Origin of the sequence: Streptomyces sp. NPDC046925 (assembly GCF_040644915.1) — a bacterium.
In the GTDB taxonomy this organism is placed as follows: Bacteria; Actinomycetota; Actinomycetes; order Streptomycetales; family Streptomycetaceae; genus Streptomyces.
The window spans coordinates 1-108,082 of sequence record NZ_JBEYWZ010000009.1 but is presented as its reverse complement, the minus strand read 5'-3'; the positions used below and the strand labels follow the sequence as shown (position 1 = coordinate 108,082).

At 71.6% G+C, this 108,082-nt stretch carries 115 protein-coding genes, 3 pseudogenes and 3 riboswitches (1 of these 121 cut by a window edge); of the genes and pseudogenes, 56 read left to right on the top strand and 62 right to left on the bottom strand.

The features are described 5' to 3' along the window. Nucleotides 1–363: the 5' portion of a peptide deformylase gene (def, locus tag ABZ906_RS30845; protein ID WP_361184794.1), read on the bottom strand. The gene continues 177 nt to the left of window position 1, outside the view; only the first 363 of its 540 coding nucleotides appear in the window; its start codon is at nt 361–363; its stop codon lies beyond the left edge, outside the window. A gap of 143 nt (nt 364–506) precedes the next feature. On the opposite strand from def, the gene ABZ906_RS30840 reads away from it, so the two are divergent. The 5 genes from ABZ906_RS30840 (at nt 507) to ABZ906_RS30820 (ending at nt 5,016) form a co-directional block, all read left to right on the top strand. After that, nucleotides 507–1,745, top strand: coding sequence for a MurT ligase domain-containing protein (locus ABZ906_RS30840; RefSeq protein ID WP_344519320.1), 1,239 nt, complete (start codon nt 507–509; stop codon nt 1,743–1,745). 40 nt (nt 1,746–1,785) lie between these two features. Then, nucleotides 1,786–2,514 carry a glutamine amidotransferase gene (locus ABZ906_RS30835; RefSeq protein WP_249585951.1) on the top strand — a complete coding sequence of 243 codons (729 nt, stop codon included), beginning with the start codon at nt 1,786–1,788 and terminating at the stop codon, nt 2,512–2,514. A gap of 143 nt (nt 2,515–2,657) precedes the next feature. Then, entirely contained in the window at nt 2,658–3,683 is a 1,026-nt protein-coding gene (locus tag ABZ906_RS30830; RefSeq protein WP_361388259.1) for a 6-phosphofructokinase, read from the top strand. A gap of 135 nt (nt 3,684–3,818) precedes the next feature. Further along, the gene (locus tag ABZ906_RS30825; RefSeq protein ID WP_361388256.1) at nt 3,819–4,769 is read left to right on the top strand and encodes a cytochrome c oxidase assembly protein; all 951 of its coding nucleotides are present in this window, start codon (nt 3,819–3,821) and stop codon (nt 4,767–4,769) included. Between the two features lie 85 nt (nt 4,770–4,854). Next, entirely contained in the window at nt 4,855–5,016 is a 162-nt protein-coding gene (locus ABZ906_RS30820; protein ID WP_190078913.1) for a hypothetical protein, read from the top strand. A gap of 52 nt (nt 5,017–5,068) precedes the next feature. Here the strand turns inward: ABZ906_RS30820 and ABZ906_RS30815 are convergent, their stop codons facing one another. After that, nucleotides 5,069–5,539, bottom strand: coding sequence for an SSI family serine proteinase inhibitor (locus ABZ906_RS30815; RefSeq protein ID WP_361388253.1), 471 nt, complete (start codon nt 5,537–5,539; stop codon nt 5,069–5,071). 369 nt (nt 5,540–5,908) lie between these two features. Here ABZ906_RS30815 and ABZ906_RS30810 point away from each other — a divergent pair, with 369 nt between their 5' ends. Together ABZ906_RS30810 and ABZ906_RS30805 are read left to right on the top strand one after the other, a co-directional pair. Beyond that, nucleotides 5,909–6,637, top strand: a complete 729-nt coding sequence (locus ABZ906_RS30810; protein WP_361185102.1) for a lysophospholipid acyltransferase family protein — start codon at nt 5,909–5,911, stop codon at nt 6,635–6,637. 75 nt (nt 6,638–6,712) lie between these two features. After that, nucleotides 6,713–7,213 (top strand): YbaK/EbsC family protein, encoded by a 501-nt coding sequence (locus tag ABZ906_RS30805; RefSeq protein ID WP_361388250.1) that lies wholly within the window; start codon nt 6,713–6,715, stop codon nt 7,211–7,213. A gap of 76 nt (nt 7,214–7,289) precedes the next feature. On the opposite strand, the gene ABZ906_RS30800 is transcribed toward ABZ906_RS30805, so the two are convergent. Beyond that, nucleotides 7,290–8,894: an alpha/beta hydrolase gene (locus tag ABZ906_RS30800; protein WP_361388247.1), complete on the bottom strand. Its 1,605-nt coding sequence runs from the start codon at nt 8,892–8,894 to the stop codon at nt 7,290–7,292. Between the two features lie 197 nt (nt 8,895–9,091). Then, a complete protein-coding gene (locus ABZ906_RS30795; RefSeq protein ID WP_361388244.1) occupies nt 9,092–9,973 on the bottom strand; it encodes a nuclease-related domain-containing protein in 882 nt (293 codons plus the stop codon). A 170-nt stretch (nt 9,974–10,143) separates the two neighbouring features. Between ABZ906_RS30795 and ABZ906_RS30790 the strand changes: the two genes are divergently transcribed. Next, a complete protein-coding gene (locus ABZ906_RS30790) occupies nt 10,144–10,572 on the top strand; it encodes a hypothetical protein (protein WP_361388241.1) in 429 nt (142 codons plus the stop codon). Here ABZ906_RS30790 and ABZ906_RS30785 read toward each other — a convergent pair. From ABZ906_RS30785 to ABZ906_RS30755, 7 genes are all read right to left on the bottom strand, one after another. Next, nucleotides 10,565–11,338 carry an urease accessory protein UreD gene (locus ABZ906_RS30785; RefSeq protein ID WP_361388238.1) on the bottom strand — a complete coding sequence of 258 codons (774 nt, stop codon included), beginning with the start codon at nt 11,336–11,338 and terminating at the stop codon, nt 10,565–10,567. The two genes, ABZ906_RS30790 and ABZ906_RS30785, sit on opposite strands and share 8 nt — an antisense overlap. Further along, complete coding sequence (gene ureG / locus ABZ906_RS30780; protein ID WP_361388235.1) at nt 11,335–12,018, bottom strand: urease accessory protein UreG; 684 nt, start codon at nt 12,016–12,018, stop codon at nt 11,335–11,337. The genes ABZ906_RS30785 and ureG overlap by 4 nt, the downstream gene beginning before the upstream one ends. A gap of 83 nt (nt 12,019–12,101) precedes the next feature. Next, nucleotides 12,102–12,776, bottom strand: a complete 675-nt coding sequence (locus ABZ906_RS30775) for an urease accessory UreF family protein (protein WP_361388232.1) — start codon at nt 12,774–12,776, stop codon at nt 12,102–12,104. Nucleotides 12,777–12,787: 11 nt separating this feature from the next. Beyond that, nucleotides 12,788–14,509, bottom strand: a complete 1,722-nt coding sequence (locus ABZ906_RS30770; RefSeq protein ID WP_361388229.1) for an urease subunit alpha — start codon at nt 14,507–14,509, stop codon at nt 12,788–12,790. Beyond that, nucleotides 14,502–14,831, bottom strand: coding sequence for an urease subunit beta (locus ABZ906_RS30765; RefSeq protein WP_361184825.1), 330 nt, complete (start codon nt 14,829–14,831; stop codon nt 14,502–14,504). The genes ABZ906_RS30770 and ABZ906_RS30765 overlap by 8 nt, the downstream gene beginning before the upstream one ends. A gap of 14 nt (nt 14,832–14,845) precedes the next feature. Next, nucleotides 14,846–15,148, bottom strand: a complete 303-nt coding sequence (locus tag ABZ906_RS30760) for an urease subunit gamma (RefSeq protein WP_190078901.1) — start codon at nt 15,146–15,148, stop codon at nt 14,846–14,848. Nucleotides 15,149–15,484: 336 nt separating this feature from the next. Next, nucleotides 15,485–16,105, bottom strand: a complete 621-nt coding sequence (locus ABZ906_RS30755) for a TetR/AcrR family transcriptional regulator (protein WP_361388225.1) — start codon at nt 16,103–16,105, stop codon at nt 15,485–15,487. A gap of 193 nt (nt 16,106–16,298) precedes the next feature. Between ABZ906_RS30755 and ABZ906_RS30750 the strand changes: the two genes are divergently transcribed. Then, nucleotides 16,299–17,309: an ABC transporter permease gene (locus ABZ906_RS30750; protein ID WP_361388222.1), complete on the top strand. Its 1,011-nt coding sequence runs from the start codon at nt 16,299–16,301 to the stop codon at nt 17,307–17,309. A gap of 84 nt (nt 17,310–17,393) precedes the next feature. On the opposite strand, the gene ABZ906_RS30745 is transcribed toward ABZ906_RS30750, so the two are convergent. Together ABZ906_RS30745 and ABZ906_RS30740 are read right to left on the bottom strand one after the other, a co-directional pair. Then, nucleotides 17,394–17,687, bottom strand: a complete 294-nt coding sequence (locus ABZ906_RS30745) for a type II toxin-antitoxin system Phd/YefM family antitoxin (protein WP_361184835.1) — start codon at nt 17,685–17,687, stop codon at nt 17,394–17,396. 120 nt (nt 17,688–17,807) lie between these two features. Continuing rightward, complete coding sequence (locus tag ABZ906_RS30740) at nt 17,808–18,203, bottom strand: helix-turn-helix domain-containing protein (protein WP_361388219.1); 396 nt, start codon at nt 18,201–18,203, stop codon at nt 17,808–17,810. Nucleotides 18,204–18,336: 133 nt separating this feature from the next. Between ABZ906_RS30740 and ABZ906_RS30735 the strand changes: the two genes are divergently transcribed. Further along, a complete protein-coding gene (locus ABZ906_RS30735; RefSeq protein WP_361388216.1) occupies nt 18,337–18,756 on the top strand; it encodes an ANTAR domain-containing protein in 420 nt (139 codons plus the stop codon). 80 nt (nt 18,757–18,836) lie between these two features. On the opposite strand, the gene ABZ906_RS30730 is transcribed toward ABZ906_RS30735, so the two are convergent. Beyond that, a complete protein-coding gene (locus tag ABZ906_RS30730; protein ID WP_361388213.1) occupies nt 18,837–19,847 on the bottom strand; it encodes a Ppx/GppA family phosphatase in 1,011 nt (336 codons plus the stop codon). Between the two features lie 75 nt (nt 19,848–19,922). On the opposite strand from ABZ906_RS30730, the gene ABZ906_RS30725 reads away from it, so the two are divergent. Beyond that, entirely contained in the window at nt 19,923–21,416 is a 1,494-nt protein-coding gene (locus ABZ906_RS30725; RefSeq protein WP_361388210.1) for an ornithine decarboxylase, read from the top strand. Here the strand turns inward: ABZ906_RS30725 and ABZ906_RS30720 are convergent. The 12 genes from ABZ906_RS30720 to ABZ906_RS30665 all read right to left on the bottom strand — a co-directional run bounded on the left by ABZ906_RS30720 (nt 21,413) and on the right by ABZ906_RS30665 (nt 29,069). Then, a complete protein-coding gene (locus ABZ906_RS30720) occupies nt 21,413–21,709 on the bottom strand; it encodes a gas vesicle protein K (protein WP_361184848.1) in 297 nt (98 codons plus the stop codon). The two genes, ABZ906_RS30725 and ABZ906_RS30720, sit on opposite strands and share 4 nt — an antisense overlap. A 41-nt stretch (nt 21,710–21,750) precedes the next feature. After that, complete coding sequence (locus ABZ906_RS30715) at nt 21,751–21,939, bottom strand: gas vesicle protein (RefSeq protein ID WP_160509195.1); 189 nt, start codon at nt 21,937–21,939, stop codon at nt 21,751–21,753. Then, entirely contained in the window at nt 21,936–22,736 is an 801-nt protein-coding gene (locus tag ABZ906_RS30710; protein WP_361388207.1) for a GvpL/GvpF family gas vesicle protein, read from the bottom strand. Before ABZ906_RS30710 ends, ABZ906_RS30715 begins: the two co-directional genes overlap by 4 nt. Further along, on the bottom strand, nt 22,733–23,176 hold the full coding sequence (locus ABZ906_RS30705) for a gas vesicle protein (protein WP_361388204.1): 444 nt from the start codon (nt 23,174–23,176) through the stop codon (nt 22,733–22,735). The genes ABZ906_RS30710 and ABZ906_RS30705 overlap by 4 nt, the downstream gene beginning before the upstream one ends. Next, nucleotides 23,173–24,360 (bottom strand): SRPBCC family protein, encoded by a 1,188-nt coding sequence (locus tag ABZ906_RS30700; RefSeq protein WP_361388201.1) that lies wholly within the window; start codon nt 24,358–24,360, stop codon nt 23,173–23,175. Before ABZ906_RS30700 ends, ABZ906_RS30705 begins: the two co-directional genes overlap by 4 nt. Continuing rightward, nucleotides 24,353–25,060, bottom strand: a complete 708-nt coding sequence (locus ABZ906_RS30695; protein WP_361388198.1) for a DNA primase — start codon at nt 25,058–25,060, stop codon at nt 24,353–24,355. Before ABZ906_RS30695 ends, ABZ906_RS30700 begins: the two co-directional genes overlap by 8 nt. Continuing rightward, entirely contained in the window at nt 25,057–25,320 is a 264-nt protein-coding gene (locus ABZ906_RS30690) for a gas vesicle protein GvpG (protein ID WP_361184860.1), read from the bottom strand. The genes ABZ906_RS30695 and ABZ906_RS30690 overlap by 4 nt, the downstream gene beginning before the upstream one ends. A 5-nt stretch (nt 25,321–25,325) precedes the next feature. Continuing rightward, nucleotides 25,326–26,105 (bottom strand): GvpL/GvpF family gas vesicle protein, encoded by a 780-nt coding sequence (locus tag ABZ906_RS30685; RefSeq protein ID WP_361388195.1) that lies wholly within the window; start codon nt 26,103–26,105, stop codon nt 25,326–25,328. Then, nucleotides 26,102–26,527 carry a gas vesicle structural protein GvpA gene (locus tag ABZ906_RS30680; RefSeq protein WP_361184865.1) on the bottom strand — a complete coding sequence of 142 codons (426 nt, stop codon included), beginning with the start codon at nt 26,525–26,527 and terminating at the stop codon, nt 26,102–26,104. The genes ABZ906_RS30685 and ABZ906_RS30680 overlap by 4 nt, the downstream gene beginning before the upstream one ends. Nucleotides 26,528–26,608: 81 nt before the next feature. Beyond that, nucleotides 26,609–27,043 (bottom strand): gas vesicle protein, encoded by a 435-nt coding sequence (locus tag ABZ906_RS30675; protein WP_361184868.1) that lies wholly within the window; start codon nt 27,041–27,043, stop codon nt 26,609–26,611. Nucleotides 27,044–27,103: 60 nt separating this feature from the next. Further along, complete coding sequence (locus tag ABZ906_RS30670) at nt 27,104–27,574, bottom strand: phage holin family protein (protein WP_361388192.1); 471 nt, start codon at nt 27,572–27,574, stop codon at nt 27,104–27,106. After that, the gene (locus ABZ906_RS30665; protein WP_361388189.1) at nt 27,534–29,069 is read right to left on the bottom strand and encodes an amidase; all 1,536 of its coding nucleotides are present in this window, start codon (nt 29,067–29,069) and stop codon (nt 27,534–27,536) included. The genes ABZ906_RS30670 and ABZ906_RS30665 overlap by 41 nt, the downstream gene beginning before the upstream one ends. 300 nt (nt 29,070–29,369) lie before the next feature. Here ABZ906_RS30665 and ABZ906_RS30660 point away from each other — a divergent pair, with 300 nt between their 5' ends. The 4 genes and pseudogenes from ABZ906_RS30660 (at nt 29,370) to ABZ906_RS30645 (ending at nt 32,047) form a co-directional block, all read left to right on the top strand. Continuing rightward, nucleotides 29,370–30,020 (top strand): ATP-dependent Clp protease proteolytic subunit, encoded by a 651-nt coding sequence (locus ABZ906_RS30660; protein WP_361388186.1) that lies wholly within the window; start codon nt 29,370–29,372, stop codon nt 30,018–30,020. 7 nt (nt 30,021–30,027) lie between these two features. Beyond that, nucleotides 30,028–30,337, top strand: a pseudogene (locus tag ABZ906_RS30655) (hypothetical protein). A gap of 354 nt (nt 30,338–30,691) precedes the next feature. Continuing rightward, a riboswitch (cyclic di-AMP (ydaO/yuaA leader) is annotated at nt 30,692–30,867 on the top strand. 3 nt (nt 30,868–30,870) lie between these two features. After that, entirely contained in the window at nt 30,871–31,344 is a 474-nt protein-coding gene (locus tag ABZ906_RS30650) for a C40 family peptidase (protein ID WP_361184878.1), read from the top strand. A gap of 133 nt (nt 31,345–31,477) precedes the next feature. Beyond that, on the top strand, nt 31,478–32,047 hold the full coding sequence (locus tag ABZ906_RS30645; RefSeq protein ID WP_361184881.1) for a DUF6328 family protein: 570 nt from the start codon (nt 31,478–31,480) through the stop codon (nt 32,045–32,047). Here ABZ906_RS30645 and ABZ906_RS30640 read toward each other — a convergent pair. Then, entirely contained in the window at nt 32,025–32,717 is a 693-nt protein-coding gene (locus tag ABZ906_RS30640) for a LysE family translocator (RefSeq protein ID WP_361388183.1), read from the bottom strand. The two genes, ABZ906_RS30645 and ABZ906_RS30640, sit on opposite strands and share 23 nt — an antisense overlap. A gap of 140 nt (nt 32,718–32,857) precedes the next feature. Between ABZ906_RS30640 and ABZ906_RS30635 the strand changes: the two genes are divergently transcribed. Next, a complete protein-coding gene (locus tag ABZ906_RS30635; RefSeq protein WP_361388180.1) occupies nt 32,858–33,769 on the top strand; it encodes a LysR family transcriptional regulator in 912 nt (303 codons plus the stop codon). Here ABZ906_RS30635 and ABZ906_RS30630 read toward each other — a convergent pair. Beyond that, nucleotides 33,758–34,225 (bottom strand): ATP-binding protein, encoded by a 468-nt coding sequence (locus ABZ906_RS30630; protein ID WP_361184887.1) that lies wholly within the window; start codon nt 34,223–34,225, stop codon nt 33,758–33,760. The genes ABZ906_RS30635 and ABZ906_RS30630 overlap by 12 nt on opposite strands. A 268-nt stretch (nt 34,226–34,493) precedes the next feature. Between ABZ906_RS30630 and ABZ906_RS30625 the strand changes: the two genes are divergently transcribed. Next, nucleotides 34,494–35,354, top strand: a complete 861-nt coding sequence (locus ABZ906_RS30625) for a helix-turn-helix transcriptional regulator (RefSeq protein WP_361184889.1) — start codon at nt 34,494–34,496, stop codon at nt 35,352–35,354. A gap of 9 nt (nt 35,355–35,363) precedes the next feature. After that, complete coding sequence (locus tag ABZ906_RS30620) at nt 35,364–35,588, top strand: DUF397 domain-containing protein (protein WP_361184891.1); 225 nt, start codon at nt 35,364–35,366, stop codon at nt 35,586–35,588. Here ABZ906_RS30620 and ABZ906_RS30615 read toward each other — a convergent pair whose 3' ends face one another. Then, on the bottom strand, nt 35,589–36,731 hold the full coding sequence (locus ABZ906_RS30615; RefSeq protein WP_361388177.1) for an 8-amino-7-oxononanoate synthase: 1,143 nt from the start codon (nt 36,729–36,731) through the stop codon (nt 35,589–35,591). Between the two features lie 162 nt (nt 36,732–36,893). On the opposite strand from ABZ906_RS30615, the gene bioB reads away from it, so the two are divergent. The 4 genes from bioB to ABZ906_RS30595 all read left to right on the top strand — a co-directional run bounded on the left by bioB (nt 36,894) and on the right by ABZ906_RS30595 (nt 41,052). Continuing rightward, entirely contained in the window at nt 36,894–38,120 is a 1,227-nt protein-coding gene (gene bioB / locus ABZ906_RS30610; RefSeq protein WP_361388174.1) for a biotin synthase BioB, read from the top strand. Beyond that, the gene (locus ABZ906_RS30605; RefSeq protein WP_361388171.1) at nt 38,113–39,411 is read left to right on the top strand and encodes an adenosylmethionine--8-amino-7-oxononanoate transaminase; all 1,299 of its coding nucleotides are present in this window, start codon (nt 38,113–38,115) and stop codon (nt 39,409–39,411) included. The genes bioB and ABZ906_RS30605 overlap by 8 nt, the downstream gene beginning before the upstream one ends. A gap of 6 nt (nt 39,412–39,417) precedes the next feature. Further along, nucleotides 39,418–40,152 carry a dethiobiotin synthase gene (gene bioD / locus ABZ906_RS30600; protein ID WP_361388168.1) on the top strand — a complete coding sequence of 245 codons (735 nt, stop codon included), beginning with the start codon at nt 39,418–39,420 and terminating at the stop codon, nt 40,150–40,152. 228 nt (nt 40,153–40,380) lie between these two features. Further along, on the top strand, nt 40,381–41,052 hold the full coding sequence (locus ABZ906_RS30595; protein WP_361388165.1) for a class I SAM-dependent methyltransferase: 672 nt from the start codon (nt 40,381–40,383) through the stop codon (nt 41,050–41,052). An 18-nt stretch (nt 41,053–41,070) separates the two neighbouring features. On the opposite strand, the gene ABZ906_RS30590 is transcribed toward ABZ906_RS30595, so the two are convergent. The 3 genes from ABZ906_RS30590 to ABZ906_RS30580 all read right to left on the bottom strand — a co-directional run bounded on the left by ABZ906_RS30590 (nt 41,071) and on the right by ABZ906_RS30580 (nt 42,121). Further along, on the bottom strand, nt 41,071–41,433 hold the full coding sequence (locus ABZ906_RS30590) for a VOC family protein (RefSeq protein WP_361184907.1): 363 nt from the start codon (nt 41,431–41,433) through the stop codon (nt 41,071–41,073). Nucleotides 41,434–41,518: 85 nt separating this feature from the next. Further along, entirely contained in the window at nt 41,519–41,890 is a 372-nt protein-coding gene (locus ABZ906_RS30585) for a fic family toxin-antitoxin system, toxin component (protein ID WP_361184909.1), read from the bottom strand. A 3-nt stretch (nt 41,891–41,893) separates the two neighbouring features. Then, nucleotides 41,894–42,121 (bottom strand): antitoxin, encoded by a 228-nt coding sequence (locus ABZ906_RS30580; RefSeq protein WP_190078868.1) that lies wholly within the window; start codon nt 42,119–42,121, stop codon nt 41,894–41,896. A 206-nt stretch (nt 42,122–42,327) separates the two neighbouring features. Between ABZ906_RS30580 and ABZ906_RS30575 the strand changes: the two genes are divergently transcribed. The 7 genes from ABZ906_RS30575 to abc-f all read left to right on the top strand — a co-directional run bounded on the left by ABZ906_RS30575 (nt 42,328) and on the right by abc-f (nt 51,379). Continuing rightward, complete coding sequence (locus tag ABZ906_RS30575) at nt 42,328–43,179, top strand: ABC transporter ATP-binding protein (protein ID WP_361388162.1); 852 nt, start codon at nt 42,328–42,330, stop codon at nt 43,177–43,179. Between the two features lie 14 nt (nt 43,180–43,193). Continuing rightward, complete coding sequence (locus ABZ906_RS30570; protein ID WP_361388159.1) at nt 43,194–45,758, top strand: FtsX-like permease family protein; 2,565 nt, start codon at nt 43,194–43,196, stop codon at nt 45,756–45,758. Between the two features lie 49 nt (nt 45,759–45,807). Then, on the top strand, nt 45,808–46,689 hold the full coding sequence (locus tag ABZ906_RS30565) for a TIGR03621 family F420-dependent LLM class oxidoreductase (RefSeq protein WP_361388156.1): 882 nt from the start codon (nt 45,808–45,810) through the stop codon (nt 46,687–46,689). A 68-nt stretch (nt 46,690–46,757) separates the two neighbouring features. After that, nucleotides 46,758–47,183, top strand: coding sequence for a GNAT family N-acetyltransferase (locus ABZ906_RS30560; RefSeq protein ID WP_361184919.1), 426 nt, complete (start codon nt 46,758–46,760; stop codon nt 47,181–47,183). A 181-nt stretch (nt 47,184–47,364) separates the two neighbouring features. Then, nucleotides 47,365–48,705 (top strand): hemolysin family protein, encoded by a 1,341-nt coding sequence (locus ABZ906_RS30555; RefSeq protein ID WP_361388153.1) that lies wholly within the window; start codon nt 47,365–47,367, stop codon nt 48,703–48,705. Beyond that, the gene (locus ABZ906_RS30550; protein ID WP_361184924.1) at nt 48,702–49,715 is read left to right on the top strand and encodes a hemolysin family protein; all 1,014 of its coding nucleotides are present in this window, start codon (nt 48,702–48,704) and stop codon (nt 49,713–49,715) included. Before ABZ906_RS30555 ends, ABZ906_RS30550 begins: the two co-directional genes overlap by 4 nt. 41 nt (nt 49,716–49,756) lie before the next feature. Then, nucleotides 49,757–51,379: a ribosomal protection-like ABC-F family protein gene (abc-f, locus tag ABZ906_RS30545; RefSeq protein WP_361184927.1), complete on the top strand. Its 1,623-nt coding sequence runs from the start codon at nt 49,757–49,759 to the stop codon at nt 51,377–51,379. A 6-nt stretch (nt 51,380–51,385) separates the two neighbouring features. On the opposite strand, the gene ABZ906_RS30540 is transcribed toward abc-f, so the two are convergent. Further along, nucleotides 51,386–51,634 carry a holin gene (locus ABZ906_RS30540; protein ID WP_361184929.1) on the bottom strand — a complete coding sequence of 83 codons (249 nt, stop codon included), beginning with the start codon at nt 51,632–51,634 and terminating at the stop codon, nt 51,386–51,388. Nucleotides 51,635–51,799: 165 nt separating this feature from the next. Here ABZ906_RS30540 and ABZ906_RS30535 point away from each other — a divergent pair, with 165 nt between their 5' ends. Beyond that, on the top strand, nt 51,800–52,966 hold the full coding sequence (locus tag ABZ906_RS30535; RefSeq protein WP_361388150.1) for a pentapeptide repeat-containing protein: 1,167 nt from the start codon (nt 51,800–51,802) through the stop codon (nt 52,964–52,966). Between the two features lie 24 nt (nt 52,967–52,990). On the opposite strand, the gene ABZ906_RS30530 is transcribed toward ABZ906_RS30535, so the two are convergent. The 6 genes from ABZ906_RS30530 to ABZ906_RS30505 all read right to left on the bottom strand — a co-directional run bounded on the left by ABZ906_RS30530 (nt 52,991) and on the right by ABZ906_RS30505 (nt 59,814). Continuing rightward, complete coding sequence (locus tag ABZ906_RS30530; protein ID WP_361184935.1) at nt 52,991–54,439, bottom strand: hypothetical protein; 1,449 nt, start codon at nt 54,437–54,439, stop codon at nt 52,991–52,993. A 111-nt stretch (nt 54,440–54,550) separates the two neighbouring features. Then, nucleotides 54,551–55,720 carry an acyltransferase family protein gene (locus tag ABZ906_RS30525; protein ID WP_361184937.1) on the bottom strand — a complete coding sequence of 390 codons (1,170 nt, stop codon included), beginning with the start codon at nt 55,718–55,720 and terminating at the stop codon, nt 54,551–54,553. A gap of 196 nt (nt 55,721–55,916) precedes the next feature. Then, nucleotides 55,917–56,942 (bottom strand): hemolysin family protein, encoded by a 1,026-nt coding sequence (locus ABZ906_RS30520; RefSeq protein WP_361388147.1) that lies wholly within the window; start codon nt 56,940–56,942, stop codon nt 55,917–55,919. Then, on the bottom strand, nt 56,939–58,276 hold the full coding sequence (locus ABZ906_RS30515; protein ID WP_361184941.1) for a hemolysin family protein: 1,338 nt from the start codon (nt 58,274–58,276) through the stop codon (nt 56,939–56,941). Before ABZ906_RS30515 ends, ABZ906_RS30520 begins: the two co-directional genes overlap by 4 nt. Before the next feature lie 209 nt (nt 58,277–58,485). Then, the gene (locus ABZ906_RS30510; protein ID WP_361388144.1) at nt 58,486–59,418 is read right to left on the bottom strand and encodes a M56 family metallopeptidase; all 933 of its coding nucleotides are present in this window, start codon (nt 59,416–59,418) and stop codon (nt 58,486–58,488) included. A 6-nt stretch (nt 59,419–59,424) separates the two neighbouring features. Next, nucleotides 59,425–59,814, bottom strand: a complete 390-nt coding sequence (locus ABZ906_RS30505; protein WP_361184947.1) for a BlaI/MecI/CopY family transcriptional regulator — start codon at nt 59,812–59,814, stop codon at nt 59,425–59,427. Between the two features lie 460 nt (nt 59,815–60,274). On the opposite strand from ABZ906_RS30505, the gene ABZ906_RS30500 reads away from it, so the two are divergent. The 3 genes from ABZ906_RS30500 (at nt 60,275) to ABZ906_RS30490 (ending at nt 61,850) form a co-directional block, all read left to right on the top strand. Further along, nucleotides 60,275–61,207 carry an endopeptidase gene (locus ABZ906_RS30500; protein ID WP_361184949.1) on the top strand — a complete coding sequence of 311 codons (933 nt, stop codon included), beginning with the start codon at nt 60,275–60,277 and terminating at the stop codon, nt 61,205–61,207. A 10-nt stretch (nt 61,208–61,217) separates the two neighbouring features. Beyond that, complete coding sequence (locus ABZ906_RS30495; RefSeq protein WP_361184950.1) at nt 61,218–61,520, top strand: carboxypeptidase-like regulatory domain-containing protein; 303 nt, start codon at nt 61,218–61,220, stop codon at nt 61,518–61,520. 69 nt (nt 61,521–61,589) lie between these two features. Next, a complete protein-coding gene (locus ABZ906_RS30490) occupies nt 61,590–61,850 on the top strand; it encodes a hypothetical protein (protein ID WP_361184952.1) in 261 nt (86 codons plus the stop codon). Between the two features lie 54 nt (nt 61,851–61,904). Here the strand turns inward: ABZ906_RS30490 and ABZ906_RS30485 are convergent, their stop codons facing one another. Continuing rightward, on the bottom strand, nt 61,905–62,996 hold the full coding sequence (locus ABZ906_RS30485; protein WP_361388141.1) for a saccharopine dehydrogenase NADP-binding domain-containing protein: 1,092 nt from the start codon (nt 62,994–62,996) through the stop codon (nt 61,905–61,907). Between the two features lie 109 nt (nt 62,997–63,105). On the opposite strand from ABZ906_RS30485, the gene ABZ906_RS30480 reads away from it, so the two are divergent. The 3 genes from ABZ906_RS30480 to ABZ906_RS30470 all read left to right on the top strand — a co-directional run bounded on the left by ABZ906_RS30480 (nt 63,106) and on the right by ABZ906_RS30470 (nt 65,341). Beyond that, nucleotides 63,106–64,047 (top strand): helix-turn-helix domain-containing protein, encoded by a 942-nt coding sequence (locus tag ABZ906_RS30480; RefSeq protein WP_361184958.1) that lies wholly within the window; start codon nt 63,106–63,108, stop codon nt 64,045–64,047. Nucleotides 64,048–64,262: 215 nt separating this feature from the next. After that, nucleotides 64,263–64,889, top strand: coding sequence for a hypothetical protein (locus ABZ906_RS30475; RefSeq protein WP_361184961.1), 627 nt, complete (start codon nt 64,263–64,265; stop codon nt 64,887–64,889). Then, complete coding sequence (locus tag ABZ906_RS30470; protein ID WP_361388138.1) at nt 64,886–65,341, top strand: hypothetical protein; 456 nt, start codon at nt 64,886–64,888, stop codon at nt 65,339–65,341. The genes ABZ906_RS30475 and ABZ906_RS30470 overlap by 4 nt, the downstream gene beginning before the upstream one ends. 54 nt (nt 65,342–65,395) lie before the next feature. Here the strand turns inward: ABZ906_RS30470 and ABZ906_RS30465 are convergent, their stop codons facing one another. Both ABZ906_RS30465 and argG read right to left on the bottom strand, forming a co-directional pair. Then, nucleotides 65,396–66,436 carry an NAD(P)-dependent alcohol dehydrogenase gene (locus ABZ906_RS30465; RefSeq protein WP_361185104.1) on the bottom strand — a complete coding sequence of 347 codons (1,041 nt, stop codon included), beginning with the start codon at nt 66,434–66,436 and terminating at the stop codon, nt 65,396–65,398. 225 nt (nt 66,437–66,661) lie between these two features. Further along, the gene (gene argG, locus ABZ906_RS30460; RefSeq protein ID WP_361185105.1) at nt 66,662–68,110 is read right to left on the bottom strand and encodes an argininosuccinate synthase; all 1,449 of its coding nucleotides are present in this window, start codon (nt 68,108–68,110) and stop codon (nt 66,662–66,664) included. Nucleotides 68,111–68,195: 85 nt separating this feature from the next. Between argG and ABZ906_RS30455 the strand changes: the two genes are divergently transcribed. The 4 genes from ABZ906_RS30455 to ABZ906_RS30440 are packed head-to-tail and all read left to right on the top strand — an operon-like array spanning nt 68,196 to nt 73,491. Further along, nucleotides 68,196–68,729 carry a GNAT family N-acetyltransferase gene (locus ABZ906_RS30455; RefSeq protein WP_361184966.1) on the top strand — a complete coding sequence of 178 codons (534 nt, stop codon included), beginning with the start codon at nt 68,196–68,198 and terminating at the stop codon, nt 68,727–68,729. 55 nt (nt 68,730–68,784) lie between these two features. Further along, the gene (locus ABZ906_RS30450) at nt 68,785–70,278 is read left to right on the top strand and encodes an ABC transporter substrate-binding protein (protein WP_361388135.1); all 1,494 of its coding nucleotides are present in this window, start codon (nt 68,785–68,787) and stop codon (nt 70,276–70,278) included. A gap of 7 nt (nt 70,279–70,285) precedes the next feature. Further along, nucleotides 70,286–72,112, top strand: coding sequence for an ABC transporter permease subunit (locus tag ABZ906_RS30445; protein WP_361388132.1), 1,827 nt, complete (start codon nt 70,286–70,288; stop codon nt 72,110–72,112). Between the two features lie 20 nt (nt 72,113–72,132). Continuing rightward, complete coding sequence (locus ABZ906_RS30440) at nt 72,133–73,491, top strand: MFS transporter (RefSeq protein ID WP_361388129.1); 1,359 nt, start codon at nt 72,133–72,135, stop codon at nt 73,489–73,491. On the opposite strand, the gene ABZ906_RS30435 is transcribed toward ABZ906_RS30440, so the two are convergent. From ABZ906_RS30435 to ABZ906_RS30415, 5 genes and pseudogenes are all read right to left on the bottom strand, one after another. Then, entirely contained in the window at nt 73,480–74,349 is an 870-nt protein-coding gene (locus tag ABZ906_RS30435; RefSeq protein ID WP_361184974.1) for an ATP-binding cassette domain-containing protein, read from the bottom strand. The two genes, ABZ906_RS30440 and ABZ906_RS30435, sit on opposite strands and share 12 nt — an antisense overlap. Beyond that, complete coding sequence (gene cbiQ, locus ABZ906_RS30430) at nt 74,346–75,095, bottom strand: cobalt ECF transporter T component CbiQ (RefSeq protein ID WP_361184977.1); 750 nt, start codon at nt 75,093–75,095, stop codon at nt 74,346–74,348. The genes ABZ906_RS30435 and cbiQ overlap by 4 nt, the downstream gene beginning before the upstream one ends. Nucleotides 75,096–75,101: 6 nt before the next feature. Beyond that, complete coding sequence (locus ABZ906_RS30425) at nt 75,102–75,512, bottom strand: energy-coupling factor ABC transporter substrate-binding protein (protein WP_361388126.1); 411 nt, start codon at nt 75,510–75,512, stop codon at nt 75,102–75,104. Beyond that, nucleotides 75,512–76,234, bottom strand: coding sequence for an energy-coupling factor ABC transporter permease (locus tag ABZ906_RS30420; RefSeq protein WP_361388123.1), 723 nt, complete (start codon nt 76,232–76,234; stop codon nt 75,512–75,514). Before ABZ906_RS30420 ends, ABZ906_RS30425 begins: the two co-directional genes overlap by 1 nt. 29 nt (nt 76,235–76,263) lie before the next feature. Further along, a riboswitch (cobalamin riboswitch) is annotated at nt 76,264–76,462 on the bottom strand. A 110-nt stretch (nt 76,463–76,572) separates the two neighbouring features. Further along, a pseudogene (locus tag ABZ906_RS30415) lies at nt 76,573–76,689 on the bottom strand (short-chain fatty acyl-CoA regulator family protein); the annotation flags it as partial. Between the two features lie 49 nt (nt 76,690–76,738). Then, nucleotides 76,739–76,955, top strand: a riboswitch (cobalamin riboswitch). A gap of 162 nt (nt 76,956–77,117) precedes the next feature. Here ABZ906_RS30415 and metE point away from each other — a divergent pair. Next, on the top strand, nt 77,118–79,439 hold the full coding sequence (metE, locus tag ABZ906_RS30410) for a 5-methyltetrahydropteroyltriglutamate--homocysteine S-methyltransferase (RefSeq protein ID WP_361388120.1): 2,322 nt from the start codon (nt 77,118–77,120) through the stop codon (nt 79,437–79,439). Between the two features lie 109 nt (nt 79,440–79,548). Here metE and ABZ906_RS30405 read toward each other — a convergent pair whose 3' ends face one another. Further along, nucleotides 79,549–79,776: a hypothetical protein gene (locus ABZ906_RS30405; protein WP_361388759.1), complete on the bottom strand. Its 228-nt coding sequence runs from the start codon at nt 79,774–79,776 to the stop codon at nt 79,549–79,551. 292 nt (nt 79,777–80,068) lie between these two features. Here ABZ906_RS30405 and ABZ906_RS30400 point away from each other — a divergent pair, with 292 nt between their 5' ends. Continuing rightward, on the top strand, nt 80,069–80,197 hold the full coding sequence (locus ABZ906_RS30400) for a hypothetical protein (RefSeq protein ID WP_361388117.1): 129 nt from the start codon (nt 80,069–80,071) through the stop codon (nt 80,195–80,197). Between the two features lie 141 nt (nt 80,198–80,338). Continuing rightward, a complete protein-coding gene (locus ABZ906_RS30395; RefSeq protein ID WP_361388114.1) occupies nt 80,339–81,463 on the top strand; it encodes an endonuclease/exonuclease/phosphatase family protein in 1,125 nt (374 codons plus the stop codon). Between the two features lie 54 nt (nt 81,464–81,517). Here ABZ906_RS30395 and ABZ906_RS30390 read toward each other — a convergent pair whose 3' ends face one another. Both ABZ906_RS30390 and ABZ906_RS30385 read right to left on the bottom strand, forming a co-directional pair. Further along, the gene (locus ABZ906_RS30390) at nt 81,518–81,742 is read right to left on the bottom strand and encodes a hypothetical protein (protein ID WP_361388111.1); all 225 of its coding nucleotides are present in this window, start codon (nt 81,740–81,742) and stop codon (nt 81,518–81,520) included. Nucleotides 81,743–81,876: 134 nt separating this feature from the next. Beyond that, entirely contained in the window at nt 81,877–82,842 is a 966-nt protein-coding gene (locus tag ABZ906_RS30385) for a pirin family protein (protein ID WP_361201138.1), read from the bottom strand. Between the two features lie 170 nt (nt 82,843–83,012). Between ABZ906_RS30385 and ABZ906_RS30380 the strand changes: the two genes are divergently transcribed. Beyond that, nucleotides 83,013–83,360, top strand: a complete 348-nt coding sequence (locus tag ABZ906_RS30380; RefSeq protein WP_361388108.1) for a tetratricopeptide repeat protein — start codon at nt 83,013–83,015, stop codon at nt 83,358–83,360. A gap of 15 nt (nt 83,361–83,375) precedes the next feature. Here ABZ906_RS30380 and crcB (ABZ906_RS30375) read toward each other — a convergent pair whose 3' ends face one another. The 3 genes from crcB (ABZ906_RS30375) to ABZ906_RS30365 all read right to left on the bottom strand — a co-directional run bounded on the left by crcB (ABZ906_RS30375) (nt 83,376) and on the right by ABZ906_RS30365 (nt 84,616). Continuing rightward, on the bottom strand, nt 83,376–83,750 hold the full coding sequence (crcB, locus tag ABZ906_RS30375) for a fluoride efflux transporter CrcB (RefSeq protein ID WP_361201141.1): 375 nt from the start codon (nt 83,748–83,750) through the stop codon (nt 83,376–83,378). 22 nt (nt 83,751–83,772) lie between these two features. Further along, nucleotides 83,773–84,183: a fluoride efflux transporter CrcB gene (gene crcB, locus ABZ906_RS30370; RefSeq protein WP_361388105.1), complete on the bottom strand. Its 411-nt coding sequence runs from the start codon at nt 84,181–84,183 to the stop codon at nt 83,773–83,775. A gap of 67 nt (nt 84,184–84,250) precedes the next feature. After that, nucleotides 84,251–84,616, bottom strand: a complete 366-nt coding sequence (locus tag ABZ906_RS30365) for a metalloregulator ArsR/SmtB family transcription factor (protein WP_361201145.1) — start codon at nt 84,614–84,616, stop codon at nt 84,251–84,253. 95 nt (nt 84,617–84,711) lie between these two features. Here ABZ906_RS30365 and ABZ906_RS30360 point away from each other — a divergent pair, with 95 nt between their 5' ends. Next, nucleotides 84,712–86,724 carry a heavy metal translocating P-type ATPase gene (locus tag ABZ906_RS30360; protein ID WP_361388102.1) on the top strand — a complete coding sequence of 671 codons (2,013 nt, stop codon included), beginning with the start codon at nt 84,712–84,714 and terminating at the stop codon, nt 86,722–86,724. 60 nt (nt 86,725–86,784) lie between these two features. Here ABZ906_RS30360 and ABZ906_RS30355 read toward each other — a convergent pair whose 3' ends face one another. From ABZ906_RS30355 to ABZ906_RS30345, 3 genes are all read right to left on the bottom strand, one after another. Beyond that, a complete protein-coding gene (locus tag ABZ906_RS30355) occupies nt 86,785–87,492 on the bottom strand; it encodes a TetR/AcrR family transcriptional regulator (RefSeq protein WP_361388099.1) in 708 nt (235 codons plus the stop codon). 71 nt (nt 87,493–87,563) lie between these two features. Beyond that, nucleotides 87,564–88,313, bottom strand: a complete 750-nt coding sequence (locus tag ABZ906_RS30350) for an SDR family oxidoreductase (RefSeq protein WP_361388096.1) — start codon at nt 88,311–88,313, stop codon at nt 87,564–87,566. A gap of 194 nt (nt 88,314–88,507) precedes the next feature. Continuing rightward, nucleotides 88,508–89,932: an NAD(P)/FAD-dependent oxidoreductase gene (locus ABZ906_RS30345; protein WP_361388093.1), complete on the bottom strand. Its 1,425-nt coding sequence runs from the start codon at nt 89,930–89,932 to the stop codon at nt 88,508–88,510. Nucleotides 89,933–90,073: 141 nt separating this feature from the next. Between ABZ906_RS30345 and trxA the strand changes: the two genes are divergently transcribed. Continuing rightward, complete coding sequence (trxA, locus tag ABZ906_RS30340) at nt 90,074–90,469, top strand: thioredoxin (RefSeq protein ID WP_361201155.1); 396 nt, start codon at nt 90,074–90,076, stop codon at nt 90,467–90,469. A 33-nt stretch (nt 90,470–90,502) separates the two neighbouring features. Here the strand turns inward: trxA and ABZ906_RS30335 are convergent, their stop codons facing one another. Continuing rightward, complete coding sequence (locus ABZ906_RS30335) at nt 90,503–91,543, bottom strand: LacI family DNA-binding transcriptional regulator (RefSeq protein ID WP_361388090.1); 1,041 nt, start codon at nt 91,541–91,543, stop codon at nt 90,503–90,505. A 180-nt stretch (nt 91,544–91,723) separates the two neighbouring features. Here ABZ906_RS30335 and ABZ906_RS30330 point away from each other — a divergent pair, with 180 nt between their 5' ends. Continuing rightward, on the top strand, nt 91,724–93,130 hold the full coding sequence (locus tag ABZ906_RS30330) for an amidase (protein ID WP_361388087.1): 1,407 nt from the start codon (nt 91,724–91,726) through the stop codon (nt 93,128–93,130). An 86-nt stretch (nt 93,131–93,216) separates the two neighbouring features. Further along, a complete protein-coding gene (locus ABZ906_RS30325) occupies nt 93,217–93,648 on the top strand; it encodes a type II toxin-antitoxin system PemK/MazF family toxin (protein WP_361201183.1) in 432 nt (143 codons plus the stop codon). Between the two features lie 3 nt (nt 93,649–93,651). On the opposite strand, the gene ABZ906_RS30320 is transcribed toward ABZ906_RS30325, so the two are convergent. Further along, entirely contained in the window at nt 93,652–94,536 is an 885-nt protein-coding gene (locus ABZ906_RS30320; RefSeq protein WP_361388084.1) for a TIGR02452 family protein, read from the bottom strand. A gap of 247 nt (nt 94,537–94,783) precedes the next feature. On the opposite strand from ABZ906_RS30320, the gene egtA reads away from it, so the two are divergent. From egtA to egtD, 4 genes are read left to right on the top strand one after another with little or no spacing between them, the layout of a single operon-like run. Next, nucleotides 94,784–96,163 carry an ergothioneine biosynthesis glutamate--cysteine ligase EgtA gene (egtA, locus tag ABZ906_RS30315; RefSeq protein WP_361388081.1) on the top strand — a complete coding sequence of 460 codons (1,380 nt, stop codon included), beginning with the start codon at nt 94,784–94,786 and terminating at the stop codon, nt 96,161–96,163. Beyond that, nucleotides 96,160–97,488, top strand: coding sequence for an ergothioneine biosynthesis protein EgtB (egtB, locus tag ABZ906_RS30310; protein ID WP_361388078.1), 1,329 nt, complete (start codon nt 96,160–96,162; stop codon nt 97,486–97,488). The genes egtA and egtB overlap by 4 nt, the downstream gene beginning before the upstream one ends. After that, a complete protein-coding gene (gene egtC / locus ABZ906_RS30305) occupies nt 97,488–98,243 on the top strand; it encodes an ergothioneine biosynthesis protein EgtC (protein ID WP_361388075.1) in 756 nt (251 codons plus the stop codon). Before egtB ends, egtC begins: the two co-directional genes overlap by 1 nt. Continuing rightward, on the top strand, nt 98,240–99,202 hold the full coding sequence (gene egtD / locus ABZ906_RS30300) for an L-histidine N(alpha)-methyltransferase (protein ID WP_361201169.1): 963 nt from the start codon (nt 98,240–98,242) through the stop codon (nt 99,200–99,202). Before egtC ends, egtD begins: the two co-directional genes overlap by 4 nt. A gap of 75 nt (nt 99,203–99,277) precedes the next feature. Here egtD and ABZ906_RS30295 read toward each other — a convergent pair whose 3' ends face one another. After that, nucleotides 99,278–100,528 (bottom strand): extracellular solute-binding protein, encoded by a 1,251-nt coding sequence (locus ABZ906_RS30295; RefSeq protein ID WP_361201185.1) that lies wholly within the window; start codon nt 100,526–100,528, stop codon nt 99,278–99,280. Between the two features lie 343 nt (nt 100,529–100,871). Between ABZ906_RS30295 and ABZ906_RS30290 the strand changes: the two genes are divergently transcribed. Then, complete coding sequence (locus tag ABZ906_RS30290) at nt 100,872–101,093, top strand: dodecin (RefSeq protein WP_190078819.1); 222 nt, start codon at nt 100,872–100,874, stop codon at nt 101,091–101,093. A gap of 16 nt (nt 101,094–101,109) precedes the next feature. Here ABZ906_RS30290 and ABZ906_RS30285 read toward each other — a convergent pair whose 3' ends face one another. Next, nucleotides 101,110–101,598, bottom strand: a complete 489-nt coding sequence (locus tag ABZ906_RS30285; protein ID WP_361388072.1) for a hypothetical protein — start codon at nt 101,596–101,598, stop codon at nt 101,110–101,112. Between the two features lie 323 nt (nt 101,599–101,921). Between ABZ906_RS30285 and ABZ906_RS30280 the strand changes: the two genes are divergently transcribed. Further along, complete coding sequence (locus tag ABZ906_RS30280) at nt 101,922–102,722, top strand: VOC family protein (RefSeq protein WP_361388069.1); 801 nt, start codon at nt 101,922–101,924, stop codon at nt 102,720–102,722. A gap of 3 nt (nt 102,723–102,725) precedes the next feature. On the opposite strand, the gene glgX is transcribed toward ABZ906_RS30280, so the two are convergent. Beyond that, entirely contained in the window at nt 102,726–104,861 is a 2,136-nt protein-coding gene (glgX, locus tag ABZ906_RS30275) for a glycogen debranching protein GlgX (protein ID WP_361388066.1), read from the bottom strand. A gap of 138 nt (nt 104,862–104,999) precedes the next feature. Then, nucleotides 105,000–105,482 (bottom strand): pep a2, encoded by a 483-nt coding sequence (locus ABZ906_RS30270; protein ID WP_361388063.1) that lies wholly within the window; start codon nt 105,480–105,482, stop codon nt 105,000–105,002. A 298-nt stretch (nt 105,483–105,780) separates the two neighbouring features. Here ABZ906_RS30270 and ABZ906_RS30265 point away from each other — a divergent pair. Then, a pseudogene (locus tag ABZ906_RS30265) lies at nt 105,781–105,972 on the top strand (DUF5133 domain-containing protein); the annotation flags it as partial. A gap of 128 nt (nt 105,973–106,100) precedes the next feature. Next, nucleotides 106,101–108,082: alpha-1,4-glucan--maltose-1-phosphate maltosyltransferase (locus ABZ906_RS30260; protein ID WP_361388060.1), on the top strand; the 1,982-nt coding region annotated here is incomplete at its 3' end.

Sequence of the window (108,082 nt, the reverse complement as noted above, 5' to 3'; positions counted from 1 at the left end):
CACGGTGTGATCGAAACGCGGCGTGACGGCTTCCAGGCCCGGCAGCGACAGACAGCCCTCCGGGCCGCGCACGGTGAGGCCGTCCGTCTCGACGAGGCGCGGGTTCACCACGTACCCGAGGTGACGCACATCGTCGTCGTCCGGGCAGTCGTACACGAAGACCCGCTGGTTCACGCCGATCTGGTTGGCGGCAAGACCCACGCCCTCGGCGGCATACATCGTGGCGTACATGTCCTCGATGAGCCGGGCCAGTTCGGAGCCGAAGTCGGTGACCTCCTCACAGGGCTTGTGCAGCACGGGATCACCGAGCAGTGTCAGAGGTCGTACGCGCCCCGAGGCGCCCGGGATCGAGCCGTGTCGCATGGCCGCAAGGGTACGGTCCTTAACAAAGCCCCGGGGTCGGGGTGGTGCCGCGGTTCGGGCTTGGGAGTGGATCTCGATAGGCTGAGGTTCATCGCGTTGCCGGGGGCAGGCGCGGCGCCGTACGCAAGGAGGATCCAGAACTGATGGCAGGCAACACGGACCCGCTGTCGCCGCGGGCCAAGCTGGCCGTGACGGCGGGCAAGGCGGCCGCGGCGGTGTCGCGCGCGGCGGGCCGCGGCAGCGGATCGGTGATCGGCGGCCGCGTATCGCTCAAGCTCGACCCCGACCTGCTCGGGCGTCTGGCCACGCACCTGGACGTGGTGCTCGTCTCCGCCACGAACGGCAAGACGACCACGACCCGGCTGCTCGCCGAGGCGCTTCGCGCCAGCGGGCCCGTGGTCTCGAACGCCCTGGGCGCGAACATGCCGGCCGGGATCACCTCGGCCCTCGCGGGCGGTTCGGACGCCAGGTTCGGCGTGATCGAGGTCGACGAGAAGTACCTCGCCGGCGTCGCCCGTGACGTGGAGCCGAAGGCGATCGCGCTCCTGAACCTCTCGCGCGACCAGCTCGACCGCGCCGCCGAGACCCGCATGATGGCGGAGAACTGGCGCGAGGGCCTGGCCGGTTCCAAGGCCGTCGTGATCGCGAACGCGGACGACCCGCTGGTCGTCTGGGCCGCGTCCTCGTCACCGAACGTCGTGTGGGTGGCCGCGGGCCAGGAGTGGAAGGACGACGCCTGGTCGTGCCCCTCCTGCGGCGGCGTCATGCAGCGCCCCGGCGACGACTGGTTCTGCGGCGAGTGCGGCTTCCGCCGCCCCGCGCCCAGCTGGGTGCTCTCCGGCGACCACGTCCTCGACCCGCACGGCTCGGCCTGGCCGATCCACCTTCAGCTACCGGGCCGCGCGAACAAGGCGAACGCCACCACCTCGGCGGCCGTCGCCGCCGTCTTCGGCGTGCCCCCGCAGGTCGCCCTGGAGCGGATGTACCAGGTGCAGGCCGTCGCGGGACGCTATGACGTCGTGCAGTTCCAGGGCCGCGACCTGCGTCTGCTGCTCGCGAAGAACCCCGCGGGCTGGCTCGAGACGTTCTCGCTGATCGACCCGCCGCCCACCCCGGTGGTCCTGTCCGTGAACGCCCGCGGCGCCGACGGCACCGACACCTCCTGGCTGTGGGACGTCGACTACACCCGCCTGGCCGGTCACCCGATCTTCGTGCTCGGCGACCGCAAGCTCGACCTCGCCGTGCGTCTCGAAGTCGCGGGCCTGGACTTCCGGGTCTGCGAGTCCCTCGACGAGGCCGTGCAGCTCGCGCCGCCCGGACGCATCGAGACGATCGCGAACTACACCGCGTTCCAGGACCTGCGCCGCCGCGTCGGCAACTGACCCCACCGGACCCTCTAGACCCTCGTAGGGACGAATGAGCATGAGCGACAACAGCCTGCGGCTGGTGTGGGTCTACCCCGACCTGCTCAGCACGTACGGAGACCAGGGCAACGCCCTGGTCGTGGAGCGCCGCGCCCACCAGCGCGGCCTCCAGGTCGAGCGCTACGACGTGCGCAGCGACCAGCCGGTGCCCACCTCCGGCGACATCTACCTGATCGGCGGCGGCGAGGACCGTCCGCAGCGCCTGGCGGCCGAGCGGCTGCGCCGCGACGGCGGACTCCAGCGCGCCGTGGGCAACGGCGCGATCGTCTTCTCGGTGTGCGCGGGCTACCAGATCCTGGGCCAGGAGTTCATCAACGACCTCGGCCAGCGCGAGCCGGGCCTCGGCCTGCTCGACGTGATCTCCACCCGCGGCGAGGGCGACCGCTGCGTCGGCGACGTCCTGGGCGACATCGACCCGCAGCTGGGCCTGCCCCCGCTGACCGGCTTCGAGAACCACCAGGGCATCACCCACATCGGCCCCTCCGCGCGCCCCTTCGCCCGCGTCTCGCTCGGCCGGGGCAACGGCACGGGCGACGGCACCGAGGGCGCGTACAACGGCACCGTCTTCGGCACGTACATGCACGGTCCCGTCCTCGCCCGCAACCCGCTGATCGCGGACCTGCTCCTCAAGCTGGCCCTGGACGTGAACGCGCTGCCGCCCACGGACGACCGCTGGTACGAGGCGCTGCGCGCCGAGCGCATGAACGCCGCGCAGCAGCCCGCCTGAAGCCCCCGCCGCACAGGTGAGCGGCACCGTCCAGCAGTCGGACGCCCGGTACGGCCCCGCCCCCTCTCGCCTATAGGGTGGCGGGGTTCCAGCCGGACGACGTGGTCCGGACTTCGGCCCACGTTGCAAAGGTATTCCGGGCTATGCGCATTGGTGTCCTCACCTCCGGCGGCGACTGCCCCGGTCTGAACGCCGTCATCCGTTCGGTCGTGCACCGTGCCGTCGTCGACCACGGCGACGAGGTCATCGGCTTCCACGACGGCTGGCGCGGCCTCCTCGAATGCGACTACCGCAAGCTCGACCTGGACGCGGTGGGCGGCATCCTGGCCCGTGGCGGAACGATTCTCGGCTCATCCCGTGTCCAGCCCGCGCATCTGCGCGACGGCGTCGAGCGGGCCAAGGGCCACCTCGCCGACCTGGGCCTCGACGCGGTCATCCCGATCGGCGGCGAAGGCACCCTGAAGGCCGCCCGCCTCCTGTCGGACGCGGGTCTGCCGATCGTCGGCGTACCCAAGACCATCGACAACGACATCGCGGTCACCGACGTGACGTTCGGCTTCGACACCGCGGTCGGCGTGGCCACCGAAGCCCTCGACCGCCTCAAGACGACCGCCGAGTCGCACCAGCGGGTCCTGATCGTCGAGGTCATGGGCCGGCACACCGGCTGGATCGCGCTGCACTCGGGCATGGCCGCGGGCGCGCACGCCATCGTCGTGCCGGAGCGCCCCTTCGACATCGAGGAACTGGCGGCCAAGGTCGGCGAGCGGTTCTCCGCGGGCAAGAAGTTCGCCATCGTCGTGGCCGCCGAGGGCGCCAAGCCCCGTGAGGGCTCGATGAAGTTCGACGAGGGCATCAAGGACATGTACGGCCACGAGCGCTTCGCCGGCATCGCCCGCCAGCTCTCCATCGAGCTGGAGCAGCGCCTGGGCAAGGAGGCACGCCCGGTGATCCTCGGGCACGTCCAGCGCGGCGGCACCCCCACCGCGTACGACCGGGTCCTCGCCACCCGCTTCGGCTGGCACGCCGTGGAGGCGGTGCACCGCGGCGAGTTCGGCAAGATGACGGCGCTGCACGGCACGGACATCACGATGGTCCCGCTCGCCGAGGCCGTCGAGACCCTCAAGACGGTCCCGGACGAGCGCTACGCCGAGGCGGAGTGCGTGCTCTAGGCACCGGCCCTGCTCTCTGGAGACAGGCTCTGTTTCAAGGCTCAAGGAACGGCCCCCGGACGCGTCGGCGTCCGGGGGCCGTTCTAGTCTGGTGCGGACACACAGCGCACAACCGCACGAATCAGGAGCCAGTGGATGGATCACAGCGGGCACGGCATGAACATGGATCTGCCGCCGTTCACGCTGGGGCGCGGGCTCGAACTCTCGGCCGACCCCTTCTTCCTCATCGGCTCCCTCGTGGCTCTGGCCCTCTACGGCTGGGGCGTGGTCCGGCTCGTGCGGCGCGGCGACAAGTGGCCGGTCGGGCGCACCGTCTCCTTCGTGGCGGGCGTGCTGACCATCCTGCTCGTGATGTGCACCCAGCTGAACGACTACGGCATGGTCATGTTCAGCGTGCACATGGTGCAGCACATGGTCATCAGCATGCTCTCGCCGATCCTGCTCCTGATGGGCGCCCCCATCACGCTCGCCCTGCGCGCACTGCCGGTCGCGGCCCGCGGCAGCAAGGGCCCGCGCGAGTGGCTGCTGTGGATCCTGCACAGCCGCTACATGAAGATCATCACGCACCCCGCGTTCACCATCCCGCTGTTCATCGCGAGCCTGTACGCGCTCTACTTCACCCCGCTCTTCGACACCCTGATGGGCTCCAAGCCGGGCCACATCGGGATGATGGTCCACTTCCTCGCGGTCGGCCTCGTCTTCTTCTGGCCGATCATGGGCGTCGACCCGGGGCCGCACCGGCCCGGCTACATCATGCGGATGCTGGAGCTGTTCGCCGGCATGCCCTTCCACGCGTTCTTCGGCATCGCGCTGATGATGGCCTCCGAGCCGATGGTCGGCACCTACAAGAACCCGCCCGCCTCCCTCGGCATCGACGCGCTCGCCGACCAGACCGCCGCCGGCGGCATCGCCTGGGCGTTCAGCGAGGTGCCCTCGGTCCTCGTGCTGCTCGCGCTGCTCTTCCAGTGGTACCGCTCCGATCAGCGCCAGGCACGGCGCACGGACCGGGCCGCGGACCGCGACGGCGACAAGGAGCTCGAGGCGTACAACGCCTATCTCGCCTCACTGGCCGCGCGCGGGCGCTAGCGGCAAAGGGTCTTCGCGGGCGAGGATGGTCCCAGGCCGCGGTCCTGGCATCAAGGTGTCGGGGCTGCCGGGAGGAGGCAGGGCGATGCCTGATTCTACGAAGACGATGGGTGTGTTCACCATCGGAGGCTTGGTCGCGGTGACCGCGTACACGGTCGCGCTCGGGAGCAACGGCTGGCTGTGGTTCGGCTGGGTCGTCATCGGCATGCTCACGCTGGCGATGGTGCTCTCGCGCAGCACCCCCTGAGGGGTGCCGCGCGGCAGCGAGGAAAGGCGCGGACGGCGCGGGACGGCGCCGGTCAGAAGCGGAAGACGGCGCCCGTCGAGTAGCCCATCTCGCAGGCGTTGCCGTAGGTCTTGTGCCAGCTGACCGGCTTGCCGCGGTGGGTGCCCGTGGCGCTCACGGTGACCGGGGCGTACTGCTTGGTGCAGATCCCCTTCTTCGCCGGCAGCTTGTCGAAGTCACCCTTCGCCGCGTCGATGGCCGCACAGGCCTCGGCCGCGTGCGGATGGTGGGCGGGCCGCTCGGTCCTGCAGTCGAGCAGCACACCGCGGACCCAGGCGTTGTCGTCGCCGGTGACGGTGAGGAAGACGCCGGTCGCCCGCGCGGGGGCCGCCTCGTCATCGGCGTGGGCGGGTGCGGCGGCGTGGGCGGGTGCGGCGGCGTGGGCGGGTGCGGCGGCGTGGGCGGGTGCGGCCACGGCAAGGGAGATCAGCGCGGCGGCGGTGGCCGCGATCGGGCTCAGGCGGGACGTGGGACGGGGACTCATGGGGCCTCCTGGAGCGGTGACGGAGCGGTGACGTGCTGCGTCCGGGACAGTCCAGGCCACCCCGCACGGCCGCCGCCCGCCCGGCCGACACGCCGGGCGGTCACCCGTACGGGGCCGGGGCGGGGGCGTACGGGTGTGCCGCCTTGGTGCGGGGCAGGGATCGCGTACGGGTGTGCCGCCGTCGTGCAGGGCCGGGGTCGGGGCCGCTCGGGTTCGATCCCCTCTCCCGCCAGGGTCTCGCCCTTCTCCCGCCGAGGTCTCGCCCTTCTATCGCCGGGGTCTCGCACCTAAAATGACCGCTGCGCGCGAGGACCCGTGACCTGCGACGACGCAGCACCGGGCTGGTCCACCTACGTCAAGGAGCAACGGGTGTTCTACTACCTGCTCAAGTACGTCGTCCTGGGGCCGCTGCTGCGGCTCATGTTCCGGCCGCGCATCGAGGGGCTCGAGCACATACCGGAGACCGGTGCGGCGATCGTGGCGGGCAACCACCTCTCGTTCTCGGACCACTTCCTGATGCCCGCCATCATCAAACGGCGGATCACCTTCCTCGCGAAGGCCGAGTACTTCACGGGCCCCGGCCTCAGGGGCCGCCTCACCGCCACGTTCTTCCGCAGCGCGGGCCAGATCCCGGTGGACCGCTCCGGCAAGGAGGCGGGCCAGGCCGCGATCCGCGAGGGCCTGGGCGTACTGCGCAAGGGAGAGCTGCTCGGGATCTACCCGGAGGGCACCCGCTCGCACGACGGACGCCTCTACAAGGGGAAGGTCGGCGTCGCCGCGATGGCGCTCAAGGCGCAGGCACCGGTGATCCCGTGCGCGATGATCGGCACGTTCGAGGCGCAGCCGCCGGGCCAGAAGATGCCGAACTTCCAGAAGGTCTCCATCCGCTTCGGCGCCCCGCTGGACTTCTCGCGCTACGCGGGCATGGAGAACGAGAAGGCGGTCCTGCGCGCGGTCACCGACGAGATCATGTACGCCATCCTCGGGCTCTCCGGACAGGAGTACGTCGACAAGTACGCCGCGGTCGTCAAGGCGGAGGAGGCGGAACGGGCCGCCGCGGCCAGCAGGCGGAAGTTCCCCCGGATGCCGCTGAGTTGACCGCCTGGCGTACGGTCCTGCTGATGGGCGGTGCCGCACGGGCGGGGCCGCCTCGACAGCACTCGGGAGACGCGGATGAGCGACGAGCACGGCCTGTACACGAAGCTGATCGGGCTGCTTGAGGAGCGGGGCGCGGCGTTCCGTGTCATCGAGCACGAGGCCGAGGGCGCCACGGAGGCGGTCAGCGCGCTGCGGGGCAACACCCTCCAGCAGGCCGCGAAGTGCATCGTGGTGATGGTGAAGACCGGCAAGAAGACGAAGCGGTACGTGCTCGCGGTGGTGCCCGGTGACCGGCGCGTCGATCTGAACGCGGTCAAGCAGCTGCTGGGCGGGACGTACGCCGGTTTCGCCACGCAGGAGGCCGCCGAGCGGCTCGCGGGCAGTGTGAGCGGCACGATCCTGCCGTTCTCCTTCGACCCCGATCTTGAGCTGGTCGTGGACCCGGCGCTGCTCGCCCACGAGGAGCTCTTCTTCAACGCGGCGCGCCTGGACCGCTCGCTGGCGCTGCGGACCGCGGACTACACGGCGATCGCGGAGCCGCGTACGGCCGGGATCGCGCAGGCGGCGGCAGCGTAGAAGGCGGAAGGCAGAAGACAGAAGAAGAGGGCGCCGGATCTCTCCGGCGCCCCCTTCCGTGCCTAACGGCTGGTTGTCACGGCTTGGGCGTGGCGTGCGGGGTGCAGGTCACGTCCTTGCTGTCCACCTTGCCGGTCAGCAGGTAGGCGTCGACACGGTCGTTGAGGCACGGGTTGACCAGGTTCGTGATGCCGTGCGAGCCGGCGTCCTTCTCCGTGATCAGTCGCGAGCCCTTGAACCGCTTGTGCAGCTCGACGGCGCCCTCGTACGGCGTGGCGGCGTCGCGGGTCGACTGCGCGATGAGGACGGGCGGCAGACCCTTGCCCGTCTTGACCTCGACCGGCTCGTGCTGCTTGCTCTTCCAGGTGGCGCAGGGCAGGTTCATCCAGGCGTTGGACCACGTCATGAACGGGTTGTCACGGTGGATGCGGGTGTTGTCCCGGTCCCACTTCTTCCAGCTGGTGGGCCACTTGGCGTCGGCGCACTCGACGGCCGTGTAGACGGCGTTGCCGTTCTCCGAGGCGATGTTGCCCGCGGTGTCCGACAGGTCGGGGCTGGCTGCCTCGATCAGCGGCTTGGCGTCACCGGCGACGTACTTGCTGAAGTTCGTCGCGATCCCCACCCAGGCGGAGTCGTAGTACGGAGCGCTCTGGAAGTAGGCGATGAGCTCGGCGGGGCCGACCACTCCGCCCAGGGGCTCCTTCTTCGCGGCGGCGCGCAGCTTGTCCCAGTTCTTGGCGACCTTCGCCGCCGTGTCCCCGAGGTGGAAGGTGGCGTCGTACTTGGCGACCCACTTCATCCAGTCCTTGAGGCGGATCTCGAAGGCGATGTCCTGGTCGAGGTTGGCCTCGTACCAGATCTTCTTCTTCGAGGGGTTGACCACCGAGTCGACGACCATGCGGCGCACGTGCGACGGGAACAGCGTCCCGTAGACCGCGCCGAGGTAGGTGCCGTAGGAGACGCCGAGGAAGTTCAGCTTCTTCTCGCCGAGCGCGGCCCGGATGACGTCCAGGTCACGTGCGGTGTTCGGGGTCGTCATGTGCGGCAACATGTCGCCGCTGCGCTCGGCACAGCCGTCCGCGTACTCGGCGGCCAGCTTGCGCTGGGCGCGCTTGTCCGCCTCGGAGTCCGGCACGGGGTCGGCCTTGGGGGCCTTGACGAACTCCTGCGGGTCCACGCAGGAGATGGGCGCCGAGTGGCCGACGCCGCGCGGGTCGAAGCCCACGAAGTCGTAGGCCTTGGCCGTCTTCTCCCAGAGCTTGGCCTTGGTGGCCACGCGGTTGGGGAAGCGGAGCCCGGAACCGCCGGGGCCGCCGGGGTTGTAGACGAGCGCGCCCTGGCGCTCCTTCTTCGTCCCGGTGTTGCCGATGTGGTCCACGGCGAGCTTGATCTTCTTGCCGTTGGGCTTGGCGTAGTCGACCGGGACGGTCACCCAGCCGCACGTGACGGCCTTCTCCAGACCCCAGTCGGCGGGGCACGCCTGCCAGTCGATGCCGGCCTTGGCGGCACGCTGCGCGGCGAGCGCGACACCGCGCGCCTCGGAGCTGGTCCGCTGCCGGGCGTCAGCGCTGCCGCTGCCCTGGCGGGCGTCGGCATTGGCGACCGGCGCCATGATCGCGCCCGCTATGAGCGAGCCCGTGATCAGCGTGCCGGCTGCGCCGAATGCTGTGGTGCGTCTCAACTGGTTCCTCCCCCTGTCGATTTCCCTGTCGATTTTCGAACAGTAGGAGGATCCTGTCGGTCAACGGGTTCAGTCGACAGACCGGGCAGGTATTTCTTTACCAATCCGATAACCGGGTCGGGGGAACCGGTGAGCGGTTTGTCCAGGTGAGGAGGCCTGGTCCCGCGGGGTACCAGGCCTCGGCCACTGCGTGCGTCTCAGGCGGACAGCCAAGCGCGCCGATGCCGTGCAACCGCGTACAGCGCATCGATCTGGGCGGCATCGAGCACCCCGCTGAGCGGGCCGAGCGCCGACACCTCCCGCTCGCGGTACACGCGGACGGTGAACTGCGTGGCCGCCTTGGTCAGTTCCGTCACGCCGACGAACACAATGACCGGCTGCACTTGAACCGGGACGTCGGAGTATCGCTCCAACACCGCCTGGACACGACCGGCCTCCGCCTTGCTCTTGCGTGCGTACGGCTGCGGCCGACCGTGACTGACCTTCGCCATCTCATCGCCGACCCATACGGGCTTCCCGAAGTGGCGCTTGGTGTTGATGCTGAACACCCCGCCGGGGCCGATCAGAAGATGGTCGATGTCCACGTTCCGAGGCAGCGGCACGGAATGCAGCACGCGCCAGCCGGATCGCGACAGTCTCTGTAACTCGCCCCCGACCCGACGCTCACCGGCGAGCCCCATGCGCCATGAATCCCATTCGGATTCACGCCGTAACAGCCACGAGAGCACCCGCTGCACAGGACTGGGCCCCTCCTCGGCAAGCAAGCGCCTCAGCCCCTCCCCCGGCCGATGCAAGGCGAGATCGTCCGGCGGCGTCAGCGGAGGCAACTCCGGGACGACTTCCCGCCCAGCCGCAGTTCGGGGCTTGGGCTTCGCGGCGGGGTTCGATCTCGATGTGGGCGAAGGGCGCGTGAGGAGCGGACGCAACAGCCTGAGTGCCTCGTGCCGATACGGCTCGACCAGGATCGTGACCTTGCCCGTCCGGCAGTCGGCCCATGCCACGGCGGAGCCGTCAGGAAGGTTCACGTAGAGCCGATCCTGGCCGTGCCGCTTCCACCGAACGACCTTGAGATCACTCATGTTCGCCCCCCATGCCAGTACAGACCCCAGAAACATGGGAGCAGCCGAGAGGCACCGCCACAAGAACGCCAACCGGCCGCGGGCCGCACTTCCCGGTCGTGTCCGTGTGTGATGTCGGGGCTCGGGTGAGGCTTGACGGCTGGGTCGGGCGTCGTGGCTTACTGGCTGTCATGACGGACCGCTTCCCCGAGATCACCTCTGTCGAGGAGTTCATCCGGCTGCGTGAGAGCGAGGATCCGGCGGAGTACGAGCGCTCGGCGTGGGCGGCCATGCCGTTGTCCGTCTGGTGGGAGCTGGTGCGTGATCATCCCGGTATGCGTTTCTGGGCCGCGCATAACAGGACGGTGCCGGCGGAGATTGTGGCCGAGCTGATCAAGGATCCGGACTGGCGGGTTCGGCACCGGGTGGCCAGTAAGCGCAAGTGCCCGCCTGAGCTGCTGGAACGGCTGGTGGACGATCCGGATGACGCCGTGCGGAGGCTCGTCGCGGGCCATCCGCACTCGCCGCGGTCGGCGGTTGCGCGCTTGGTCGATGACCCGTGGCCTGTCATCGCGCAGGAAGCCCGCGCCCGGCTGGCCGACTGGCCTGTGTTCAGGTGAGTGTGCGCAGCGCCTCGTCCAAGGTGCGTCGGACGCGTAGTGCGTCGGGGGCGATCGCGGTGACCAGTACGGCGGGGCCGGCGAGGGGCGTGAGTGATGCCGCTTCGCCGAGCATCGCGGGGCCGGGGCGGGTCCGGTCGAACTCCGGGCGTACGATCACCAGTTGGCCGATCGCGCGGTTTCCCGCAAGGCCCGCCGGGCCGTCCCAGCCGCCCGGGGCGCCGGGGCCGCAGGAGAGTTCCTGGTCCAGGAGGAGGCGGCCGGCGCGGCGGACCGTGAGGCGGCTGGTGAGGCGGCCCGCTTCCTCGCCGGTCCGCCCGAGCACCTGCTCCTCGCGCAGCACGAGGCTCGCGCTCGCGGCGAGTTCGGCCCGCGTCGTGACCCGCAGATCACTGTCGCGTACGGAGATCAACTGCTCCGGCAGCCAGACCAGTTCCGACGCGTCGCCGACCGTGAGGCGTACGTCGTAGCGCGCCGCCTCCTTCGACTGCCCGGGCAGGGCGAGGGTGGCGGCGGCCGAGCCGATGTGCAGCCTGGCCCCCTCCACGGCGGCACCCTCGACGGTGAGGTGATCGCCCCCGAGAGGGCCGCTCATCGCCCCGACGAGGGTGACGCGGGCGCCCGCTCCGGCCGACCGGGTGCGGCGCGGCACGATCGGCCCCTCGCCGTCGAGCACGGGCAGGACGGTGCCGCCCCGCCCGTCACCCCGCGCGGTGATGCGGGCCGTGCCGCGCACCCCGGACGCCACGACGGTGTGCACGGTCATACGGACGCGGTCCAGGCGGCGTACTGGGCACGCGCCCAGGCGGCGACGGGGCCGATACCCACGTCCGACCGCAGCGACTGGAAGATCACGGGCAGCTCGGCACGCTGCGCCTTGGCGTCCGCCGCCATCCCCGCGAGGTCGGAGCCGACGTACGGCGCGAGGTCGGTCTTGTTGACGACGAGCAGATCGGCGGTGGTGACGCCGGGGCCGCCCTTGCGCGGGATGTCGTCGCCGCCCGCGACGTCGATCACGAAGATCTGGGCGTCGACGAGGCCCTTGGAGAAGGTGGCGGTGAGGTTGTCCCCGCCGGACTCGACAAGGATCAGGTCGAGCGGCCCGACCTCGTCCTCCAGGTCCTCCACGGCCTCCAGATTGGCGGAGATGTCGTCGCGGATCGCGGTGTGCGGGCAGGCCCCGGTCTCCACGGCGGTGATCCGCTCGGGCGGCAGTACGGCCTCGCGCAGCAGGAACTCGGCGTCCTCACGGGTGTAGATGTCGTTCGTGACGACGGCGAGGGAGAGCTCGTCGCGCAGCTCCTTGCAGAGCGCGGCGACGGTCGCGGTCTTGCCGGAGCCGACGGGCCCGCCGAGGCCGATCCGCAGGGCGCGCCGACGCCCGTCGGGACGGTGCGCGTCGGCGCTGACGGCGGTGGATTCATCGTGGGAGTGGTCGAGATGCATGGTGCGACTCCAAGGTTCAGCAGTTCGTTTGGCCCTGCATGAGAGGGCGTTGGGGCGGCGAGTGCGAGGAGGGCGAAGCGCCCTTACGACGCGAACAGCCGCGCGGGCCACGCGGCATGGGCCTCCGCCCCGATCTCGAGGAGCGGCGCGGACGCCGCGGGCAGCGCGTCGACCCCCTCGGCGACCGCGCACCGCGCCGCGTCCGCGGCGGACCTGGCGACCAGGTCGAGCTCGGGCGCGAGGCGGGCCAGGACACCCGTCGCGTCGAACGGGTCCAGGCTCAGCAACCGCACGGTCGCCGTCGCGGGCCCGCTGACACTCTCGTACGCGGAGCAGTACGCGGCGTCCTGCGCCCCGAGGCCCGCGGCCCTGGCGGCGAGCCCGAGAACGACGGGCTGGTGCGCGCCCTTGGGCCGGGCGGTGGCCAGCCGGTCCAGGGAGGGATCGGGCCAGGCTGCCCGCGCCGCCCGCATCATCTGCCGCCCGAGCCGCCGCCCGGCGACCCGCAGCGCGGCCGACGGCGTCCGTGCGTCGGCGGCCTCGTCGAGCTCCAGCGGATCGAGCCCGAGCGCGGCTGCCGCCGCCAGCGACGCCGACACGAGCCCCGTGGTGTGCAGGCGGCCCCGGCAGAACTCCTCCAGGTCGGCGGCCCCGGTGATGCGCCCCGCCTTGACGGCTTCCTCGGCCCCGCCGGAGTGCGCGTGTCCTCCGGCGGGAAACCGGCCGTCGGCCAGGACGAGTAGTGCGGCTTGGGACATGACAGCGCCCGTCAGAACAGGAAGTACCGCTGCGCGAGCGGCAGTTCGGCGGCGGGGGCCGGCTCGACGAGCTCGCCGTCGATGGTGACGGCGAAACTGTCGGGGGCGACCTCCACCCTCGGCAGGGCGTCGTTCTCGCGCATGTCCGCCTTGGTGCGCCCGCGCGTGGAGCGGATCGCGGTGAACTCCTTGGCCAGGCCGAGCCGTTCGGGCAGCCCGTCGTCAAGCGCCGACTGGGTGACGAAGTTGAAGGAGTTGAGCCCCGGAGCGGTGCCGTGCGCACCGAACATGGGGCGCGGCAGGACCGGCTGCGGCGTGGGGATGGAGGCGTTGGCGTCGCCCATCTGCGCGTACGCGATCTGGCCGCCCTTGATGACCAGCTGTGGCTTGACGCCGAAGAACACCGGGTCCCACAGCACCAGGTCGGCGAGCTTGCCGCTCTCGACCGAGCCGATCACGTGGTCGACGCCCTGCGCGACCGCCGCGTTGATCGTGTACTTGGCGACATATCGACGCGCGCGCCGGTTGTCCGCGCGGGTGTCCCCCGGCAGGAAGCCGCGCCGCCGCTTCATCACGTGCGCGGTCTGCCAGGTCCGCATGACGACCTCGCCGATGCGCCCCATGGCCTGCGAGTCCGACGACATGATCGAGATGGCGCCGATGTCGTGCAGGATGTCCTCGGCCCCGATGGTGGTGGGGCGGATGCGCGACTCGGCGAAGGCGAGGTCCTCGGGGACGGCCGCGTTGAGGTGGTGGCAGACCATCAGCATGTCGAGGTGTTCCTCGATGGTGTTGACGGTGTGCGGCCGGGTCGGGTTGGTGGAGCTGGGCAGCATGTTCGGCAGGGACACCGCCGTGATCATGTCCGGGGCGTGCCCGCCGCCCGCGCCCTCGACGTGGAAGGCGTGCAGTGTGCGGCCCGCGACGGCGCCGAACGTGTCGCCGACGAAGCCCGCTTCGTTGAGCGTGTCGGTGTGGACGGCGAGCTGGGCTCCGGTGTCCTCGCAGACGTTCAGGCAGGCGTCGATGGTGGCAGGGGTCGCGCCCCAGTCCTCGTGGATCTTGAAGCTGACGGCGCCGGCGCGCAGTTGGGCGTGCATGGACTCGGCGGAGACCGTGTTGCCCTTGCCGAGGAAGCCGATGTTGACCGGGCTCGACTCCATCGCCGCGAACATCCGGGCCAGGTGCCACGCGCCGGGCGTGATGGTGGTGGCCTTGCTGCCTTCGGCAGGGCCGGTGCCGCCGCCGATGAGGGTGGTGACCCCGGAGGCGAGCGCCTCGTCGACGATGGTCGGCGAGATGAAGTGGATGTGGGTGTCGATGCCGCCGGCGGTGAGGATCTTGCCGTTGCCGGCGAGGATTTCGGTCTCCGGGCCGATGACGAGCTCGGGGTGCACACCGTCCATCGTGTCCGGGTTGCCGGACTTGCCGATGCCGGTGATGCGGCCGTCGCGTATGCCGACGTCGGCCTTGACGATGCCCCAGTGGTCGATGATCACGGCGCCGGTGATGACGGTGTCGGGGGCTCCCTCGGCGCGCGTCGTGCGCGACTGGCCCATCGACTCGCGGATGACCTTGCCGCCGCCGAAGACCGACTCGTCGCCGGAGAGTCCGGGGCCGCCGGAGCGGTCCTCCTCGATCTCGACGAGGAGGTCGGTGTCGGCGAGCCGGATCCGGTCGCCCGTGGTGGGGCCGAACAGGTCGGCGTACGCGGCGCGGGACAGCTCAGGCATCGAGGGGACCTCCGGTCTCGCCGCGAAGGCCCGGCACTACGCGCAGACCGGCCAGGGGGACGAGTTCGACGTCGACGGGGATTCCGGGCTCGAAGCGCACCGCGGTGCCGGCGGGGATGTTGAGCCGCTTGCCGTGCGCGGCGGCACGGTCGAAGTCGAGACCGGGGTTGGCCTCGGCGAAGTGGTAGTGGGAGCCGACCTGGACGGGGCGGTCGGCGGCGTTGAGGACGGTGAGGGGGGTGACCTCTCGGCCCGTGTTGTAGGCGACGGGCTCGTCGGCGAAGAGGATCTCGCCGGGGACGACGGGCTGCGCGGGACTCATCTGGCAGGCCCCCGTCAGACGATCGGGTCGTGGACGGTGACGAGCTTGGTGCCGTCCGGGAAGGTGGCCTCGACCTGGACGTCGTGGATCATCTCGGGGATGCCGCTCATGACGTCGTCGCGCGTGAGCACCTTGCGCCCCGACGACATGAGTTCGGCGACGGTACGGCCGTCGCGGGCGCCTTCGAGAATGTGGGACGTGATGAGCGCGATCGCCTCGGGGTGATTGAGCCGGAGCCCCCGCGCCCTTCGCTTCTCGGCCACGTCCGCGGCCACATGGATGAGCAGTCTCTCCTGCTCGTGCGGGGTCAGTTGCACGCGTCCCACCTCACAGTCCTCGCTCCGGACCGTGCGGGGTCCGGCTGCCGCGGCCACCGCGACGGATATAGATGTAACACACAGGAAGTACGCTCGATCTTGCGCACCCCGGTTACGAAAACCCCTGGTGGCGTGGCATTGCAGGCTAGTTGGGAGGAGTTTCAACGAGGTTAACCAGCGCTTGACCCCTTCATGACCATCAGCTGGGCTCCCCCATACCTGACACCCGAACCGCCCGCCCCTTCTGGCGGACCCCGACGACCGGACCCGCCCACTCCTTCCGGCGGATCCCGACGACCGGACCCGCCCGCTCCTTCCGGTGGACTCTCGGTCCCGTCAGGCGGGCTTACCCATGCTCATCAGGCCGCGCAGTCCGTCCTGCAGCGCCTCGACCGGAACCTCGTCGAACAAGGCGAGCTGAGCGGCGAATCCCTGAGCCGCGGCGACCATCACCCGCGCGACATGGTCGGCAGGCACGTCGGCGCGCATCATGCCCGCAGCCTGATACCCCTCGACGATCCTCACCCAGGCCACCCGCACCTTCGCGTACCCCTGGTTGAGCACGGTGGCGAGCTCTTCGTTGCGCAGGGTCTCCGCCCACACCTGGACGATCAGACGCGGGAAGTAGGACACCTCGCCCTCCTGGACGCCGGGCCTGCGGGCGAGCACCTGGGACAGCGCGCGGCCGACCAGCTCGTCCGGCGGGGGCGGCGGGGTCTCCTTGGCGGCCGCCTCGAACGTCGCCTGGATCCACTCGAGGACCTCGCCGACGATCGCCCCGATCAGCTCCTCCTTGCCGCGGAAGTAGCGGTAGACCGCTCCGGCGGAGAGGCCGACCTCCTTGAGCACGTCCTGCATCGATGTGGCGTGGAAGCCATTGCGGGCGAAGCAGAGGGCGGCGCCGTCGATGATCTGGCGGCGGCGTGCGTCGAGGTGCTCCTGGGATACGCGGGCCATACCTCCAAAGTAAAACGAACATTCATTCTTGACAAGCGGCCGCACCGGGCGGACAGTGAGGGCATCCCGTAAAACGAACGATCCTTCTCTTTAGGGAAACCCCTTCCGAGACCCCGAATCTCAAGCCTCAAACCCCAAAGCCCCAAGCCCCAAGCCCCAAGCCCCAAGCCCCAAGCCCCAAGGAGCTCAGCTCATGTCCACGCCGGTCACCACCCCGCCTCCGCAGGGCCGCCGCATGGTGGCGGTGGCCATCCTGGTCTCCGCGCTCGTGGCCCTCGCCCTGTGGGCCTTCGCCTGGCCCGCCACCAGGACCGCCCCTCGCGACCTGCCGCTCGGCGTCGCGGGCCCCGCCGCGGCGACGGCTCCCCTCCAGGCCCAACTCAAGGAGAAGGAGGGCGCGTTCGAGGTCCATCGGTACGCCGGTGAAGCAGAGGCCCGCGACGCAATCGAGGACCGGGAGGTGTACGGGGCGGTCGTCGTCACCCCGCAGGGGATGAAGCTCCTGACCGCGACGGCGGCGAGCCCGGTGGTCGCCCAGCTCCTGGAGCAGGCGGTGGCCGGTCAGGCCCCGGAGGGAACCCGGGTGACCACCACCGATGTCGTGTCCGCTCCGGCGGCCGACCCACGGGGAGCCGCCCTCGGCGCCGGCGTCCTGCCGCTCGCCATCGCGGGCGTCGCGGCCGGTGCGATCGTGACGCTGCTCGGCCTGCGCGGCATCCGCGCGGTGGCATCCCTCGTCCTGGCCGCCGCCCTGGTCGGCATGGTCGCCGCCGCCCTGACGCACAGCTGGCTCGGCGTCCTCACGGGCAACTGGTGGGCGGAAGCAGGAGTCCTCGGCCTCTCGACGCTCGCGGTCGGCGCCACCGTCGCCGGGTGCGCCGCGCTGCTCGGTTCCGCGGGCATCGGGGTCGGCGCGCTGGCCATGGTCCTGCTCGGAAACCCCTTCTCCGGCGTGACGTCGGCGCCGCAGCTGCTGCCCGAACCGGTCGGATTCATCGGCCAGTTGCTGCCGCCCGGCGCCGGAGGCACCCTGCTGCGCTCGGTGTCCTTCTTCGACGGAGCGCGCATCACGGCTCCCCTGGTCACCCTCGCCGTCTGGGGCCTGCTCGGCCTGACGGCGGTGCTGCTCGGCACGCTCCGCCGCCGCCCCGCTCCGGCGCACGACGAGGCGCCGGCCGCGAGGGAAGCGGTGCCGGTCGCCTGACCCGGCGGCACACACAGACGGCCGTACGCCTCCGCCGTAGCGGACGGGGGCGTACGGCCTTTTCCACGCGCAACTGCTCTACGGCTACGACGGGTTGGGGCCCCGGTGCTCGGCGGCGATACCGAAACGCTGCCGCTCCCCCGCACCCGACGAGGGGGACGACGTGGAGCGCAGCGACGAGACGGAGCTGACCACCTGCTCCTCGTCCGCTTCCGCGTCCGGCGTTTGTTCGAGGCGTTCCAGGTCGGCGGCGGAGACCAGGGCCACGAGTGGCTTGCCGTGCCGGGTGACGACCACCCGCTCACCGCCGTAGACGACGCGGTTGATCAGCTCGGCGAGCTCTGCGCGGGCTTGCGTCACCGGAATCTCGTAGGCCATGCTTCCCAGCTTAACCGCCGCCCCGTACGGCCATCCGGGCTCGCGCGACAGGGAAGCGTACGGATACGCCGCAGGTCAGAGGGGAGCGGCCGGGGTCATGACGCCGGACTCCCCCGCATGTCACGCGCCGGTTTCCCGGTCGACCGCGTGCTCCGCCTCCTGAAACAGCCGGGGCGCATCGCCTTCCTGCAACCGCCGGGGCGTATCACCGCGTTCGACGTCGTGCTGGGCCAGGAGCGTGAGCAGTTCCGCCACGGCGAGTCCCGAGTCGGCGGGGTGGCGCAGGATCGTGCCCGCTTCGATGCGATACGTGTTGGAGCGGCCCTGGCGCGTATGGGAGAGGTACCCGTCCCCCTCCAGGTCGGCGACGATCTTCTGCACGGCGCGCTCGGTGAGGCGGCAGCGCGCGGCGATGTCCCGGATGCGGGTGGCGGGGTCGTGGGCGATCGCGGCCAGCACACGGGCGTGGTTGGTGAGGAACGTCCACCCGGTGTGTGGTTCAGGTACTGCACCCATCACTCCACGATAGGGCGTTTGATTCAGGCATTCAAAAGGACGAACGACGTTTCCGGTATCCCTTGACGGGTGAGCCTCGTCGGCCCGACGCTGAGTGAGGTGATGACGCACGCTTGCCTACGGAGTGGCCGCCATGACAGACCGTGCACTTCCTGCGCAGCTCGCGCAGGACAGCGAGGCCACCCCCACCGCAGGCCCCACCAGTGACGTCGGGCGGGACTCCTACTCCCGGGCCGAGCAGGAACCCCACTCCCGGGCCGGGCAGGACCCGGACGACGAACTCGTCCAGCTGCGGCGGGCCATGGAGACTCGGCCCGTCATCGACATGGCGCGCGGAGTCCTGATGGCTTCCTTCGGACTGAGCGCCGATGACGCGTGGAGCGTCCTCGTCTCCGTATCGCAGAACACGAACACCAAGCTGCACACCGTGGCCGACGAGCTGATCGGCGCCGTCGCGGGAGGGGAGATCCCACAGTCTTTCCGCCGGGAACTGTCCGCGACGGTCGCCCGCCTCCAGACCCCCTCGCCGGCGTCCGGCACCGACGAGGAATGAGCCCGGCACCACCCGCACGCCTCACCTCGCGCGGCCTCGACGGCCCGCAGCGCCCCGGTTCAGTTCCGCGGCACCGCGGTTCAGTTCTGCAGCGCCGCAAGCCTCAGCGCCATCGGCTCCAACGCGGGCTGGAGCACCGCCTCCGGACCGCTGACCTCCGCCCACCACGCCCCGCCGTCCTCCATGTGCCGCAGCAGCACGCCTTCGCGGATGGCCCAGGGGCAGATGGTGACCGTCTTGACTCCCGTCAGCTTCATCGCCGTATGTCCCACGATCGCTCCGGCCAGGCTCTGCACGGCCCGCGGCGCCGACACTCCGGGCAGCCGGGCGCGCTCGGACGCCGGAAGCGCGGCGAGCCGGTCGCGGCAGGCGCGCAGTTCGGACCGGCTCAGCTGCCGGGTCATGAAGGGGCCGTGGCGGCCGGGCGCCGCGCCCCCGAGCCGCGCCAGTTGCTGGAACGTGCGGGACGTCGCCACGGCGGTGCGCGGCCCCTCCCAGCGGATCCGCGCGGCGACGTCCCGCAGCTGGTGGCGCACCTTGCGCCGCAGCTCCTTGACGCTCTGCTCGCTCGGCGGATCCTCGCCGTCGAAGAACTCACTGGTGAGCCGGCGTGCGCCGAGGGGCAGCGAGGCCACGTAGTCCGGCAGCCGTCCGCGTCCGAAGGCCACTTCGAGCGAGCCGCCGCCGATGTCGAACAGCGCGAGAGGCCCGGCCCGCCAGCCCATCCATCTGCGGGCCCCGAGGAAGGTGAGTTCGGCCTCCACCTCGCCGGGCAGCGTGCACAGCCGTACACCGGTCTCCTCGCCGATCGCGCGCAGCACGTCGAGGCGGTTGGGCGCGCTGCGTACGACCGTCGTCGCGAAGGCCAGCGGTTCGGCCGAGCCCCATCGCCGTGCGGTCGCGGCGGCGGCGGAGACGGCGGACGCGAGCTGCCCCACGGACTCTTCGGGGATCACCCCGCTCTCCCCGACCTGCTCGGAGAGTCTCACCTTCCACTTGGCGGTGTGGACCGGCAAGGGCACACCGCCCTCCGCGTCCACGACAACCAGCCGGATCGCATTGGCGCCCACATCCATCACACTCATTCGCATGTGACTCTGAGTACCCATCAGGCCACGGGGAAGTCAATCTGATTGACCTTCGCAGGGCACGGGAACTCGTGATCCATGACCGTCGACCACTCCTGGGCCCCCGTACTCGAAGCGCTGGCGGAGCACCGCAGGAAGGGCCGCATCTCCTTCACCCCGCCGGGCCACAAGCAGGCCAGGGGCGCCGATCCGCTGGTACGGCAGGTGCTGGGCGACGCCGTCTTCCACGGCGATCTCCTCGCCTCGGGAAGTCTGGACGACCGGCGCTCCCGCGGCCGGGTCCTCGAACGGGCCGAGCGGCTGATGGCCGACGCCGTGCACGCCTCGCACACCTTCTTCTCGACCTGCGGCAGCTCCCTGTCGGTCAAGGCGGCGATACTGTCGGCGGCGGGACCGCACGACAAGCTGCTCATCGGGCGTGACGCGCACAAGTCGGTCGTCTCGGCCCTGATCCTCTCCGGGATCCGCCCGGTCTGGGTCGACCCCTCCTGGGACGCCGAACGGCATCTGGCGCACCCTCCGTCGACCGAGGCCTTCGCGGAGGCGTTCGCCGCCCATCCCGACGCGAGGGGCGCCCTGGTCACCAGCCCCACTCCGTACGGGAGCTGCGCCGACCTGCGGGGCATCGCCGAGGTCTGCCACCGCCGCTCCCTGCCCCTGATCGTGGACGAGGCCTGGGGCGCGCATCTTCCGTTCCACCCCGAACTGCCGTCCTGGGCGATGGACGCGGGCGCCGACATCTGTGTGACGAGCATCCACAAGATGGGCAGCGGCCTGGAGCAGGGTTCCGTCTTCCATCTCCAGGGCGATCTGATCGATCCGACCGTGCTGAAGTCCCGCGCGGACCTCTTCGGCACCACGAGCCCGTCCGTCCTCATCTACGCGGGGCTCGACGGCTGGCGCCGCCAGATGGCCCTGCGGGGCAAGGAACTGATGGGCGGCGCCCTGGCTCTGGCCGCCGACGTCCGGGCGGCGATCGAGGGGATCGACGGACTGCACGTGAACGACCGCGCCGATTTCTGCGGTCCGGCCGCCGACTTCGATCCACTGCCGGTCGTCATCGACGTGAGCGGACTGGGCACGTCGGGCTACCGGGCGGCGGACTGGCTGCGCGAGCACCGCTCGATCGAGGCCCATCTGTCCGACCACCGCCGCATCAGCACCCAGCTCACCCACGCCGACGACCGCGTGAGCACCGACCAGCTCCTGTCCGCGCTGCGGGCCCTGTCCGACACCGCTCCCGCGCTGCGCCCGGTACCGGAGGTCGACGTCCCCTCCCCTGCCGCGCTGCGCCTCACCCAGGTGGAGCTGCCCCGCGACGCCTACTTCGCGACGACCGTGGATGTCCCGTTGGCCGAGGCCGCGGGGCGCGTCGTGGCCGAGATGCTGACGCCGTACCCGCCGGGCATTCCCGCGGCGCTGCCCGGTGAACGCCTCACCGAGCCGGTTCTGCGCTACCTGCGCACGGGAAAGGCGGCCGGGATGAATGTGCCGGACGCGGCGGACCCCGGCCTGGACACCGTGCGCGTGGTGCGGGCACCCGCTCGCCCACCGGCGGGCGGGGCTGCTTAGTCCCTCGGCAGCAGGGGGCCCAGCGGTCCGAGGTCCAGGTTCAGATCCTCGGGCTTGAGGCCGTACCGTTCGCGCAGTTCGGTCATGCGGTCGTCCAGGAGCATCAGGGTCAGGCCGATGCGCTCCTCCTGGTCCTCGTCGAGCTCCCCGGTGTCGAACCGGCGCACGGCCTGGCGCTCCATGAGCTGACGCAGCAATTCCACGACGGTCAGGACGAGTTTGATCAGGTCGCGTTCCACCGTGTCCGGTTCGAGTTCGAGCCGGTTCTTCTTTCCCGCCGCCCGCTCGCTCATGATCCGCTCATCTGGCGTCTGCTCGCCCGCCGCCCGCTCGCTCACAGCAACTCCTCGAAGGGGGAGGGTACTTGCTCGTTCACCGAGCTGATCAGGGCGTTCAGGTCGATACGGACGAGATCGACGTCTGCGATGCGCAAGGTGAGGTCGCCGGTGATGACGACCCCGCCCGCGAGCAACCGGTCGAGCAGGTCGACCAGGGCGACCTCCCTGCGTTCGACGACTGTCACGGTCCCGCCTCTCCCGCCGCGCCGTCCGCGGCGTCGTCACCGTCGCCCTCCAAGCCCGCGAAGGAGTAGGCGGCCCACGGCCCGGTGAGTTCCACGCGCAGGACGGACTCCTCGCCCTTGACTCCTTCCACCAGTTCCGCGAAGGCCTCCGACTCCGAACGCGGCACCAGATAGGACGCGTTGAGCACGTTGCGGCCCGATTGCTTGGAGAGCGCGGAGTTCTGGGGCGGGTGCAGCCGCGCGTCCTCCGCGTTCTCGCAGAGCAGGCCGTGCAGCCGGTGCGCGAACTTCTCGGCGCTCTCCCACATCTCTTCGTGGGCCCTGTTGCGCCGGCGCCGCTGGCGCAGGTAGTCCCGGCCGCTAGCCGCCTTCTCCGGCTCCTGTGCGGGGCCGGCGGGCTCCGCTTCGACATGGATCTTGACGCCCCATTCCACCCGGCCGTCGAGCCGGTCGAGCGTCCGCCTGAAGGAGTTCTCCCGCTCCTCCATCATCGCGCGCACCCCCGCGTCGTCCCGGAACACGGTGGCGAGCCGCAGCGGCAGCGGCGTGGTGACCGCGGTGAGCGCGTCGATCACGGCCTGGTGGGCGCGTGCCGTCGCGCTCAGCCAGTCCAGGTCCTCCAGATGGCGCCGGAGCGGCTCCTCGGCGAAATCCTGTTCCGGCACCGTGCCGACCACGGCGATCAGGCCGTGGTGCGACAGCTGACCGGGGGGCGCACCGTCCACCCCGGTCACCTGCGCCTGGAGCGCGGCGTCGAAGGGACGGCAGATGGCGTAGACGTACCGCAGTCCGCTCATGTGCTTTCCTCCGCCTTGCTCTGCTCCGTCTTGCTGTGCGCCGTCTTGCTCTGTTCCGCCTTGCTCTGCTTGGCCTTGCCTGGCTCTGTGCTGCTCCGCTCGCTCTTGCCACGCTCCACCGCGCGCCGCTCGGTCGCGCCTTGCTCCAGTTCGGCGACCTGAGCACGCAACTCGGCGTTCTCACGCGCCAGTTCATTGCGACGCGCGCCGGAGGACAGCGCCGGGTCGTCCTCCCACCAGTCGATCCCCATCTCCTTCGCCTTGTCGACGGAGGCGACGATGAGCCGCAGCTTGATGGTCAGGAGTTCTATGTCGAGCAGGTTGATCCGGATGTCCCCGGCGATCACGACACCCTTGTCGAGCACGCGCTCCAGGATGTCGGCGAGGTTCGCACCGCCGCCCTGCCCATACGGTTCGGGCATCCGGCTGGGCATCGTCATCGGCGACTCCCGCTCGCCGCGGGCTCTTCGTCGTACTTGGCGTCCTCTTCCTCTTCGCCCTCGCCTACGTCCTCGTCGTACTTGGCCTCTTCCTCGCCCTCGTCCTCCTCGTACTCGTAGGAGTCCTCGGGCTGCTGCTCCTCGCCCTCGTCTTCCTCGTCCTCGTAGGACTCTTCGGGCTGTTCCTCGTCCTCGTGCTCTTCGTCCTCGTAGGACTCCTCGGGCTGTTCCTCGCCCTCGTGCTCTTCGTCCTCGTACTCGTCGTCGGCGACGTCCTGCGGTTCGCCCTCCTGCTCGCTCTGCTCTTCCTCGCTCTGCTCCTCTTCGAGGGCGTCCTCATGGCTGCGGACGACCTCGCCGTCGCGGATCTCACCGCGCCAGCCGTCATCCGCCTCGCCCTTGATGGTGATGAACCGCGAGAAGTTCTTCAGGTCGAGCCGGGCCCTGCGGCCCTGCGCGCGCCAGATGTTGCCGGTCTTCTCGAAGAGTCCCTTGGGGTAGTACTCCAGGACCAGCAGCACGCGCGTGAGGTTCGGCGCCAGCGAGTGGAAGGAGACGACGCCCTTCGTCGTGCCCTTCGCGCCCTCCGAGGTCCAGGCGACCCGGTCGTCCGCCACCTGCTCGGTGGTGTGGGCCTTCCAGCTCCGGTTGGACCAGAAGATCTTGGCCTGCCAGTCGGAGGTGGTGTCGTCGGCGCGGTTCGCGCTCTTGACGCCCTTGGCGAAGGTGCTGAAGTCCTGGTACTGGGTCCACTGGTCGTACGCCGTGCGCAGCGGCACACCGACGTCGATGAACTCCATGATGACCGTGGGCTTCTTGCCCGCCCCGCCCTTCTTGCGGCCCTTGCCGCCGGTCAGGTTCTTGAAGGCGCCGACCACGTTGTCCTTGGCCCGGCCCGCGCCGACCTCGATGGCGGAGCGCAGCGGCCCCTTGCCCTCGGCCATCTTGCGTCCGCCGTCGAGGGCCAGTTTGGCGAAGCCCGGGCTGTTGCCCTCGGCGATGTCGTTGAGCTTGTTCGTCGTCGCGCCGAGCTTGTGGCCCACTCCGGTCAGGAGCCGCTGGGCCTGGGCCCCGAGGTAGTCCTGCACCTCCGACTTGAGCCGGTCGGCGGCCTCGCTCTGGGCGAGGCCGGTGAGCGGATTCTCCTTCGCCCCGTCCTTCGCGGACTTCAGGGTGTCACTCATCACGACCGCCCTCCTTCGGCAACCGGGCTCCCGTGGTGCGGCGCGCGGAGGTCTTCGCCGCGGCCCTGGCCGGAGCCTTCTTCGCCGTCTTCTTCGCAGGGCTCTTCTGCGCCGACTTCTGGGGCGCCGGTTTCCTGGCGGGGCTCTTCTTGGCCGCCGCCTTCTTGGGGGCGGGCTTGCGCTCGGGGGCCCGCTTCCTGGGCCGGGGCTTCTCCTCGGGCTCCGAATCCGCCTCGGCGGACTCTTCGCCTTCCCGGTCGTCCCGGTCGCCTCGGTTCTGCCGGTCGTCCCGGCCCCGGTCGCGTTCGTCGTCGTACTCCGCGTCCGCATCGGCTGCGTCGTCAGCGTCGTCCTCGCGGCCGCGTCCCGGTATGTCCGGTGTCACGCCCGCGAGTTGGTCGCGCACATCCGCCGTACGTCCGTGCAGCCGGTCGGCGAGACCCGAGATCTGCCGCTCGAGCAGCGCGCCGGTGGCGGCCTTGCCGACTCCTTGCAGGTCGCCGCGCAGCTGGTCGCCGATCTCCTTGAACTGCGGGTTGTTCTGCAGCTGCTGGGAGAGCAGGTCACCGATGGCGCGCGGGCTGAGGTTCATCCGCTTGCCGGCCACCATCGTGCCGACCGCGAACGCCAGTTTCATCTTCTTCGTACGTCCGAGGACGTATCCGGCCCCTACGGCGAGGCCCATGCCAAGTCGATTCATCGTGTGGTCCCGTTGTCGGTTCCCGCACCGGGGTGCAGGCCTGTTTCCAGGCGGTCGAGCAACTCGTCCTCCTGGCGGTCGAATTCCTCCTCGCTGATCTCGCCCGACTCCAACTGCTGCTCAAGCTGGGCGAGTTCGGCGCGGACGGTGGCCGGGTCGTAGTAGAGGCGCTCCGCCTCGGCGAGTACCTGGTTCACCGCCCAGAAGCTGCCGCGCACGGGTGCGAACGGAAGCATCAGCACTTCGCCGATCAGTCCCATGACGCCTACTCCCGGCCTGTCTGCGAGCCCATTGCCTCCGGAGCGGCACCCGCGGGCTCGGAGGGTCCGGGCTCGACGAAGCTGTAGGGCGGCAGCGGGCCGTTCATGCGCAGTTCGATGTGCGGGTGCCCCTTGCGGGCCTCCTCGACGGCGGCGAGGAACACCTCGGCCGAGTCGCGCTCCACCAGGAACGACAGGTTGGCGAGCCATCCCGTGGATTCGGGGCCCACGCTGACGGCGAACGCCGCCGGTTCCAGGATGCGGTGCAGTTCCACCGCGTCCTCGGCCTCGCGGCCCTGGAGGGCGGTCACGACCATTTCGCCGAGCTGCAGCTTCTGCTCGTAACTGCCGCCGCCCGCCTGCCGGTTGGCCTCGGCCAGGGCCTGCACCTCGGGGTTGTCTGCCATCACGCGATGCAGGGCGGCCTGCTCGTCGTGGCTGGCCTTGACGTTGTACTCGACCTTGCCCTCCAGCGTGGCGAGCCGTTCGCGGTAGTGCTCGGCGCGTTCCGCGAGCACGCCCGTGACGGCCGCGTCGTCGGGGGCGACGTTGCCGAACCGCATGGGAAGGACCGGTCCGGCGGCGCCCGCCTCGCTCAGCACGTTCTGGTGGGCGAGGAGGTCGTTGCGCTTGGGGCGCAGTCCCTCGGGCGCGTCGCTGACGATGGCCGCCAGGTCGCCTTCCTCGAGGATGCGTACGAGGCGCGCGGGCTTTCCCACGCCTTCCATGCCCTCGGGGAGCGAGGGGTGAGAACTGGCGGTGATGCCATAGACGTACGTGCTCATTCCTGCTCCTCCTTCCGGCGCGCGGACGTGCTCTTGCGTGCGCGCGGACGGGACTCGGACTGGCCCTCTTCGCGGGACTGCTTGAACGCGTCCGAGATGGTCTCGGCGGCGCCGGACAGAGCGCCCTTGGACTTGCCGCGCGCACCGGACTCGGTCATCTCGCCGACCAGGTCGGGGAGGCCCGGATCCTTCTTCTGGCCCGACTCCAGGTCGAGGCGGTTGCACGCCTCGGCGAAGCGCAGATAGGTGTCGACGCTGGCGACGACGACACGTACGTCGATCTTCAGGATCTCGATGCCGACGAGCGAGACACGCACGAAGGCGTCGATGACGAGGCCGCGGTCGAGGACGAGCTCCAGGACGTCGTACAGGCCACTGGAGCCGCCCGATCCGCCGGTTTGCTGTGCAGGAACTACGGTCATGCCGACCGGCCCTCCTTGTCTGGGAAGTCTGGGGAATGAACTGCGGAATCCCGCGCGCAGGGCGATGTGCTCCCGGAGGCTCTACCGGCCGCCGCCCTTCTGGGAGTCGGCGCGACCGCGTTCGTAGCGGCGGGTGCGCCGGTAGCCGAGGAGCTCGCCCTGCGGGTCGCACTCCACCTGGTAGCTCGCGAGGAGACTCATCGTGTCCGGCACCCTGGTGAGTTCCAGGACCTCGATCTCCAACGTCCAGCCGTCTTCGGTCTGCGAGAAGGACGACACGGACTCGGTCGTCATACCGGTGAGCTCGGCGAGCTGGGTGCGCGCCGTGCGCAGCACTTCCATCGGGCCAGGACGGCGTTTCGCCCTGCTGTTGTCCGCGTGTTCGGTGGGTTCGGTGGGTTCGGTTGAATTCTTCGAGGATGAGTTCGCGTTCGAATGCGACGGTGCCTTTGAGTTCGACCGCGGTGAACTCGTCCTCTTCCTTGCTGGATCTGACGATGTGTTCAATATGGCCACCTCGCCTTCACGAGTGGCCCGTAATCCGTTGGCCAAACATCCACATCGAGGCGGCTCGACTCACCGTCCGGGGCGGTGCGGCACATCAGGATCCAGGCCCTTCGAACGCGTCGCGTCCACGGTCGGCGGCGACACCGGACGCTCCGGTACGACCGGCGTGGACCCGGGTGCGGAAGCCGTGGAGGGCGTGTCGACGGAAGGACCGCCGACGGAGGGGCGGTCGACGGAGGGGCGGGCCGCTTCACGCAGCAGATACGCCACGACGCCGAGCACCACCGCGGTGATCAGCGCGGCCGCCCAGCCCGGCAGGCCGAGTGCGAGCGCGAGGCCGAAGGCGAGCGCGAGCGCGGCGCCCGCGTAGAGACCGGCGGCGCCCGCCCCCGCGTACAGCGCGGCCTTGCGCCGCTGTTTTCGTGTCTGCTCTCTCAGTTCGTCGCGCAGTTGGTCGCGCAGTTCTTCGCGTACGGCCTGGCGGGCGGCACGCGTCAGCTCATCGACGATGTTCTTGTCCAGATGCTCCAAACGATTCATGGCGCCCGAGTACCCGGCCGTCCGGACGCGTAACGCCGGGCTCCGGCCGCCGCTCCCCGTGGCGGGTGGCTTGTTCGAAGGCGTGACCGATCTGCAGAACGTGTAGATCGGCACGGTGCGGCCCGACGATCTGCAGCCCGACCGGCAGCCCCGCCGGGGTGAACCCGGCGGGCACCGAGAGCGCCGGACTGCCGGTCGCGGACACCAGATACGCCGAGCGCATCCACTCCAGATAGTCGGTCATCGCCACCCCGCCGACCGTGTCCGGATATTCCGATTCGACGGGGAACGGTACGACTTGACTGGTGGGCAGAATCAGGGCGTCGTACCGCTCGAAGAACTCCCGCACCCGGTGGAACAGCTGGCCGTGCAGCACGGTGGCGCGCTCCAGGTCGATGCCGGTGAGTGCGCGCCCCTGTTGTACGTTCCGCACCAGGCTGGGTTTGATCCGGTCGGCCGCTGTCCGCGTGAGCGCACCGAGCGCCAGATGGAACTGCCAGGCACGGAAGGTCCGGAACACCTCGTCGGCGCCGGAGAGATCCGGGCACGCCTCCTCGACCGTGCACCCGAGACCGGCGAAGGCCGTGACCGCGGGCGCGAGCACATCGGTGACCTCGCGGTCGACCGGCACCGCTCCTCCCAGGTCCGGCGACCAGGCGATCCGCAGTCCCGTCAGATCGCGTTCCAGCGACCCGGCGAACGCACTCCCCGGCGTCTCCAGGGAGATCGGCGAACGCGGGTCGGGACCGGCGACGACGGAGAGCAGCAGGGCCGCGTCGGCGACGTTTCGCGCCATCGGCCCCTGCACGGCCATCGTCGACCACGGGGTGGCGTCCGGCCAGGTCGGCACCCGGCCCGGCGAGGGGCGCAGCCCCACCACGTTGCAGAACGAGGCGGGGTTGCGCAGCGAACCGCCCATGTCGCTGCCGTCCGCCAGGGGATGCATGCCGCATGCGAGCGCGGCCGCCGCTCCCCCGCTGCTGCCGCCCGCCGACCGCGTGAGGTCGTAGGGGTTGCGGGTGGCGCCGAAGACCGGGTTGACGGTGTGCGAACCGGCCGCGAACTCGGGCACGTTGGTCTTGCCGATGGTGATCGCGCCGGCGCCGCGGATCCGCTCGACGATGAGCTCGTCGCGGTCCGGAACGTTGTCGGCCAGGAGCGGGGTCCCGTAGGTGGTGCGGATGCCGCGGGTGTCGTGCGTGTCCTTATGGGCGACGGGCAGGCCGTGCAGCGGACCGAGCGGTGCGCCGCGCACCGTTCGCTCGTCGGCGGCGCGCGCCTCGTCGAGCGCGCGCTCGGCCGTGAGGGTCACCACGGCGTTCACGGCGCCGTTGACCTGCTCGATCCGGTCCAGGTGCGCCTGGACGACTTCACGCGCGGAGAGTTCGCGGGCCCGGATCGCCGCGGCGAGTTCACGGGCGGTGAGGTGAACCAGACCGCCACCGGCGTCGGCGGTCCGGCGGGCGTCGGGGGCTTGGTGGACTTCCGGGTTCATACGGCGCTTTCGGCTCGGGGCGACTGACGGCGGACGACCGGCAGCGGGCGACCGGCGGCCGACGACTGACGACCGGCCGCCGGGTGCGCGACGAGCCGGAGTATGCCCATGCCGCCGCACCCGTCATCCGGCCCCGCGCACCGTCGCCCCGGCTTTCAGCGGGCGGCTGAAACACGGCACGTCTGTTGACTCCGGCGGGATCACCGGAACATGCTCCTCCCCACGACGTTACGTACGTCCTGTACATTTTTTACAGAAGCCTTGGGGAGCAGCCAACCCCCGGCAGAGGAGAGACGTGCCATGAACCGACCGTTCAACCGCTATGTCCTGCCCGAGTTCACCGAACGCACCAGTACGGGGCAGCGGACCCTCGACCCCTACTCGAAGCTCCTGGAGGAGCGCATCGTCTTTCTCGGCACACCGATCGACGACACCTCGGCCAACGACGTGATGGCGCAGTTCATGCACCTCGAATATCTGGCGCCCGACCGCGACATCGCGCTCTACATCAACTCCCCCGGCGGCTCGTTCAGCGCCATGACGGCGATCTACGACACGATCCAGTTCGTCAGCTGTGACGTGGAGACGACCTGCCTGGGCCAGGCCGCGTCGGCGGCCGCCGTCCTGCTGGCCGCGGGCACCCCCGGCAAGCGGTTCGCGCTGCCCGGCGCCCGGGTGCTGATCCATCAGCCCTCGATCGCCGAGCCGATCCACGGCCAGACGAGCGACTTGGCGATCCAGGCAGACGAACTCCTGCGTACCCGCAGCCAGTTGGAGGCGCTGCTCGTCCGGCACACGGGCCAAAGCCCGCAGCGCATCGCCGCCGACATCGAGCGCGACAAGATCCTCAGCGCCCCCGAGGCGGTCGAGTACGGCCTGGTGGACCGGATCATCGCGAGCCGCAAGTCATCCCTCGACACCGCGAATCTCGACACCCCGGACGCGAGGTGACCCGCCGGTGCTGCCGCCCGAACTCCCTCCATTGCCCGCACTCACTCGCGCCGAGGGCGAGTTGATCGACCGGTATCTCGAAGTGGTCGACCTGGTGGGCCGGATCAACCCCGCACGCGCCACGGACACCTACGGCGGATTGCGCGCCGCCCAGGCCCTGGTCGGCAGCGCGACGGCCCTGCGGGACGCCCTGACGCTCATGCACCAGCGGGGGCGAAAGTGCCGTGCACGCACCGACGCTGGCCAGAGCGCTGCGTGTCCTCGACGGAGAGCGGCGGGCCGGACGGGTCACCGTGCCGCCTCCGCAGGTGCCCTGAGCCTCCGTCACCCCGCCCCTGAAGTCCGCACCGTCCGGGCCCACTTCCAAACGAACCAAACGGGCTACCTCGTTCGGCGTAGACAATTGTCGTCTTTCGGGCCGCCTTCGGTTGCGTCAGATGCGTACGCGTGGGCCGGAATTCTTCGTTCCGGTGCTGGTCGAACGATCGTCGGACCCCTCGGGCCGATTCCGAATCCCACCCTGTCCACCCGAACGGTTCAGTCGTGAGGATGTTCACAAAACGCCGTTTCGGCTCGGAATTCGACCACTTGACGGGTCAAGATCCCTTCCGACGACAAGCCCCCGCCACAGCGGCGGGGCGGTCCGGGCGGACGCCGAGTCCTGCCGCCGCCCGGATGACCGGTCGACATCGGTGCATCGGCAGGAGTGGAGGACCCAAGCAAGACGGGTCGTCGGTCCGGAAGGTCCGGACGCCGACCCTTGGGGTGAAGCCGCACACCGCGGCCGGGCAACTTCGCCAGCCCGAATCCGACAGGTCATCCTTCACAGGCGGCTGACGAAGGGTTGCGCATGACCGCGCTGAATCATGTTCCGTCGCTGCTCACCAGGGCCGGTTCGGTATCCGCCCTCACGCTCGCCGTCGTAGGCGGCACGCTCGCGGCGCCGGGACTCACGCCGGAAGCAGAGGCCGCGACGCACGCGACCAAAGCGCTCAAGATCGCTGCCTCGAAGAAGGGCTCCCCGTACCGCTACGGAGCGACGGGGCCGTCCCGGTTCGACTGCTCGGGCCTGACCCTCTACTCGTTCAAGCGCGCGGGCAAGAAGCTGCCGCGTACGGCCGCACAGCAGTACAACAAGACCCGTCACATCTCCGCGTCCAAGCGCGTCCGCGGCGACCTGGTCTTCTTCCACTCCGGCCGGAACGTCTACCACGTCGGCATCTACGCCGGTAAGGGCCGGATCTGGCACGCCCCGAAGTCGAACACCGTGGTGCGGCTCGAGAAGATCTGGACGAAGAGCGTCTGGTACGGCAGGGTGCGCTGATCACCCGGCACTGATCGTCTGCCCGTCGGGCGGTGGCGGCGGCTTCCCCGCCACCGCCCGACCGGCCCCCGCGAGCCCCCTGACCGGCGCGCCCGCCAGGCGTGGAGAGCGTCGACGCGGATACTCGTGCGCCATGGCCGGAAACAACAGCTCCACCGCCCGGGACGAGCCACCGCGCGACGACCGGGACAAGCAGCCGCGCAACGAAACGCGCTTCGAGCGGGCCGACCGCAACTTCTCGGAGATCCTCCAGGAACTGCGCGTGACGCAGGCCGGCGTGCAGATCCTCTTCGCGTTCCTGTTGACGCTCGCCTTCACCGAGCGCTTCCCGTCGCTCGACACGATGCAGCGCGCCACGTACGTCAGCACGCTCCTCCTGGCCGTCCTCGCCGCGGCGCTGTTCACCGCGCCGGCCGCCGTGCACAGGTCGCTGTTCGGGCGGCAGGCCAAGCCGCGGATCGTACGGGTGTCGTCCCGCCTCGCCGGCCTCGGCCTGGTGGTCCTGGTGTTCGCGATCGCCGGTGCGGTGCTCCTGGTCGTCGACGTGGCGGTCGGCAGAACCGGCGGCATCATCGCGAGCGCGGGCACGCTCGTGGTGTGCTCGGGCCTGTGGGGCCTGCTCCCCCTCCTCGTGCGCCGCGCGGCGGACAGGGACAAGGAGTCGGACGCGCCCGACGACGTCAGGCGAGCAGAGCCTCGGTGAGGAGCACCAGGCCGAGGACGCTGAGCGCGCCGCCCGTGCCGCCCTCGATCGCGCGAACCGCCCGCGGCCGGCGCAGCCGGTGCCCGAGCCGGTCGACCAGGAGCGCGACGGTCGGGAACCACACCAGGGCCAGGGCCACGATGACGGACGCGAGCAGCAGTGTCCTGGGCATCGCGGACGTGCCCGCGGGCACGAACTGGGGCAGCACGCTGAGGAAGGTGACGGGCGCCTTCGGGTTGAGGGCGTTGGTCAGGAAGCCCTGACGCAGGCTGCCCCCGACCGCCGGCCGCTCCTCACGGCCCCCGTCACCCTCGCCATGGCCGCCCCCGCCACGGCCGTCCCCGTCCCCGCGGCCCTCCCCGGCGTTCGCGCCGAAGTCCCGGAGCGGCCGCGCCGCCGACCGCAGCGCCCGGTAGCCGAGGTAGAGCAGATAGCCCCCGCCCGCCACCTGCAGCGCCCGGAAGAGCGTGGGAACCGCCGCCAGGACCGCCGCGACCCCCGCCACCGCGAGGGCCGTGTGCACCACGAGCCCGCCCGCGACACCGACCGCGCAGGCGACCCCGGCACGGCGGGAAGCCAGCGCGTTGCGCACCACGACGGCGAAGTCGGCGCCCGGCATGGCGACCATGCCCGCGGCGACTCCGGTGAAAGCGACCAGTTGAGCGTCCATGCCACCCAGCCTGCCGTTCTTCTGCCTTCAGCAGGTATGTGCAATATCCTGGGGTCTGCCTTAAGCAGGCGTTTAGCCCCACGCCGGCGGACAGCGCCACACGGCACCACCGCCCGCCGGCTCCTGCACCGGGAGAGCCCATGTACGACCCGACGCGGCTCGCCGCACTGGTGGCGGTCTCCGAGGCCGGGTCGATCACCCGCGCCGCCGAGCGCCTCGGCTACACCGTGCCCGCCCTCTCCCAGCAGCTGGCCAAGCTCGAACGCGAGGCGGGCACCCCGCTCCTGGTCCGGCATCACCGCGGGGCACGGCTGACCGGCGCGGGCGAACTGCTGCTCGCCCGGGCGCGCCGGGTCCTCGCCGAGATGGAGCAGGCCCGGCACGAACTGGCCCGGCTTGCGGGCCTGTCCGGCGGCAGGCTGAGCGTGGGCACCTTCACCAGCGCCGGCATCCATCTGGTGCCGCCCGCGCTGACCGCGTTCCGCCGCGCCCACCCGGACATCGACCTGACGGTGCGGGGCTATGAACCGCCGCTCGGTGTCGCGGCCGTGGCGGCGGGCGAGGTCGATCTGGCGCTCACGCACACGTACGAACCGATGGACCCGGTGCCGCTGCCCGCGTCCGTGACCGCGGAGCCGGTACTGGTCGAGGAGCTCGTCCTGGTGACCGCGCCCGGCCACGCGCTGGCGAGCGCCTCCTCCCGGCTGCCCCTGGGCGAGCTGGCCGGTCACCCGCTGATCAGCATGGCGCCCGCGCATCCGCCCCGGCAGGGCGTGGAGTCCTCCCTCGTCCGGGCCGGGGCGACGCCCTCGGTCCTGGTGGAGACCCCGAACTACGCGCTGGTGTGCGCCCTTGTCAGTTCCGGGCTCGGCATCGCCGTCGTGCCGGAGATGGTGGCGCGGACGGCGGTGACGCCGGTGGGGGTGCGGTCCCTCGAGCCGGGGAACCTGCGCCGTACGATCTCGGTCGTCCACCGCACCGATGAGCCGCATCCCGCGGCGGACACCTTCCGGGCGCTGCTGAGGGGAGCCTTCGGGCGCTCAGCGGGGTGAGCGCCAGCCCGAGGGGGCCGCCGCTTCGCCGCGGACCGGCGCGGTCCAGGGCAGCGCGATCCAGACGGTCTTGCCGCCCTCGGGGGTGGGAGTGACCGACAGACGGCCGCCGCACTCCATGGTGAGCCAGCGGATGATCACCAGGCCGCGGCCGTTGTCCTGCTGGACGGCCGCGGGCAGGCGCTTGGGGTAGCGGGGATGGCTGTCGGTGACGCCGATGCGCAGCTGCTCCTCCCGGTCGAGTTCGACGTCCACGGTGAAGGTGGGCGACTGGCCGCGGGTGTGCTGGACGGCGTTCGTGGCGAGTTCGGAGACGATGAGCCGGATCGTGTCGGCCACTTCCGTGTCGTCCGGCAGGCCCCACTCCGCGAGGACGTTCGAGACGTACTTCCGGGCCGCGGAGACCGAGGCAGGATCGCTCGGCAGGGTGACGGATGCTTCCTGAAGGTCTGCCATGGCGACGTGTCCCTTTCCCACCGGGGCTCGGCTCCGACTCGTAGCGGAAGGCACGAGAACAGTCCCGGAATGGTGCTTTGCGCCAGCCTGCCACTCCCGGGCCCCTCACAGGTGGTCATCCATCAAGATGTGCATATATCTGTCGCTCGAAGCGGTGAACTCTGCTACGGAAGACCGTATTTGGGCGTGGGGCCGTCGCTTCCTCTACTGTCGCCGGTGAGAGGCCGTCGGAGGCCGGACAAGCGCCTCCGCCGGGAAGGAGAAGGACATGCGCTACGGTCCCGCGGTGCGCCGCCGGAAACTCGGTGCCGAGCTGCGCGAGCTGCGCACGAAGGCCGGGCTCACCAGTGGCCAGGCGGCCGATCGGGTCGGCTGGCATCAGTCGAAGGTCAGCCGGATCGAGACGGGGCGTAGCGGGGCCAAGGCCGCCGACGTACGCCTGCTGCTTGAGGCGTACGAGGCGAAAGACCCCCATCTGCGCCAGTTGCTGGTCGCGTTGGCGGGCTCGGAGGAGGACGGCGGGCGCGGCCACTGGTGGCATGCCTACCGTGACCTGCTGCCGCCCGCCTACCGCGACTTCATCAGCCTGGAGTCGCAGGCCCGCCAGGTCCGCACGCTGGAGACCAGCGTCGTGCCCGGCCTGCTCCAGACCCCGGACTACGCGCGTGCGGTGACGCGCGCGGCGCTCGACGGGCTGCCGGACGAGCAGGTGAACGCCCTGGTCGACGTCCGTCTTGCCCGCCAGGACGTGCTGCGCGCCGCTCCGCCGCTGCACCTGAGCGTGATTCTCGACGAGGCGGTGCTGCACCGGCAGGTGGGTGGACACGAGGTGCTCGACGGCCAGTTGAAACGGTTACTGGAGGCCGCACAACTGCCCCACGTGCGCCTTCAGGTGCTGCCGTTCGCCGCGGGCGAGCACGTTGGCCTCATTGGATCTTTCGTTATTTTTTCGTTTCCGAACATTTCTGATCTGGATGTGGTTGTTCTCGACCACTTGACGAGTAGCCTCTACCTCGAACGGAAAGAAGACCTCCATGCGTACGCGGAGGCCTTCACATCTCTTCAGGCAAAGGCACTTTCACCCGAGGAATCAACGGATCACATCGCCGGGATACGTGACGGCGCTTAAGGGGGCACCATGACTGCACTCCCTCGGCACGTACCTTCCAGCACCTCCCTGCACGGCGCACAGTGGCACCGCAGCAGCCGCAGCAACGGCATGAACAACTGCGTGGAGACAGCCTCGCTCGCTTCAGGGCCGAAGCAGGGGCTGCTCGCCGTGCGCGATTCGAAGAACACGGCAGGGCCCGCCCTGCTCTTCTCGTCCGCCACATGGGAGGCCTTCGTCCACGGCCTGAGGTGACTACCGTGGCGCGGCGCGGCTGATCACTCGTACGGCATCGGCGATCTGCGCGTCGTCGAGGTCCGCGCGGGCGGTCAGCCGCAGCCGCGAGATGCCGTCGGGCACCGACGGCGGGCGGAAACAGCCGACGGCCAGACCCGCGCCCCGGCAGTCGGCGGCCCACCGCACGGCCGCTTCCGGTGACGGCGCCCGTACGGAGACGACGGCGGCGTCCGGACGTACCGCCGAAAGCCCTTCCGCCGTAAGGCGTTCATGCAGCTCGGCCGCCACCGCCCGCGCCCTGGCGGCACGCTCGGGCTCCCTGCGCAGCAGCCGCAGCGCGGCCAGCGCCGCACCCGCGGCGGCCGGGGCGAGCCCCGTGTCGAAGATGAACGTGCGGGCAGCGTTGACCAGATGGTCGATGACCTTGGCGGGACCCAGGACCGCGCCGCCCTGGCTGCCGAAGGACTTCGAGAGGGTGACCGTGGCCACCGTATGGGCGGTGCCCGCGAGCCCGGCCGCCTGCGGGGCGCCCCGCCCGCCGTCGCCGAGCACCCCCAGACCGTGCGCGTCGTCGACGATGAGACCGGCCCCGAACTCCGTACAAACGGAAGCAAGTTCGGTGAGTGAAGCCGCGTCGCCGTCGACCGAGAAGACGGTGTCCGAGACGACGACAGCGGGACCCGGGTGACCGTCCAGCGTCTTGCGCACCGCTTCGGTGTCGGCGTGCGGCACCACCTGCGTCGTACCGCGCGCGAGGCGGCAGCCGTCGATGAGCGAGGCGTGGTTGCCCGCGTCCGAGACGATCAGCGAGCCGTGCGGGGCCAGGGCCGTGACCGCGGCGAGGTTCGCGGCATATCCGGAGGAAAGGACCAGAGCCGCCTCGAAGCCGCAGAACTCGGCGAGTTCGCGTTCGAGTTCCGTGTGCAGTTCGATGGTGCCCGTGACCAGACGCGAGCCGGTGGCCCCGCCGCCCCAGCGCCGGGCCGCGGCCGCCGCGCCCTCGGTGATCTCGGGGTGCCTGGCCAGGCCCAGGTAATCGTTGCTCGCCAGGTCGAGGAGGCCGCCGGCGTCGGCGGGGCGGGGGCGCAGGGTGCGCGCGAGTCCGGCCTGTGCGCGCAGGCTCGCCTGCTCGTCGATCCAGTCGAACGGCGAGCTCGCCATGGGGTTCCTCCGGGTCGTAAGGACTGGCCGTTTTGTAGACAGTGCACAGACCCTAGCCGTCCGGCCACCGGGCCAGGATGTGGCAATACCCACACCTCTCAGCGTTTCTGTTGTGCGAAGTCTCCTTGGAAAGGGAGCCTCTCGTACGTAAGGATCGGCGCCATGGATCTGCTGAACACGCTGGTGGACAAGGGGCTTCGGCGCGAGCTGCCGACCCGCGAAGAGGCGCTGGCCGTATTGGCCACCTCCGACGACGAACTGCTCGACGTGGTCGCCGCCGCCGGGAAGGTACGGCGGCAGTGGTTCGGGCGACGGGTGAAACTCAACTATCTGGTCAACCTCAAGTCGGGTCTCTGCCCGGAGGACTGTTCGTACTGCTCCCAGCGTCTGGGCTCGACGGCAGGCATCCTCAAGTACACCTGGCTCAAGCCCGACGAGGCCTCGCAGGCCGCGGCGGCCGGTGTGGCGGGCGGCGCCAAGCGGGTCTGCCTGGTCGCGAGCGGCCGCGGGCCGACCGACCGTGACGTCGACCGCGTCTCGCAGACCATCGAGGCGATCAAGGAGCAGAACGAAGGCATCGAGGTGTGCGCGTGCCTCGGGCTGCTCTCCGCGGGCCAGGCGGACAAACTGCGCACGGCGGGCGCGGACGCGTACAACCACAATCTCAATACGTCCGAGGCGACGTACGGCGAGATCACCACGACCCACACGTACGCCGACCGCGTAGACACCGTGCAGCAGGCGCAGGCCGCGGGCCTCTCCGCCTGTTCGGGGCTGATCGCGGGCATGGGCGAGACGGACGAGGACCTGGTGGACGTGGTCTACGCCCTGCGCGACCTCGACTCCGATTCCGTGCCGGTCAACTTCCTGATCCCCTTCGAGGGCACCCCGCTGGCCAAGGAGTGGAACCTCACCCCGCAGCGCTGCCTGCGCATCCTGGCCATGGTCCGTTTCGTCTGCCCCGACGTGGAGGTGCGCATCGCGGGCGGCCGCGAGGTGCACCTGCGCTCGATGCAGCCCCTGGGCCTGCACCTGGCCAACTCGATCTTCCTGGGCGACTACCTGACCAGTGAGGGCCAGGCCGGCCAGACCGACCTGGACATGATCGCGGACGCCGGTTTCGAGGTCGAGGGCGCCGGCACGGTGACGCTGCCGGAGCACCGCGCGGACGCCATCGCGGCGGCCGGGTGCGGGTCGCACGGCGGGGGCGGCTGCGGTTCGCACGGAGAGAGTGGGGGCGGCTGCGGGCCGTGCGGTTCTCCGGAGCCCGCGGCGTCCTCTGTGCCCGCGCAGGCCGAGGCCGCCGGGGACGAGACGTCCGAGGTGCGCACCGACCTGGTGGCCGTGCGCCGCCGGGGCGCGGGAACGGATCTGGCGCCCAATGCCTGATCTCACCGGCCTCTCGGTGCCCGAACTGCTCGACCTGGACCGCCGCCACGTGTGGCATCCCTACGGCCCGATGCCCGGCCGCCAGGAGCCCCTGGTCGTCGAGTCGGCGAGCGGCGTACGGCTGCGACTCGCGGGCACCGGCGGCGAGTTGGTCGACGGCATGTCGTCCTGGTGGTCGGCGATCCACGGCTACAACCACCCCGTCCTCAACGACGCGGTACGCGGCCAGTTGGAGCGGATGAGCCATGTCATGTTCGGCGGGCTCACCCACGAGCCCGCCGTCCGCCTGGCGAAACAGCTCGTCGACATGGCGCCCGACGGTCTCGAGCACGTCTTCCTCGCCGACTCCGGATCGGTGTCGGTCGAGGTCGCGGTCAAGATGTGCCTCCAGCACTGGCGCTCGCTCGGCCGCCCCGAGAAGCGGCGGATGATGACCTGGCGCGGCGGCTATCACGGGGACACCTGGCAGCCCATGTCGGTGTGCGACCCCGAGGGCGGCATGCACGAGCTGTGGCAGGGAGCGCTGCCCCGGCAGGTGTTCGCGGACGCGCCGCCCGCGGGGTACGAGGCGTACGACGACACGTACGCCGACCATCTGCGTGAGGTCATCGGGCGTCACGCCGACGAACTGGCCGGCGTGATCGTGGAGCCGGTGGTGCAGGGCGCGGGCGGTATGCGGTTCCACTCCCCCGCCTATCTGCGGGTCTTGCGGGAGGCCTGCGACGAGCACGACGTGCTGCTCGTGTTCGACGAGATCGCCACCGGGTTCGGCCGTACGGGCGCGCTGTTCGGCGCGGACCACGCGGGCGTCACGCCCGATGTGATGTGCCTGGGCAAGGCGCTGACCGGCGGCTATATGACGCTGGCGGCCACGCTGTGCACCTCGCGGGTCGCGGACGGCATTTCGCGGGGCGAGGTGCCGGTCCTGGCCCACGGCCCGACGTTCATGGGCAATCCGCTGGCCGCGGCGGTGGCCTGTGCCTCGATCGAGCTGCTGCTCGGGCAGGACTGGCAGACCGAGGTCAAGCGCATCGAGACTGGCCTGCGCGGCACGCTCGCCGAGGCGGCCGGGTTGCCGGGCGTGCGGGACGTACGGGTGCTCGGCGCGATCGGCGTGGTGCAGCTGGACCACGAGGTGGACATGGCGGCGGCCACGCGCGCCGCGACGCGCGAGGGGGTGTGGGTACGGCCGTTTCGCGACCTCATCTACACGATGCCGCCGTTCATCACGAGCGACGACGACGTGGCACGGATCGGTCGCGCGGTGTGCGCGGCGGCGAAGGAAGGCTGAGCAGACATGACGGTCATCGTGGTGTCCGGAACCGGCACCGAGATCGGCAAGACGGTCACGACGGCCGCCGTGGCCGCCCTCGCGCTCGCCGCGGGGCGCAGTGTCGCGGTGCTCAAGCCCGCGCAGACGGGGGTGGCGCCCGGTGAGCCGGGCGACGCGGAAGAGGTGACGCGCCTCGCGGGCGACAAGGTCACCACCCTCGAACTCGCCCGCTTCCCGGAGCCGTTGGCGCCGAACACCGCGGCGCGGCGGGCGGGCATGGCACAGGTCCGTCCGTTCGAAGTGGCGGAGGCGGCAGGGAAGTTGGCGGCCGGGCACGATCTGGTCCTGATCGAGGGCGCGGGCGGGCTGCTCGTGCACTACGACGACGAGGGCGCCACCCTCGCCGACGCGGCCCGCATCCTCACGGCGCCGGTCCTGGTGGCCGCTCCGGCGGGCCTCGGCACCCTGAACGCCACGGCACTCACCGCGGAGGCCCTGCGCGCCCGCGACCTGACCCCGCTGGGCGTCACCGTGGGCAGCTGGCCGACCGCGCCGGATCTGGCGTCCCGCTGCAACCTCGCGGACCTGCCGAAGGCCGCGGGCGCGCCGCTCCTGGGCGCGATCCCGGAGGGCGCGGGCACGCTCACGCCCTCCGACTTCCGCGCACGGGCCGGGGGCTGGCTGGGGCCGGACCTCGGGGGCACCTGGGACAGTGCGGCGTTCACGGCGGCGGAGGCACCGGCGGCGCGGGAGGGCTGAGACACGGCAGGGGGCGGCTTCGGTCCCGTACGGCTTCGGTCCCGCACGGCTTCGGACGAGCGCGCCTCAGTGCACGGTCCTCGCCCCGCCCGCGAACGCACTGCTCACGGGCACCCTCCGCAGCGCCGGGGGTGCCCGTAAGCCGTGCACTCGCGGGCCGCCACAGGGGGGAAAGCGCTGTCGGCGGGGCACCATTGCGGTAACCGCTCGCCCCGTCGAGGAGGGTCCATGTCACCTCGCTCCGCCAAGGCCGCGTCCCGAGACGCCGTGCACCATCCCGTTTTCGCCCGTTTCTATGCCCGCCAGAGCGTGGCCGCCGAGCCCGTGGTGGCCACGTTCCGCAAAGTGCTCCTCGGTGGTCTGTCCGGTCGGGTGATCGAGGTCGGCGCGGGGAACGGGCTGAACTTCGCGCACTATCCGACGGCGGTGTCCGAGGTCGTGGCCATCGAACCGGAGCGCTCCCTGCGGCAGCTTGCCGCGTCCGCCGCCGTGCGGGCCGACGTGCCGGTCGACGTCGTGCCCGGCGCCGCCGAGGCGCTGCCCGTCAAGAGCGAGGCCTTCGACGGCGCCGTGGCCTCGCTGGTGCTGTGCAGCGTGCGCGACGTGCCCCGTGCCCTCGCCGAACTGCGGCGTGTCCTGCGCCCCGGCGGCGAGTTGCGGTTCTTCGAGCACGGCGTGGCGCCGGGCCCGGCCATGGCGACCGCGCAGCGCGCCCTGGACCGCACGCTGTGGCCCCTGTTCTTCGGCGGCTGTCACGTCTCGCGGGACACGGTGGCCGCCCTGCGTGCCGCCGGCTTCGAACTCGGCCCGTACAGGCGGCTGTTGGTGCCCCCCAAGGGTCCGCGGCTGCCCTCTTCGTACTGCGTGCTCGGCACGGCACGACGGCCGGAGAGCGACTGACCGGCGGCGGGGCGGGTCTCAGATGGCCTGCGTGAGGTTGACCGCGTTGCCGTCCGGGTCCTTGATGTGCGCGACGCGCTGCCCCCACGGCATGTCGTTGGCCGGCCCGAGCGTCTCGCCGCCGAGGGAATCCACCCGCTCGAGCAGGTCGTCCACGGCATCCACCGCCACGCTCAGGACAATGCGCTGCGGTGTGTCCGGCGGCACGCTCGTGTCCGACACGACGCCCAGTTCCGAGTCGCCGATGCGCAGGTCCACGAAGAAGGCGGGCCCCTCCTCCGGAGTCCTCGACACCTCCCGGGCCCCGAGCAGCTCCCGGTAGAAACGCAGCAGGCGGTCGAGATCAGGGGTGATGATCATCGGCAGGATGGCGGCGGGCATGGGCGTCCTCCTGGAGTGCGGCTCTCTCGCCCCCGAACCTATCGTCGCCGGGTGATGCCAGGAGCCAGCCGGGCGATGCCAGAAGCTAGAGGCTCCACTTCCGCAGTTCGTCCGCGATGGCCCGCACGCTCGCGCCGTCCTCCTTCACCAGACGGGCCAGTTCGCGCACCTGCTCGGGCGAGGTGACGACCTTCATGCCGCTGGCGACCAGATAGGCGTACGCGACGGACGAGGCGAACAGGGCGTTGGAGCGTTCCAGGGCGGGGACGTGCAGGAGCAGCTGGAGCAGGGCAGCCGCGCGGTCGTGCGGACTTTCGTAGACGGGCACGCCGAATATCTCCGCCTCGTGCCGGCTGACGGCGGCCACCAGGGCTCCCCAGTCGGTGACCTGCGGGTCTCCGGGCGTCTTGTGTTCGGCGATCATCAGAAGCCAGGCAAGATCGATTCTGAGGTTCAAGGGCTAACGTCGACCCTCGCGCTCGGGACCGAACTCTTCGGCGAAAACGGATTCGTACTGCTTCATGAAATCCGCGGCGGCCTCGACGAAAGTGTGGCCGACTTCGCCGGCGTCCTGTTTCACCAGTTCTTCGATGTAGCGGTTCACGCTCATCCCGCGGGCGAGCGCGCGCTCGCGTGCGGCCCGGGCGGTGCCTTCGTCCACGCGCACATTCAGCTGGGTCTTCGCCATTCCCTCAAGCTAGCGCTGTAGCGCTAGCACCGACAAGAGGGCGCGGGAGGGCGCACAGGCGCACCGGGCGGCCGGGCGAGCACCGGTCCATTGCCCCTTACACGCGGATCGGGTTCACGACCTCGGAGGGATACCGACACCCGCACCGGCCCTCTACTCTCGGCAGAATCAAGGGAGTTGGAACGGCCACGACCCGGGAGGCGGCCTTGTCCACACCTGCTTCTGCACCGGCCACAGGCCTCGCGGAGCCCGACGGGGTCGCCGCGCGCGCCCGCGCCCTGACCAAGGCGTACGGCTCCGGCGAGACCGCCGTGCTCGCCCTCGACTCGGTCGACGTGGACATCGCACGCGGCCGTTTCACGGCGGTCATGGGCCCGTCCGGTTCGGGCAAGTCCACGCTCATGCATCTGCTCGCCGGGCTCGACACGGTCTCCGCGGGTCAGGTGTGGCTGGGCGACACCGAGATCACGGGGCTCAAGGAGCGCGAACTGACGCAGCTGCGGCGGGACCGCATCGGCTTCATGTTCCAGTCCTTCAACCTCATCCCCACCCTCAACGCCCTCGAGAACATCACGCTGCCGATGGACATCGCGGGCCAGCGCCCCGACGCCGAGTGGCTTCAGTACGTCATCGAGACGCTCGGCCTGCGCGACCGCCTCAAACACCGGCCCGCCCAACTCTCCGGCGGCCAGCAGCAGCGGGTGGCCTGCGCGCGGGCGCTCGCCTCGCGCCCCGAGCTGATCTTCGCGGACGAGCCGACCGGCAACCTCGACTCACGGGCCGGTCTCGAAGTCCTCGGCTTCCTGCGCGACGCCGTGGACAAGCTGGAGCAGACCGTCGTCATGGTCACCCACGACCCGGGCGCGGCCGCCCACGCCGATCTCGTGCTCTTCCTCGCCGACGGCAGGATCGTCGACGAGATGCGGCGTCCGACGGCCGATTCGGTCCTGGAACGCCTCAAACGGTTCGACGTGTTGCACGCCAAGCCGCAGGAGGGCCACCCCGAAGGAGACGGCGCCCGGAGCGTCGGCGCCGACAGCAAGCCGGACCAGGACTGAGAAGGAGCGCGGCCATGCTGAAGGCGACGCTCCGCAGCTTCCTCGCGCACAAGGGCAGGCTGCTGCTCTCCGCCCTCGCCGTCATCCTCTCGGTGGCGTTCGTCGCGGGCAGCCTCATCTTCTCGGACACGGTGGCCCGCACCTTCGACCGGCTCTTCGCCTCGACGTCCGCCGATGTGACCGTCGAGCCGAAGGAGGACCTCGACGAGGCGGTGCCGTCGGGGCAGACGCCGACGATCCCCGCGCGGCTCGCGGGGCGTGTGGCGAAGGTCGACGGGGTCGCCAAGGCCCGCCTCGACGCGGCCGTCGAGAACATCACGGTCGTCGACAGCAAGAACGACCCGGTGGGCCCCACCACCGGCGCCCCCACCATCGCCACCAACTGGCAGGTCACCGACCGCAGCCCCGTCGAGCTGACCTCGGGGCACGCCCCGCGCGGCAGGGACCAGGCGCTGCTCGACAAGGACACGGCCGACAAGAAGGACGTGAAGATCGGCGACACCCTCACGGTGCTCGCCGCGCCCGGCTCGTTCAAGGTCAGGGTCGTCGGCATCGTCACCTTCACCACCACCAACCCCGGCGCGGCCCTGGTCTTCCTGGACACGCCGACCGCGCAGCGCGAACTCCTGGGCAGCAGGGCCAAGGCGACGGGCATCTCGGTGGAGGCCGCGTCCGGCGTGAGCGACACCGAGCTGAAGCGCCGTATCGCCGCCGAACTGGGCTCGGGCTACGACCTGAAGACCGCCGACGAACAGGCCGAATCGGCGGCGTCCGACCTCGGCGGGTTCCTGGACGTCATCAAGTACGTGATGCTCGGCTTCGCCGGGATAGCCGTCCTGGTGGGCGTCTTCCTGATCGTCAACACCTTCTCGATGCTGATCGCGCAGCGCACCCGCGAACTGGGCCTGCTTCGCGCGCTCGGCGCCGACCGCAGGCAGGTCCGCCGCTCCGTTCTCACCGAGGCGGTCCTGCTCGGCGTGGTCGGTTCGACGGTCGGCCTCGCGGCGGGCATCGGGCTGGCGGCCGGGCTCATCGAGCTGATGGGCGTCTTCGGGATGAACCTGAAGTCCACCGAGATGGTCATCGGGTGGGCAACTCCCGTCGCCTCGTACGTCGTCGGGGTGGGCGTCACGTTCGTCGCCGCGTATCTTCCGGCGCGGCGCGCCGCCCAGGTGTCGCCGATGGCGGCGCTCGCCGACGCGGAGATCGCGGGCACGGGGCGGCCGTTGCGGATCCGCGCGACGGTCGGCCTGGTTGTGGGGGCTGCGGGCGCCGCCGCCCTGGTGGGCTGCGCCACCTCGGAGGACACCTCGACGTCGGCGTCCCTGCTCGGGCTCGGCATCGTCCTGACCCTGATCGCCACCGTCATCGCGGGGCCGCTCCTGGTCCGCCCGGTGATCCGGGTGCTCGGCGGCGCGTTCCCGGCCGTGTTCGGCTCGGTCGGCCGGATGAGCCAGCGCAACGCCCTGCGCAATCCGCGCCGTACGGGCGCCACGGCCGCCGCGCTGATGGTGGGGCTCGCCCTGGTGAGCGGCATGTCGGTGGCGAGCGCGTCGATGACCAAGTCGTTCGACGAACAGATCGACAAGACGCTGGGCGCCGACTTCGTCGTACAGAACAGCAACTTCATGCCGTTCGCGCGGGAGATCACCGAGAAGGTGCGGGACACCGACGGCGCCGGGCTCGTCGTGCGTCAGCGGTTCGCGCCCGTGAAGGTGTCCATGCCGGACGGCAAGAGCGTGGAGACGACCGCGGCGGGCTATGACCCGCGCCTGGACGACGTCGCCCGCGTCACGTACGTCACGGGCGACACCAAGCGGGCCCTTTCCCCCGGAAACATCGCCATGCAGCGGGACTTCGCGCGGGACCACAAGGTGCGGACCGGCTCGAAGCTTCCCGTGGAGTTCCCCGGCGGGCGCAAGACGGTGCTGACGGTGGGCGCGCTCACCGACCAGCCCGGAGCGGAGGGGTTCGGCGTCGAGGGCGGGCTCTTCCTCGGCCTGGCGACGGTCGAGGAGTTCGTGCCCGGCGGGCAGGACTCCGCGCTGTACGTGAACGCGGCCCCCGGCACGAGCGACGACACCCTGCGCGACCGCCTGGAGAAGACCCTCGATCCGTATCCGCAGGTGCAGGTCCGCGACCAGGCCGACTACAAGGAACTGATCCGCGAGCAGATCGCCGTGATGCTCTACCTCGTCTACGCGCTGCTCGGCCTGGCGATCATCATCGCGGTCCTCGGCGTGGTCAACACCCTGGCCCTGTCGGTCGTCGAGCGCACCCGCGAGATCGGGCTCCTTCGTGCCATCGGGCTGGCCCGGCGCCAGCTGCGCCGGATGATCCGCCTGGAGTCGGTGGTGATCGCGGTGTTCGGTGCGCTGCTCGGGCTCGTGCTCGGTCTGGTGTGGGGCGTCGCAGCCCAGCAGGTGCTTGCCCTGCAAGGCATGACGGCGTTCGCGATCCCCTGGACGACGGTGATCGCGGTCCTCGTCGGATCGGTGCTCGTGGGCCTGGCGGCGGCGCTGCTTCCGGCGTTGCGCGCGTCGCGCATGAACGTGCTGGCGGCCATCGCGCATGAGTGATGGAGTGGGGCGGGCCGCGCCCAACTGGCTCTACTTCTGAGGAGAGTTCATGGCCCGCCCGTTCCGTTTCGGCGTCAACATGGTCACCCCTTGCACCGGGGACGAGTGGCGGGTGAAGTGCGCTCGCGCCGAGCAACTCGGCTACGACGTCGTCCTGGTGGCGGACCACATCGGCATGCCCGCTCCGTTCCCCGCGGTCGTGGCCGCGGCCGAGGCCACCGAGCATCCCCGGGTCGGCACGTTCGTCCTGAACGCCGGGTTCTGGAACCCGACGCTGCTCGCCCGGGAGATCGCGACCACGGACGCGCTCACGGACGGACGCTTCGAGCTGGGCCTGGGCACCGGGTACGTACGGGCGGAACACGACCTGGCGGGCCTGCCCTGGGGGACGCCGGGTGAGCGCGTGGCCCATCTGCGGCGCACCATAAGGGAGTTGGACCGACTCCTCGCCTCCGACGACTTCCGGCCGCGTCCCGCGCAGCGGCCCCGCCCGCCCCTGCTGGTCGGCGGCAACGGCGACCGGATGCTGCGGCTGGCCGCCGAGTACGCCGACATCGCGGCGTTCACCGGCGGACGCGCGGACGCGGACGGCAGACCGACCGTCATCACGGCCGATGACCTGGACGGGCGTGTGGCCGCGTACCGGCGCTTCGCCTCGGCCCGCACCGAACCGGCGGAGCTGAATGTCCTGGTCCAGATGGTCGAGGTGACCGCGGACCGGCGCGCCGCCATCCGCCCCTTCCTCTCCTTCATCCCGCACCTCACCGAGGACGAGGCCCTCGACCTGCCCATCCTCCTCCTCGGCACAGTCGAACAGATGACCGAACAGCTACGCACCCGGCGAGAGCGCTACGGCTTCTCGTACATCACCGTCCTGGAACCCGGCATGGAAACATTCGGCCCGGTCATCGAGCAGCTGCACGGCGAATAGAGAACCCGGTGGCCCGCGGCCAGAGAACTCGGTGGCCCGCGGCTCGTCCGCGTGCTTGGCTCTTGCGCGTGACTGACATGCGCATACGTACGGCCGGCCCGTCCGACGCACGGGACGTGCTCGACTTCTGGGCGGTGGCCGCCGAGGGGACGTCCATCACCGACGACGTCGACGGGGTGAGTAGGCTCATCGCCCGTGATCCCGATGCCCTGATCCTCGCGGAGGCCGACGGGGTCCTCGTGGGCTCCGTCGTGGCCGGTTACGACGGATGGCGGTGCAGTCTGTACCGGCTGGCCGTGCTCCCCTCCCATCGGCGGCAAGGCATCGCATCCGCCCTCCTCGACGCGGCCGACCGGAGGTTCCTCGCCGTGGGAGGCCGCCGCGGGGACGCCATGGTTTTGGACCGCAACGAACAGGCCCACCACGCGTGGCGGGCCGCGGGGTACGCGCCCCAGCCGGAGTGGAGCCGCTGGGTCAAGCGCCTCGGCGACTGAGCGGCCGGGACCGGGGTACCCGTGGTCAATCCGCCGGAGCGGCCTTTGCTGATCCTTTAAAATGGGCGGACCACTCGAACGTGAACGAAAGGTGTGAGCGTCCGCCGATGGGCGAGCCCCCCAGTACCCGACATCGCGCATTCCCCCGGTCCCTGCCCGATCATGGGACGGAGGTGACCCGATGACCGAAGTGCTCCTGCTCCTTGTGGCGGTGCTGCTCTCGCTGGCCTGCGGCGTCTTCGTCGCGGCCGAATTCTCCCTCACGACGGTCGAGCGCAGCGAGCTGGAGCGCGCCTCCGAACGCGGCGAGCGCGGCGCCGCGGGCGCCCTCAAGGCCGTCAAGAACCTCACCTTCCAGCTCTCCGGGGCCCAGCTGGGCATCACCGTCACCAATCTGGTCGTCGGCATGCTCTCCGAGTCCTCCATCGCCAAACTGATCGCCGGCCCGCTGCGCGCCGTCGGCATCCCCTCGTCGGCGTCCTCGTCGATCGCCCTGGTCATCGGCACGGCCCTGTCCACGGTCTTCCTGATGGTCGTCGGCGAGCTGGTCCCCAAGAACTGGGCGATCTCCTCACCGCTGGCCGTCGCCAAACGGGTGGCGACCCCGCAGCGCCTGTTCAGCTCCGCGTTCCGCCCCTTCATCGCCCACCTGAACAACACCGCGAACCGCTCCGTGCGCCGCTTCGGCATCCAGCCCACCGAAGAGCTGGCCTCCGCGCGCAGCCCCAAGGAGCTGGTGGCGCTCGCCCGGCACTCCGCCAAGGAGGGCTCCCTGGAGCCGGACACCGCCGAGCTTTTCGTCCGCACCCTGAACCTCGCCGACCTCACCGCCGAGAACGTGATGACGCCGCGCGTCCAGGTCATGGCCTTGGACGTGATGGCCACCTGCGAGGACGTCGCGAACGCCACCCGCGCCACGGGCCTGTCCCGCTTCCCCGTCTACCGCGGCAGCCTCGACTCGGTCGTCGGCGTCGCGCACATCAAGGACGTCCTGGCCGTACCGGCCGAGCGCAGGGCCCGCTATCCCGTCGCCGAGCTGGTCCGCGAGCCCCTCCTCGTACCGGACACGCTGACCGTCGACCAGCTGCTCGACCGGCTCTCCGGCAAGCGCACGATGGCCGTGGTCATCGACGAGTACGGCGGCACGGCCGGCGTCGCGACCCTGGAGGACATCGTCGAGGAGGTCGTCGGCGAGGTGCGGGACGAGCACGACCCGCACGAGACGCCCGACATCGCCGTCGACGGCAAGGACGACGACGGCCGCACCCGGTACTCCGCCGACGGCTCCGCCCGCACCGACCAGCTGGCCCGCGTCGGCCTGCGCGTGCCCGACGGCCCCTACGAGACCCTCGCCGGACTCGTCGCCACCGAGCTGGGCCGTATCCCGGCCGAGGGCGACAGCCTCGAAGTGAGCGGCTGGCGGCTCGACGTCGTGGACGCCCGCGGCCGCCGCGCGGCCCGCGTCCTGCTGCACGCACCCCTGAACGACGACCACGACGACCGACACGAGGAGGACCGATGATCGCCGTCCAGTTGCTGATCGGCCTGCTGACCCTCGTGGTCAACGGCTTCTTCGTCGGCGCCGAGTTCGCCCTCATCTCCGTACGCAGGAGCCAGATCGAGCCGTACGCCGAAGACGGCGACCGGCGGGCCAAGAGCGTGCTGTGGGGTCTGCAGCACGTCTCCGCGCTGCTCGCCGCCGCCCAGCTCGGCATCACACTGTGCACCCTGGTGCTCGGCATCGTCGCCGAACCCGCGATCGCTCATCTCCTGGAGCCGCTGTTCGACGGGGTCGGGGTGCCGCACGGCCTGGTCCACCCGATCTCGTTCGTCATCGCCCTGACGGTGGCGACGTATCTGCACATGCTGCTCGGCGAGATGGTCCCCAAGAACATCTCGCTGGCCGAACCGGTACGCACGGCACTGCTGCTCGGCCCGCCGCTCGTCGCGATCGCGCGGGCACTGCGCCCGGTGATCTTCGCGATCAACGCCTTCGCCAACGGCCTCCTGAAGCTGCTCAGGGTCGAGGCGAAGGACGAGGTCAGCGCGTCCTTCTCGGACGACGAGCTCGCCCGGATGGTCAAGGACTCCAGTGAAGCGGGCCTGATCGACGACCGCGCCCAGGAGCGGCTGCACGACGCCCTGGAGCTGGGCCGCCGCCCCGTCAGGGATGTTGTGCTTCCGCTGGAGAGCGTGGTCTACGCGCGGGTGGGCGTGACGCCGGAGGAGCTGGAGCGGCTTTCGGCGGAGTCCGGTTTCTCGCGCTTCCCCGTCGTGGACGACGGCCGTCGTATCGTCGGCTATCTGCACGTCAAGGACGCGCTCGACCGCATGCCGCGCGACCTGCCGTTCCGGGTGCCGGACATGCGGAAGATCGCCCAGGTCCGCGAGACCACGCCGCTGGACGACGTCCTGACCGCGATGCGCCGCAGCCGTACGCATGTGGCGGCGGTGCTCGGCTCGGACGGCAGACTGGCCGGCATGGTCACCATGGAGGACGTACTGCGGGAGCTGTTCGGTCAGCCCGTCTGACCGGGCGAGGCCGGCCCGCCCGACCGAGGGGGATTCGCACTGTGAGTCAGCTCGTCCTGCGCGACGTGTCGTACGGATATCCGGACCGGCCCGTCCTCGAACAGGTCTCCCTGTCGGTGCGGCCCGGCGAGAAGGCGTGTGTCATCGGTGAGAACGGCTCGGGCAAGTCGACGCTCCTGCGCCTGACGGCGGGCGAGTTCGAGCCCGCCGACGGCGAGGTGGCCGTCGTCTCGGACGGCGGCACCGGCTATCTCGCGCAGACCCTGCGCCTTCCGCCGCACGCCTCTGTGCAGGACGCGGTGGACGACGCGCTCGCCGAACTGCGCGATCTGGAGCGGCGCATCCACGAGGCCGAGGAGTCCCTCGGCTCGGCCGGTGAGGCCGAACTGGCCGCGTACGGAGACCTCGTCGCCGCTTTCGAAGCCCGGGACGGCTACCGCGCCGACGCCCGCCTCGACGCGGCCCTGCACGGTCTCGGCGTACCGCACCTGGAGCGTTCCCGGACCCTGGGATCGCTGTCCGGCGGCGAGGCCGCGCGCCTCGCGCTCGCCTGCGTCCTGGCGCCGCAGCCCGAACTGCTCCTCCTGGACGAGCCGACGAACCACCTGGACGACCAGGCGCTCGGCTGGCTGGAGGAGCGGCTGCGCACGCACCGGGGCACGGTCGTGGCTGTCACCCACGACCGCGTCTTCCTCGACCGGGTCGCCGAGGTGATCGTCGAGGTCGACGGCGATCGCAGGTCCGTGGCCCGCTTCGGCGGCGGCTGGCACGGCTATCTGGAACAGCGCGCCACGGCCCGGCGGCGCTGGGAGGAGCGCTACCGGGAGTGGAGCGAGGAGGTCGAACGCCAGGAGAAGCTCGCCGAGGGCGGCAACAAGCGCCTCGCGGTCGGCTGGCGGATGAGCGAGAGCCCCCGCTTCGCGAGCCACAACCGATCGGTGGAGGGCCAGCTCTCCGGCATCGTGCGCAACGCGCGCGAGCGGCTGCGCAGACTGCACGCGGAGCCGGTGCCGCGCCCGCCCGACCCGCTGCACTTCACGCCGGGCGAGGGCATCGAGGGCGGCGACCACGCCTTCGTACGTCCGGCCGTGCTGACGGACGTCGCGGTCGGCGAGCGCCTCGCCGTCGAGAGCCTGCACCTCGAACCGGGCTCGCGCACGCTGGTGACCGGCGTGAACGGCGCGGGCAAGTCGACGCTGCTCGCCGTCCTGGCCGGGGAGCTCACCCCGGACCGCGGAGAGGTCCAACTCCCCTCCCGCATCGGCTACTTGCCCCAGGAGATCGAGTACATCACCTACGAGGACACGGCGAAGCCCCTGCTCGACGCGTTCGCGGCAGGTCTGGCCGGCCTCCCCGAGGACCACGCCGAGGCTTTGCTCTCCCTCGGCCTCTTCCGCGAGGAGGACCTGGTGGTGCCGGTCAAGGGCCTCTCCGTGGGACAGCGCCGCCGCCTGGCCCTCGCGCGCCTGGTGACGCGCCCGGCCGACCTCCTCCTGCTCGACGAGCCGACGAACCACCTCTCCCCCGCCCTGGTCGAGGAACTCGACGAGGCGCTGGCCGCATACCGGGGCACGCTGGTCGTGGTCTCCCACGACCGGCGGCTGCGGGAGCGGTTCCGGGGGGAGCGGATCTCGGTGGAGGCGGGTCGACCGACCCGGCGGTGACGCCGCTCAGGGCGCGGTCCGCCCCTTGCGCGCGGTCGGCGTCTCGGTGATGCCGGGCCCGTGCGCCCCGACGTTCGCGGCGCCCACCGCCGTGAGGACGGCGAGCAGCGTCGCCATCCCCGCGGTGGCCAGCGCCGCCTTCCAATCGACGTCCAGGAGGGTCGTCGCCCCGGCGACCAGGACGGCGGCGAGCGACTGCGCGAAGGTACGGAGAGCCCGCTCCGACGTGGCCTTCCAGAATCCAGCGGTCCACATGCTTGACCCCACCTCTCGTGGTCGACGGCTCCACACCTGGCATACCGCCGGCGGACACCGGTGCCCAGAGGGGCCACCGGGACAGTCCCGGAGATTGAGACCGTGGCCCGCCGTCTCGTCTAGCCTTGGTTCTCCTGGAGACGGGCCTTGAGGGGCGGCGGGGCGTTGACGATCGACATCCATCGGGCGGATCTGGCGTCGGATCGGCTCGACGTGCGGGTGGCCGCGGTGACCGCGCTGGGGCAGCTCCTTGCAGTGCCCGCCCCGGACGGCGATCACGACGCGATCGTCCGTGAACTGGTCGCGTTCGTCCGCCGCGCTGTGCCCGATCCGCGGCTTGGCCATCACTCTCCCCTGGGCCTGAGCGGCCGGGATCCGGTGCCCCTGGCCGCGGACGTCCAGGCCGTGCTCACCGCCCTGGCCCGGCGACATGAAGCCGTGGAGGCACACCGCCTCGAACTGTTCGCCCTGGATCTGCGCTCCGCCGACCTGAACCACGGGCGGTGGACGCACGCCCGGCTCGCCGGCAGCGATCTGCACGACGCCGTTCTCGGCGCGGCCGATCTGCGGGACGCCGATCTGTCCCGGACCTTCCTGGAACGGGCCGACCTCTCCTCGGCGCAGCTCGGCCGGGCCAATCTGACCAGCGCGTATCTGGGGGAGGCGAATCTGCGGAACGTGCAGGCGGCCCACGCGCGATTCTGGGGGGCCGACCTCCACCACGCCCACGCCGAGGACGCACGGCTCGAATTCGCCGATCTGCACCGGGCCAAGCTCGATCACGCCGATCTGCGGCGCGCACAGCTGCCGTACGCCTCCTTCAACGCCGCTTCCGCACGGCACGCCCGCTTCGGTGGCGCACTGCTCCACTTCGCCGACCTGAGGGAGGCTGAGCTCGACGACGCCGACCTGACCCGGGCGCGGCTCGACAACGCCAACCTGTCCAACGCCCGGCTGCGCAACGCGCGGTTCGCCGACGCGTCGCTGCGCGGCTGCGACGTGGTCCGGGTCCAGGCCCAGTACGCGGATCTGCACGGCGCGGACCTCTCCCACGCGGGGCTCGGCGCCTCCGACCTTTCGTACGCCGACCTGCGCGGCGCCGATCTGAGCGACGCGTACATGTTCAACACCCGGCTGCACCGCGCCGACCTCGCCGGGGCCCGCCTCGACCAGGCCAACCTGCACAGCGCCGACCTGACCGAAGCCTGGGGGCTCGAACCCGAACAGCTCGGCACCGCCTGGATCTACGAGAAGACGCGCCTCGACGCGGAGCTGGCGCGGCATCCCCTGGTCCGGGAGCGGATCGCGGCGACCGAGAGCCGCTTCGACTGACCGGCGCCCCCTTCCGAGGCCGGCTCAGCTGACCGTCCGCAACCTGCCCAACTGCTCGAACCGCTCCCGGAACCCCTTGGCCCTCCCCTGCGGCAGCCCCCAGAGCCTGCCGATCTTCGGCATGGCGTCGGTCATCTCCCGCGACTGGGACCGGACCTGGATCAGGAACCGCAGCTCGGGCCGGAAGCACTGCCACCACAGGCGGCGTCGCAGGTCGGCGGGGACCTCCGCGGAGGCGATGCCCATCAGAGTCGCGACCTCTTCGGGCAGTTGCGCCGGCGTGGCCCGGGTGAGCCGTCCCACGATCTTCGCCACCAGCGAGAAGCCGTGCCCGCAGACCTCGGTCAGCCTGACGGCCTCGCTGCGCACCGCCATCAGGAGCTGCTGCGAGGTCTCGGACGCCTCGCCCAGGGACAGTGCCTCGTCGAGGTCCTGGCGGTGCCGGCGGAAGCGGCTTGCCTGTGTGCGGAGTTCGGCCAGGCGCGGCCATACGTCCTCGATCCGCCGGGCACCGGCGAGGGCGACGGCCAGGAACACGGGCAGGACGAGGTCCTGCTCCCGGCCGAGTGCGCGGTAGGCGCGGTTCGCCGCGTCGGCGGTGAGCAGCCGGTCCTCCAGCTCCCAGCCGCGCTCGCAGAAGTAGTGGCGGAAGGGCATCCGGGCGGTCGCGGGCGCGTACGGAAGGCCCAGGAGGTTGGCGAAGGACTGGGCCGCGTGGGCCCGGTAGGTCACATCGCCGAGTACGGGTGCGCAGTACCCCTCCGAGAGCGAGGGCAGGTCGTCGCAGTAGGGGTCGCGCAGCAGCGTCAGCTCCGGGGTGAACCAGCCCTGTAACTCGCAGGCCGCCAGTGCCTCGCCGGGGCGCACGGGTCGTCCGGTCACCAGCGTCCAGGCGTCGGCCACTTCGCGCACGGCGTCCGCCCAGTACGTGCCCTCCTCGGGCATGTCGTACTGGTGGACGAGGGGTGAGATCAGGGTGCGGTAGGTGTCAAGGCTCTGTTCGTAGAGGCGCGCGGGCACCTCGTCCCGCGCCCACGCGAGGTGTGGCAGGCTCACGAACACGTCCTCGCCGAGGAGCTGGTTCAGCCGGGCGGCGGGCACGAGGTCCTCGCCCGCGTAGTAGATCCGCTCCGACATGACCACCCGGTCCGCGAACGCGGCCAGGTCCCACAGCGACAGCGGCGTCAGCCAGCGCCGGTCGCCGGCCAGCAGGCGTTCGGCGATCCCCACGGTCGTGGCGTCCATGTACACGCTGTTGCGGTCGGCGGGCGGGCGCCAGTCCGCCAGAGCTTGCAGGTCCGCGGGCGTCACACGGTCGAGATGGTGGATCCCGGCGTCGACGGCGGAGCGGACCGCCGGGTCGGCGCTGTCCCACTGCGCGACCCGGCCCGCGACACGCTCCGCTCTCGCCCGGCAGTTGTCGAGCAGTTCGGCCGGCGTCCGTGCCGCCAGCGGGTCGTTGTTCTGCGGCACGTCGGGCCCTCCGGGGTGTGGACACATCGGAAAACCGACGTCGGGACACCGACATCGGCCTCCATCATCCACCCCACCGGCCCCGCCGGGGGCCGTTCCTGCCTGGCCCGGTCAGCGTCTCCGGTGGGCGCCCCGGCTGCGGGCCAGGGCTTTCGCGTCCTTCTTGAACGCCCACTCCATGTCGGGTTCCATCGCGAACTTGAACAGGCGCTGCACCGGTGGCGTACACAGCGCGGTGATGAGGGCCGCCGCGCCGAGGGTGACCGTGATCTCGCCCAGCGGCGTGTGCAGCCAGTCCACTTCGTACCAGTCCCAGAAGCGGGAGCCCTTGGCGACGAAACCGTGCAGCAGATAGCCGTAGAGCGTGCCCGCGCCAAGGGCGGTGAACCAGAGCCTGCGCCCCGGCACCCAGGCGAAGAAGCAGGCGACGAGGACCACCGAGCAGCCGAACATCGCCAGCGTCATCACGCCGCCGGCCCAGCCGGGCGCGGCGAGCTCCTGGGCGCTGTCCCTGCGGTAGAACCAGGCGGCGTTCATGCGCGGCGCCGCCCAGTAGGCGAACAGCAGGGCCGCCGCGAAGACGGGCAGCGCCAGGATCCGCGCCTCCCGGCGGCGCACGATCTGGAAGTGCTCGGGCTTCAGGCACAGGCCGAGGACGAAGAACGGCAGGAACTGGAGCACGCGTTGGAGGTCCAGGTCGTCGCCGATGTCCGGTGAGACGGAGGCGAGCACCGCGATGGCGAGCGCGAGCGGCAGGGGCCAGCGCACCACCTTCCACAGCGGGGTGGTGAGCCGCCAGACGAAGAGCGCGACCAAGAACCAGGTGAGGTACCAGGGGTCGAGCAGGCTGATCGGGTACGTCGGGTCGTCGCCCGCCCAGCGCTTGAAGAAGGTGTACGCGACCTCGAAGAGGACGTACGGCACGGCGATGCCGGTGACCAGGCGCTTGAGGCGGCCGGGGCTCGCGTCGAAACTGCGCGAGAAGTAGCCGGAGATGACGATGAACGCCGGCATGTGGAAGGTGTAGACGGTGATGTAGAGCGCGGCCGCCGCACGGCTGTCGCCGCGCAGCGGCTCCCACGCGTGGCCCATCGCGACCAGCACGATCGCCAGGTACTTCGCGTTGTCGAAGAACGAGTCCCGTTGCTTGACCGGGGGCTTCGGCGCGACGGTGGGGACCGAAGGCGCTTGTGGAGGGGCCGCCGGAGGGGCACTGCGCGCGGCGGGCAGCGGCGCCCGCAGTGCCCCGCCTTGGTCCATCGAGCGGACAGGCTCACTCACGGGACCTCCCGGGGGAACCCGGGCCCGCGGTCTCGCGTCTTACGTCAAATGCGGGTGCTACACCTGTGTAGAACATCACCGGCACCCTAGCCACCGGAGGCCCCGCGCGTACAGTCGCGCCGCCTGTGAATCAGCCCGGCGCCTCCGGTGGATCAGCCGAGTGCACCCGGTCGATCGGCCGAGCGCACCCGGTGGATCAGCCGAGCGCCGCCGGGGAGGGACCGACCAGCTCGGTCAGGACGTCCTCCATCGTGACGAACCCGAGCACCGTTCCGCTCGCGCCGGTGACCGCGGCCAGGTGGCTGCCCGCGGCCCGCAGCGCGGTGAGGGTGTCGTCGAGCGGGGTGTCGATGTGCACCCGGGTCACCGCGTGCAGGGCGCCGCGCGGGAAGGGCCGGTCCCGTTCGGTGATGCCCAGGGTGTCCTTGATGTGCAGGTAGCCGAGCAGGGTGCCGTCCGGTCCCGTCACCGGGAAGCGGGAGAACCCTGCGTCGGCGGCCACCTTCTCCAGACGCGCCGGGGTGACGGAGTGCTCGACGGTGCGCATCTTGGCCATCGGCACGAGGATTTCGCCGACCGGCCGCGTGCCCAGTTCCAGGGCGTCGCGCAGCCGCTCGCCGTCGGCCGCCGACAGGAGCCCGGCGGCGCTGGAGTCGACGACCATACGGGCGAGCTGGTCGTCGGTGTAGACGGACTCGACTTCGTCCTTCGGTTCGACCCTCAGCAGCTTCAGGAGGGTGTTGGCGAAGGCGTTGATGCCGAAGACGACCGGCCGCAGGGCACGGGTGAGGGCCACCAGGGGCGGGCCGAGCAGCAGGGCGGTGCGGGCGGGCGCGGCGAGCGCGATGTTCTTGGGGACCATCTCGCCGATCAGCATGTGCAGATACGTCGCCACGGTCAGGGCGATGACGAACGCGATCGGGTGCACGAGGGCGTGCGGGATGTGGACCGCCTCGAAGCCGGGCTCCAGGAGGTGCGCGATGGCCGGTTCGGCGACCGCGCCGAGCACCAGCGAGGAGACGGTGATGCCGAGTTGGGCCGTGGCCATCATCGCGGAGATGTGCTGCAGGCCCCACAGGGTGATGCGGGCGCGCTTGTCGCCCTCTTCGGCGCGGGGTTCGATCTGGCTGCGGCGCACGGAGATCAGGGCGAACTCGGCGCCGACGAAGAAGGCGTTGGTGAGCAGGGTCAGGGCGCCGATGGTGAGCTGGAGCGTGGTCATCGTGCCTCCTCCACGGCCTGGCGGGGCACCTGGAGTGCCGGTTCGGTGATGCTGATCCGGTCGGCGCGGTGGTGCTCGACGGTCAGGACGTCCAGCTGCCAGCCGTCGAGGTCCAGGGAGTCGCCCTTGGCCGGGATGCGGGACAGGCGGGTGGCGATGAGTCCCGCCACGGTCTCGTACGGTCCTTCGGGCGCGGTGAGTCCTATCCCCGCGAGCTGGTCGATGCGGACGCCGCCGTCGGCCTCCCACACGGTGCGGCCGTCGGGGGCCGTCTGTGCGGGCAGCAGGTCGGGGACCTCGACGGGGTCGTGCTCGTCGCGGACCTCGCCGACGACCTCCTCGACGATGTCCTCCACCGTCGCCACGCCGGCCGTGCCGCCGTACTCGTCGATGACCACGGCCATCGTGCGGGTCTCGCGCAGCCGCTCCAGAAGCCGGTCGGCGGGCAGGCTGTCGGGCACGAGCAGCGGCTCGGTGGCCAGCTCGGTGACCGGGGTGAGCCGGCGCTTGTCGGGGGCCAGGGCGAGCACGTCGCGGATGTGCACGGTGCCGATGACCTCGTCCAGGCTGTCGCGGAAGACGGGGAAGCGGGACAGGCCCGTGGCGTGCGTCAGGTTCGCGGCGTCGGCGGCCGTGGCGTGCGCCTCCAGGGCGCGGACGTCCACGCGCGGGGTCATCACGTTCTCCGCGGTGAGCTCGCTCAGGTGCAGGGTGCGCACGAACAGTTCGGCGGAGTCCGCTTCCAGGGCTCCCTCCGCGGCCGAGCGCCGGGCGAGGGCGACCAGTTCCTCGGGGGTGCGGGCGGAGGCCAGCTCCTCGGCGGGCTCCAGGCCGAAGCGGCGTACGACGTGGTTCGCGGTGTTGTTCAGATGCCGGATGAAGGGGCCGAAGGCGGCGGTGAAGCCGCGCTGCGGTGCGGCCACCACCTTGGCGACGGCCAGCGGCCGGGAGATCGCCCAGTTCTTCGGCACCAGCTCGCCGATGACCATGAGGATCACCGTGGAGAGGGCGACGCCGAGCAGGGTGGCCGTGGTCGGGGCGGCGCCGCCGAGGCCGGCCGCCTCCAGGGGGCCGCGCAGGAGCGCCGCGAGGGACGGTTCGGCGAGCATGCCGATCACCAGGGACGTGACGGTGATGCCGAGCTGCGCGCCGGACAGCTGAAGGGTCAGGCGCCGGACGGCCTTCAGGGCCCCTTCGGCACCTCGCTCCCCCGCCTGGGCGGCGCGCTCCAGGTCACCGCGCTCGACGGTGGTCAGGGAGAACTCGGCCGCGACGAACACCGCGCAGGCGAGCGTGAGGAGCAGGGCGAGCAGCAGAAGCAGGATCTCGGTCACCGTGCCACCCCCGTTCCCTCACGCTCAGGCAGCGGGCGGGAAATGGCACGGTTCGTACTGGGAGGCTCACCCATTGCGGGTCCGTGGCTCCTTCTCGTACTCGTACGGAGTGCCGTACGAGGGCGGTGGCGGGGAAGCGGTGCTGCTTCTACAGCCACTGTAAAGGAACGGCAAACCGTACCGGCAGGGTCCTGGCGCCTCGAAGACGGTCAGAGCGGGGTCGCCGCGTGCAGGATGAGCACCATCGTCACCGCGGAGTTCGCCGACGACATGGCGGAGATCGCCGCCCCCGCGGTCGCCGCCCAGGCCGCGAGCCCCACCGCGGTGAACAGGGAGGGCCAGCTGCGCGCCGCGGGAGCGGGGCCGAGCAGGGCCGCGACCCGGCGCGGCACGGGCCCCGGAGCGGCGAGCCCGGCCAGGGTCGGGGCCGGGGCGCCGCGGGAGTGCAGGGCCGCCTTGCCGATCGCGCGGGCGACGGTCTTGCGGTCGCCGACGATATGGGCGGCGTCCTCGTCCGCCCACCGCTCGGTCGTGTAGGACACGGCGGTGCGCAGCGGGCGCAGGAAGGGGTTGGCGCGCGCGGCCAGCTGCACCGCCAGGAGATAGCGGTGGTGCCGGGTCGCCAGGTGGGCGCGCTCGTGGGCGAACAGGGCGCGGCGTTCGGCGGAGCCGAGGCAGTCGAGCAGGGCGGTGGAGACCACGACCCGGTCGCGGGCGCCGCCGGGCAGCGCGTAGGCGTAGGGCTCGTGGTCGGGCAGGACGGCGACGGAGGTGCCGGGAAGACCGGCGAGGGCGCGGTGGGCGCGGCGGCGCACCTGGCGGTGGCGCCACAGCGTCCGGCCGCAGGCCGCGGCGACGGCGAGCAGGCCGGGGATGGCCAGGCGTCCGGCGATCTCGTCGTACGGGACGGCGGCGCGCACCTCCGGGTCGGACCAGCCGTCCGGCAGGGGGTTACCGGGCAGCTGGGCCGTGCCGACGACCATGAGCAGGCCCAGGCACAGCGTGCTGGCGAGCGCCATGACCACGGCGACCGTGGTCAGCAGCCGGGTGGCGGTCCGCGGGTGCAGACGCTGCTCGGCGAGCCGGGCGACCGGCCATGCCGTCAGCGGCAGCACGAGCGGCAGAAGGACGAACATCCCCATGGCGGTTCAGGTGTCCCTCTCCGCCTCGGCCTGGCTCAGGAGTTCGCGCAGCAGGCGCTCGTCACCGGGCGGCAGCGCGGTGAGGAAGCTGGCGAGGACCGCCTCCCGGTCGCTCTCGCCGTCGAGGACCTTGCGCATCTTGCGGGCCGCGAGACCCGCCTCGTCGGACGACGGCGTCCACGCGAAGGAGCGGCCCGCGCGCTCGCGGGTCACCGCACCCTTGTCCAGGAGCCGGCTGAGGATCGTCACCACGGTCGTGTAGGCCAGGTCACCGCCGAGCCGCTCCTGCACCCAGCCCGCGGTCGCGGGGCCTTCCGCCTCGCGCAGGGCCGAGAACACCTGTGCCTCCAGCTCACCCTGCCCGCGCCGCCGGGAACGCCGCTCCTGCTCCGCCACGCCCGCATTCCTTCCGCCGCCGTCTTGTCGTACTGGAGAGGCTAACGCGCGCGCCCGGGGCGATCGGCCCGCCCGCCCCTGCCGCCTCCATCCGGAACGGCACGCTCAGGAGCCTGCCCATGTGTTCCGGACGTGATTGAGGCACCCGTATCCCGCCCGCCGCCGCTGCGGGCGGGGTACGGGTGTCCGGCCGGGGCTGCCGGGACCGGGCCGGGAGCGTGCGCCGTGAGGCGGCGGGGGCGTGCTGACGCCCCGAGCGCCGTATGGGCTCCGGGAGCCGCTCGGTTGACGCACCCGGGACCTCCGGCGGCAGAGCGCGCGCACGCGCGGCGGTCGGCGCAAAAGACTCATTGCCGCACTTGTCCGGCGGCAGTAGAAGGGGCATTGACCCAAAACGTTGCGGCCGCGGCGTCCGGACAGGCATCACATCGCAGCTCTCAGAAAAGCCGGGTGATCCAGAATGGCGCAAGATCCACACACCGCAGTGACGAACGAGCCGAGCGACGGAGCCCCGTCCCTGGCTCCCGAGCAGGGAGCGGTCCTGCAGCCGCCCTCCGAGGGGACGCAGGGCCAGGCCCAGCACTCGATGGGCGAGGGCCTGGAGAACGTCGAGGGCTATCAGCGCCCGGAGCACTTCGCACCCGAGGCCTGGACGGCCCCGACCGCCTCGCTGCCCGACATCGGAGAGGCGTCCTTCGGTCCGCCCCCGCTGGCTCCGGAGACCGTGCACGGTCCCGACGACCGCGTCCAGATCACGAACACCAGCGTGTACCCGTGGCGGGTGCACTGCTATCTGCTGATCACCGCCCGCGACAACGCCCTCTACCAGGGCACCGGCTGGCTCCTGGGACCGCACACCCTCGCCACGGCGGGGCATGTCGTCTACATCAAGGGCAGCGGTGTGGCGGGCCGCGACGGCTGGGTGAAGAGCATTCAGGTGATGCCGGGCCGCAACGGCGCCTCCCTGCCCTACGGCAGCATCACCTGCACGAGCTTCCGCTCCGTGACCGGCTGGACGACCAATGGCGACGAGAACTTCGACTACGGCGCCATCATCACGCCCAACAACATCGGCTCGACCACCGGCTGGTTCGGTTTCGGCGTCTGGTCGGACTCGGACCTGCTCAAGACCACCGGTAACATTTCCGGCTATCCGGGCGACAAGCCGTCCGGGACGCAGTGGTACGCGGCACGCGGCATCGACTCGGTCGCCGCGCGCAAGGTGTACTACGACATCGACACCGCGGGCGGGCAGAGCGGCAGCTCCGTCTACCGCATCGACAGTACGGGCCGCTACGGCTTCGGTATCCACGCCTACGGCGGAGCGCGCGTGAACTCGGGAACCCGGTTCACCACCCCGGTCTACAACAACTACGTGGCGTGGAAGGCGTGAGCGCACCCCGATGAGCGGCAGCAGCTCCGCGGTGGAGATCACCGGCGTCGTCCGCGACGCCTCGGGCACCCCGGTGACGGGCGCTCACGTCCTGTTCAGCGACGGGCCCCAGCCGCTGCCGGACATCGCTGCCATGACAAACGCCGAGGGGCGGTTCTCCCTCAGCGCTCCCACGGCGGGCGTCTATACGCTCGCCTGCCGGGCGGACCCTCTCCTGGGCCCGCCCGGCACGGCCGAGACCACCGTCCGCGTCGCACCGACGACGGAGGGCGTCCTGGCGGGGCGGATGGTGGTCGATCTGACGATCGGATAGCGGCGCGTCAGGCGCGGGACGGCAGCGGTGGACATGCGTGGCGCGCCGGTCCTGTCTAGCGTCACGTGCATGAGCACTGTCGCGCAGCGTTTCGAGATCCTGCTGGTGCCCGAGTTCTCCGGCACCGGCGAGAGTACGACCGACGGCCGCGGCGCCCTGCGCTCGGCCGTCGTGGTGGCCACGGGCGAGACCGGGGCCTCCGGGTTCCCCCGGTACACGGGCGACGGAATGGAGGCCGACATCGACCCCGCGACCCGCACCGTCGAGGCACTCCTGGTCGACGGGTCCGAGCTCGACTACGGCCTCTCGGCGCGGGTCGCGGACCTCTGATGCCGCCAGGGGCTTCGGGCGGAGATCCGCCGGGAGCCCCTGGCGCACCGGCGCCTAGCGCACCGGCGCCGCGGACGGCAGGTCGAGTCGGGTGAGGTGCACGGGGGTGAGCGCGCGCAGGAAGTCCGGCGCGTCGAACGCCGCTCCGGCCGCGTGCACGCCCGGTGCGGCGAAGCGCCCGCCGAGGATGCGCTCGAGTGCCTCCACGACGAGCGGTGCCGTCACGGCGTAGATGTCGCGCCCGCCCGCGACCGCGCGGCGGGTCTCCTCGCCGCGGCGGACGACCGCCTCGACGACGAAGGTCTGCGCGGAGCGCCCGCCCTCGTCGGCGGGCACGGGCTCCGGGGTGTCGCCGTCGCGGATGTCCCGCAGCGGCGCGAGGTTCATCACCGCACGCACCTCGGGGGTGCGCACATGGCGCGGCAGGGTGACCTGGTCGGCCGTCGCGAACTCCGATGCGTCCCCGGTGCCGAACGGCTCGGGGAAGTCCCACGCGAAGACCTCCTGCGAGTAGCCGAAGGGGCGCAGTCTGCCCCCGGAGTGGACGAGATGCTGCCCGGCGTTGCTCTCCCCGGTGAGGCGGGTGCCCCGGGTCGGGTGCCAGCTGTCCAGGGCGTACGCGAGAGTGATCTCGTCCGCGTCCGGCCAGTCCCCGAGAGCGGCGGTGGCCAGCAGGTCGCCGAGGCCGCCGTAGAACGCCAGGGACGGCGCGACGACGACGCCCGCCTCCCGTGCGCGCTCGTCGTAGGAGTCGAACAGCGTTGCCGTGACGCCCTGTTCGGCGGCCACGTCCAGATACGGGATGCCTGCGCGCAGCGCGGCCTCGGTCACGGGGAGGGTCGTCGTGAGGAACGGCCCGGCGCAGTTGACGACCGCCACCGCCCCGGCAAGGGCCCGGTCGAGGGATGCCGCGTCCTCGGTGGACGCCACCCGCACCGGCGCGTCGGGGGCCAGGTCGCGCAGCGCGTCGAGCTTCTCCCGGTCCCGGCCCACGAGCACCGGCGTGGCACCCCGGCGCAGCAGTTCCGCCACGACGAAGCGGCCGGTGTGGCCGTACGCGCCGACGACGGCGACCACCGGCCCGCCGGACCAGACACCGGCACCCGAAACGGCAGGCGTGCGGCGGGTGTTGGGGGTGCTGCTCATGGTTGACTCCCGTTGTCCGAGCGGGCGGTGTGCCCTGCTCACACCATGTTCGGCGCCCGGCGATCACCCCACCAGTGGCCGGAATGACGAGGGGCGTACAGTTTCGGACATGCGGACCGTGGCGATGGCACTTCCCGAGGGCAGCATGCTTTTCGAGGCCGCGGCGGCCTTCGAGGTGTTCGGCTCGGACCACTCCGACCTGGCGGGGTCCTGGTACTCCTTCAGCGTGTGCGGGGCTCGGGGGACGCGGGTCGGGGAGTGGCTGCGCGCCGATCCGGCCCTCGGTTTCGACGCCGTCGCCGCCGCGCGGACGGTGATCGTCCCGGCCTGGCGCGACATCGGCGAGAAGCCGCAGGACGAGTTGGTCGACGCCCTGCGCGCCGCCCACGCGGCGGGCGCCCGGATCGTCTCGCTGTGCACCGGCGCCTTCGTCCTTGCCGCGGCGGGCCTCCTCGACGGCCGCCGGGCCACGACGCACTGGGCGCACGCGGAGAGGCTGGCCGCGCTCCACCCGCGCGTCACGGTCGACGCCGGGGTGCTCTTCACCGACGAGGGCAGCGTGCTCACCTCGGCGGGGAAGGCCGCGGGCATGGACCTGTGCCTGCACATCGTCCGCGCCGATCACGGGGCGACGGTGGCCAACGCGCTGGCCCGGCGGCTCGTGACGCCCCCTCACCGGGACGGCGGCCAGGCGCAGTTCATTCCGGCGCCGGTGGCGCACGGGCGCGACCATCCGCTGGCCGAGCTGCTGCCCTGGGTGCTCGCCCGCCTCGACCAGCCGCTCACGGTGGAGGATCTGGCCCGGCAGGCGGGCATGAGCAGCCGCAATTTGGCCCGGCACTTCCATGCCGTCACCGGAACGGCTCCATTGCGCTGGCTGCTGAGCCAACGCGTGCGCCAGGCACAGGAGTTGCTGGAGTCGGGCGACGAAAGCATCGAGCGGATCGCGGCCCGGACGGGCATGGGCACCTCGGCCACGCTCCGGCGTCACTTCACCCGCGTCACGGGCCTGCCGCCCGAGGCCTACCGCCGGACCTTCGGCGCTTCCTGAGCGCCGCCCGGCCCATCCCCGCGCTCCGTCCCCGCGGACTCCTCCCGTACGACGAACCCGACTGATCCCCGGACATGGGGGTACTCGGTCGCCGTGCGAATACAGAGTCAGCCGTTCGACCGCTGATCACACAAGCCCCGATCGGTACCCACACGTGTGGGTGCCCATCGGCCGGCGACAGCGCCGAACGGACCACCACACCAAGGGAGGCAGCCATGATCACCGCCGTCATCATCGCCGTGGTCGTCATCGCGGCAGCCGCCGTCCTCTTCGTCGGACTGCGGCGAGCCCGGGGCGGCGGACGCGGCCTGAAGTCCCGCTTCGGGCCCGAGTACGACTACACCGTCGCCCGCCACGACGGCGACGTACGGGCAGCTGAACAGGAACTCCGCGAACGCGTACGACTGCACGGCTCCGTCAGGGCCGAGCCCCTGCCGCCCGGCGCGCGCGAGCGCTATGTGGCCCAATGGGCCGGTGTCCAGGAGCAGTTCGTCGAATCACCGCAGCAGGCCGTCGCCGAGGCCGACGCCCTTCTCGCCCGGCTGGCCAGGGACCGGGGCTTCCCCGACGGCGAGCGCTTCGACGAACAGATCAGCGCGCTCTCCGTCCACCACGGCCACGCCGTCCACGGCTACCGCAGCGTGCACACGGCGATCCGCGGGCAGGGCGGCACCGAGGAGTTGCGCACGGCCATGGTCGAGGCCCGGCGGCTCTTCGACGCTCTGGTCGCCGAGCACGCGACCGACTCGACCCGGCAGCACACCAAGCCGGCCACCGCGGCCCGCGGCAACACGACGTGGGCCCTGCCCCGACGGCACGCGAAGGGAAGTAGCACGTCATGACGGACGCCCGGCACCTCACACCGAACGAGATCCCGCACGAGCCGGCCATCGGCAGCGGCGCCCCCGCTCCGGCACCCGCCCCGGCTCCTGCTCCCGCGACCGCCCCGGCGACCGCTCCCGGCCCCGCGCACGCCAAGACGCCCGGGGCCCACGCCACCCACGCGGCTCACGCCACCGGCGGCGCCGTACTGCTCCCGCAGGACGAACGCGACAAGCTGAGCCTGCGGCTCCAGCAGGCCCTGAGCACGTTCGTCGAGAGCCCCCGTCAGGCGGTCGAGGAGGCCGACAGCCTCTACGACGACGCCGTCAGGCACCTGACCGAGACCCTCGCCGAACGCCGGCGCACCCTGCGCACGAGCTGGCAGGACCAGGACACCGAGGCCCACACGGAGGAACTGCGCCTGGCACTGCGGCAGTACCGCGAATCCATGGAGCAGCTGCTCCGCGTGTAAATGCTTCGCGTGCAGGCGCGGGGCGACAGGAGACGGTGCGTCATCGGGGCCGGATCAGCCGTTGGGGAGAATGACCGCCCGGCCGTTGATCCGGCCCTCGTGCAGGTTCTCGTACGCCTTGGGCGCGTCGTCCAGGGCGTACGTCTCCACGTGGACGTCGATCGCGCCGGAGCGGGCCAGGTCGAGGACCTCGATCAGCTCGGCCCTGCTGCCCCAGTACGGGGCGCGGACCGCCGCGTCGTAGGGCGTCGTGCCGAAGCCGACGGACGCCGCTCCCCCGCCGATGCCGACGATCGTGACGTCCGCCTCCACCGCGGCGCAGGCGGTGGCCGTGGCGACGGTGGGCGGTGCGCCGACGAAGTCGAACACCGCCTGGGCGCCGAGGCCGCCGGTCAGTTCGCGGACCTTCGCCGCCGCGTGCTCGTCCGACAGGACGGTTGCGTGGGCGCCGACCTGCTGGGCCAGGGCCAGCTTCTCGTCGGTGACGTCCAGGGCGATCACCCGCGCCGGGGTCAGCGCGCGCAGCAGCTGGATGGCCACGTGGCCCAGGCCTCCGGTGCCGATGACCACGGCCGTGCTGCCGGGGGTCAGCTTGGGCAGCGAGGTCTTGATGGCGTGGTACGGGGTCAGGCCCGCGTCGGTGAGCGGCACGGCGGTCACCGGGTCGAGCCCGTCGAGCGGGACGAGGTGGCGCGGATCGTCCACGATCATGTACTCGGCGATGGCGCCGGGCGCCCCGAGTCCCGGCGGGAGGATGCCGAGTTCTGCGGCGCGCGTGCAGTAGTTCTCCTTGCCCTGCGCGCACATCAGGCAGGCTCCGCAGCCCCAGGGTCCGTAGACCGCCACGGAGTCGCCGATCCCGAAGCCGGTGACGCCCTCGCCGAGCGCGGCGACGGTGCCCGCGCCTTCATGGCCGAGGGTGAGCGGCAGCGGGAAGGCCAGCGCCTCGGCGGGCCAGCTCATCACGGCGATGTCGGAGTGGCAGACGCCCGCGGCGGTGACCTTTAGGAGCACCTGGCCGGGGCCCGGCTCGGGGCGCGGGACGGTGACCACTTCGGGGGCGGCGCCGACGGTGCGGTACTGGACGGCCTTCATCTCGGCGGGCATGGCGGGGCTTTCCTGCGCTGACATCTGGGATGCCTCTTCTCGTTCCTCGTTCCGTGCGCTTCTTGTCCCCCCGGCGCTCATGCTTTCGACTCTACTCCTCGAAATGTCTCAATGGGACACATGACCCACTGAGACACACAACGACGCGGCGGGCCCCGGCGGATCAGAATCCGCCGGGGCCCGCCGTCAGTTGCGTACGACCGGTGTCCGGTGTCAGTCCGTGCCGAACTCCATTGCGGCGCGGTCCAGCATCGACTCCTCGTCCGCGGTCTCGCCGCGCGAGGCGATCGCCTCGGCGCCGCCGCCGTCCATGGCGCCGATCAGGCCGGTCGATGCCGCCTGCGCCGCGCCGATCGGCGTCGGGTGGACGGAGCCGACCAGGCCGAGGCCCGCGTACTGCTCGAGGCGCGCGCGGGAGTCGGCGATGTCGAGGTTGCGCATGGTGAGCTGGCCGATCCGGTCGACCGGGCCGAACGCCGAGTCCTCGGTGCGCTCCATGGAGAGCTTGTCCGGGTGGTAGCTGAACGCCGGGCCCGTGGTGTCGAGGATCGAGTAGTCCTCGCCGCGCCGCAGCCGCAGCGTCACCTCACCGGTGATCGCCGCGCCGACCCAGCGCTGGAGCGACTCGCGGATCATCAGCGCCTGCGGGTCCAGCCAGCGGCCCTCGTACATGAGGCGGCCCAGGCGCCGGCCCTCGTTGTGGTACGCGGCCAGGGTGTCCTCGTTGTGGATGGCGTTGACCAGGCGCTCGTAGGCGATGTGGAGGAGCGCCATGCCGGGCGCCTCGTAGATGCCGCGGCTCTTGGCCTCGATGATCCGGTTCTCGATCTGGTCGGACATGCCGAGGCCGTGCCGGCCGCCGATCGCGTTGGCCTCCATGACGAGGTCGACCGGGGACGCGAACTCCTTGCCGTTGACCGTGACCGGGCGGCCCTGGTCGAAGCCGATCGTCACGTCCTCGGTGTCGATCTCCACCGACGGGTCCCAGAACCGCACGCCCATGATCGGGTCGACCGTCTCGAGACCGGTGTCGAGGTGCTCCAGGGTCTTGGCCTCGTGCGTGGCGCCCCAGATGTTGGCGTCCGTGGAGTACGCCTTCTCCGTGGAGTCCCGGTAGGGCAGCTGGTGCGCGACCAGCCACTCCGACATCTCCTTGCGGCCGCCGAGCTCCGTGACGAAGTCCGCGTCGAGCCAGGGCTTGTAGATCCGCAGGTGCGGGTTGGCGAGCAGGCCGTACCGGTAGAAGCGCTCGATGTCGTTGCCCTTGAACGTCGAGCCGTCGCCCCAGATCTGCACCCCGTCCTCGAGCATCGCCCGCACCAGGAGCGTGCCGGTCACGGCGCGGCCCAGCGGCGTGGTGTTGAAGTAGGGACGGCCGCCCGACCGGATGTGGAACGCGCCGCAGGCGAGCGCCGCAAGGCCCTCTTCGACCAGCGCTTCACGGCAGTCGACGAGTCGGGTGATCTCGGCGCCGTACGCGGAGGCGCGGCCGGGCACGGAGGCGATGTCGGGCTCGTCGTACTGGCCGATGTCGGCGGTGTACGTGCACGGGACGGCGCCCTTGTCACGCATCCAGGCGACGGCGACGGAGGTGTCGAGACCGCCGGAGAAGGCAATGCCGACGCGCTCGCCGGTGGGGAGGGAGGTGAGGACCTTGGACATAGGAAGAGTATGCATGACTTCGCATGGTCATGCAACGCCGTTCACGGGCGGCAGGCCATATCGGCTTAATGCTTAGGATGTGCAAGTGCTTGATTACCGCATCCGGACGGCCACCGCCGACGACCTCGGCGCCGCACGCGCCGTCATGCTCGACACCGTCTACCACGACTTCGGCACGGGGTACGTGCCGCGCTGGCACGGCGACATCATCGACCTCGACGGCGCGTACCTGAGGCCGGCCCGCCACACGCTGCTCGTCGCGGTGGACGAGCGGGACGGGACGGTCGCCGCCACCGCCGCGCTCGACTCCCGCGGCCCCGCGCACCCGCCGAACCCCGCCTGGATCGCCGAACGCTTCCCCTCGGACGAGACGGCACAGCTGCGGCGCGTCTATGTACGCGCCGAACACCGGCGCCGCGGACTCGCCCGGCGACTGGTCGGCGAGCTGCTCGACTTCGCCGCGGCGGACGGCGGATACCGCTCCGTATATCTGCACACCGACCCGGAGGTGACCGGCGCCGAGGGCTTCTGGCGCTCCCTGGGGAAGGTGGTGCACGACGAGCGCGAGGACTCCGGCGCCTCGCGGGTCATGCACTTCGAAGTGCCCATGCGGCCGTAGACACCCCTGGATCCACCGGCCCCGCACGCATCCAGCAACCCCGAGAACGAGGACCATGCGCTCCGTCCGCCACCGCCCGCTCATAGCGGGACTGCTCGTCGCACCCCTGCTCACCGGCTGTTTCGCCGAGAAGAACGACGCGTCGGGCGACAGCGCGGGCGGGGCCAGACTGAAGGTCGCACTGGCCTTCCCGCCCTCCGAGAACTTCTCCCCGTACGGTGCGGACGCCACCCTCCTCAGCCGTCTCGGCGTCACCGAGGGCCTGACGAAGCTGGACGCGAACGGCACCGCCGCTCCCTCGCTCGCCGCGTCCTGGAAGCAGGAGGGCGACCGCGGCTGGCTGTTCACCCTGCGCCAGGCCACCTTCCAGGACGGCGGCCGGGTCACGCCCTCCGCCGTCGCGTCGGCCCTCACCCACGCGGGCAAGGCCAAGCCCGTCACCGCGGCGCTCTCCGGGGTCACGCTCACGGCCGCGCCCGTCGGCAAGGACCAGGTCCGGATCACCACCGCCCACCCGGACCCCGCGCTCCCGCTGCGCCTGTCGAGCCCCGGCCTCGCCGTGCTCTCCGCGAAGGCGTACGAGAAGGGCGGCAAGGCCAGTCCGGTCGGCACCGCCACCGGCCCCTTCGAACTCACCAAGTCCACCGGCGCCACCGCGGCCACCCTCGACCGCTTCGACGACTACTGGGGCGGCCGCGCCCAGGCCTCCGGCGTCGACGCCCGCTTCATCGCCGACGGCACCGCGCGCACCAACGCCCTGCGCACCGGCGACGTGGACATCGCCGAGGCCGTTCCCGTCTCGCAGGCCGCGTCGCTCGACAAGGGCCATGACCGCGAGACCGCCACGGCACGCACCACCGCGCTCCAGCTCAACACCGAGAAGGGCGCCTTCAAGGACCCCGGCCTGCGCGCCGCCGCCCGCGCCGCGATCGACACGTCGGCGCTGGCCAAGGACGTGTACGAGGGCCACGCCGACACCGGCAAGGGCATCTTCGGCCCCGCCCTGACCTGGGCCGACGGGAAGCGCCAGAAGCCCGAGGGGCAGGCGGAGGCCACGGCGCCCGGCGGCAGGACGATCACCCTGGGCACCTACGACAACCGGCCCGAGCTGCCCGAGGTCGCCCAAGTGCTCAAGCAGCAGCTGCAGAAGGCCGGATTCAAGGTGAAGCTGGAGGTCCGCGAGTCCTCCCGCATCGAGGGCGACGCGCTGGCCGGGAAGTTCGACGCGTTCGTCGGCGCCCGCAACACCATGCTCGACACCGGCGACGCCGTCTCGGTCCTCTCCAGCGACTACACCTGCGACGGCAGCTACAACCTCTCCCTGCTGTGCGACACCTCCGTCGACAAGGCCGTCAAGAAGGCCGAGAACACCTCCGACACCGTGAAGCGGCAGGACGCCGCCATGGCCGCCGAGGCGAAGATCCTCGGCACCGACGCCGTCGTCCCGCTGGTCCACCAGCGGATCATCACGGGCGTCGGCGGCTCGGTGCGGGGCGAGATCCTCGACCCGTACGAGCGGACGTTGGTCTCCGTCGGCACGAGGCGCTGAGGGCGGCATGCGCAGGCTCGCCCGCGCCGGCGGACCGGCGCTGCTCTGGCGCGCGGTCCTCGCCGCGGCGCTCCTGTGCCTGATCGGTCTGCTGCCCTGGCTCTCGCGCACCGACCCGGCACTGACCGTGCTCAAGGCCAGGTCGGCGGAGCGCACGCCAAGCCCCGACGCCCTGGCCGCCGTCCGTGCCCAACTCGGCCTGGAACAGGGCCCGTTGCATCTGCTCGGTCAGTGGACGGGCGGCCTCCTTCGCGGGGACGCCGGGCAGTCGTGGATCTCCGGCGAGGCCGTGCTGCCCTCGGTGGTGCAGTCCCTGGGCGTCTCGCTGCTTCTCATGACCGTGGCGCTCGTGGTGGCCGTCCTCACGGCGGGCGCGGTGTGCGCCCGCACGCTGTGGCTCGGCTCCCGCCGCCGGCTCTCCGGGCGCCGCCGCCGGGGCTCGGGCACCGCCGTCCTCGCCGCGCTGCCCGAGTTCCTGACCGCCTCGGTCCTTGCCACCGTCATCGGCGTACATCTGGGCTGGCTGCCCGCGCTCGGCTGGTACGGCCCCCAGTGGATGGTGCTTCCCGCCGTCTCGCTCGGTCTGCCCGCGGGGGCGCTGCTCGGGCGGCTCCTGGACGATCTGCTGCCCGGCGCCTTCGCCGAACCGTGGGCACGGGCCGCGTCCGCCCGCGGCATCCCGGCCGGACGCATCGCGCGCCAGGCACTGCGCCGCTGCGTCCCCGCGCTCCTTCCCAACCTCGGCCTGTTCCTCGTGGGCCTGACCGGCGGCGCGGTCGCCGTGGAGCAGATCTTCGACATCCCCGGACTCGGCCGCACCACCCTCCAGGCAGCGGTGGCACAGGATCTGCCCGTCCTCCAGGCGGGCACCCTCGCGCTCGTCCTGCTCGCCGCCGCGGCGGGCGGCCTGTTCCGTCTCGCGGCCCGGCTCACCAGCGGCCCGGCCCTGCGTGACGGCGCCCTGCCGACCCTGCACAGCCCGGCGCCGCCCGCGCCGAGCCGACTGCCGCTCCTTTACGGCGCGCTGCTCCTCGGCGTCATCCTCATCGGCCTGGCCCACGATCCCCTGGCCCTGGACACCGCGGCCCGGCTCCAGGCACCGTCCTGGGCGCACCCGTTCGGCACCGACGCCCTGGGCCGCGATGTCCTTGCCAGGGTCGGGCACGGCGCCCTGCACACCCTCGCCCTGGCCCTGGGGATCAGCGCCTTCGCCCTGCTGGCCGGCGTCCTGCTCGGCCTGCTGCCCCGGTTCTCGGGCCCGTTGCTCGACACGCTCAACGCCGTTCCGCCGACCCTCGCGGGCCTCCTCGTCGCCGGTGTCGCGGGCAGTGGTGCCGCCACCCCCGCGATCGCGGTGGCCACCGTCGCCTGGGTTCCGCTGGCCGCCCACACCGCCGCGCTGCTCCTCCAAGAGCGCGCCACCCTCCATCTGACGGCGACCCGGAGCCTGGGCGCGGGGCGCCGCCACCAGCTCCGGCACCATCTGCTGCCCGCGATTCTTCCGCCCGTCACCCGCCACGCGCTGCTGCGGCTCCCCTCCGTCGCGCTGGCCCTGGCCGCCCTCGGCTTCCTCGGCCTGGGGGCCCAGCCCCCGTCCCCCGAGTGGGGCCTCCTCCTCGCCGAGAACCAGCCCTACGCCGAACGCGCTCCCTGGGCGCTGCTCGCCCCGGCGGCCGCGCTCGCCCTCCTGGGAGCCCTCGCGGTCACGGCGGCGGGCGGAGTGTGGACTCCCCGCCGGCTGCGGCGCGGGCGCCGGCACGAGGGTGCGCCCGACGTGACCGACGTGCGGCCTGTGGAGCGGGAACTGATCACGGCGGGGACGGTCGCCCGGTGAGCGGTCGACCGGGCGGGAGGATGAGTGGGCGGCTGAGCGGTCAAGCGGGCGGACGGCCGAGCGGACGGCTGAGTGGTCAAGCGAGCCGACGTCCGAGCGGACGGCTGAGCGTACGGCGTCAACTGCTGCGGGCCCGGCCCGCGGAACGCTCGCGCCGCGAACGCACCTGGTCGAACCTCTCCCCCTTGCTGCGCCTGCTGATCCTGACCCAGCTGGCCTTCAACATCGGCTTCTTCGCCGTACTGCCGTTCCTGGCCGAGCATCTGGGCGCGGCGATCGGCATGGCGGGCTGGCTGGTCGGGCTCGTGCTCGGCCTGCGGACCTTCAGCCAGCAAGGGCTCTTCGTCGTGGGCGGCGCCCTGACCGACCGGTACGGCGTACGGCCCGTCGTGCTGACCGGCTGCCTGCTGCGGATCGCCGGTTTCGCCTGGCTCGGCTACGCGCAGCAGACCTGGTCGGTCATCGGCGCGGTCCTGCTGATCGGGTTCGCCGCGGCCCTGTTCTCGCCCGCCGTGGAATCGGAGGTAGCCCGGCAGGCGGTGCTCTGGGAGGAGTCGGGGCGCGGCCCGCGCACCCGCATCCTGGCCCTGCTCACCGTGGCGGGCCAGGCCGGCGCGTTCCTCGGCCCGCTCCTCGGCGCCCTGCTGCTCTCCGTCGACTTCCGCACCGTGTGCCTGGCCGGTGCCGGGGTCTTCGTCCTCGTCCTGGCCGGGCACCTGTGGCTGCTGCCCCAGCACATACCGGGGCGGGAGCGGGTCCGCGTACGGGGAGGCGCACGCGAGATGCTGCGCAACCGCCGCTTCCTGGCGGTCTGCGCCGCCTACGGCGCCTATCTCCTGGCGTACAACCAGCTCTATCTCGCCCTGCCCGCGGAGGTGGAGCGCGCCGCGGGATCACAGGCGCCGCTGGCCTGGCTCTTCGCGCTCTCCTCGCTGCTCGTGGTGACCACGCAGCTGCCGGTCACCCACTGGGCGGCGGGGCGGCTCGACCAGCGCCGGTCCATGGTCGCCGGTCTCGTGCTCATCTCCGCGGGGTTCGCCGTCGTGGCCCTCGCGCGTCCGGCCGCCTGGAGCGGTGTCGCCGGGCTGCTGCCCGCCGCCGCCTTCGTCGTACTGCTCACGCTCGGGCAGATGCTGGTCGCCCCGGCCGCCCGCGCCTGGGTGCCCGATCTGGCGCCCGGCGGCAGGCTCGGCCTGTACACCGGAGCCCTGTCCTCGGTCTCCGGCCTGATCGTCCTCGCGGGCAGTGCCGCGACCGGCTCGCTCCTGGACGCGGGTCTGCCGTCCTGGGCGCCGTGGCTCGCGCTCGCCGCGATTCCCCTCCTGGCCACGGTTCTGCTGCCGGGCCGCACACCGAGCGCGGGCCCGTCAGCCGCCTGACGCACCGGGCAGCGCCGGGGCGGCGAGGGCCGCCAGCTCCTCCGGGGTGCGCGGCCCGGCGCCGTCCAGCAGGCCCTTGGTCCGCAGCAGTTCGGCCACGGCGATCCCCCACGGCAGGGTGAGGCCCGCCTGCGCGAGGAGGTCCCGGTGGGCCAGCATCTCGGCGACCGGTCCCGTGCGCACCCCCGAGGGGGTGAGGAGCGCCGCGTCATCGGCCCAGCGCAGGGCCAGATCGACGTCGTGGGTGGCCATGACGACGGTCGTCCCCGCGTCCCGCAGGCCCTGGAGGGTGGTCAGGAGGCGTTCCTGGCCGTCGGGGTCGAGCCCGGCGGTCGGCTCGTCGAGGATCAGTACGCGCGGGCGCATCGCCACGGCGCCCGCGATGGCCGTCCGCTTGCGCTGGCCGTAGGAGAGCAGATGGGTGGGGCGGTCCGCCAGGGCGCTGATGTCGAGCGCTGCAAGCGCCTCGGCGACCCGGGCGCGGACCTCGCCGTCGGGCAGCCCCAGGTTCAGCGGCCCGAAGGACACGTCCTGCTCGACCGAGGCGGCGAACAGTTGGTCGTCCGGGTCCTGGACGACCAGCTGAACGGTGGTGCGCAGCCGCGTAAGACCCTTGCGGTCGTACGTCACGGGGTCTCCCCCGAGGGCCAATCCGCCCTGGTCGGGGCGGAGTCCGCCGCTCAGCAGCCGCATGAGGGTGGTCTTGCCGCTGCCGTTGCGCCCCAGGAGCGCGAGGGCGCGGCCCTCGGTGACGTCGAAGTCCAGACCGCTGAGCACGGTGGGACCGTCCTCGTACGCGTAGGACGCGCCGCGCAGAGCGACGAGCGTCCCGGCAGGAGGAGCGCTTGGCTCGCTCATGGAAGAAGCCTTTCCAGTACGAGGGTGAGGACCGCGAGGCCCGTGAGGAGTGCCGCGCTCGCGGCCACGAAGCTCCGGGAGATCCGGGCCTCGGGCACGAGCACTCGCAGCGTTCCGTCGTAGCCGCGTCCGGCGAGCCCGGCCTGCAGCCGGGTCGCCCGGTCGAAGGCCCGCACGAACGCGGTGGCGCCGAGCGAGCCGAGGGAGCGCCAGGTGGCGGCCCGTGTGGTGTGGCCGAGCCGTGCGGCCTGCGCCTGCCGGATGCGGCTCATGGAGTCCAGGAGCAGGAAGCTCATCCGGTACATGACCAGGGCCACGTCCACGACCGGCGCCGGCACGCCCGCTTTAACCAGGCGGGGCAGCAGGTCCGACATGGGGGTGGTGAAGGCGAAGAGCAGGACGCCGAGGGAGGCGGCCGATGTGCGCAGGAGCAGACCGCCCGCCCGCGCCGGGCCGCCGTCGGCGAGCGTGACGAACCCTTCGGGCCCGCCGAGTTGGACGATCAGGGTCAGGGCGCCGGTGACGCAGAAGCCGAGCGGCACGCGGTAGGCGCGCCACAGTTTGCGCGGCGGCACTCCGGCGGGTCCGAGCAGCACCGCGAGCGCGGCGAGCAGTACCAGGGCGGCACCCGGCCAGGGCGGCAGGGAGACGGCGAGGACGGTGAGGCCGAGCCCGAGCACGGCCTTGTCCACGGGGTGACGGCGGCGCCAGCGACTGCTGTGCGCCGCCGCGTCGATGGGCAGCACGCGGGCTCAGACCTGCTCGGACCCGGGCCTGCTGCCCGCCGTGTCCGCCGTCTGCTCCCTGTCCGCCGTCCGCTCCGCCGTTGCCGTCCGCTCCGTGTCCGCTTCCTGCGCCAGTGCCTGTTCGGCGCCCTGACGGCGGCCCTTGCGCAGGCCGAAGTAGTACGCGAGGACGCCCGCGCCGAGGGCCGCCTGCAGGGCGAAGAGCGCCGACTCGACTTCCCCGGACGGGGGTTCGTACAGCGGCGAGAACCAGGGCTCGTAGTCCGGCTTGATCTCGGTGATCGCTGTCTCGGCCTGGGCGTCGGCCCCGGTGAACGGCTCCTTCTTGTGATCTCCGAGGCCGAGCACCAGCGGCAGTGCCGCGAGCGCGGCGACGATGACCAGGAGCAGGGTGTTGATCTTCGCGTTCCGGCTCATCAGGCGCTGGCCCCCGTCTCCGTCTTGGTGTCCGTCTTGCTGCCCTTGTCGGTCTTCTTGCCCTGGAGCAGCACGCCGAGCCGGGTGAGCTCGCCCTTGCTGGACTGCACGAGCAGCCGCATCACCAGGACGGTGAGCAGGCCCTCGCTGACCGCGAGGGGGATCTGCGTGACGGCGAAGATGCCGCCGAACTTGCCCAGGGCGCCGATGAATCCGCTGCTCGGGTCGGGGAACGCCAGGGCCAGCTGGACGCTGGTGACGCAGTACGTGGACAGGTCGGCGACGAACGCGCCGAAGAACACGGCGACCATGAGCGGCACGTCGTACCGCTTCAGGAGGCGGTAGACGGCGTATCCGGCCCATGGCCCGACGATCGCCATGGAGAAGACGTTGGCGCCGAGCGTGGTGAGCCCGCCGTGGGCGAGCAGCAGCGCCTGGAAGAGCAGCGTGATCGTGCCGAGCACCGTCATGATCGGCGGCCGGAACAGGATCGCGCCGAGCCCGGTTCCCGTGGGGTGCGAGCAACTGCCCGTCACGGAAGGGATCTTCAGCGCGGAAAGGACAAATGTGAGGGCACCGGAGGCACCCAGGAGCAGAGTGCTCTCGGGGTGCTCCTTGACCTCACGGGTCAGGGAGCGGACTCCGTGGACGACGAACGGCGCGGACGCTACGCCCCAGGCGATCGCGTGCGCCGGTGGGAGGAAACCCTCGGCTATGTGCATGGCTAAGCAGACCCTCTCCAGCACCTCGTGGATGGACAACGCGCCTTGGCCGGTCTCCTGGCTGACGGGTCGTACCGACCGGACTCCGCCTTCCCGGGTACGTGCGTACCCAGTGGCTGCCGCGAGGGCTGGAGCCGGACTTCCCGATCACAGTGGCGAGGGCCGCACCGGCATCACACCGGATTTCCCGTTCACCAAGGCGTGGTGACCCTAGTGCGCAACCGCAATTCCTGACAACTTGCGGAACACCCGCGCCTGTGGCACGCGCGAGCGCACACGACCGGGGCGTACGCCCCTGGTCAGCGCATGTGCCCCGGCCCGTGAGCGCCCCCGTGTTCCAGGCGGCAGCCCATGCCGATGGGCACGGCGAAGGACGCGTTGTCGAGGTCGAGTCCGTCGGAGTAGACCAGCCGCGAGGCGTGGCGGATCTCGCAGCCCGGGGACCGTGTCTCACCTCACGGTCCGGAACCTGATCAGAACTGTTCGGCGGGTCGTCCGCCCTCTAGGGTTGCCCGTGCAGCTGGTTCGCCCTGCCCGCCAGGCAGACGCGTCGCAAGAGGGAACCCGGTGGGAATCCGGGACTGCCCCGCAGCGGTGAGTGGGAACGACCGCCGTCATACGCACTGGATCCAGGCGGATCCGGGAAGCGACGGCCAGTAGGAATCTGCCCCGGCAGATGTGCCCGCGAGTCCGAAGACCTGCCCGTTGCCCGCACGTGATCCCTCACGTGCGGATATCCCGGTGACCTCGTGGGCGGGTCGGCGTGCGGATCAGGCGGAGCACCGCGCTCATGGCGCGTGTCGGGTCCGCCCGGTTCGTCATCCCTTCGCGTCCGTGTCCCATCACCGGGATGCTCAGGAGTCATCTCGCGAAGGAGATTTCCGTGACATCGAAGTCCGCAGCCGCGGCGGCACGGTCCACCGTGTACGGCTACCCCCGCCAGGGCCCCCACCGGGAGCTGAAGAAGGCCGTCGAGGGCTACTGGAGGGGCCGCGTCACCGCCGACGCCCTCCGGGACACCGCGGCCCGACTGCGCGGGGCCACCTGGCAGCACCTGGCCGACGCGGGTATCCATGAAGTGCCGACCGGCGACTTCTCGTACTACGACCATGTCCTGGACACCAGTGTCATGGTCGGCGCCGTGCCCCCGCGCCACCGCGAGGCCTTCGACACCGACCGGCTCGACGGCTATTTCGCGATGGCCCGCGGCACCCGGGACGTGGCGCCGCTCGAAATGACCAAGTGGTTCGACACCAACTACCACTACCTCGTGCCGGAGCTCGGCCCCGACACCGTCTTCACCGCCGACTCCGGCAAGCAGGTCGCCGAGCTGAAGGAGGCCCTCGCGCTGAGCCTCGCCGCCCGGCCGGTCCTCGTCGGCCCGGTCACCTATCTGCTCCTCGCCAAGCCCGCGCCGGGCACGGCCGCCGACTTCGAGCCGCTCACGCTGCTCGACCGGCTCCTTCCCGTGTACGCCGAGGTTCTCGCCGATCTGCGCGCCGCCGGTGCCGAATGGATGCAGCTCGACGAGCCCGCCCTGGTCCAGGACCGCACCCCGGCCGAGCTCAACGCCGCCGCCCGCGCCTACCGCGACCTCGGCGCCCTCACCGACCGTCCGCAACTCCTGGTCGCCTCCTACTTCGGCAGGCTCGGCGACGCGCTGCCGGTGCTCGCCAAGGCGCCGGTCGAGGGCCTCGCCCTGGACTTCACCGAGGCCGCCGCGGGACAGCTCGACGACCTCGCCGCCGTCGGCGGTCTGCCCGGCAAGCGCCTTGTCGCGGGCGTCGTCAACGGCCGCAACATCTGGATCAACGACCTGTCGACGTCCCTGTCCACGCTGGGCACGCTCCTGGGTCTCGCCGACCGGGTCGACGTCTCCGCGTCCTGCTCGCTGCTCCATGTGCCGCTGGACTCCACCGCCGAACGGGACATCGACCCGCAGATCGCCCGCTGGCTGGCCTTCGCCCACCAGAAGACCGCCGAGATCGCGACGCTGGCCCGCGGCCTGGCGCAGGGGACGGGCGCCATCACGGCCGAACTCTCCGCCAACCGCGCCGATCTGGCCTCGCGCTCGGGCTCGGCCCTGACCCACGATCCGGCCGTACGCTCCCGTGTCGCCGCCGTCACCGACGCCGATGCCCGGCGCGCGCACGCCTACCCGGAGCGTGCGGCGGCCCAGCGGACCCGCCTCGGCCTGCCGCAGCTGCCCACGACCACCATCGGCTCCTTCCCGCAGACCGCCGAACTGCGCACGGCCCGCGCCGACCTGCGCGCCGGACGCATCGACACGGCGGGCTACGAGGACCGGATCCGCGCCGAGATCCAGGACGTGCTCTCCTTCCAGGAGAAGGCGGGCATCGACGTCCTGGTGCACGGCGAGCCCGAGCGCAACGACATGGTGCAGTACTTCGCCGAGCAGCTCACCGGCTACCTCGCCACGCAGCACGGCTGGGTCCAGTCCTACGGCACCCGCTACGTCCGCCCGCCGGTCCTGGCCGGCGACATCTCGCGCCCCGAGCCGATGACGGTGCGCTGGACCTCGTACGCCAACTCCCTCACCGAACGCCCCGTCAAGGGCATGCTCACCGGCCCCGTCACGATGCTCGCCTGGTCCTTCGTCCGCGACGACCAACCGCTCGGCGACACCGCCCGCCAGGTCGCCCTCGCCCTGCGCGACGAGGTCAACGACCTTGAATCAGCGGGCACTTCGGTCATCCAGGTCGACGAACCCGCGCTGCGCGAAACCCTCCCGCTGCGCACCGCCGACCACGCCGTGTACCTCGCCTGGGCCACGGAATCCTTCCGCCTCACCACCAGCGGCGTACGTCCGGACACCCAGATCCACACCCACATGTGCTACGCCGAGTTCGGCGACATCGTCCAGGCCATCGACGACCTCGACGCCGACGTCATCAGCCTGGAGGCCGCCCGCTCCCACATGCAGGTCGCCCGCGAACTGGCCGAGCACGGCTACCCCCGCGAGGCCGGCCCCGGCGTCTACGACATCCACTCCCCGCGCGTACCCAGCACCGAGGAAGCGGCGGCCCTGCTGCGCAAGGGCCTGGAGGCCATCCCCGCCGACCGCCTGTGGGTCAACCCCGACTGCGGCCTCAAGACCCGCGCCTGGCCCGAAACGAAGACGTCCCTGGAAAACCTGGTCGCGGCTGCACGCGAGGTGAGGTCGGAGCTGCCTACGGGGTCCTGACCCGAGCGCACGGAGCGGGGTGGCCATCCGGGGACGAGCGGCCGCCCCGCTCCGTGACCGCTCCCCTGCCCCTGGGCCCTTCACGGCGGTGGACGTGAGGGCGTGCGTCTCACAGGTGGCGCGGCGGGCTGTTGCGGATGGCTGAGCGGCGGGCCCACAGCGCGCAGGCGAGCAGCACGAGACCGGCGAGGCAGTAGGCCCACGCGTTCGTGCTGCCCCTGGCCGCACCAACGGCCCAGGCCAGCGACCAGATGGCGAGCAGGACGCTCAGGGCGGTCCAGGCGAGCGTCCACATCTGGTTGCGCGCCGCGAGACGTTGCGGCGTACCTCGTTCCATCTCGCCCATCCCGGGCGAGCCATGATGCTCATCACGAATCGTCATAGGTTGCCGGATGCCCCCGTCCAGGCGACCGAACCACCCTTGCATCGCGTCTGGTTGAGCCTGCAAGGGCAGTTCGGTGCAGTTACAGCCGAGGGAGAGCATCGAGCCGGGCAGGGCAGGGACGCCGTCCAGGACCCCGATACCTGGCAGTGGACGGAGGGCGACGCGGAGCTCGCCAAGTCCGGTATCCCGCGCGCCATGCTCGTCGACTTGGTGCTGCCCGGCGACGTCCTGGGCGAGGTCGCCGATGCGGCTGCCCGGCACACCGGCATCCCGGCGGGCGTCCCGGTGGTCGCCACCGCTGGAGACCGTCTACCGCGACGCACGCGGCCGCACCGACGCGCTCTACCGGCGGACGTACGACATCTTCGGCTGAGGACGGGATCGCTGCTCGCCGGTGTTCTCGACGGCGAGCACCACCGTCTCGCCTGTCGTCGGCGCTGCGAGTCGGCACATATCGCCGGTGTATCGAAAACGGCATACGTGCCCGCAACACCCTGCCGTCTTGAGTGGTGGCATGACCCGAACCCAGCAAACGCTGCCCGCGCCTGTACGCCGCCCCTGCCCGGAACCCGAGGACGCGGAAGTGACCGGGCAGGGCGGCGCCGGCCGCCGGGGCACCGCCTCCGGGAGTGGGCGGGCGCGCATCCGCCGGGCACTCCGCGCCGCCACCCGGCCGGAGCCGTGGAAGCGCGGCCCGGTGCTCGCGGTGCTCGCGCTGCTGCTGGGCCTGTTCATGCTGCTGCACGCGCAGATCACGGACCGCGGGGGCCTCGGCAGCCTGGTGGAGTCGTTCCTGCCGTGGTTCGGCCTGTTCGTCCCGGTACTGCTGGCCGGTGCACTGTGGCGGCGCTCCGCCTCCGCGGTGGTCGCGCTCCTGATGCCGGTCGTGGTGTGGCTGAACCTCTTCGGCGGACTGCTCGGCGACAAATCGCACCCGGCCGCCGACCTCACCGTGGCCAGCCACAACGTCGGCGCCGACAACCCCGACCCGGTCGGCACGGCCCGCGACCTGGTTGCCTCCGGTGCCGACGTACTGGCCCTCGAGGAGATCACCCCGGAAGCCCGGGTCACGTACGAGAAGGAGCTGGCCGAGGCATATCCGCACCACGCGATGGGGGGCACGGTCGGGCTGTGGAGCAAGCTGCCGCTGTCGAAGACGCGGCCGGTCGACATCCAGCAGGATGTCGGACCGCTGGCGGACACCAAGCCGGAGGACGTCAGGCTGGCCGACAGCCGGGCGCTGCGCACCACGGTGGCCACGGACCAGGGTCCGCTGGCGGTGTACGTGGCCCACTTGGGGTCCGTGCGCGTGGTCCCCGGGACCGGCTTCGCGACCGGCGGCCGGGACCGCAACGCGACGGCGCTCGCCGAGGCCGTCGCCGCCGAGCCGAACGAGCGGACGGTGCTGCTCGGCGACCTGAACGGCACCACGGACGACCGCGCGCTCGACGGCCTCACCTCACGGCTGGACTCGGCCCAGGACGAGGCAGGGGACGGCTTCGGCTTCAGCTACCCGGCGAAGTTCCCGGTGACACGGATCGACCAGATCCTGGTCCGCGGCGTGGAACCGACCGACTCATGGGTCCTGCCGGCCACCGGAAGCGACCACCTGCCGGTGGCGGCCGGAATCAGCTGGTGAGAACCGCGCCGGGGACCTCTTGAGTGCGGACGAGTCGAGTGCGGACGACGTGGTTCAGGCAGCGGCACGCCAGATCTGCACCAGGCAGTACTGATCCTCCCCGCCCAGAGCGGCTTCATGGCCGGCGGGCGTGGTCAGCGCGTCGGAACAACCCCGCAGAGGAGAGGTGAAGGGACCCGCGTCCGGGTTGAACACCCACTGCCACCGCATCCGGCGTGCGCCGAACAGCCGGTAGCTCGCCGAGACAGTGGTGTCGCAGGAATCCAGCAACCCACCCATCAAGCACCTCACACATCGGGAAAACGCCGCTCAGTGGCGGCGCTCGCACCGACTGTAAACGACGGGAAGAGACCGGAATTCGACGTGCTCACCACCGGCCGGGGGCCGTCACTCCAGCCACGGCAAGGCACGGGTCAGCGCACCCGCCCCCGCGGCTTGAGCGGCACCGGCGGGAGTGCCGGGGCGGGGATCCGGCCGCCGTCGTACCCCTTCACCTCGCCGAAGCGGTGTCCCTCCATCCAGTTGTCGCGGGCCTCCTCGATCTCCCCCTGCGTGCGGCCGATGAAGTTCCACCACATGATCAGTTCCTCGTCGAACGGCTCGCCGCCGAGCAGCATCAGGCCCGCGTCCGACTGGGCCTGCAGGGGCAGTTCGGTGCGGCCGCAGCCGAGGTAGAGCATCGAGCCGGGCAGGACGGGGACGCCGTCCACGCGGGTCTCGCCGGACATGCACAGGACGGCGTACTCGAAGTCGGGGTTCAGGGGCAGGCGTACGTCCGCGTCGCGCGTCAGGGCGAGGTCGGCGCCGACGATGGGGGTGTAGGTCGTGCCGGGTGACGTGGTGCCGTCGACCGTGCCCAGGATGAGCGTCGCCGTCAGGCCGGGGGCCGTGACCAGGGGCAGCTCGGCGTGGTGCTCGAAGTGCGGGTCGGTGTGGCGGTGGACGTCGGGCAGCGCCACCCACAACTGAGCGCCGTGCAGGAGGCGGGCGTGCTTCCGGGGGCTCTCCTCGGAGTGCGAGATCGCCCGGCCCGACGTCATCAGGCCGAGCTCGCGGGGGCGGATCGTCTGGAGGCTGCCGGTGGAGTCGCGGTGCAGGACCTCGCCGTCGTGCAGCCAGCTCACCGTCTGCAGGCCCATGTGCGGGTGGGGTCCCACCTGCATGCCCGGCTCGTCGGCGATGTCGTCGGGGCCGTAGTGATCCACGAAGCACCAGGCGCCGACCATGCGGCGGCCCAGGTTGGGCAGCAGGCGGCGGACCTCCGTGGATTCGCCGAGCTTGACCTTGCGGGGGCTGAGGAGTTCCCGGACCGGTTCGGCGACGACGAAACCGCGCCCGCCGCACAAGGAGGGAACCGGCTCACGATCAAGATTGCTCATGCCGCACAACCTAGCCCCGCGGGGCGCCCGGCGTCAGGCGCGCGCTCCGGTCATTCCGGGGGAACCCGCGCCCCCGGTGCGCCCCCGCGCCGCCCGGAGCCGCCGCGTCCGAACCAGTTGGTGGAATTTTCGATCACATCCCGCGGTTGGAGGGCTCGAAGGAGGCAACAGTGGACACGATGTACTACGACCACGGAACCGCGGCGGAGCGCTGGGAGCGCGCGCAGCAGTTCTTCGACGCCAAGGAGTACGCCACGGCGGCGCGCATCCTCGACCCCCTGGCCGACGAGGTGCCGGAGCAGGTCGCCCCGCGTCTGCTGCTTGCCCGCGCCTACTACCACTCGGCCCAACTGCGGCGCGCGGAGGCCGAGTTGCGTACGGTCATCGCGCTCGACCCCGTCGAGCAGTACGCCCGGCTGCTCCTCGGCCGCACCCTGGAGCGGCAGGGCCGGGACACGGACGCGGCCCCGCACCTGAGGATGGCCGCGGCCCTCTCGGGTGACTTCGCGGAGGCCTGATCCCGGGGCTTCGGCTCACACCCACACGGCCTCGGCCAGCGCCACGCCCACGAAGACCGCGCCCAGCGCCGCGGCCACGCTGATCACGGCGTTGGCCGCGGCGTAGAACCGGGAGCCGCCCTCGGAGAGCCGCAGCGTGTCGTACGAGAAGGTCGAGTACGTGGTCAGGGCGCCGCACAGGCCCGTGCCGAGGAACAGCTGGGTGTGAGAGGTGGCGGCGCCCGCCACGGTCGCGCCGGTGAGCACGCCGAGGATCAGACTGCCCGCCACGTTGACCGCGAGCGTTCCCCACGGGAAGACCGTGTCGTGCCTGGCCTGCACGGCACGGTCGGTGAGGAACCGCAGCGGGGCGCCGATCATCGCCCCCGCCACCACGCAGAGCCAGTTCACGGGCGCTCCCCGCTTCCGCCGGTCATGACTGCCTCGGGGCCGTGACGCGGCGCGTCAGCCACGCCGCGCTCCACACTGCCGCGAGGGCCGCGAGAAGCGTCAGGCCGAGGTAGGCAAGGCCCGTACGGGCGTGTCCGTCCTTCACCAGGCGCTCGATGTCCATCGCGTAGGTGGAGAAGGTGGTGAAGCCGCCGAGAACGCCCGTGCCGAAGAAAGGGCGCAGCAGGCGGTGCGGGGTCCGCATCACCTCTGTCAGGATCACCATGAAGGCCCCCATGACGGCGCATCCGACGACGTTCACCAGGAGGGTCGTCGTGGGGAAGGCGCCCGGGGCGGTGGGCCAGAGCAGGGACGCGCCGTAGCGGGCGGACGCGCCGATCGCGCCGCCGACGGCCACGACCGCCACCACCGGCCACACGCCGCTCTCTCTCACCTGCACCACCTGTGCGCAATCCGCGGTCCGCCGGATCAAACGATCACCGCGGAAGATCGTCCTCAGGCTAGCCGCCCGCCGGTGTGTCCCGCAGGCCGAGGCGCAGGTGCTCGACGTGGAAGAGCGCCTGGTCGAGGAGTTCGGCGACGTGGTGGTCGTAGAGGGCGTAGATGACCGAGCGGCCGTGCCGTTCGCCGGTGATCAGGCCGAGGTTGCGAAGCAGGCGCAGCTGGTGGGAGCAGGCCGACTGCTCCATGCCGACCGCGTCGGCCAGGTCGCCGGCCGCGCAGGGGCCCTCCTGGAGGCGGGCGAGGATCAGCAGCCGGGACGGTGTGGCCAGGGCCTGGAGAGTGGCGGCGACGTCCGCGGCCCCCACGGAGTCCAGGCGTTCGCGCGTGGTGGCGGTGCTCTTGTCGTCGACTCCGTGGCCCATGGCGTCATCCTATCGATGACACATGAAAAGCTGTTCATTCGTTCCTGTACGGTGATGACGTTGCCGCTCCCCAGCCCGTGAAGGGTTCCTCCGCCATGCCCACGGCCCCGCCCGATACACCCGCTCCCCTGCTCCCCGGCCCCTCCCGCCCCCGATCAGGCACCGCGGCGGCACCGCGCCGCCGCACCCGTGTCCTCGCCCTCGCCGAAGCCCGCTGGGCGGCCGCAGCGACGGCCGCGTTCCTGGTCGCGCTGCCGCTCCAGCTGGCCGGTGCCGCTTCCTGGACGTGGGGCGCGCTGTACGCCGTCGCGTATGTCGCCGGGGGCTGGGAACCGGCGCTCGCGGGGCTGCGGGCGCTGCGCGAGAAGACCCTGGACGTGGATCTGCTGATGATCGTCGCCGCCCTCGGCGCGGCCTCGATCGGGCAGGTGATGGACGGGGCGCTGCTCGTCGTCATCTTCGCGACGTCCGGCGCGCTTGAAGCCCTGGCCACCGCCCGTACCGCCGACTCGGTGCGCGGCCTGCTCGACCTCGCGCCCGCCACGGCCACGCGTCTTGCCGACGGGGGCGGCGAAGAGACGGTCGACACGGCCGAGTTGAGGGTCGGCGACGTCATCCTCGTACGACCCGGCGAGCGTGTCGGAGCCGACGGCGAGGTGCTCGACGGGGCCAGTGACGTCGACCAGGCCACGATCACCGGGGAGCCGCTGCCGGTCGGCAAGGAGGCCGGGGACGAGGTGTTCGCCGGGACGCTGAACGGGGCGGGCGCGCTGCGGGTACGGGTCGGGCGTGACGCGTCGGACTCGGTGATCGCGCGGATCGTGGCGATGGTCGAGGAGGCGTCAGAGACCAAGGCGCCGACGCAGCTGTTCATCGAGAAGGTCGAGCAGCGCTACTCGCTCGGCATGGTCATCGCCACGCTCGCCGTCTTCGCCGTGCCGCTGGCCTTCGGCGACGATCTGACCGGGGCTCTGCTGCGGGCGATGACGTTCATGATCGTGGCGTCGCCGTGCGCGGTGGTGCTCGCCACCATGCCGCCGCTGCTCTCGGCGATCGCCAACGCCGGACGGCACGGCGTCCTGGTCAAGTCCGCCGTCGTGATGGAGCGTCTGGGACAGGTCGACGCGGTCGCCGTCGACAAGACGGGCACCCTGACCGAGGGGACTCCCCGGGTGACCGCCGTCCACGCGCTGCCGGGCGGCGGCCTGACCGACGACGCCCTCCTGGCACTCGCCGCGGCGGCCGAGCACCGCAGCGAACATCCCCTGGCCCGCGCCGTCGTGGGCGCTGCGCGCGCCCGCGGCCTGGACGTCCCGCCCGTCACCGGCTTCGCGTCGGCGCCGGGTGTCGGGGTGAGCGCCACGGTCGGGGGCGCGACCGTCGAGGTGGGGGCTCCGGCTCGGCTCCTCGATGCGACGCCGGGGGACGCCTCGCCGAGGGAAGCGACAGGCGCCGACGCCCTCGCTCGCGCGGCGCAGTTGGGCGAGGACGGCCAGACCGCCGTGCTCGTGCTGCGCGACGGCATCCCCGTCGGCGTCCTGGGCATCGCCGACCGACTCCGCCCCGACGCAGCGGCCACCGTCACCGCCCTCACGACCCTGACCGGCACCGCCCCGATGCTGCTCACCGGCGACAACGCGCAGGCCGCGGCCCGGCTCGCGAAGGAGGTCGGCATCGATGACGTACGGGCCGGGCTGCTGCCGCAGGACAAGGTCGCGGCGGTGCGTGAGGCGGAGGGCGCCGGTCGCAGGGTCCTGGTCATCGGGGACGGCGTCAACGACGCGCCCGCTCTCGCCGCGGCGCACACCGGTCTCGCGATGGGCCGGGCCGGTTCCGATTTGGCACTGGAGACCGCCGACGCCGTCATCGTGCGGGACGAACTCGCCACCGTGCCCAAGGTGATCGCCCTGTCCCGGCGCGCCCGCGGGCTCGTGGTGCAGAACCTGGTGATCGCCGGGGCGTTCATCGCCGTACTGGTCACCTGGGACCTCGTCGGCACCCTGCCGCTGCCCCTCGGCGTGCTCGGCCACGAGGGCTCCACCGTGCTGGTGGGGCTCAACGGGCTCCGGCTGCTGCGGGACGCGGCTTGGCGGGACGCGGGCGCCTGAGCGGGGCGGCTCCCCGCCCGCTATCCCGAAGCCCCCGTGACCCCCTGTGGCTCCCCGGCCTCAGCGCGAGAGTCGGTCGAGCCACTCCGTCATCAGAGCCGCCTCGGCTTCGGTGAGCGCCGACGGCGGGGACTGCGCAAGCAGCGCGGACAACCGGGCTGCCGTGGCGGGCAGTTGGGCCTCGTCGCGCTCGTCCCCGTCCGCCTCCGGTGAGGCCTCGGTGACGTCCGGGGTGAAGACGGCGGCATGCACCGCGTCCCGTACTCGTCGCGACAGGTCACGGTCGGCGAACGTCCCCGGACGGGCGACGAGCATGAGCGACACGCCCACATTGGCCGACATGATCATCTCGGCGGCCAGTTCGGGGGCCAGGCGCAACTTGCCCCGCGCCGCGGCCCGTTCGAGGTCCCGCGTGAGGATCTGGTGGGACTCCAGGGCCGCGGCGGGGGGCGTGCGCATGGCGGGCGAGTTCATCAGCCGGTACAGGTTCGGGTTCCGCAGCGCGAAGTCCACGTGGCTGTCCCAGCCGTCGCGCAGGTCGTCGACGGGGTTCGCGGTGGCCTCGCGCTGCCGCTTCGTCGCCAGGTACTTGTCGAAGCCGTGGTCCACGACGGCCGAGAGCAGCCCCTGCTTGTCGCCGAACTGCCGGTACAGCGCCGGGGCGCCCACCTGCGCCGCCTCGCACACGGCCCGCGTCGACACGTCGCCGTCCGCCGACCGCGCGACCAGGTCCGCGGCCACCCGCAGGATGCGCTCTCGCGTACTCACGCCCCGCTTCGGCCCCTCCGACTCGTCTGTCCCGCAGAACCCGTCGGACCCGTCGGACCCGTCGGACCCGGTCACACGATCCCGCCGTTGGCGCGCAGGACCTGTCCGTTGACCCAGCGGGCGGGCCCGGCGAGGAAGGAGACGACCTCGCTGATGTCCTGCGGGGTGCCCAGGCGCTCCAGCGGCGGCTGGGCGGCCATCCTTTCGATGGTCTGCTCGTCCTTGCCGTCCAGGAACAGGGCCGTGGCGGTCGGACCGGGGGCGACGGCGTTGACGGTGATGTCGCGGCCGCGCAGCTCCCTGGCCAGGATCAGGGTCATGGCCTCGACCGCCCCCTTGCTGGCGGCGTACGCGCTGTAGCCGGGGATCGCGAGCCCGACGACGGAGGTGGAGAAGTTGATGATCGCGCCGCCGGAGCGCAGTCGGCGCGCGGCCTGCTGGTCGACGACGAACGTGCCGCGGATGTTGGTGCGGTGCATCCGGTCGACGGCGTCCAGGTCGGCCTCGGCCAGCGGGGCGAGGGTCATCACGCCCGCCGCGTGGACGACCACGTCGACACCGCCGAAGGTCTCCTCGGCCGCGTCGAAGAGCGCGGACACCGCGCCCTCGTCGGCCACGTCCGCGCGGTGGGCGATCGCCGCTCCCCCGGCGGCGGCGATCGCGGCCACCGCCGCTTCGGCCTCGGTCTTGTTGCCCGCGTAGTTGACGACGACGGCGAACCCGTCGGCGGCCAGCCGCTCGGCGCTCTCGCGGCCGATGCCGCGCGAGCCTCCGGTGACGACGGCGACCCGGCGGGGCGCGGCCTGCTGCTGCTCGCTCATGGCGTTGCTCCCTGCTTCCGATGGCTGGGGCGGCCTTTTCCGCCACCCGATGGAATCAACGCTAACACTATGCGGGTAGCAACGCTACGATCCAGAGAGTGACGCCACGGCTCGGGCAGACGAAGGGCCCGCCACCGCAGCGGTGACGGGCCCCGTTCCGGCCGGCGGGGCGGCAGACGTGCCGCCGCCCCGAACTAGCCGCGATAGGTCTCCAGCAAGCGCAGCCACACCTCGCTGATCGTCGGATAGGCCGGGACCGCGTGCCACAGCCGGTCGATCGGCACCTCCCCCGCGATCGCCACCGTCGCCGAGTGGATGAGCTCGCCGACCGCGGGGCCCACGAAGGTCACGCCGAGCAGGACCTCGCGGTCCAGGTCGACGATCATGCGGGCGCGGCCTTCGTAGCCGTCCGCGTAGAGGCCCGAGCCCGCCACGTTCGCCATGTCGTAGTCCACGGCGCGCACGCGGCGCCCGGCGGATTCCGCCTCCGCGAGGGTCAGGCCCGCCGACGCCGCCTCGGGGTCGGTGAAGACCACCTGGGGTACGGCGTCGTGGTCGGCGGTGGCGGAGTGCGCGCCCCAGGGGTCGGTCTCCAGGAGCGGGACGCCCTGGGCGCGGGCGGTGATCGCGGCGCCGGCGATGCGGGCCTGGTACTTGCCCTGGTGGGTGAGGAGCGCGCGGTGGTTGGCGTCGCCCACCGCGTAGAGCCAGCTGGTCCCCTCCACCCGCAGGCTCTCGTCGACCGACAGCCAGGAACCGGGGTCGAGGCCGATCGTCTCCAGGCCCAGGTCGTCGGTGCGCGGGGCACGGCCCGTGGCGAAGAGGATCTCGTCGGCCTCGATGGTGCCGCCGCCGGTCAGGGTCGCGGTGACCGTGCCGTTCTCCCTGCTCACCGCCGTGACCGAGACGCCGGTGCGGACGTCCGCGCCCGCCTCCGTCAGCGCCTTGGCGACCAGTTCCCCGGCGAAGGGTTCCATGCGCGGAAGCAGGCCGTCGCCGCGCACGAGGAGCGTGACCTGCGAGCCGAGCGCCTGCCAGGCCGTGGCCATCTCCACGGCGACGACACCGCCGCCGACCACCACGAGCCTGCCGGGCACATGGTCCGCGCTGGTGGCCTCGCGGCTCGTCCACGGCTTCACGTCGGCCAGGCCCGGCAGATCGGGCAGGGCGGCGCGGGTGCCGGTGCACACCGCCACCGCGTGGCGGGCGGCGAGGGTCTGCTCGGTGCCGTCCGGGCCGGTGACACTCACCTGGCGCGTCCCGGCGATGCGGCCGTGGCCGCGGTAGAGGTCGACGCCGATGGACTCCAGCCAGCCGACCTGGCCGTCGTCCTTCCAGTGCGAGGTGTAGTCGTCCCGGTGTGCGAGGACCGCCGCCGCGTCCAGGTCACCCTGCACCGACTGGCGCAGTCCGGGCACCTTGCGCGCGTCCGCACGCGCGATGACCGGGCGCAGCAGCGCCTTGCTGGGCATGCACGCCCAGTACGAACATTCGCCCCCGACGAGTTCGCTCTCCACGATCGCCACGCTCAGACCGCCCGCACGGGCCCGGTCCGCCACGTTCTCCCCCACGGGGCCCGCGCCCAGGACCACTACGTCGTATGTTTTCGAATCCGTCATGAAAGCCAGTGTGGTCGCAGGTGTGCGACGTGGCCACACGGGTACGCGCGCGGACGAGCACGGGTGAACGCGTGGAATACGTCTGCCGCCCGGGCCGTTGTGCACAGCGGCTTCGACCGACAGCAGGAAGAAGGAAACACCATGAGCAGCGCGACTATGGAGCTCACGAAGGAAAACTTCGACCAGACGGTCACGGACAACGAATTCGTCCTGATCGACTTCTGGGCGGACTGGTGCGGCCCGTGCAAGTCGTTCGCGCCGGTCTACGACAAGGCCGCCGAGGCCAACCCCGACATGGTCTTCGGCAAGGTGGACACGGAGGCGCAGCCCGAGCTGGCCCAGGCCTTCGGCATCCAGTCGATCCCGACACTGATGATCGTGCGCGACCAGGTGGCCGTGTTCGCACAGCCCGGCGCGCTGCCCGAGGCAGCCCTCGAGGACGTCATCGGGCAGGCCAGGCAGCTGGACATGGACGAGGTCCGCAAGTCCGTCGCCGAGGAGCAGGCCAAGGCCCAGGCACAGCAGCAGGGGGAGTAAGGAAGCCCCCGTACAGACTTCCGAACCACAGGGTCAGCTGGACTCGCGGTGCACGGCCGTCGCACCGAGCACGTCGTGCACCTCGGGCTCCATGCCCGGGTTGCGCACGACCCGGTCGACGAGCTCCGCGAGCTTCTGACCCGACGGCAGCTCGATGCGGACCGTGCTGAGCCGCGGCCGCAGGAGCCTGCCGAGCATCAAGTCGTCGGCGCCGATCATCGCCGTCTCTCCGGGGACGGCGATGCCTTCGTCCTGCAACGCCCGCATCAGGAGCATCGCGTACTCGTCGTTGTACGTGAACACCCCGTCGATGCCCAGCGTGCGCCAGCGTGCCGCGAGGCGGGCCGCCGATTCTTCGTCGTAGGCCAGCGGCAGCTCGGTCACCGTGGCGCCCTGGCCGTGCCGGGCGGCGGTGCGGCGGACTCCGTCGGCACGCGGGCGTGCGAAGGGTTCGAGACCCTGCTCCCCGGGGATCACGACGCCGATGCGGCGGCTGCCGCGCTCCAGGAGATGCGCGGCGGCGTGGTGGCCGATCAGCCGCTGGTCCATGAGCAGGGCGTGGGCGCCCTCGGCCCGCTGCGGGCCCAGCGTGAAGACGGCCTTGGCGCCCGACCGCTTGAGGACGCTCACACCGCGCGCGCCAAGCCCTGACGCGCCGGGGGCCAGGACCGCCACCGGGCGCAGCTCGGCCCAGGCGCGGGCCGCGTCCTCGCCGGTCAGGCCGAGGCTGCCGTACTGCACGACGGTGTAGTCGAAGCGGCTGAGCGCCCACTGCAGCTCGTTGAAGAACTCGCTGAAGAGCGGGCCCGCCGGGATCTGCGGCGTGGGCATCAGGACGACACGGGTGTGTCCGGCGCGCAGGCTGCGGGCCGCGGCGTGCGGGACGTACCCCAGTTCCTTGGCGGCCTCGTGGACGCGGCGCCGCGTGGGCTCGCTGATGCGGACGGCGCTCGTGTTGTTCAGTACGTACGAGACGGTCGCGCGCGAGACTCCCGCAAGACGCGCCACGTCGGCGCTCGTCGGCACGGAGTACTGCGCGGACTGCTGCGCGGTCTTGTTCGGTATCTGCACCATGACGGGGTCATCCTTCCAGACGGTGCGAGGGCGCTCCCATGCGGGCTTGGGCGCATCCCTGACCTGAGTGGGAGCGCTCCCGCCCGCCGTGCGCGGCGTGAACTGCCCGGCCCCCGTACCGCGTTCGCCCCGTGCCGGTTAACGTGCGTGCACCCGCCCGTCGATCAAAGGTGCCCCCACATGACAGCCGACCGGGCCGACGGCCTCGCGCGCACCGCCCGTGCGCTGGCCGACGGAGAAGTGTCCGCACGCGCGCTCACGGAGCGGACGCTGGCGCGCATCGAGGCCTCGCAGCCCGTGCTCAACGCCTTCAAGCTGGTGCGCGCCGAGGCCGCGCTCGCCGAAGCGGACGCCGCCGACCGGGAGTTGGCCTCGTCCGGCGCCGCGGGACGGCCGCTGCTCGGTGTGCCGATCGCCGTGAAGGACGACACCGACATGGCGGGCGAGCCGACCGCGTTCGGCTGCCGGGGCGACTTCCCGCCGAAGCGGGAGGACGCCGAGTCCGTACGCCGGCTGCGGGCCGCCGGAGCCGTGATCGTCGGCAAGACCAACACATGCGAGCTGGGGCAGTGGCCCTTCACGGAAGGGCCCGGCTTCGGCGACACGCGCAACCCCTGGCACACCGGGCACACCCCCGGCGGCTCCTCCGGCGGTTCGGCGGCGGCCGTCGCCGCGGGGCTCGTGCCCGCGGCGCTCGGCTCCGACGGCGCGGGCTCGGTGCGCATCCCCGCCGCCTGGACCCATCTCGTGGGGATCAAGCCGCAGCGCGGCCGTATCTCGACGTGGCCCTGGCCCGAGTCCTTCAACGGCATCACCGTCAACGGCCCGCTCGCCAGGACCGTCGCCGACGCGGCCCTGCTCCTGGACGCGGCGAGCGGCAACCACGACGGCGACCTGCACAAGCCGCCCGCCATCCGCGCCGCAGAGGCGGCGACCCGCGACCCCGGGCGGCTACGGATAGCCCTCTCCCTGCGCATGCCGTTCACCGCGACCCCCAAGCGCCTGCATCCCGTGGTGCGCCGCAAAGTCATCGTTCTCGCGGACCGCCTCGCCGCCCTGGGCCATGACGTCGAGGAGGCCGACCCGCGCTACGGCCAGATCGGCCTCGACTTCGTGCCGCGCGCCACGGCCGGCATCACCGAATGGGCCCGCGAGGTGCCCGACCCGCGGCTGCTCGACCCGCGGACCAAGGAGGCGGCCCGCCTGGGACGGCTGCTCGGCGGTGCCCCGCTGCGCCTGGCCCGCCGCGCCGAAGCCGCCCTGCACCGCCGGGTCGGCGCGACCTTCTCGACGTACGACGTGGTCCTCACGCCCACCACCGCCACTCCCCCGCCCCGCGTCGGCACCATGGCCGCCCTCAGCGGCTGGCGCACCGACCAGGCGATGATCGCCGCCTGCCCCTACGCGTGGACCTGGAACGTCCTGGGCTGGCCCGGCGTCAACGTGCCCGCGGGACACGCCGGCGACGGCCTTCCGGTCGGCGCGCAACTGCTCGGGCCCGCGGGCAGCGAACCGCTCCTGATATCCCTCGCGGCCCAGTTGGAGGACGACCGGCGCTGGTACGAGCAGTGGCCGGACGCGGCCTAGGGGCCCATCGGGTGCCCCCGGCCCGCGGGTTGGTCCCGCCGGGTTCTACGGTGGCCCGCGTGACAGCCAACACCGATGACCCGCAGATGTCCGCGCACCCGGGACGCACGGGCCGCACCGCGACCACCGAGGCCGAGCCGCGCGAGGTCGGCCAGGTCCAGACGACGTACTCACCCGCCCACGACGGCGATCCCGACCCCGGCGAGATCGTCTGGACGTGGGTTCCCTACGAGGAGAACGACGGGCGCGGCAAGGACCGCCCCGTCCTCGTCGTCGCCCGCGAGGCGCGCGGCACGCTGCTCGCCGTGCAACTCTCCAGCAAGCAGCACGCGAACGACCGCGAGTGGGTGCCCATCGGCAGCGGTCCCTGGGACCGCGAGGGCCGTGACTCCTGGGTCGACATCGACCGGGTCCTGCGGGTGCACGACGCGGGCATGCGGCGCGAGGCGTGCGCTCTTGACCGGATGCGGTTCAACTTGGTCGTACGGCGGTTGCAGGAGCGCTACGGCTGGCGTTGAGCGCTACGACTCGCGTGGAGCTGAGCCCTGAGGGCGGGGCCGGGCCCCGCCCTTGAATCCCTCGCCGAACGTCTCCTCGAAGGCGGTCCGTGTCACCGCGCCGCGTGTGCGGTCGAGCACCCCGAAGACGATGTGCTCGAAGTGCCCGTGGAACCGGCCGCCTTCGTCGAGCAGCACCCGGAACGCGTCCGCCACCTGCGCGGGGTCGTTCTGGAAGACCCCGCAGCCCCACGCGCCGAGCACGAGCCGCCGGTAGCCGCAGGCGGCGGCGGTCTCCAGGACCCGCTCCGCACGGACCGCCAGGGCCCGCGGCAGCTCGGCGACGCGCTCAGGAGTCTGCCGAAGCACGACGCCCGCGTTCGGCGCGGCCGAGGTCAGGAAACCGACCTCGTACGCCTCGTCGAGGAGCCGGCCCTTGTCGTCGCGGAAGACCGGCACGGCCGGGGAGTGGATCACGCGGTCGCTGTAGAAGGGATCGCGGTGGGCGCGGTGGTGGTCGTAGAACTCCCGGACCGAGCGCACGCACGTGTACAGCGCCGAGCCGCGGCACAGCGCCTCCTCCTGTGCCTGGGCGCCGTTCAGATAGCCGCCGCCGGGATTGCGCGCGGAGGAGAAGTTCAGGACGGCCACGGGGCCCGGGTCCGCGCCCGTCAGCCGGTGGGCGGCCTCCAGGCTGCTCTCCGCGGTGACCTCGACTACCGTGGTGGTCAGCTCGGGCGGCCGTACGGGAGCCACGTCCAGGCCCGCCGGACCGAACATCCGCGTGCCGGAGCGCGCGGCGTCCACCGCATCCGCGATCACCACTTCGCGGCCACCCGGAGCGGCATACCACCCTGCCGCCACGATCTCCTCGGTCTGCTGCGCGATGCCACGCAGGCGCGCACTCATGCTCGCTCTCCCGCCCCGGACATGTCTCTGTCCCCCGTCTCGTACATGAACGCATCGTGAGCTCTGCGCGTCGCCCGCCGCAACACAATTCCCCGGCACTTGCCAGGGACCGGGGCACTCTTGTGCGAACGGCCGACAGGGTCTTGGGTAGGACGAGCGCTGCCGGCTCGGTCCCACCCCATATCGAGTTGACCGGGTGGTCCACAACCGTTGGACCAGGCAGAACTTGAACAGGAGGACCCCTGCAATGCCCGAGGGTGACTGTACGAAGTACCACGCGAAGTACGGCACCGCGGTCTCCGAGTCCGAAGCAGAGGCGCTGGTCACCGGCATCTGTTTCAAGACCGGACCACCGCGCGTCACCGGTGTCGAACTGGAATGGCTGATCCACGAGCCGCACCGGCTCCATCTGCCCGTACCCCCAGCCCGCCTCGAATCGGCATATGCCGCACTGCGGGCCCTGCCCCTGCACTCCCTGATCACCGTCGAACCGGGCGGCCAGCTGGAACTCAGCTCCCACCCCGCCGCCTCCCTCATGGAGTGCGTGTCCGACGTATCGGCCGATCTCGCTCTCGTACGTGATCGCCTCGCCACCCTGAATCTGACGCTCACCGGCCTCGGTGCCGATCCCTGGCGCCCGCCGTCCCGCATCCTGCACCGGCCGCGCTACGACGCGATGGAGAGCTATCTCGACCGCGCGGGCCCGGCGGGACGCCGCATGATGTGTTCCACGGCCTCCGTGCAGATCTGCCTGGACGCCGGACACGAGGAGCCGGGCCCGCTCGGTTACGGCCGGCGCTGGCGCCTCGCGCATCTCCTCGGCCCCGTGCTGGTCGCCGCGTTCGCGAACTCGCCGGTCCAGGACGGGCGTGCCACCGGCTGGCGCTCCACGCGGCAGGCCGTCTGGGCGTCGATCGATCCGGGTACGTCGGGCGCGCCGTCCCTGGACGCGGAGCCGCGGGCGGCCTGGACGCGGCATGTCCTGGACGCTCCGGTGATGTTCATCAGAGCCGGACAGGACGGGGAGAACGGGAACGGCGCAGACGGCGGGAACGACGCGGAGGGCGGGAACGCGGCGCCCTGGGCCGTGCCGGAAGGGCTGACCTTTCGCAGCTGGGCCCGCTCGGGCGCGCCGCGCCCGCCGACGGCCGAGGACCTGACCCATCATCTGACCACCCTCTTCCCGCCGGTACGCCCGCGCGGCCATCTGGAGCTGCGGATGGTCGACGCCCAGCCGGGCGCGCACGGCTGGATCGTGCCGCTCGCCGTGACCAGCGCGCTGTTCGACGACCCGCAGGCGGCCGAGACCGCCTACCGCACCCTGAAGTCGCTGGCCGAGAGCGCGTTTTTGCCCGGTGCGCCCGCGGCGCCGCGCAGCCCGCTGTGGCTGGACGCGGCGCGGCACGGGCTCGCCGACCCGGAGCTGCGCGAGGCCGCGGCCGCCTGTTTCGCCGCGGCGGCCGACGCGCTGCCCCGGATGGGCGCGAGCGCCGAGGTGCAAAGAGCCGTCGCCGCGTACGCCGAGCGGTATGTCTCGCGGGGCCGCTGCCCGGCCGACGATCTGCTCGACGGGCGCAAGGACGGCCACCACTACGACCACGAGCACGAGAAGGGCATCCTCCGATGACCGGAACAGTCAGCGACCCCGATGCGCTTCGGCAGCGCGCCCTGGCGGCGCTCCTGGCGGCCAGGGAGCGCACCTCGCTCCTCACCACGTGCGTGGAGGAGCCCGAACTGACCGCACAGCACTCGCCGTTGATGTCGCCGCTGGTCTGGGACCTGGCGCACATCGGCAACCAGGAAGAGCTGTGGCTGCTGCGGGCGGTGGCGGGCCGCGACGCCATGCGGCCCGAGATCGACGGCCTGTACGACGCCTTCGAGCACCCGCGCTCCGAGCGGCCGAGCCTGCCGCTGCTCGCGCCCGCCGAGGCCCGCGGCTACGCGGCCGAGGTGCGCGGGCGCGCCCTCGACGTCCTGGAGAGCACGCCCTTTCGCGGTTCGCCGCTGACCGACGCGGGCTTCGCGTTCGGCATGATCGCGCAGCACGAACAGCAGCACGACGAGACGATGCTGATCACGCATCAGCTGCGCTCGGGCCCCACGGCGCTCACGGCGCCCGATCCGGAGCCCGCGCCGCGGTTCGGCGGTCCGCCGGAAGTCCTCGTGCCGGGCGGCCCGTTCACGATGGGCACGTCCACGGAGCCGTGGGCCCTGGACAACGAACGTCCCGCGCACCACCGTCTGGTGCCGCCGTTCTTCATCGACACGACGCCGGTGACCAACGCCGACTATCAGCGCTTCATCGCCGACGGCGGCTACTCGGACCAGCGGTGGTGGACCCCGGCGGGCTGGGACATGGTCCGCGGCAACGGACTCTCGGCGCCGCTGTTCTGGCGTCACGAGGGCGGCCAGTGGCTGCGCCGTCACTTCGGGACCGTCGAGGCCGTACCGCCGGACGAGCCGGTCCTGCACGTCAGCTGGTACGAGGCGGACGCGTACGCACGGTGGGCGGGCCGGCGTCTGCCCAGCGAGGAGGAGTGGGAGAAGGCCGCCCGGCACGACCCGGCGAGCGATCGCTCGATGCGCTACCCGTGGGGTGACGAGGACCCCACGCCCGAACGCGCGAACCTGGGCCAGCGCCATCTGCGCCCGGCCCCGGCGGCCAGCTACCCGGCCGGTGAATCCCCGCTCGGCGTACGCCAGTTGATCGGCGACGTGTGGGAGTGGACGTCGAGCGACTTCCTGCCCTACCCGGGATTCTCCGCCTTCCCCTACCGCGAGTACTCGGACGTCTTCTTCGGCGGCGACTACAAGGTGCTGCGGGGCGGGGCGTTCTCCGTGGACGAGGTGGCGTGCCGGGGCACCTTTCGCAACTGGGACCACCCGGTGCGGCGGCAGATCTTCTCCGGGTTCCGCACGGCACGCGACGCCGACCCGACGGAGCGTGGCTGATGTGCCGTCATCTGGCGTTCCTGGGTCCCGAAGAGCCGCTCGGCAAGCTCCTCGTGGACCCCGCGCACAGCCTGTTCCGGCAGTCCTGGGCGCCGCGGCGGCAGCGCTACGGCACGGTCAACGCCGACGGGTTCGGGGTCGGCTGGTACGCCGGAGGCGATCCGGTGCCCGCGCGCTACCGCCGCTCCGGGCCGATCTGGGGCGACCAGTCCTTCGCCGACCTCGCCCGTGTCGTGCGGTCGGGCGCCCTGCTCGCCGCGGTGCGTGACGCGACCGAGGCGGGGGCGGACGGGGAAGCGGCGGCGGCGCCGTTCTCCGCCGGTACCTGGCTGTTCAGCCACAACGGAGCGGTCTCGGGCTGGCCGCGTTCGCTCGCACCGGTGGCCCGCGGTCTGCCGGCCGCCGAGCTGCTTTCCATGGAGGCGCGCTGCGACTCCGCGCTGGTGTGGGCGCTCGTCCTGCACCGGCTGCGCAACGGCGACGACGAGGGCCAGGCCCTCGCGGACACCGTCGTCGAGGTCGCCGCGGCGGCCCCCGGCTCGCGCCTGAACCTGCTGCTCACCAACGGCGAGACGATCACCGCGACCGCCTGGGGAGACACCCTCTGGTATCTCGCCGAACCGGGCCGCCGCACCGTCGTGGCCTCCGAGCCCTACGACGACGATCCGCACTGGTGCGAGGTGCCCGACCGCACACTGCTCGCCGCAAGCCGTAACGACGTTCTGCTGACCCCGCTCAAGGAGCCCACCGCGTGAGCCCGTTCCAGCTGACCCGCACACTGCCCGTGGACGCCACCGACGCCGCTCTGCGCGCCGACGTTCTCCAGGGCCTGACCGCTTCGCCCAAGACGCTGCCGCCCAAGTGGTTCTACGACGCGCGGGGCAGTGCGCTCTTCGACGAGATCACGACGCTTCCGGAGTACTACCCGACGCGCGCCGAGCGCGAGATCCTGCAGACCCGTGCCGCGGAGATCGCCGGGGTGACGGGTGCACGCACGCTGATCGAGCTGGGCTCGGGTTCGTCGGAGAAGACCCGCCATCTGATCGACGCGCTCGCGGACCTGCACACGTACGTGCCCGTGGACGTGAGCGAGAGCGCGCTCACCGGCGCCGCCAACACCCTGATCGCCTCGCGCCCGTCCCTGAACGTGCACGCCCTGATCGCCGACTTCACCCGGGGTCTGGCGCTGCCCGGCACGCCGGGTCCGCGTCTGGTCGCCTTCCTCGGCGGCACGATCGGCAACCTGCTGCCCGCCGAGCGCTCGGCGTTCCTGGCGTCGGTGCGCACCCTGCTCTCCCCCGGTGACGCGCTGCTGCTCGGCACGGACCTGGTGAAGGAGGAGTCGGTACTCGTCTCGGCGTACGACGACGGGTCGGGCGTCACGGCCTCCTTCAACAAGAACGTCCTGCACGTGATCAACCGTGAGCTGGGCGCGGACTTCGACCCCGACGCGTTCTCGCACGTGGCCGTCTGGGACCGCGAGCACGAGTGGATCGAGATGCGTCTGCGCTCCCTGGCCGCCCAGACGGTGAAGATCCCGGCGCTCGACCTGGCGGTCGACTTCCAGCGGCACGAGGAGATGCGCACCGAGATCTCGGCGAAGTTCCGCGAGGAGGGCGTGCGCTCCGAACTCGCCGCGGCCGACCTGAAGCTGACCCACTGGTGGACGGACGAGAGGGCACGCTTCGCGCTGTCGCTGAGCGTGGCGCGCTAGCAATCCCGGTCTCCGGGCGCGGACCGCGCGCCCGGAGACGGCCCCTCACGGCTCGCCATGAACCGCCAAGACCCGCTACGACCTGACGTCGAGCTCCTTGGTGATCCGGCGCGATGCTGCCTTCGCCTCCGTCTCCGGGTCGCTCCCGGCGAGGACCTTCGACATGTACGCCTTGATCGGGTTGTCGGCCTCCACGGCCGCCCACCTCGGCGAGGCGGGAGTGGCCCGGCCTTGAGCGGCGCCCGCGGCCATCGCGGCGATGCCTTCCTCGCTGGAGACGGCGGAGGCCAGAGTCGTCTTGTTCGGCACGTAGTTCATGGTCCGGGCCAGGTCCTTCTGCCACTTCTTGCCCGCAAGCGCCTCGATCACGGCGACCGCGCTCCTGCGGTCCTCGGTCTTCCCGCGCACCACGAGATCGGATCCGCCGGTGAAGACGGCGCCCGGCTTGGCGGCCGTCTTGCCGGGGATCGGGAAGTAGCCGAGCTTCCCCTTCAGTTCGGGGTTCTTCTCCTCGATGGCCCGCGCCGTGCCGGGCACGGCGACGATCTGCGCCACGTTGCCCTTGGCGAAGACGCCGGCCTGCGGCGGGTGCTCCTCGTCCGCGTCCTGCGGGCCGTCGCCCAGCGCCTGCAACTGCCGGTAGAACTCCATGCCCCGCAGCGCCGCCGCCGAGTGCAGGCTGCCCTCCCAGACGCCGCGCGTGCCCTTGTCCTCCGTGGCCAGCTCGCCGCCCTCGTCCCAGATGAATCCCGCCAGGGTGTACCAGTCCTGGCCCGCCAGGTAGATGCCCTGGTTGCCGCCGGAGTTGAGCCGCCGGGTATCGGCGATCCACTGCGCGCGCGTCTTGGGCGGCTCCTCGATCCCGGCCTGCGCGAAGAGGTCCTTGTTGTAGATGACGACGCGGTTGGCGGCGTACCACGGGATGCCGTACTGGCTGCCGTTGTACCGGCCGGGCTCGGCCAGACCCGGCAGCCAGTCCTTCATGCCGAGGTCGCGCGCGGACTCCAGGGTGAGGTCGTAGAGGCCGCCCTCGTCGACGTACTGGGCGACCTGGGTGTTGCCGACCTCGATGACGTCGGGCCCGTCCTCGTCCTTGAGCGCGGCCTTGACCTTGCCGCCGATGCCGGTCCACTCCTGGAGGCGTATCTCCAGGTCGATGTCGCCGTGTTGCTTCTCGAAGTCCGTGGTGAACCGCTTGATGAACTCGTCCGACGCGCTGCCCCGCATGAGCCACACGGTGACGGTCCGCCTGTCCTCTCCTCCGCCCGGCAGGACGCTGCAACCGGGGAGGAGCACGGTGACGGCGAGGGCGAGGGACAGGGACATGGCGGTGCGGCGGTGCGGTCTCACGTGGGTCACTTTCTTCCTGCGGACAGGGAAGGTCGGCCCGACGTGGGGGGAGCTCGGTTGGCTCGAACGGGTACGGCTGGATTTTGGTATGTACCAATGGGTCGGTCAAGTGGGGCGTCACACCGGGATCGGGGATACCGACGCCGATCCCGGGACAAATCAGCCGCCGGTACGGTCCTGACGGTCTCGCGGCTCGAACTGGACGGTGCCGCCGAGCACCCCGCGCCCACCGCCTCGCGCAGCGCCGCGTGGTGGGGCACGGTGGAGTGACGTCACGCCACAGCTGTGATGTCACCACACGGCGGAGAGGAACATCCTGATGTCCGACCACACCTATCGGGTCACCGAGATCGTCGGCACCTCGCACGAGGGCGTCGACCAGGCCATCCGCAACGGCGTCGCCCGCGCCTCGCAGACACTGCGCTCGCTGGACTGGTTCGAGGTCACCCAGGTGCGCGGCCACATCGAGAACGGCGAGATCGAGCACTACCAGGTGGGCCTGAAGGTCGGCTTCCGCCTGGAGGACGGGGACAGCGCCTGACCCCGCCGCCGAGCGGTCACGTCCGCCCTTCACGCTCCTGAGCGTCCTTCAACGCGGCGGACGTGCTCGCCCAGCGCGCCCGTACGACCCTGAAGCCCGCCCGCTCCGCCTCGTCGCACACCAACTCGTCGTCGTCCACCAGCATCCGGACCTCGCGGGACCCGGCGATCTTCTTGAGGATCTCCAGCTTGGTGCGGCGGGCGGGCCGCCGGTCGTCGTTGCGGCGCATCCAGATCCGCCCCTCCGGTAGTCCCTGCGCCGCCAGCCACGCCACGGTGTCCTTGCGGCAGCGCTCGGGCCTGCCGGTGAGGTAGACGACCTCGCACTCGCGCGTGCTCTCCAGGGCGAGAGCCACGCCCTGCTCGAGCGGCGGATCGTCCGGCGCGGCGGCGAAGAAGGCGGTCCAGTCGCGCGGCTTCGCCTCCAGGAAACGCTGGCGGTGCGCGGTGTCCGCGAGCGTGCCGTCCAGGTCGAATACGGCCAGTGGCCTGCTGTCGTCCGTCACGCGCCCAGGGTAGGCCGGTGGCCGAGTTCACGCGCGGGCCGGGCGAGGACACTGGCCCTGCCGAGCCGGGTGACGAGCTCCAGGTTGTCCCGGTAGGGGTCGTACGAGGCGACGATTCCGACCGGCCTCGGCTCCTCCTCGGCGGGCCCGCTCGGCTCGCAGCGGCCGCGCGCTGCGCCAGGCCGCGGAGGACCCGGCCGATGTCGTCAGGGAACACGAGTAGCCCCCGACCAGCCCAACCGTGAGGGGCAGGGCCGGACAAAGGCAGCGATGATGGGACCGAAGACGCGCAGTCGCCCCATCGACCTCAGAACGGTACAGAGATGAACAGCCATAGGGCAGCGGGGAACGAGGTCGTGGCCAGTCGTACGGTGTTCGGCGCACCCTGCTGGGTCAGCCTCACCACGCACGATCTGGGGGCCGCGGAGGAGTTCTACCACGCCGTCCTCGGGTGGGACTGGCGCATCGGCAAGCTGGGCGACCAGTACAGGTTCGCCAGCGTGGACGGAGTGCCGGTGGCGGGCGTGTCCGCCGTGGAGGCCATGGGCCAGGCAGCCGTCGCGTGGACCCCCTTCTTCGCCGCGTCCGACGCGAACGCGACCGTGGCCCGCAGTCAGGAGCGTGGCGGGACGACCGCCGTGGGGCCTCTTTCGTTCCCTCCGGGGCGGGCCGCTCTGCTGGCCGATCGCGACGGAGCGGTCTTCGGCGTCTGGGAGGGCGAGCTGGTGGCGGACTGGGAGGACTGGCGCCGTGCGGCTCCGGTCTTCGTGGAGCTGCACACCCGCGACGCCTTCGACGCGGCCATCTTCTACGCGGAGGTCCTCGGCTGGGCGTCCGCGGCCGCGGGCTGCTGCGAAGTCGGCTACGAGGACGAGAGGGTCGTCCTGCGCAACGAGGGCGACGTCGTGGCCCGCATCCATTCCGGCGCGGTGGAAGCGGCGCCCGACCCCGCGATCCGGCCGCGCTGGCAGATCCACTTCACGGTCGCCGACGTGGACGCGTGCGCCAGGGCCGCGCGAGATCACGGCGGCAGTGTCCTCGAGGGCGAGACGGGCGCGGCGGAGGCCGTCCTGGCCGATCCGGACGGGGCACGCTTCGTGGTGAACTCACGTCCCGCACGGTGATCGTCACGCCCTGCCCGCTGACCGGCCGGCCGTTCTGGCGGGCCGGGACAGCATGAGCAGGCTGTGGGGCTGCACGACGACGTCGCCGTCCGCCTTGTGCTCCACCTCGTCCGCGGCACCGCGGGGGTCCGTGGTGTCGATCCGCGTCGTCCAGCGTTCGCCGTACGCGGCGTCCGGCAGGTCGAAGACGACCGGCTCCCGGTAGCTGTTCAGGAGGAGCAGGAAGGAGTCGTCCACCACGGGGCCACCATGAGCGTCGGGCTCGGCGATGGCGTCGCCGTTGAGGAAGACCCCGACGGCGTGCGCGTCGGGGCGCCGCCAGTCCTCGTCCGTCATCTCGCGCGCGTCGGGCCGCAGCCACACCAGGTCCGGCATCGGCTGGCTCTCGTGTGTCGCGGTGTCGCCCCGGAAGAAGCGGCGTCTTCGCAACACCGGGTGCGCCGACCGGAGTTCGATGGCGCGGCGGGTGAAGTCGACGAGGTCCCGCTGTTCGCCGGTGAGGTTCCAGTCGATCCAGGAGATCTCGCTGTCCTGGCAGTAGGCGTTGTTGTTGCCCTGCTGGGTGCGGCCGAGTTCGTCGCCGTGCGCGAGCATCGGGATGCCCTGCGAGAACATCAGCGTGGCGAGGAAGTTGCGCTGCTGGCGCGCCCGGAGCTCCAGAATGCCCTCGTCGGCGGTGGGCCCTTCGACACCGCAGTTCCATGACCGGTTCGCGTTCTCGCCGTCCTGGTTGTTCTCGCCGTTGGCCTCGTTGTGCTTGTCGTCGTACGAGACCAGGTCGCGCAGCGTGAACCCGTCGTGTGCGGTGACGAAGTTGACGCTGGCGCGCGGGCGGCGGCGATCGTGCTGGTAGAGGTCGGACGAACCGGTGAGCCGGGACGCGAACTCGGCGAGCGTATGGTCGGCGCCGCGCCAGAAGTCCCGTACGGAATCCCGGTACTTGCCGTTCCACTCCGACCACAGGGGCGGGAAGTTGCCGACCTGGTATCCCCCGTCGCCGACGTCCCAGGGCTCGGCGATGAGCTTGACGCGGCCGACCACGGGGTCCTGCTGGACCAGGTCGAAGAATGCCGAGAGGCGGTCGACGTCGTGGAACTGCCGGGCCAGCGTGGCCGCGAGGTCGAACCGGAACCCGTCGACGCGCATGTCGGTGACCCAGTACCGCAGCGAGTCCATGACCAGCTGGAGGACGTTGGGGTGGCGCATCAGGAGGCTGTTGCCGGTTCCCGTGGTGTCGAAGTAGTGCGCCGGATCGCCCTCCGCCAGGCGGTAGTACGACGCGTTGTCGATGCCGCGGAAGGCGAGCGTGGGGCCGTTCTCGTTGCCCTCCGCGGTGTGGTTGTAGACCACGTCGAGGATCACTTCGAGCCCGGCCTTGTGCAGCGCCTTGACCATGGACTTGAACTCGGTGACCTGTTCGCCCCGCCAGCCGTGCGCGGCGTAGGCGTTGTGCGGCGCGAAGAAGCCGATGGAGGTGTAGCCCCAGTAGTTGGACAGGCCGCGGTCGCGCAGGAACCCGTCCTGGATGTACTGGTGCACCGGCATCAGCTCGACCGCGGTCACGCCGAGCGACGTGAGGTGGTCGATGACCGGCTCGGTCGCGAGACCCGCGTAGGTGCCCCGCAGCCCGGCGGGGACTCCGGGGTGCGTACGGGTCAGGCCGCGCACATGTGCCTCGTACACGACGGTCTCGGCGTACGGCCGCCGGGGCGGTCTGTCGTCCTCCCAGGCGAAGTACGGGTCGGTGACCACCGAGAGCGGGGTGTGCGAGGCGCTGTCCGCCGGTTCGGGGCCCCGCGCCGCGCGCTCGTAGAGCGAGGGGTCGTTGTCCATCTGCCCCTCGATGGCCCTGGCGTAGGGGTCGAGGAGCAGCTTGGCGGGGTTGCACCGGTGGCCTGCCGCCGGGTTCCAGGGGCCGTGTACCCGGTAGGCGTAACGCTGGCCTGGGCCGATCCCCGGCAGGTAGCAGTGCCAGACGAAGCCGTCGACTTCGGAGAGCGGCACGCTGCGGTGCGTGTCGTCGTCGTCGACGAGTACCAGTTCCACGTGTTCGGCTACCTCGCTGAACAGCGCGAAGTTGGTTCCTTCGCCGTCGGTTGTGGCGCCCAGGGGGAAAGGGGCTCCGGTCCAGGTGCGCACGCGACTGCCTCCCTGCGGACGGGCGGTTCTGGGTGAGGCACGGCTCGGCGTCGGGTCACGGCACGGCGTTGAGTCACCGCTCGGCGTTCCGTCACCGCTCGGCGTTCCGTCACGGCCCTGCGTTCAACGGCCGTGCGTTCACGCGGGCGGGCCCGCGAGGGCGGCGGCGGGGACGTCCCGGGGCGCTTCCAGCGCCTCGCGCAGGCTGGGGCCTGGCGTTCCGGGTGACAGCCGGGCGTGTTCGGCCGCGCGCACGCGGCGCGAGAACCAGATGATCTTGCCGTCCGTCGACGGGCAGCTGCCCCAGCCGTCGCTCAGCGCGGCGATCTGCGTCAGGCAGCCCTGCGGCCCGTAGTGCCGCTGGGGAAGTTCACGGTTGCGGTCCGACACGGCGGTGATGAGGTGCTGGCCGTTCCACCACATTTCCACGACGGCCCTCTTGTCCGCTCCGTGCTCCTCGATCGCGTGCAGCAGCACTCCGGTGCAGTAGCCGACGGGTTCGACGAGAACCGCGAGGCCCCAATGCTTCAGATGCGCGACCAGAATGCGCCTGACCTGCTCTGTCCTCTCCGAGCTGACCTCCACATCGAGGTGGTAGTAGCAGGGGATCGCGGCTTTCATCGCTCCTGGCTCCTCTCGGCGAAGCTCCCGGTCCTTCTCGGTCTTGCGGCCGAGCCCCGAACACGGAACGTGAGCACTGATCACTTCTGCGTCAGTCTCAGCGTGCGAGCGCTACTCCATTTGCGCAACAGGAACCCCGGGCGCCTCCTGGTGCTCAACAGGACGCTGGGTGCTCATGCGTGCACCATGAGTCATGAAGGTCGACCGGTGTGCCACACCGGTGTCCGCGCGGGACGGGATCGCACCCATCAGGTGCACACCTCGCGCGCCATCAGCGAACGAGAAGGTGACCAGCGTGGTGCTGCTGCCCGCAAAGGCCGATGTCGCACGGCATTTGGGCGACTACAGGGAATGGGAGCGGCTGCGGCTCGCCCATCCCGCGGACAGCTCCGTGCGGATGCGCTTCGAGGACACCGCGCACACCCTTTGCGTACTGATGGGCGAGTGCAAGGCACGGATCGCCGCCGACGCGGCAGAGCTCTACCTGCGCCCGCGCACCACACGCCGGGTACGACCGCCCCTGGGCCTCCGGGGGCGATGACCGACGCGCGGCTCCCGAGCCGCTCTGCACATAAAGACGGGCGCACCTGGGGCGCAGATTCGGCGGAGGAGAGAGCGATGACAGCAGCTCCCAAGGCGACCCCTGTTCCCACCGCACCTCCCGGGACTTCCCCCGCCCCCGTCCCCACCGGCGTCTCCACGCCCGTCCTGGACGTCCGCCCGCTCGTCGATTGCGGCCGGCGCCCGGCGAAGGCTGTCTCCGGCGAGACGTTCCAGGTCACGGCCACCGTCTTCGGTGAGGGCCAACTGGCGGTCGGGGCCAACGTCGTCCTGCTGGGTCCCGGCGACTCCGGTGAGGGCGGCGAGCCCTGGATCCCGATGCGGGAACTGTCACCGGGCAGCGACCGCTGGGGTGCGGACGTCACCCCGGACGCCGAGGGGCACTGGACCTACGCCGTGGAGGCCTGGGCGGACCCCGTGAAGGGCTGGCGGCACGCCGCCGAGATCAAGGTCCCCGCCGGCATCGACGCCGGGCTGATGCTCGAAGAGGGCGCGCTGCTGTACGAGCGCGCGGCATCCGGAGCTCCCGAAGGGGCGCGGCGGCAGGTACTCCTTGCCGCCGCCGAAGCGCTGCAGGACGACTCGCGGCCCCCGGCCGAACGCCTGGCGGCCGTGCTGACTCCCGGGGTGGACGCGGTACTTGCGCGATACCCCCTGCGCGAGCGGATCTCCCGCTCCCCCGCGCTTCCCTTGCTGGTGGAGCGTCCGCGGGCGTTGTTCGGGTCGTGGTACGAGTTCTTCCCGCGTTCGGAGGGCGCGATCATCGAGGAAGGCCGGCCGCCACGCTCCGGCACCCTGCGCACCGCCTCCGACCGGCTCCCGGCGATCGCCGCGATGGGCTTCGACGTCGTCTACCTGCCCCCGATCCACCCCATCGGGACCACTTTCCGCAAGGGTCCCAACAACTCCCTGTCCCCCGGCCCGCACGACGTCGGGGTGCCCTGGGCGATCGGCTCCCCCGAGGGCGGCCACGACGCGATCCACCCGGACCTGGGCACCCTGGAGGACTTCGACGCCTTCGTGCACCGCGCCACCGGCCTGGGCCTGGAGATCGCCCTGGACTTCGCCCTGCAGTGCTCCCCCGACCACCCCTGGGTGGACAAGCACCCCGAGTGGTTCGCGCACCGCGCCGACGGCTCCATCGCCTACGCGGAGAACCCGCCCAAGAAGTACCAGGACATCTACCCGCTGGCCTTCGACCGCGACATGCCGGGCCTGGTCGCCGAGACCCTGCGCCTGCTGCGGTTCTGGATGAGCCACGGCGTGCGCATCTTCCGCGTCGACAACCCGCACACCAAACCCGTCGCCTTCTGGGAACAGGTCCTGGGCGACATCAACCGCACCGACCCCGACGTCATCTTCCTGGCCGAGGCCTTCACCCGCCCCGCCATGATGCACACCCTGGCCGCGATCGGCTTCCAGCAGTCCTACACCTACTTCACCTGGCGCAACACCAAGCAGGAGCTCACCGACTACCTGACCGAGCTCTCCGGCGAGACCGCCGCGTACCTGCGCCCCAATCTGTTCGTGAACACGCCGGACATCCTGCCCGGCTACCTCCAGGACGGCGGCCGCGCGGCCTTCGAGGTGCGCGCGGTACTGGCGGCCACTCTCGCGCCGAGCTGGGGCATGTACGCCGGTTACGAGTTGTGCGAGAACACCGCGCTCCGCCCGGGCCGCGAGGACTACCTGGACTCGGAGAAGTATCAACTGCGGCCGCGTGACTGGGAGTCGGCGCAGCGCACGGGCTCCACCATCGCGCCCCTCATCACCACGCTCAACCGGATCAGGCGCGACCACCCCGCGCTGCGCCTGCTCAGGAACCTTCATTTCCATGAGGCCGACCACGACGCGGTCATCGCCTACAGCAAGCGCGCGGGTCAGGACACGGTTCTGGTGGTCGCCAACCTGGATCCGCATCACGTACGGGAGGCGACGGTGTCATTGGACATGCCGGCGCTCGGCCTGGACTGGCATGCGAGCGTGCCGGTGCGCGACGAGCTCACCGGCCACACCTACCACTGGGGCAGGACCAACTA

What these genes read in the sequence shown, in the direction of transcription:
- ABZ906_RS30750 (WP_361388222.1), top strand. Translation starts at nt 16,299, where the DNA reads ATGTCCACGCCGGTCACCACCCCGCCTCCGCAGGGCCGCCGCATGGTG.
- ABZ906_RS30825 (WP_361388256.1), top strand. Translation starts at nt 3,819, where the DNA reads ATGGATCACAGCGGGCACGGCATGAACATGGATCTGCCGCCGTTCACG.
- ABZ906_RS30440 (WP_361388129.1), top strand. Translation starts at nt 72,133, where the DNA reads ATGAGTGGGCGGCTGAGCGGTCAAGCGGGCGGACGGCCGAGCGGACGG.
- ABZ906_RS30295 (WP_361201185.1), bottom strand. Translation starts at nt 100,528, where the DNA reads ATGTCCCTGTCCCTCGCCCTCGCCGTCACCGTGCTCCTCCCCGGTTGC.
- ABZ906_RS30345 (WP_361388093.1), bottom strand. Translation starts at nt 89,932, where the DNA reads ATGACGGATTCGAAAACATACGACGTAGTGGTCCTGGGCGCGGGCCCC.
- ABZ906_RS30570 (WP_361388159.1), top strand. Translation starts at nt 43,194, where the DNA reads ATGCTGAAGGCGACGCTCCGCAGCTTCCTCGCGCACAAGGGCAGGCTG.
- ABZ906_RS30660 (WP_361388186.1), top strand. Translation starts at nt 29,370, where the DNA reads ATGAACCGACCGTTCAACCGCTATGTCCTGCCCGAGTTCACCGAACGC.
- ABZ906_RS30335 (WP_361388090.1), bottom strand. Translation starts at nt 91,543, where the DNA reads ATGGTGCAGATACCGAACAAGACCGCGCAGCAGTCCGCGCAGTACTCC.
- ABZ906_RS30835 (WP_249585951.1), top strand. Translation starts at nt 1,786, where the DNA reads ATGAGCGACAACAGCCTGCGGCTGGTGTGGGTCTACCCCGACCTGCTC.
- ABZ906_RS30445 (WP_361388132.1), top strand. Translation starts at nt 70,286, where the DNA reads ATGCGCAGGCTCGCCCGCGCCGGCGGACCGGCGCTGCTCTGGCGCGCG.
- ABZ906_RS30700 (WP_361388201.1), bottom strand. Translation starts at nt 24,360, where the DNA reads ATGAGTGACACCCTGAAGTCCGCGAAGGACGGGGCGAAGGAGAATCCG.
- ABZ906_RS30435 (WP_361184974.1), bottom strand. Translation starts at nt 74,349, where the DNA reads ATGAGCGAGCCAAGCGCTCCTCCTGCCGGGACGCTCGTCGCTCTGCGC.
- ABZ906_RS30840 (WP_344519320.1), top strand. Translation starts at nt 507, where the DNA reads ATGGCAGGCAACACGGACCCGCTGTCGCCGCGGGCCAAGCTGGCCGTG.
- ABZ906_RS30725 (WP_361388210.1), top strand. Translation starts at nt 19,923, where the DNA reads ATGACCGTCGACCACTCCTGGGCCCCCGTACTCGAAGCGCTGGCGGAG.
- ABZ906_RS30805 (WP_361388250.1), top strand. Translation starts at nt 6,713, where the DNA reads ATGAGCGACGAGCACGGCCTGTACACGAAGCTGATCGGGCTGCTTGAG.
- egtA (WP_361388081.1), top strand. Translation starts at nt 94,784, where the DNA reads ATGCCCGAGGGTGACTGTACGAAGTACCACGCGAAGTACGGCACCGCG.
- ABZ906_RS30670 (WP_361388192.1), bottom strand. Translation starts at nt 27,574, where the DNA reads ATGAATCGTTTGGAGCATCTGGACAAGAACATCGTCGATGAGCTGACG.
- argG (WP_361185105.1), bottom strand. Translation starts at nt 68,110, where the DNA reads ATGTCCAAGGTCCTCACCTCCCTCCCCACCGGCGAGCGCGTCGGCATT.
- ABZ906_RS30540 (WP_361184929.1), bottom strand. Translation starts at nt 51,634, where the DNA reads ATGTGGACCGCTGGATTCTGGAAGGCCACGTCGGAGCGGGCTCTCCGT.
- ureG (WP_361388235.1), bottom strand. Translation starts at nt 12,018, where the DNA reads ATGCATCTCGACCACTCCCACGATGAATCCACCGCCGTCAGCGCCGAC.
- ABZ906_RS30785 (WP_361388238.1), bottom strand. Translation starts at nt 11,338, where the DNA reads ATGACCGTGCACACCGTCGTGGCGTCCGGGGTGCGCGGCACGGCCCGC.
- ABZ906_RS30795 (WP_361388244.1), bottom strand. Translation starts at nt 9,973, where the DNA reads ATGAGTGATCTCAAGGTCGTTCGGTGGAAGCGGCACGGCCAGGATCGG.
- egtC (WP_361388075.1), top strand. Translation starts at nt 97,488, where the DNA reads ATGTGCCGTCATCTGGCGTTCCTGGGTCCCGAAGAGCCGCTCGGCAAG.
- ABZ906_RS30710 (WP_361388207.1), bottom strand. Translation starts at nt 22,736, where the DNA reads ATGAGCGGACTGCGGTACGTCTACGCCATCTGCCGTCCCTTCGACGCC.
- ABZ906_RS30325 (WP_361201183.1), top strand. Translation starts at nt 93,217, where the DNA reads ATGTCCGCGCACCCGGGACGCACGGGCCGCACCGCGACCACCGAGGCC.
- ABZ906_RS30735 (WP_361388216.1), top strand. Translation starts at nt 18,337, where the DNA reads ATGACAGACCGTGCACTTCCTGCGCAGCTCGCGCAGGACAGCGAGGCC.
- ABZ906_RS30745 (WP_361184835.1), bottom strand. Translation starts at nt 17,687, where the DNA reads ATGGCCTACGAGATTCCGGTGACGCAAGCCCGCGCAGAGCTCGCCGAG.
- ABZ906_RS30580 (WP_190078868.1), bottom strand. Translation starts at nt 42,121, where the DNA reads ATGGCGAAGACCCAGCTGAATGTGCGCGTGGACGAAGGCACCGCCCGG.
- ABZ906_RS30620 (WP_361184891.1), top strand. Translation starts at nt 35,364, where the DNA reads ATGACTGCACTCCCTCGGCACGTACCTTCCAGCACCTCCCTGCACGGC.
- egtB (WP_361388078.1), top strand. Translation starts at nt 96,160, where the DNA reads ATGACCGGAACAGTCAGCGACCCCGATGCGCTTCGGCAGCGCGCCCTG.
- ABZ906_RS30615 (WP_361388177.1), bottom strand. Translation starts at nt 36,731, where the DNA reads ATGGCGAGCTCGCCGTTCGACTGGATCGACGAGCAGGCGAGCCTGCGC.
- ABZ906_RS30520 (WP_361388147.1), bottom strand. Translation starts at nt 56,942, where the DNA reads ATGACCACGCTCCAGCTCACCATCGGCGCCCTGACCCTGCTCACCAAC.
- ABZ906_RS30645 (WP_361184881.1), top strand. Translation starts at nt 31,478, where the DNA reads ATGGCCGGAAACAACAGCTCCACCGCCCGGGACGAGCCACCGCGCGAC.
- ABZ906_RS30385 (WP_361201138.1), bottom strand. Translation starts at nt 82,842, where the DNA reads ATGAGCAATCTTGATCGTGAGCCGGTTCCCTCCTTGTGCGGCGGGCGC.
- ABZ906_RS30625 (WP_361184889.1), top strand. Translation starts at nt 34,494, where the DNA reads ATGCGCTACGGTCCCGCGGTGCGCCGCCGGAAACTCGGTGCCGAGCTG.
- ABZ906_RS30790 (WP_361388241.1), top strand. Translation starts at nt 10,144, where the DNA reads ATGACGGACCGCTTCCCCGAGATCACCTCTGTCGAGGAGTTCATCCGG.
- ABZ906_RS30680 (WP_361184865.1), bottom strand. Translation starts at nt 26,527, where the DNA reads ATGACCGTAGTTCCTGCACAGCAAACCGGCGGATCGGGCGGCTCCAGT.
- ABZ906_RS30685 (WP_361388195.1), bottom strand. Translation starts at nt 26,105, where the DNA reads ATGAGCACGTACGTCTATGGCATCACCGCCAGTTCTCACCCCTCGCTC.
- ABZ906_RS30425 (WP_361388126.1), bottom strand. Translation starts at nt 75,512, where the DNA reads ATGAGCCGGAACGCGAAGATCAACACCCTGCTCCTGGTCATCGTCGCC.
- ABZ906_RS30290 (WP_190078819.1), top strand. Translation starts at nt 100,872, where the DNA reads ATGTCCGACCACACCTATCGGGTCACCGAGATCGTCGGCACCTCGCAC.
- ABZ906_RS30815 (WP_361388253.1), bottom strand. Translation starts at nt 5,539, where the DNA reads ATGAGTCCCCGTCCCACGTCCCGCCTGAGCCCGATCGCGGCCACCGCC.
- ABZ906_RS30360 (WP_361388102.1), top strand. Translation starts at nt 84,712, where the DNA reads ATGCCCACGGCCCCGCCCGATACACCCGCTCCCCTGCTCCCCGGCCCC.
- ABZ906_RS30510 (WP_361388144.1), bottom strand. Translation starts at nt 59,418, where the DNA reads ATGGGGATGTTCGTCCTTCTGCCGCTCGTGCTGCCGCTGACGGCATGG.
- ABZ906_RS30635 (WP_361388180.1), top strand. Translation starts at nt 32,858, where the DNA reads ATGTACGACCCGACGCGGCTCGCCGCACTGGTGGCGGTCTCCGAGGCC.
- ABZ906_RS30405 (WP_361388759.1), bottom strand. Translation starts at nt 79,776, where the DNA reads ATGGAACGAGGTACGCCGCAACGTCTCGCGGCGCGCAACCAGATGTGG.
- ABZ906_RS30475 (WP_361184961.1), top strand. Translation starts at nt 64,263, where the DNA reads ATGATCACCGCCGTCATCATCGCCGTGGTCGTCATCGCGGCAGCCGCC.
- ABZ906_RS30695 (WP_361388198.1), bottom strand. Translation starts at nt 25,060, where the DNA reads ATGAATCGACTTGGCATGGGCCTCGCCGTAGGGGCCGGATACGTCCTC.
- ABZ906_RS30495 (WP_361184950.1), top strand. Translation starts at nt 61,218, where the DNA reads ATGAGCGGCAGCAGCTCCGCGGTGGAGATCACCGGCGTCGTCCGCGAC.
- ABZ906_RS30390 (WP_361388111.1), bottom strand. Translation starts at nt 81,742, where the DNA reads ATGGGTGGGTTGCTGGATTCCTGCGACACCACTGTCTCGGCGAGCTAC.
- ABZ906_RS30550 (WP_361184924.1), top strand. Translation starts at nt 48,702, where the DNA reads ATGATCGCCGTCCAGTTGCTGATCGGCCTGCTGACCCTCGTGGTCAAC.
- ABZ906_RS30480 (WP_361184958.1), top strand. Translation starts at nt 63,106, where the DNA reads ATGCGGACCGTGGCGATGGCACTTCCCGAGGGCAGCATGCTTTTCGAG.
- ABZ906_RS30720 (WP_361184848.1), bottom strand. Translation starts at nt 21,709, where the DNA reads ATGAGCGAGCGGGCGGCGGGAAAGAAGAACCGGCTCGAACTCGAACCG.
- ABZ906_RS30280 (WP_361388069.1), top strand. Translation starts at nt 101,922, where the DNA reads ATGAACAGCCATAGGGCAGCGGGGAACGAGGTCGTGGCCAGTCGTACG.
- ABZ906_RS30740 (WP_361388219.1), bottom strand. Translation starts at nt 18,203, where the DNA reads ATGGGTGCAGTACCTGAACCACACACCGGGTGGACGTTCCTCACCAAC.
- ABZ906_RS30665 (WP_361388189.1), bottom strand. Translation starts at nt 29,069, where the DNA reads ATGAACCCGGAAGTCCACCAAGCCCCCGACGCCCGCCGGACCGCCGAC.
- trxA (WP_361201155.1), top strand. Translation starts at nt 90,074, where the DNA reads ATGAGCAGCGCGACTATGGAGCTCACGAAGGAAAACTTCGACCAGACG.
- ABZ906_RS30350 (WP_361388096.1), bottom strand. Translation starts at nt 88,313, where the DNA reads ATGAGCGAGCAGCAGCAGGCCGCGCCCCGCCGGGTCGCCGTCGTCACC.
- ABZ906_RS30485 (WP_361388141.1), bottom strand. Translation starts at nt 62,996, where the DNA reads ATGAGCAGCACCCCCAACACCCGCCGCACGCCTGCCGTTTCGGGTGCC.
- ABZ906_RS30705 (WP_361388204.1), bottom strand. Translation starts at nt 23,176, where the DNA reads ATGACGATGCCCAGCCGGATGCCCGAACCGTATGGGCAGGGCGGCGGT.
- ABZ906_RS30770 (WP_361388229.1), bottom strand. Translation starts at nt 14,509, where the DNA reads ATGCCTGAGCTGTCCCGCGCCGCGTACGCCGACCTGTTCGGCCCCACC.
- ABZ906_RS30605 (WP_361388171.1), top strand. Translation starts at nt 38,113, where the DNA reads ATGCCTGATCTCACCGGCCTCTCGGTGCCCGAACTGCTCGACCTGGAC.
- ABZ906_RS30400 (WP_361388117.1), top strand. Translation starts at nt 80,069, where the DNA reads ATGCGGCTGCCCGGCACACCGGCATCCCGGCGGGCGTCCCGGTGGTCG.
- ABZ906_RS30365 (WP_361201145.1), bottom strand. Translation starts at nt 84,616, where the DNA reads ATGGGCCACGGAGTCGACGACAAGAGCACCGCCACCACGCGCGAACGC.
- ABZ906_RS30690 (WP_361184860.1), bottom strand. Translation starts at nt 25,320, where the DNA reads ATGGGACTGATCGGCGAAGTGCTGATGCTTCCGTTCGCACCCGTGCGC.
- ABZ906_RS30765 (WP_361184825.1), bottom strand. Translation starts at nt 14,831, where the DNA reads ATGAGTCCCGCGCAGCCCGTCGTCCCCGGCGAGATCCTCTTCGCCGAC.
- ABZ906_RS30490 (WP_361184952.1), top strand. Translation starts at nt 61,590, where the DNA reads ATGAGCACTGTCGCGCAGCGTTTCGAGATCCTGCTGGTGCCCGAGTTC.
- ABZ906_RS30590 (WP_361184907.1), bottom strand. Translation starts at nt 41,433, where the DNA reads ATGCCCGCCGCCATCCTGCCGATGATCATCACCCCTGATCTCGACCGC.
- ABZ906_RS30420 (WP_361388123.1), bottom strand. Translation starts at nt 76,234, where the DNA reads ATGCACATAGCCGAGGGTTTCCTCCCACCGGCGCACGCGATCGCCTGG.
- ABZ906_RS30555 (WP_361388153.1), top strand. Translation starts at nt 47,365, where the DNA reads ATGACCGAAGTGCTCCTGCTCCTTGTGGCGGTGCTGCTCTCGCTGGCC.
- ABZ906_RS30650 (WP_361184878.1), top strand. Translation starts at nt 30,871, where the DNA reads ATGACCGCGCTGAATCATGTTCCGTCGCTGCTCACCAGGGCCGGTTCG.
- bioD (WP_361388168.1), top strand. Translation starts at nt 39,418, where the DNA reads ATGACGGTCATCGTGGTGTCCGGAACCGGCACCGAGATCGGCAAGACG.
- ABZ906_RS30470 (WP_361388138.1), top strand. Translation starts at nt 64,886, where the DNA reads ATGACGGACGCCCGGCACCTCACACCGAACGAGATCCCGCACGAGCCG.
- ABZ906_RS30330 (WP_361388087.1), top strand. Translation starts at nt 91,724, where the DNA reads ATGACAGCCGACCGGGCCGACGGCCTCGCGCGCACCGCCCGTGCGCTG.
- ABZ906_RS30320 (WP_361388084.1), bottom strand. Translation starts at nt 94,536, where the DNA reads ATGAGTGCGCGCCTGCGTGGCATCGCGCAGCAGACCGAGGAGATCGTG.
- ABZ906_RS30730 (WP_361388213.1), bottom strand. Translation starts at nt 19,847, where the DNA reads ATGCGAATGAGTGTGATGGATGTGGGCGCCAATGCGATCCGGCTGGTT.
- bioB (WP_361388174.1), top strand. Translation starts at nt 36,894, where the DNA reads ATGGATCTGCTGAACACGCTGGTGGACAAGGGGCTTCGGCGCGAGCTG.
- ABZ906_RS30270 (WP_361388063.1), bottom strand. Translation starts at nt 105,482, where the DNA reads ATGAAAGCCGCGATCCCCTGCTACTACCACCTCGATGTGGAGGTCAGC.
- ABZ906_RS30630 (WP_361184887.1), bottom strand. Translation starts at nt 34,225, where the DNA reads ATGGCAGACCTTCAGGAAGCATCCGTCACCCTGCCGAGCGATCCTGCC.
- ABZ906_RS30395 (WP_361388114.1), top strand. Translation starts at nt 80,339, where the DNA reads ATGACCCGAACCCAGCAAACGCTGCCCGCGCCTGTACGCCGCCCCTGC.
- ABZ906_RS30755 (WP_361388225.1), bottom strand. Translation starts at nt 16,105, where the DNA reads ATGGCCCGCGTATCCCAGGAGCACCTCGACGCACGCCGCCGCCAGATC.
- ABZ906_RS30450 (WP_361388135.1), top strand. Translation starts at nt 68,785, where the DNA reads ATGCGCTCCGTCCGCCACCGCCCGCTCATAGCGGGACTGCTCGTCGCA.
- ABZ906_RS30830 (WP_361388259.1), top strand. Translation starts at nt 2,658, where the DNA reads ATGCGCATTGGTGTCCTCACCTCCGGCGGCGACTGCCCCGGTCTGAAC.
- ABZ906_RS30465 (WP_361185104.1), bottom strand. Translation starts at nt 66,436, where the DNA reads ATGAAGGCCGTCCAGTACCGCACCGTCGGCGCCGCCCCCGAAGTGGTC.
- ABZ906_RS30500 (WP_361184949.1), top strand. Translation starts at nt 60,275, where the DNA reads ATGGCGCAAGATCCACACACCGCAGTGACGAACGAGCCGAGCGACGGA.
- ABZ906_RS30820 (WP_190078913.1), top strand. Translation starts at nt 4,855, where the DNA reads ATGCCTGATTCTACGAAGACGATGGGTGTGTTCACCATCGGAGGCTTG.
- ABZ906_RS30640 (WP_361388183.1), bottom strand. Translation starts at nt 32,717, where the DNA reads ATGGACGCTCAACTGGTCGCTTTCACCGGAGTCGCCGCGGGCATGGTC.
- ABZ906_RS30775 (WP_361388232.1), bottom strand. Translation starts at nt 12,776, where the DNA reads ATGTCCCAAGCCGCACTACTCGTCCTGGCCGACGGCCGGTTTCCCGCC.
- ABZ906_RS30595 (WP_361388165.1), top strand. Translation starts at nt 40,381, where the DNA reads ATGTCACCTCGCTCCGCCAAGGCCGCGTCCCGAGACGCCGTGCACCAT.
- ABZ906_RS30565 (WP_361388156.1), top strand. Translation starts at nt 45,808, where the DNA reads ATGGCCCGCCCGTTCCGTTTCGGCGTCAACATGGTCACCCCTTGCACC.